Origin of the sequence: Nocardia sp. SSK8, assembly GCF_037034205.1 — a bacterium.
Lineage (GTDB): Bacteria > Actinomycetota > Actinomycetes > Mycobacteriales > Mycobacteriaceae > Nocardia.
Map to the genome: position 1 here is coordinate 1 of NZ_JBAGKD010000009.1, position 111,739 is coordinate 111,739.

Here is a 111,739-nt window from a genome sequence, read left to right on the forward strand (position 1 = left end):
TTGCATGAGGTCGGTATCACGGTCAACCGTAATGCGGTTCCGTTCGACCCGCGTCCGCCGATGGTGACTTCGGGTCTGCGGATCGGTACGGCCGCGTTGGCGACGCGTGGTTTCGGTGATGCCGAGTTCACCGAGGTCGCCGATATCATCGCTGCTGCTTTGGCGGGGACGGTGGATCTGGAGTCGTTGCGTGGCCGGGTCTCGAAGCTGGCTCAGAGTGTCCCGCTGTACCAGGGCCTCGAAGATTGGCGCCTCCTCGGCTGATCCCGAGTCGATAGCTAGTCGGCCCCCGCCTGATCCGATCAGGCGGGGGCCGACGGCGTTATCGGGCGACCAGGGGCTTGAGGGCCTGGCCTGCCAGGTCGAGGGTGCCGGGTTCGTGGCCGTTGGCGACCATGTTGACGATGACGCCCTGGATGCCGTGGTCGAGGACACGGGTCTGGATCTGTTCGGCGACTTCGTCGGGGGTACCGGCGAATTGGCGGTCGGCGACGCTGGCGCGGCGTTCGGCGTCGGTGAGGGTGGACAGGTCGATGCCGTTGCGGGCGAGGATGTCGGTCTGGAGTTTGCGGGCGCGGTCGCCGTCGGTGTCGACGATGACGAAGGCGAGGAAGCTGGTGTCCAGGGTGGCGGGGTCGCGGTTCGCCTCGGCGCAGCGCTGGTGCAGTGCATCGACTTTGGCGGGGAGTTCGGAGGCATTGCAGATGATGTTGAGGTGATCGGCGAACTCGGCGGCCAGCCGGAAGGTCTTCTTCTCGCCGCCGCCACCGAGCAGGATCGGCAGATCGTCGCGGAGGCGCGGCTCGTTGATCGCGTTCTCGGTGTGGTACCACTTGCCGCTGAAGGTGGGTCGTTCCCCGCGCAGCATGGGCGTGATGATCTGGAGTGCCTCGTCGAGCCGCTCGAAACGTTCGGTGAAGGTACCGAATTCGAAGCCGTACTGCTGGTGCTCGAGTTCGAACCAGCCCGCCCCGATGCCGAGCACCGCCCGCCCGCCGCTCACCACATCCAGCGTGCTCACCGTCTTGGCCAGCAGCGCCGGATTGCGATAGGTATTGCCGGTCACCAAGGCCGACAACTGGATTCGCTCGGTCGTCGTGGCCAGCGCCGACAGTGCCGAATACGCTTCCAGCATCGGCTCGTCCGGCGCCCCGAGCAGCGGCAGCTGATAGAAGTGATCCATGACGAACGCGGCATCGAACCCCGCCGCCTCCGCCGCCCTGGCCTGCGCGATCACCGTCGGGAACAACTCCCGCACCGACGCGGTATTGCTGAAAGTGGGTATCTGATAACCGAGGCGAATGCTCATGATTCGAGCCTATGAGTTGGAGTGCACTCCAAGTCAAGTGTGCGTCACAGGTCGTCGGGCAGGATTCGGAACGCCTTCTCGGGGGTGAGCGGTTCGATCGCCCGGAAGTCGCGCCGGTCCAGCGTCAGGATGTCGACGGTCGCGTATTGCTCGGCCAGGCCGACATTGGTCGCGTCGGTCAGATCCAGTTTCAGTGCGAGATAGCGGTTCTGGACGCGACGGGCGGTTCTCAGGATGCCCGCGGAGACCTCGGGGATTTCGATGCGACCCTTGTGTTCTTGCGCGAGCAACCAATCGTTGACCCCGTACGCCACCTGGCGATTCAGGTTGCGCGTCACAATGTGTTCGATCTCGAGCATCACCAAAGGTGACACCACGGTCAGCGCCGCCTGCTGAAGGGCCGATCGGGCGGCGATGTGCTCGGGATCCTTCGGGTTGAAGGCGGCGACCAAGCCGGAGGTGTCGCCGACCAGGATCACTGCTCGTTACTGTCGACGATGGCGGTGTGCGTGGTGCGGTGGACCTCGTCATCGGAGATCGGGCCGTCGAAGTCCAGTACCGGGATGTCCCACTCCTCCTCCCACCTGCGTGTCCGGATCGCGGCCAGGTGGAAGGCCTCGCGGAAGTACTCGGATTCGGGTCGGCCCTCGCGGGCGGCGGCTCGTTTGATCAACTCGAGGTCGTGTTCGTCGACCATGACGGTCGTCTTCTTCAGAGCCATATGGTTATGGTACCCGAACCATAACCCTGCCGGTCTGCTGTCACCTGGCGTCGACCAGGGTGGGGTAGTCGATCAGGTCGATGTCGTTGGCGGCGTTGTCGCCGTATTTCAGCATGAGGGTGAACAGGCGGGAGCCGATGAACCAGTTGCGGGCCTTGATGCCGAGTGCGGTTTTCGGGGCGAGGAAGCGGCCGGTGTTGCTGGTGCCCGCGATCTTGGCGTAGCGGCGCATGATGCGGTCGTAGGCGGCGAAGGCGGTGACGTGGTCGCCGTCGGCGGTGGCGAGTTCGCCCGCCAGGACGTAGGCGCCGACGATGGCGAGGCCGGTGCCGAAACCGGCCAGGGTATTGCCATAGGCGGCGTCGCCGACCAGGGCGATTCGGCCGCGGGAGTAGTGGCCGTCCATCCGGACCTGGCTGATCGAGTCGAGGAACAGGTCGTCGAACTCGGCCAGTTCGGTGAGCATGCGCGGGGTGTGCCAGCCCATATCGGCGAAGGTGCGCTCGACGATCGCGCGCTGGGCCGCGGTGTCGGTGCGGGAGTAGTCGAGTTCGGGCGCGGCGAACATGTACATCTGCTGGGCCTTGGAACCGCCGTCGATGGCGAGGCGGCCGGGGGTGTTGTGGGCGTAGCCGCGGGCGCGCTCGCGCGGGGTGGCGGCGTCGCTCCAGCGGCTCGCGCCCGCCACGCAGTAGTAGTGGCCGAGGTGGGTGACGTAGTCGGACTCGGGGCCGAAGGCCAGGGCGCGGACCCGTGAGTGGATGCCGTCGGCGCCGAGGACCAGGTCGAAGGTGCGCGGCGGCGCGTTCTCGAACTCCACACGCACGCCCTCGGCGGTGTCGCGCAGGGCGGTGACGGTGTCGCCGAAGAGGTATTCCACCTCGTTCGCGGTGCGCTCGTACATGACCTCGGCCAGGTCGCCGCGCAGGATCTCCAAGTCGCCGCCGGTGAAGTCGCCGCCGAGCACGCCGAGCTCACGGCCCTCGGCGTCGACGAAGACCATGTCGGTGGTGCCGGTGCGGCGGGCGCGCACGTCGTCGAGGATGCCCATCCGCTCGAGCACGGTCAGGTGCGTGCGGCCCTTGAAGTCGACGGCCTGGCCGCCGGGCCGCAGCGCGGGTGCCCGCTCGACCACGGTGACAGTGAAGCCGTAGCGGTGCAGCCAGTAGGCCAGGGCGGGGCCGGCGATGCTGGCGCCGGAGACGAGAACGGTCTGGTCGCGCATGGTGTGCTCCTCGGAATTATCTGCGTCCGGAGTAATCAGTATCCGGTGGACACGATTAAGAGTATGGTAGACACAGTTTCGCGTCAACCGGAATCTCGAGAGGATGAGCCGATGCCGTCGCCGACCACCGTCGACCTGCTCTGGGGCACCCCGCAGCGCCCCAAGCGCGGGCCCAAACCCGCGCTGACCCTCGACGGCATCGTCGCCGAGGCGATCGCGCTGGCCGATGCCGAAGGGCTGACCGCGCTGTCGATGCAGCGGCTGGCCGAACGCCTCGGCTTCACGAAGATGTCGCTGTACCGGTATGTCCCCGGCAAGGACCAGCTCACCGCGCTCATGCTCGACACCGCCATCGGCGCGCCACCCACCCTGGACGCGACCGGCTGGCGCGGTGGCCTGCGCACCTGGGCCGAGGCCATCTTCGCCCGCTACCGCGCCCATCCGTGGGCCATCGAGCTCACCCTCGGCATCCGCCCGATCGGCCCGAACGAGATGGGCTGGACCGAGGCCGCGCTGCTCGCGCTCGCCGAGACCGGCCTGGCCGCGTCCGAGCAGCTCGACACGATCGTGCTGGTCAACGGACACGCCCGCAGCCTCGCCCAACAGGTGGCCTCGGTGGCCGACGGCGACGCCGAGGACGATTTCGCCGAGCAGTTCGCCGCCATGATGACCGCGGCGGGCGAGCGCTTCCCTGCCGTGCGCGCGGCCTTCGCCGCGGAAGCCGTGGCCGGGCACGGCGACGCGTTCGACTACGGCGTCGAGCGCATCCTCGACGGGTTGGCGGTGCTCATCGCGCAGCGCGCCGATCGGTAGCGCCGAAGTTCTGGTCTGCGCGCCGCGAACGTCCTAGGCTCGCAGCATGACCGACGAGCCCGAGCTGCCGGAGAACGACGTCACGGTGGTGCGCGAGTTCTTCGCCGCGCTGGAACTGAGCGCGGTGTCCGAGGCACTGGAACTGGTACATCCGGAGATCGTCTGGAAGAACACCGGGCTGCCCGATGTTCGCGGGAGCAAGCGCGTGGCCCCGATCCTGAAGGGCCTCGGACGCAAGCACCTGGGCTTCGCGGCCGACATGCACTACATCGCGCAGAACGCCAACGGCCTGGTCGTCACCGAACGCACCGACTACCTGCGTGCCGGGCCCGTGCGGATCGGCTTCCCGGTGTCGGGCAATTTCGAGCTGCGCGAAGGCCGAATCGTGCTGTGGGACGACCACTTCGGCTGGGGCGACCTGCTGCGCGGCACCAAGGACGGCGTGCTGAACGCGGTGCGCCGCCGCTGATCAGGCGTGTTTGCGCAGGTAGTCGAGGTAGGTGGGGCGTAAGACGTCGGCGAGCTTGCCGTCGCCCGCGTGCACGTAGTCGTCGAGCATGGGCAGCACGTATTTGATGTCGGCCTCGCTCTCGCCGAGCGCACCCGCCTCGGCCTGCGCGGCCGGGATGGCTTTGAGCAGATCCCAGAGGAATCTCACGTCGCCGCGCCGCACGGCGGTCTTCACCGCGCGATCGTGCAGTTCCTTGGACGACAGCTGCTCCAGATCCTGGTCATCGGCCATACCTGCGACTCTAGCGCGCGGCGACACGCCTGTGCCGGGATCTGCTGCGTCGGTGCTGGTTAACGACAAATTCACCGACGCGTCCGGCTGTCTGCCAGCGCTGCCGCGCGTTCGGCGGTAGCGTCGGTGGTGCGAGTTGCATCGGTGTGACTCGTACGGGAGGTCCTGACCGTGACTGAGCTACTCAGTGCGAGAGGGCCGGCACCCGGCCCTCGTGGCGGCTGACCAGCGCGTCGGCAGCCCACCAGGACGGACCGGTCCAGCGAGATCGTTCACGCGGTGCCGCGTGAACACATAAGGAGCCCACCGTGACTGCTGCACGCTCCGTTTCCAGCCCCGCGATGCACACGGCCTCGAACTCCACGTATGACTCGAAGAAGGGGGAGCGCCCCTCGCGTTCCGGTCGCAAGACTTTCGTCGTCGATACCTCCGTTCTCCTGTCCGACCCCTGGGCGGTGACGCGCTTCGGGGAACACCGGGTGGTGCTGCCCCTGGTGGTGATCAGCGAACTCGAGGCCAAACGACACCACCACGAACTCGGCTGGTTCGCCCGCGAGGCCCTGCGCATGCTCGACGACCTGCGCGTCCAGCACGGCAGGCTGGACCAGCCGCTGCCGATCGGCACCGACGGCGGCACCCTGCAGGTGGAACTGAACCACACCGATCCGTCGGTGCTGCCCGCCGGATTCCGTTCCGACACCAACGATTCCCGCATCCTGGCCTGCGCGCTGAACATCGCCGCCGAGGGCGAGACCGTGATGCTGGTGTCCAAGGACATCCCGCTGCGCGTCAAGGCCAGTGCCGTCGGCCTGGCCGCCGACGAGTACCACGCGCAGGACGTGGTCACCTCCGGGTGGAGCGGGATGGTCGAGCTCGACGTCGCGGGCGCGCGGATCGACCAGCTCTACGCCGAATCGGTGATCGACCTCGACGAGGCGCGGGAACTGCCCTGCCACACCGGAATCCGGTTGCTCGGCAGCAGCTCCAGCGCGCTGGGCCGGGTCACCGCCGACAAGCGGGTGCAGCTGGTGCGCGAACGCGAGGCCTTCGGGCTGCACGGGCGCTCGGCCGAGCAGCGCATCGCGCTGGATCTGCTGCTCGACGAGAGCATCGGCATCGTGTCGATGGGTGGGCGCGCGGGCACCGGCAAGTCGGCGCTGGCACTGACCGCGGGTCTGGAGGCGGTGCTCGAACGCCGGACCCAGCGCAAGGTGGTCGTCTTCCGGCCGCTCTACGCGGTGGGCGGACAGGAACTGGGCTACCTGCCCGGCTCGGAGAGCGAGAAGATGGGGCCGTGGGCCCAAGCGGTCTTCGACACCCTCGACGGGCTGGCCAGCCGAGAGGTCATGGAGGAGGTGCTCAGCCGGGACATGCTCGAGGTGCTGCCGCTGACCCACATTCGCGGCCGTTCGCTGCACGACTCGTTCGTGATCGTCGACGAGGCGCAGTCGCTGGAACGCAATGTTCTGCTGACCGTGCTGAGCAGGCTGGGCACCGGCTCGCGGGTGGTGCTCACCCACGATGTCGCCCAGCGCGACAACCTGCGCGTCGGCAGGCACGACGGCGTGGCCGCGGTGATCGAGAAGCTCAAGGGCCATCCACTCTTCGCGCACATCACGCTCACCCGCAGCGAACGCTCGCCGATCGCGGCGCTGGTGACCGAGATGCTCGAGGAGTACGGTCCCAACGCCTGAGCGGTGGCAATCGGGTCGCGTCGGCGGCCTGATTCGGCGTGAAGTCGCCGAATAGTGGGTAATATCCGCCAAGACACCAATCCAGCAACGGCTCGGCGAACACAGTTCTGCCGGGCCGTTGCGGATGTCGGCCAGGCTCTCTCCGGGGGCGTGCCCCCGGGGGGCCACTCGCGAGAGGATGGATATGAACCACTTCGCTCGACGTTCTGCCGCCGGAGGGGCCGCGGTGCTCGCCGCGGCCGGTCTGCTGCTCGCCGCGGGCTGCGGCGATGACGACAAAGACAATGCCAAGGACACCATGGGCTCGGTCACCTCGATGATCGGCGGCGGCCCGACCACCACCAACGGGGCGGGTGCGACGACCACCGGCGAGGGCATGGAGACCACCACCGGGATGGGGACCACCTCGGGCACCGCCGCCGCGGGCGAGTCCACCACCATCTCGACTCCGGACGGCGACATCACCGTCTCCGGCGAGGTGTACAAGAAGTACGTCGCCGTCGGCGGCGCCACCAGCCCGCTCGGGGTGCCGGAGGAAGCCCAGGAATCGGGCCCGAACGGCGGCGAATACCAGGACTTCGAGGGCGGCACCATCTACTGGAGCAGCGATTCGGGCGCCCACATCGTCTGGGGCGAGATCCGCGAGGCGTGGGAGGAGAACGGCGGCGCCAACGGCACGCTGGGCTACCCGACCAGCGACGAGAAGGACATCCCCGGCGGCAAGCAGAGCGATTTCACCGGTGGCACCATCACCTGGGTCGGTGGTGAGACCACGGTGACGCCGAAGTAGTTTGTGCCGCGTCCCAGCGCGGGGACCGGGTTCGCCCTTGCGTCCCCGCGCTCGCGGCCGAAGTACTAGGTTGTCCTCGTGCAGAAAACTTTGACCGATCGTGAGCTGCTCGACGCACTCGCGGACGTGGTGGACACCAACCTCGATCGCCACATCGAGGCGGCCGAGGGCTGGCAGCCGCACGAGTTCGTGCCGTGGGCGGACGGGCGCAACTTCGCCTTCCTCGGCGGCACCGACTGGACGCCGGAGCAGGCCGAGCTGAGCGACACCGCCGTGCTCGCGCTGACCGTGAGCGTGCTGGTCGCCGACAACCTGCCCTCGTATCACCGCGAGCTCGGCAAGCACCTGCGCACCGGACCGTGGTGGCGCTGGGTGGGTCGCTGGACCGCCGAGGAGAACCGCCACGAGATCCTGATCCGCAACTACCTGATGGTGTCGCGCTCGGTGGACCCGGTGGCGCTCGAGCGGGCCCGCATGCAGCACATGACCGACGGCTTCAACCGTCCGCCCATGCACCTGATCGACGTGCTGGCCACCTGTGCCTTCGAAGAGGTCGCCGCGGGCATCCGCCACCGCAACACCGCCGCGCTCGGCGAGAACCCGGTGGTCACCGCGATCGCCGAGAAGATCGCCGTCGACGACGAGCTGCAGGCCGAGTTCTTCGCCGAGCTGGTCTCGGCCGCCCTCGACCTGGTTCCCGACCAGGCCGTGCGCGCCATCGCCGACCGGGTCGCCGACTTCCGGGTGCCGCACGTGGACCTGCCCGGCGGCGGTTCCAGCGACGAGGCGCTGGCCGCGGCCGGGATCTACGATCCGGCCAAGGAGGGCGAGCTGGTGTTCGCGCCGCTGCTGCGCCGCTGGAACATCTTCACCCGCACCGATCTCGGTGAGGAAGGCGAGAAGGCCCGCGCCGAATTGGCGCACCTGGCCTGATTTCTTTCGCGAACGGCCGTCACCCACCCGGGTGACGGCCGTTCGTCGTCTCAGTCGCGGTCGACGTTCGACATGGCGAGCACGTCGAGGCGCTCGTCGAGTTCGGCCTCGGTCAGCTTCCCGGGGACCAGGCCGCGGTCGATCACCGTCTGGCGGATCGTCTTCTTCTCGCGCAGCGCCTGTTTGGCGACCGCGGCCGCCTCCTCGTAGCCGATGGCGGAGTTGAGCGGGGTGACGATCGAGGGCGAGGACTCGGCCAGCGTGCGCAGGTGCTCCTCGTTGGCGACCAGGCCGACCACGCACTTGTCGGCGAAGAGCCGGGACACATTGGCCAGCAGGCGGATCGACTCGAGCAGGTTGCGCGCCATCACCGGGATGTAGACATTGAGCTCGAAGGCGCCGCTCGCCCCGCCGAAGGCGATGGCCGCGTCGTTGCCGACCACCTGCACCGCCACCTGCGTGACCGCCTCGGGCAGTACCGGATTCACCTTGCCGGGCATGATCGAGCTGCCCGGCTGCAGGTCGGGCAGCTGCAGTTCGCCCAGGCCGGTGAGCGGGCCCGAACCCATCCAGCGGATGTCGTTGGCGATCTTGGTCAGGCTCACCGCGATCGTGCGCAGGGCACCGGAGGCCTCCACCAGACCGTCGCGCGCGGCCTGCGCCTCGAAGTGGTCCTGCGCCTCACGCAGCGCGTCGATTCCGGTGGTACGCACCAGTTCCGCCACCACCTTCGCGCCGAAACCGGCGGGCGCGTTGAGCCCCGTGCCGACCGCGGTGCCGCCGATGGGCAGCTCGCCCAGCCGCGGCAGGGTGGCCATGGCGCGTTCGATACCCGCGGCGATCTGGCGGGTGTAGCCGCCGAACTCCTGGCCGAGGGTCACCGGGACGGCGTCCATCAGATGGGTGCGGCCGGACTTCACCACGGTGCGCCACTCGGTGGACTTGTCGAGCAGCGCCAGCCGCAGGTGTTCGAGGGCGGGCACGAGCTCGCTGATGACGGCCTCGGTGGCGGCCAGATGGGTCGCGGTGGGGAAGGTGTCGTTGGACGACTGCGACATGTTCACGTCATCGTTGGGATGCACGGTGACCCCGTTGCGCGCAGCGATCGAGGCGATCACCTCGTTGGCGTTCATGTTCGAACTGGTGCCGGAGCCGGTCTGGAACACATCGATCGGGAACTGGTCGTCGTGGCGCCCCTGCGCGATCTCGTTCGCCGCGGCGACGATCGCCTCCGCCTTCCCCGGATCCAGCAACCCCAGATCCTTGTTGACCTGCGCGCACGCCGCCTTCAGCAGCCCCAGCGCCCGAATCTGCGCGCGCTCAAGCCCCCGCCCACTGATCGGGAAGTTCTCCACCGCCCGCTGCGTCTGCGCCCGCCACAGGGCATCCACGGGAACACGGACCTCACCCATGGTGTCGTGCTCGATCCGGTACTGCACGTCGTCGTCAGCCATAGCACGACCCTAGGACGAGAACGGCGCGAATGGGGTTGCCACGTCAGCGGAAAATCCCACACCGTGTCACGGGAATACATCGCCCGCTCACTCGCACGGCGACAACCACAGGCGAGTCTTACGAGCCGTTCGCGGCCGGCCCGCGTTCGCGGCTCGAAGCGTAACGCCGCAGGCGCAGTCTCGAGTCGCGAGCGCGGGCCCTCGGGGCCGCGAACTCCGCGGCCCCGGCCGCCTATGTCACAGTCGCGAGCGCGGGCCTTCGGGGCCGCGAACTCCGCGGCCCCGGCCGCTCAGGGAAGAGGCGGGTTGGCGCTGTCGTCGCCGTCGAAGTCCACCGAGGAGTATTCGCGGAGCTTGGTGAGGCGGTGGTAGGCGTCGATCATGCGGACCGTGCCGGACTTGGAGCGCATGACGATCGACTGGGTCGAGGCGCCGCCGCCGAAGTAGCGGACGCCGCGCAGCAGGTCGCCGTCGGTGACGCCGGTGGCGCAGAAGAAGACGTTCTCGCCGGCGACCAGGTCGGTGGTCGAGAGCACGCGGTCCAGGTCGTGGCCCGCGTCGATGGCCTTCTGGCGCTCCTCGTCGTCCTTGGGGGCCAGCATGCCCTGCAGCTCGCCGCCGAGGCAGCGCAGCGCGGCGGCGGCGATGATGCCCTCGGGGGTGCCGCCGATACCGACGAGGATGTCGACGCCGGACTCCGGGCGGGCCGCGGCGATGGCACCGGCGACGTCACCGTCGGAGATCAGCCGGATGCGCGCGCCCGCGTCGCGGGTCTGCTGGATGATGTCGGCGTGGCGGGGGCGGTCCAGGATGCAGACCGTCAGGTCCGAGACCGAGGACTGCTTGGCCTTGGCGACGCGGCGAATGTTCTCGCCGATGGGGGCGGTGATGTCGATCGAGCCCGCGGCGTCCGGGCCGACGGCGATCTTGTGCATGTAGAACACCGCGGAGGGGTCGAACATGGCGCCGCGCTCGGCGACCGCGAGCACCGAGATGGCGCCGGGGGAGCCCTTGGACATCAGCGTGGTGCCGTCGATCGGGTCGACCGCGAAGTCGACCTCGGGACCGGTCCCGTCGCCGACGGCCTCGCCGTTGTACAGCATCGGCGCTTCGTCCTTCTCGCCCTCGCCGATGACGACCACGCCCCGCATGGAGACCGAGCTGACCAGCTGACGCATGGCGTCGACGGCCGCACCGTCGCCGCCTTCCTTGTCGCCACGGCCGACCCAGCGGCCCGCGGCCATCGCGCCTGCCTCGGTGACGCGGACCAGCTCGAGCGCGAGGTTGCGGTCAGGTGCCTCGCGGCGGCTGGGGGCGGGCGATTCTGCCGTCATTGCGGGGGGCCTCCTTGGCGTTGGTGTTACGGGTGCATTGTCGCATTCGGAATCGGCACACCCGTGCACGACCTCCCGCGCGGCCCCCTGGCGGTGCTGGTCAGGCACCGAGTGGATACTGGTAGCCGTGGCCCAGCAGAAGCACCGGATCTTCAACGACTATCGCGACCTGTTCTGGTCGCTGATCCCGTTGGTGCTGATCGCGGTCGTGCTGGCGGGGGCGGCGAGCCAGTGCACGGTAGCGACCAACGGCCCGACCCAAGGTCAGGTGCCGCATTTCGACGTCGACGCGGCGCTGAGCTCGGATGCCAAGAGCCTGTCGTTCCCCATCCGCAACCCCGAGGTCCCGCAGGACTGGACGTCGAATTCCGGCAGCCGCGACACCGTCACCGCGGCGGGCGGCGGCCCGGTGAGCACGGTCGGCTACATCACCCCGCAGGGCACCTACATGCGTTTCTCGCAGAGCAGCGCGTCCGAGGAGGCCCTCTTGCGGCACATCCTGGGCTCGCGGTACCCGACCGGAACGATCGACGTCGGCGGCCGCAAGTGGGTCGTCTACACCGAGCCCACCGAGGAGACCGCCTGGATCGCGGACTTCGGTGACGTGCGGGCGCTGATCACCGGCGCGGGCAACGAGGCCGCGTTCACGACCTTGGCCGAGGCGATCACGGCCGCCACGCCGCTGGCGAAGTGAGCCCGAGCTAGAGCTGGTCGACGGTCGACCCGCGGCCCAGCCGTAGCCGGGATCGACCTCGGGGGCTGAATCTGGCGTGCGGGTTATTCGCTGGTGTCGAGGTCTGCGCGCGACAGCGCGTCCTCGACGCGGCGGCGGGCTCCGGCCAGGTGCTGTTCGCAGCGCGCGGCGAGGGCCTCGCCGCGCTCCCACAGGGTTAACGAGTCATCGAGGTCGAGGCCGCCCTGTTCGAGCATCTTCACGACATTGATCAGTTCGTCGCGGGCGCGCTCGTAGCCGAAGTCGGCGATCTCGGCCAGGGTGTCGGTGTTCTCGGTACCGGCGTCGGCCACGGTCAGGTCCTCTTCTCGTCGGTGGTTTTCGGCGTGAGGCGCTGGGTACCGAGGGCGGCGGCGGAGACCGCGCCGTCAGCGACCCGGATCCGCAGCTGGCTACCCGCGGGGGCGTCCTCGATCGACCGGACGACATGCCGTTCGGGCCCGGCCACGCGCTGCACGACAGCGTAACCACGCGCCAGCGTGGCGGCTGGACCCACCGCGGTGAGTTTCTCGCGCAGGTGCAGCGTGGTGGTCGCCTCGGCGCGCAGCAGGTGGTCGATGCTGCGCTGGGCGGCGGTGCGCCAGCGTTCCAGCTCGTCGTGGCGATGGCCGAGCTCGCGCAGCGGATCGGCCAGGACCGGTCGCGAGCGCAGCTGCGCGAGGGTGTGCTCCTCGCGCCGCACCCATCCGCGCAGCGCGGCCGCCGCGCGCTCCCGCATCTCGCGCACACCGGCCAGTTCCGCCGCCGCGTCGGGCACGATCCGTTTGGCGGCGTCGGTGGGGGTGGCCGCGCGCAGATCGGCGACCAGGTCGAGCAGCGGGTTGTCGGGTTCGTGCCCGATGGCGCTGACGATCGGCGTGCGCGCGGCGGCCACGGCCCGGCACAGCGCCTCGTCGGAGAACGGCAGCAGGTCCTCGGTGCTGCCGCCACCGCGGGCCAGCACGATCACCTCCACCTCGGGATCGGCGTCCAGCTCGGCCAGCGCCGCGAGCATCTGCGGCACCGCCGTCGGCCCCTGCACCGCGGTATTGCGGATGACGAAACGCACTGCGGGCCAGCGCTTCTGCGCGACGCTCAGCACGTCCCGTTCGGCCGCGCTCGCCCGCCCGGTGACGAGCCCGACGGTGCCCGGCAGGAACGGCAGCGGCCGCTTGCGCCGCTCGTCGAAGAGCCCCTCGGCGCCCAGCAGCGCCTTGAGCCGCTCGATCCGGGCCAGCAGCTCACCGATCCCGACCGCGCGGATCTCGGTGACCCGCAACGAGATCGTGCCGCGCCCGGTGAAGAACTGGAGCTTGCCGTAGACGACCACCCGGCTGCCCTCGGTGAGCGGCACCGGCTGCCTGCGCAGCAGTTCGGGATCGCAGGTGAGCGAGAGCGACATGTCCGCGGAGGTGTCGCGCAGCACCAGGAACGCGGTGCGCGTGCCAGGGCGCGCGTTGATCTGGGTGAGCTGGCCCTCCACCCAGATGCTGCCGAGCCGCTCGATCCACTGGGCGACCTTCACGGCCACCGAACGCACCGGATACGGCTGCTCGGCCGAATTGGCCGACGCACCCACCGCGCTGACGCCTTCGGAAGTCATAGGACAGGTATACGCGGGGCCACCGACACATCAAAAGGCGGCCGCATCCGGCGCCGAAGGCGCGGATCGCGGCCGCCTCGATTCTGGACTGACGGAGAGAAGGAGCGCAGCGACTGAACGCAGGAGGGAAGAATCGAGGCCCCCAGGGCCGCGATCCCCGCGGCGCCAGCCGCTTATGTCACTGCGCCTGGACGGTGGCGATGCGGTTGGTGAGCATCGTGACGAAGGGCGCGCGGGCGCGGGTCTGCTGTTCGAAGGCCAGCAGCTGGGCCAGCTCCTCGACGGTCAGCATCCGCAGCCGGGCGCGCAGCTGGGCCAGCGTCATCGACGGGTAGTCGTAGCGGATCGCGACCTCGGGGGCCTCGATCTCGGCGGGCTCGTCGGCGGGGGTGTCCTGCTCGGCGGTCTCGGTCTCGAGCAGCAGCAGGGTGGCGGGCGCGACCTCACCGTTGACCGGCGCGACGGGCGCTTCCTCGGTGAACAGGTCGAAGCGGCTGGCGTGGCCGTTGGTGGCCACGGCGGGTTCGGGGGCGACGTCCTCGTCGAAGGTCGCCCATTCCGGCTGCTCCTGCGGAGCCGAGCCGAGGCGCTCGAACACGGCGTCACCCTTGAGCGCGAGGCTGGTGACGAACTGCTGCAGGTGCATGGTGGTCTGCAGCACGCGACTCAGGGCCGTGATGGGGAAATTCACGGCCGCGACCGGGAGCCGCCTGGTCTCTTCTAAGGCATACACGGCGGCACCGGCGGCGACCCGGGCCACGAACGGAGGTCGGAACATGGTCCCAGCCTGCCGCAAACGGTCTGTGATGCAAAGGTCCAGCCTGCCCGAATGTGACTTTCGCCCCTCGAACCGGCCGGATCGCGCCGTCCGCGCGCGTATACCCTGGGGATCATGACCTCGGCAATTCCCTTGAACGTCGGTATCGCGCGCTCGGCGGGCGCGCCCGCTGCCGGTGGCAAGCGCGTGCTGCTGGCCGAGCCGCGCGGCTACTGCGCAGGCGTCGACCGTGCCGTCGAGACCGTCGAGAAGGCGCTGGACAAGCACGGTGCCCCGATCTACGTGCGCAAGGAGATCGTGCACAACCGGCACGTGGTGGAGACCTTACGGGAGCGCGGGGTGATCTTCGTCGACGAGAACGACGAGGTGCCAGAGGGCTCGCTGGTGGTGTTCTCCGCGCACGGTGTCGCGCCGACCGTGCACGAGACGGCCGCGCAGCGCAATCTGCGCACCATCGACGCCACCTGCCCGCTGGTCACCAAGGTGCACCAGGAGGCCAAGCGCTTCGCCCGCGACGACTACGACATCCTGCTGATCGGGCACGAGGGCCACGAGGAGGTCGAGGGGACCGCCGGTGAGGCGCCCGAGCACGTGCAGCTCGTCGACGGCCCGGACTCGGTGGCCGACGTGACCGTGCGGGACCCGGCCAAGGTGATCTGGCTGTCGCAGACCACGCTGTCGGTGGACGAGACGATGGAGACCGTTGAGCGGCTGCGCGAGCGTTTCCCGACGCTGCAGGATCCGCCCAGCGACGACATCTGCTACGCCACCTCCAACCGTCAGACCGCGGTCAAGGCGATGGCGCCCGAATGCGATCTGGTGATCGTGGTGGGCTCGCGCAACTCGTCGAACTCGGTGCGGCTGGTCGAGGTGGCGCTGGGCGCCGGTGCCCGCGCCGCCTATCTGGTCGATTACGCCCGCGAGGTGGATCCGGCCTGGCTCGACGGCGTGCGGACGGTCGGCATCACCTCGGGCGCGTCGGTGCCGGAGATCCTGGTGACCGGTGTGCTCGATCTGCTGGCCGAGCACGGTTTCGGCGAGGTGCAGCCGGTGACCACGGCCAACGAGACGCTGGTGTTCGCCCTGCCGCGTGAGCTGCGCGAGTCCCGCAGGGACGCGTCCGCGAAGAGCTGACCCCCTGAGCCGAGAAATCCCCGCCGCGCTGGTCGCGGCGGGGATTTTCGCTGTCTGGGGCTTGTCGCCGCCTCAGCTCTTGTCCGGGCGGCGGCGTTCGGTGCGGGCCGAGTCGGCGCGGTCGCGGTAGCGCACATTCGGCTGCGGGTGTGGTGGGGCCTCGCCGCGCCGACGGGGTACCCGGGCCGGTTCCGGTTCGCGCGGGGCGCGGGCGGCACGCGGTTCCCTGGTCCTGGCCGCGGCGGGGGCGCGCTTGGGGTCGCGGGCCTGGCGGCGGGCCGGGCTGGCCATATCGACCTCGGTGGCCGGGTCGTCCAGCACGGCGGTGGCGCGGCGCGGGCGCCTGCGGGCGTCGGCGGTCTCGGCGGCGGGTTCCGGACGGCGGCGCTTGACCGGCTTGCGCTCTGGCGTGCGTTCGGTCCTCGGCTTGCGCTCGGTGCGCGGCTTGCGTTCGGTCCGGCGTTCGGTCGCGGTGGGGCGTGCGGTGGCGGGGGCGCGCTTGGTCAGCGCGATCCGCACCCCGCCGATCAGCAGCACCAGCACCGTGGCCAGCATCATCGTGGGGAAGCGCTCCACCAGCGGGATGACCAGGTTCATCAGCACGTCTTTGATGTTGGTGGTGGCGCGCCCACCCAGTAGCTGGCAGGCCACCGGCACCGCCACGAACAGCAGCAGCGGCGGCATCACCATGGTCGCGAACAGCCCGCGCATCCGGACCGCGCACACCGCCAGCAGGCAGCCGAGCACGTACATCGCCGAGAACGTGGTGGTCGGGTAGGTCTCGCCCCCGAGCCCGTCGATCAGGAACCCGAGCATCGTCGCGCCCGCGGCCAGCGCGATCGCGGCCCAGGCGGGGATGCCGGGCACCGAGGGCAGGATCGAACGTTGCGGCGCGGGCACCCGGGGTCGCGCACGTTGGGAAGCAGCCACCCTATGACACTAACTGCACATCGGCCCGGTGGGCGCTACGGCACGGAGAACTCAGACGCGATCCTCCGTCTCGGCGAACGCGACGACGCGTGGTCTGGCCTCGGTCCGGCGGATTGCCGGGAGCTCCTGATCGGCGATACCGAGATCGTGCATGCGGCGCGCGGTGACCAGCACCCGCGACTCCACCGAGCCCACGGTGGCGTTGAAAGCGGCTACGGCCTTACCGAGATTCACGCCAAGGGTGTCGAGGTGTTCGGCCACCTTGCCGACCCGGGTGTAGAGCTCTTTGCCCAATTGCTGCACCGTTGCCATATCCCGCGACAGCGCCTCCTGCCGCCAGCTGAAGGCGACCGTGCGTAACAGCGCGATGAGTGTAGTGGGGGTTGCCAGGATCACGTTCCGGCCGAACGCGTACTCGAGCAGGCCCGCGTCGGTGGTCAGCGCGGCGTCGAGGAACGGGTCACCGGGGACGAACAGCACCACGAACTCCGGGGCCGGATCGAACGCGGCCCAGTAGGCCTTGTCGGCCAGCTGGTCGACGTGGGCGCGCAGCTGCTTGGCGTGGCGGGCCAGCAGCTGGTCGCGCGCGGGCGGGTCGTCGGTGGTGGCGGCCTCGAGATAGGCCGTGAAGGGGACTTTCGCGTCGACCACGATGTGCCTGCCCCCGGCCAGGCGCACCACCAGGTCGGGGCGCACCGCGCCGCGGTCGTCGCCGCCGTGGCGGTGGACCTGGGTGTCGAAGTCACAGTGCCTGGTCATCCCGGCCAGCTCGACGACCCGTTCCAGCTGGATCTCGCCCCACCGCCCGCGCACCTGCGGCGCCCGCAGCGCCGCGACCAGCTGCCCGGTCTGGTCGGAGAGCCGGTGCGAGGTGCGCTGCATACCCGCGACCTGTTCCCGCAGGCCCGAGTAGGCGTCGATGCGGTGGTGCTCGACCTGCCTGATCTGCTGCTCCAGCGCGCCGACCGCCGCCCGTAACGGGTCGACCAGCGCGCCGACGGCGGCCGAATGCCTGCGCGCCGCGTCCTCGTTCGCCGCGTGCAGTGACTGCTGCAGCAAACGCTGATTGTCCCCGGCCGCGGCGAGGCGTGCCTCCGCGGTGGCGGCCCGCTGCCCACCGCGGGCGGCATGGCCCAACCAGCCGAGACCGAACCCGGCACCGAAAACCAAGACGAGCGCGACGAGCATCGAAGCGGTCATAGCGGCGATAGTGCCCGAGGCCACCGACAAACTCGCAATCGATCGGCAACCTCGGCGTGGTGCCACGCCGGAAAATCACACCGTTGTAGTGCGTCGATTGAATTCTGTCGGAGGTGTGCCCTACGGTTCGCCGCATGCGGATCCTGCACACCTCCGACTGGCACATCGGGCGCACCTTCCACGGTGTCGACCTGCTGGCCGATCAGGCCATGGTGCTGGCGGCGATCGCCGAGCTGGTGGCGGCCGAGTCGGTGGACGTGGTGGTCGTGCCCGGCGACGTCTACGACCGCTCCATCCCCAGCGCCGACGCGATCGCGGTGTGCAATCGCGGTTTCGAGCAGATCCGGGCCGCGGGCGCGACGATCGTCGCCACTTCGGGCAATCACGATTCGCCCGCCCGGCTCGGCGCGGGCGCCAGCTTCGCCGCGGCGGGCGGCCTGCATCTGCGCACCCGGGTGGCCGACGCGCACCGCCCGGTGCTGCTCGCCGACGACCACGGCGCGATCGCCTTCTACGGCATCCCGTACCTGGAACCCGAGATCACCCGCGCCGAACTCGGTGTGCCGCAGGCACACTCGCACGCGGAGATCCTGGACGCGGCGATGGCCCGGATCAACGCCGACCGCGCCGACCGGCCCGGGGTGCGCGCGGTGGTGCTCGCGCACGCGTTCGTCGTCGGGGGTGAGGCGACCGGTTCGGAGCGGTCCATCTCGGTGGGCGGGGTGGAGACCGTGCCCATGTCGGCCTTCGACGGCATCGACTATGTGGCGCTGGGCCACCTGCATTCGCCGCAGACACTCGCGGAATCGGTGCGCTACAGCGGTTCCCCGCTGCCGTACTCGTTCGGCGAGAACTCCCACCGCAAGGCCGTCTGGATCGTCGACCTCGACGCCACCGGCCTGGCCGGGGTGCGCAGGCACGATCTGCCGCGGGTGCGCGGCCTGAGCAGGCTCACCGGCACGCTCGACGAGCTGCTGACCGGCGACGGATTCGCCGAGGCCGAGGGGCATTACGTCTCGGCGACGCTCACCGACTCCGCCCGCCCGGTCGACCCGATGCGCCGGTTGCGTGAGCGGTTCCCGCACGCGGTGCACGTGGAATGGGCGCGCCCCGAGGGCAATCCGGAGCTGCGCTACCGCGAGCGGGTGCACGGCCGCCGCGACGCCGAGGTGGCGGCGAGTTTTCTGACCGATGTTCGGGGAACGCCGAGCGAGGGGGAGATGGCATGGGTGGAGCGGGCATTGGCGGTCGCGGTCAGCGAAGCCGATCCGGTCCGGGCGGCGACCGGCGACGGCGGGCCGTCGGAGCTGACCGCGTGAGGGCCGGGCGGGGCGTCGTCGGCGGTGCCGCGTGAGGCTGCACCGGCTCGAACTCACCGCGTTCGGTCCCTTCGCCGAGACCACGGTCGTGGACTTCGACGCACTGGGCGCAGACGGCCTGTTCCTGCTGCACGGGCACACCGGCGCGGGCAAGACGACCATCCTCGACGCCATCGCCTTCGCCCTCTACGGCCGCGTCCCCGGCGCGCGCGGCGAGAGCAAACGCCTGCACTCCGACCACGCCGATGCCCAGACCCCGCCCCGGGTCACCCTCGAGGCCACCCTCGGCGGGCGCCGGTTGCGGCTGGTCCGGGTGCCCGAGTTCGAGCGACCCAAGTTGCGCGGCACCGGAACCCGGATCGAACCGGCCAAGGCGACGCTGACCTGGCTCGACGGCAGCGGCGAGAACCTCGCGCGGATCACCGATATCGGTGACGAGGTCCTGCGCCTGCTCGGCATGAGCGCCGACCAGTTCTTCCAGGTCGTGCTGCTCCCGCAGGGCGATTTCGCGCGGTTCCTGCGCGCCGAGAACGAGGACCGCGAGAAGCTGCTCGAAAAACTCTTCGACACCCAGCGTTTCGGCACCGCCGAGCACTGGCTGGCCGAGCGCCGCCGTGCCGCCGAACGCGACCTGGACGCTCGTCACCAGGGCATCGACCGCCTGATCACCAAGGTCGGCATGGCCGGTGGGTACGGCGGTGCCGAATCGGTGGGCGTGCTCGACTCGGTGTCCTGGTCCCAGGATCTGCTCGCCACCGCGCGCACCGCCCTCACCGCGGCGACCGCGGAAGCCGAACGGCGCCACCGGGAATCGGCCGCCGCCCGCGCCGAGGCCGACCAGCAGCGCCGCCTCGCCGACCTGCACGCCCGGATGACCGCGGCGAAGGCCGAACTCGCCGCCTTCACCTCCGCCGCCGGGCACCGCGCCGCGCTCGAGCACGAACTCGACCAGGCCCGTCGTGCCGACCCGGTCGTCCACGTCATCGACGAGGCCCGTGTGGCCGTGCGCACCCTGCGTCGCGCCGAAGCCGCCACCCATACCGCCGCCACCGCCCTGGCCACCCAGCTCACCGCGCCCGAAGCCGCCGACATCAGCGGCATCGACCTGCTGACCGTCGTCATCGAAGAATCCGCCTCCGCGTCACCCGGGCGAGCGAGCGAACCGACGGCGGCGGTCGCCGGAGATCCCGCCGATGGTTCGAGCCATCGAGCCTCCCCGCACCGCGCGTCATGGGGTGCGCCCCGCCACGAGACCGATCCAGTGCGGGGAAGCGACCGTCCGGACGGACGGAGCCGGACCGGATCGGCATCGCCTGAGCGTGGCGGTGTTCCTGGCCTGGCAGTCCGTGATGTCGAGGGGGACCTGGATGCCGCGGTGAGCGTGTGGAACGGGCTGCTCGGGGTGCTGGGGGAGATCCGGGCCGACGCTGCGACGGCGCGACAGCTGACCGTCGATCTGGCGACACACCAGCATGCGGCCGAGCGGCTGAGCGTGCGGGCCGGGGAACTCGCCCGGCGGCGCTCCGAGCTGCCCACCGCACTGGCCTCGGCGCAGGAGCAGTTGCGGGAGGCCACCGACGCGGCGGCCGCGCTGCCCGGGATTCGCACCGAGCTGGCCAAGTGGCAGGATTCCGCCGCCGCCGCCGTCGAGATCGCCCGGCAGCGACCGGCGCTGGACAAGGCGCAGGGGGAGTTCGACGCGGCCCGGCGGATGCACCTCGATGCGCGGGAGCGGGTGCTCGACCTGCGGGCGCGGCGGCTGGCGGGGATGGCGGCCGAGCTCGCGGGGGCGCTCACCGAGGGCGCGCCGTGCGCGGTGTGTGGTTCCGCCGAGCATCCCGAGCCCGCCCGTCCCACCGACGACGCGGTATCCAAGGACGCCGAAGAGGCGGCCGCCGCCGCCGAACAAGCCGCCGAGGCGGCCCGCGACCGCATCGCCGAGCGGATCGGCACCATCGAACGCGAGCTCGAGGCGCTTGCCGCCCGCGGCGGCGACACCGACCCCGTCGCCCTCGCCGACGCGCTCCGCACCGCCACCCACCGCTTCGACGACACCGCCGACACCGCCCAGCGCGTCCCCACCCTCACCACCCGCCTGGACACCCTGCGCACTGAGGAAACCCACCTCAACGACGAGTCCCGCGCCATCGACGCCCGCCTCGCCACCACCACCGCCACGATCACCGCCACCCGCACCCGCCTCGACGACATCACCCAGCGCCTGCGCACCGCCGCGGGCGCCGACCACACCGTCGACGCCCGCACCACCCGCCTCGAATCCCTCATCGATTCCGCCACCACCCTCCGCACCGCCCGCACCACCGAATCCGCCGCCCGGGAATCCGTCCACCGCATCGCCACCCGCGTGGAAACCCTCTCCCACACAGCGGGTTTCACCCCCGAGGGCGCTTGCCCCGTAGGCGGTGTCGGCGCGATGTCATCCGCGACCACCGGGTCTGCGCGCGACGACGCGCGGCGGTCGAGTGACCCCGTCGCGCGTCACGGCGCGGCGGTGCGCGGCGGCTCACCGAGTGACGGTGCGGCGGTGCGCGGCGGCTCACCGAGTGACGGTGCGGCGGTGCGCGACGGCTCACCGAGTGACGGTGCGGCGGCGAGCGGTTCCCGAGATGGCGTTCGACCGGTGCACGTCGATGCCGAAACGCCCATGCTGTTCGATCTTTTCGCCCCGGCCGTCGCCGACGGAGAACCCGCAGTTGCCGACGACGCGATCGCGGATCCCGAACCGGCTACGGCCCGCGACGACATCGCGCTCCTGACCGCCTACGCGAAGGTGGTGACCGCCGTCGCGCGGACCGCGCAGCAGCAGGCGGCGATCGAGGCCGAGCTGACCGCCGCCGACCGGGCGCGGGCCCATGCGGAGGCAGTGCTGGCCGAGCCGGAGATCCGGGCGGCGGCGGGGGAGGTGCCCGGTGATCTCGCCGCTGTGGAGCAGCGTTTCGCGCAGGCGCAGAGCGCGCTCACCACCGCGGTCGCCGTGCAGTCCGCGGCGGCGGAGCGGGTGGCGCAGCTCGAGCAGCTGGGGGCGCAGCTGTGGGGTGAGGTGGAGCGGATCGCGCCGAAGCAGCGGGAGTTCGACGAGCTGGCCGGGCTGGCGGAGGTGGTCGCGGGCCGGGGCGAGAACAGCCGTCGCATGTCGTTGCGCTCGTATGTGCTGGCGGCCCGCCTTGAGGAAGTGGCGGTGGCGGGCTCGCTGCGCTTACGCCGGATGTCGGGCGGTCGCTACGAATTCGTGCACTCCGACAAGGCTGGCCCGCGCGGCAAGCGCGGCGGTCTCGGCCTGGACGTCCGCGACGACTACACCGGCGCCGTCCGCTCGGCCAAAACCCTCTCCGGCGGCGAGACCTTCATGGCCTCCCTCGCCCTGGCCCTCGGCCTCGCCGACGTGGTCGCCGCCGAATCCGGCGGCCTCGTCCTCGACACCCTGTTCATCGACGAGGGCTTCGGCAGCCTCGACGCCGACACCCTCGACGCCGTCATGGGCGTCCTCGACGAACTCCGCGCAGGCGGCCGCGTGGTCGGCGTCGTCAGCCACGTCGACGAAATGCGCCAGCGCATCCCCAGCCGCCTCCACGTCCTGCGCGGCCGCACCGGCTCCCACCTCCAAACCACTGTCGCTTAGCGGTCGCTCCGGCTTCCTGCTCCAAACCACTGTCGCTTAGCGGTCGCTCCGGCTTCCAGCTCTAAACATTATCGCTTAGCGGTCGCACCGGCTTCCAGCTCCACGTCACCGTCGCTTAGCGGTCGCACCGGCCCCACCTCGAGGCGACCGCCGCCTAGCGGACGCTTCGGTTCCCATCTCCAGGTCACCGTCGCCTAGAGGGGCGGGTAGTCGGAAGTCTGGTCGTCCGGCGGCCGGGTTCGTCGGCGCTCAGCGGGCCGGGCAGTCCGATGCCCGGTGGTCCGGCGGCCGGGTTCGCCGACCGCCGGTTCGGACGTTCGATCGACCTCCGTCCTCAGTCGGTGGCGGGCACCGGCTCGGTCGTCGGTGCCGGTTTCGGCGCTGTCGTGGGCAACGCGAATGCGGCGAGGGCGGCGCCGAGGGCGGCGAGGGCGGCCGCGGCGAGGAAGGCTGAGGTCAGGCCGGTGCGGTAGGCGGTGTCGGCTGTCGCGGTGGCGGATTCGGTGACCTCCTGGGCGAGCAGGAGCAGGGCCGTCACGCCGATTCCGGAGCCGATGCGGCCCGCCGTGTTGACGATGCCTGCGGCGGTGCCCGCCTGGGATTCGCCGACCGCGGTGACGGCGGGGACCGTGACGCCGACGAAGGCGGCGGGCAGGCCGATGCCGAGCAGGATCGCGCCGGGGGCGATATCGATCAGATAGTTGGCGTGTTCGGGGAGCCGGGCGAACCACAGCATGGCCAGGGCCTGGATCGCCAGACCCGCCGTGAGCACCCAGCGTGCCCCGAACCGGTCCAGGCACACCGGCAACAGCGTCCGTGACAGCACGATGTTCACCACCGCCACCGGCAGCACGGCCAGGCCGGACAGCGTCGGACTGTAGTCCTGGGTGTGCTGCAGATACAGCGCGATCAACGCGAACACCGGGACGTGCGCGGCGCCGACGAGGAAGTTCACCGCCGCCGAGCCGCTGACCGCGCGCACGCCGAACATGCGCAGCGGCATCAGGGGATGCGGGCTGCGCGCCTGGATCAGGACGAACAGGACGAGCAACACCGCCCCGCCGCCCAACATCAGCGCAGGCCCGGCCCCGGGCGCGGGCTCACCGAGCGCGCCGATGCCGTAGCCGAGCAGCAGCAGCCCCGTCGTCGCGGTGATCGCGCCGGGCAGATCGAGTTCGCGCAGCGCGGCCCCCGTCCGCCGGGTGTCGGCGGGCAGCAGCCGGACCCCGGCCAGGGCGAGGACCCCGACCGGCACATTGATGAGGAAGATCGACGGCCACCCGAACAGATCGGTGAGCGGACCGCCCAGCGCCGTGCCGATCGCGGCACCGGCCGCACCCATGGCACTCCACGTGCCGAAGGCACGGTTCCGGGCCGCTGGCGTGGTGAAAACCGCTGTCAGCAGCGCTAGTTGGGCGGGAATCAACAGGGCGGCACCCACGCCCTGCGCGGCGCGCGCGGCGATGAGCACCTCGGCCGAGGGCGCGAGACCCGCCACCAGCGAGGCCAGGGTGAACAGCCCGAGGCCGAGGGTGAACATGCGGCGCGGCCCGATCAGATCGGCGGTGCGCCCGCCCAGCAGCAGGCAGCCGCCGAACGCGAGGAGATAGGCGTTGGTCACCCAGCCGAGCCCGGACTCGCTGAGCCCCAGCTCGGCGCCGATCGTCGGCAGCGCCACATTGAGCACGGTGGTGTCGAGGAAGACGACGAGTTCGACGGCGGTGATCAACAGCAGGATCCACCGCGCACGCGAAGAAGGAATACCAGGGTCGGCCATCACAGGACCTTTCACTAGAGTAGAACTCTAGCGAGAGTGTCACTGGAGTGCTGCTCTAGTCAAGTAGGATCTTCGGTATGACCGCACGATCGGCGGGCGTCCGCGCCGCCAAGACCAGCGCCAATCGCGACCGGATGCTCACCGCCGCCCGGGAACTCTTCGTCGCGCGCGGCTACGCGGCCACCACGATGAAAGCCATCGCCGAACAGGCCGGAATGGCCGTGCAGACGCTGTATTTCACCTTCGCCACCAAGCGCGCGATCCTGCTGGAATTGCTCGATACCGCGATCGCGGGCGACACCGAACCGGTGGCGACAATGGATCGGCCCTGGTTCGCCGCCGCCCTGGCGGCCCCGCCGGGCGAGCAGATCCGCCTGCAAGTCGCGGCGGCGGCGGAGATCCTGGGCCGGGTCGCCCCGCTGCTGGAGGTGGTGCGCTCGGCGGCCGCGACCGACCCGGAGCTGGCCGAGATCTGGCAGGCCAATATCGCCGCCCGGCGCACCGTGCAACACCGGCTCGTCGCCGAGCTCGCGGCCAAAGAAGGTTTACGGCAGGATGTTTCGGTGGAGCGCGGCGCCGATATCGCGCTGGCGCTCACCGCGCCGGAGACCTACCGGCTGCTCGTCGGCGACCGCGGCTGGTCGGCCGAGGACTGGCGGCAGTGGGTCACCGACCTGCTCGCCACCCAGCTGTTGGCCGCCTGATGGCGCCGCGACCACCGGTTCGGGTCGCGGCACCGGCGTGAAGCCGGGCAACCACCGGTCGACGAACGGGATCATCAGCTGGATCAGCGGCCCGATGCCGAACGCGTAGACCAGGGTCGCGATGCCCACTGTGCCGCCGAGAACCCAGCCGGTGGTCAGCACCGTGGCCTCGATGCCCGTGCGGACCGACCAGACCGGCCACCCGGTCCGGGCGACCAGTCCAGTCATCAGTCCATCGCGCGGCCCCGGACCCATTCCGGCGCCGATGTAGAGCACGGTGGCCGCCGCGTTGACGACGACCGCCGCCACCATGGCCAGCCCCTGCCACCCCAGTCCGCGCACCTCCGGAATCAGCCACAGCCCCACATCCACCGCGACCGCGATCACCACCACATTGCTCACGGTCCCCAGTCCCGGCCGCTGCCGCAGCGGAATCCAGGCCAGCAGCACGACGACCCCGGTCAACGCGGTGACCACACCGAAGCTCAGCGGCAGGTGCGCGGCAACGCCCTGATGGAAGACATCCCACGGATCGAGTCCGAGACCGGCCCGCACCATCACCGCCATCGACGTCCCGTACAACCACAGCCCGGCATAGAGGGCGACCAGACGACGAGTGAGCATGCCACCCAGCATCCGAGGAGACTGGACCTTTCAAAAGAGCCACTCGCCGAATACTGGCCTGATCACCGCTCGTGGTCGAGCAGCCACCGCTTGGCCTCGAGCCCCCAGCGGAACCCGCCGAGCTGCCCGCCGATCCGCAGCACCCGATGACACGGCACGAACAGCGCCGCGGCATTACGCGCGCAGGCATTGGCCGCGGCCCGCGTCGCTGCCGGTCGACCCGCCAGCCCGGCGAACTCGGTATAGGTCACCGGCTCCCCGGCGGGCACCTTCCGCAGCACATCCCAGGCGTGGGAGAGGAATTCACCCGACCGCTGCCGCACCGGGATCGCGTCGATCGCGGTCAGATCACCGTCGTGATAGTCGAGGACCGCCTGGGTGACGGCACCGAGCGCATCGCGCTGCCGCAGCTCGGTCGGGCGCAGGCTCGCGTGCACGACGGCGGTGAGTTCGGCCGGATCGCCGGTCCAGCCGGAGGCCAGTACGGCACCGTCACCGTCGACGATCGCGGTGAACGGGCCGATCGGCGTCGCGACGGTGGCGACCTCGGCGAGACGAGTGGCAGTCATGAGGCTTCACTTCCTATCGGAGAAGGCAGGGTGGGGATGGCGCCGCGCTCTACCAGCGCGGTCTTCCACAGATGCATGGACAGATACGAGCGCCACGGCGCCCAGCGGGTGGTGTGGTCGAGGTCGATCCCGGCCAGCAGCGCGCCCTGGCGCACCACCAGGTCGGTGTCTAGCAGGATGTCGGGATCGGCGAGCAGCCGCATGGTGACGTAGTCGGCCGTCCACGGCCCGATCCCGGCGAGGGTGAGCAGGTCCCGGCGCAGATCGGCGGCGGTGCGGCCGGGGTGCAGGGCCAGTTCGCCCTCGGCGATCGCCCGCGCGGCGGCCACGATCGCGGCGACCCGGCGTGCGGGCCCGGTCAGTATCTCGGCGCCGTGTTCGGCGATGGCTTCGGCGGTGGGGAACAGCAGGGGTGCCGCGCCGTCGATCCGCTCACCGAGCGCGTCGACCAGGCGGGCGGTGTGCGTGGCCGCCGCCCGCACCGAGATCTGCTGGCCGATCATGGTGCGCAGCAACAACTCCGGACCGTCCGGACACCCCGGCACCCGGATTCCCGGCGACCAGCCGGACCCGGCGCCGAGCGCCTCGTCGATGCCGAGCGGGTCCGCGTCGAGGTCGAGCAGATGCCGCACCCGCGCCACCGTCGGCGCCAGATCGCGCATGTCGCGCAGCGCGAGCTCGGCGCGCACATGTCCGGGCTGGAACGACAGCCGCACCGTCGCGTAGCCGTGCGGGGTGCGCAGGCTGCGGGTGTAGACGCCGTCGTCGAACACCTCCATCCCCGGCACGGTGTGCGCGGACAGGAACCAGGTGAGCCAGGCGGTATCCAGCGGCTCCCGGTACGGCAGGCGCAAGGTCAGCAGGCCGGGCACCGCCGGGGCCACCACATCGTTGCGTGGCGAGGATCGCAGTTCGGTGCGCATCGTCGTCGGGCTGACGGCGAACACCTCGCGCACGGTGTCGTTGAACTGGCGGATGCTGGCGAACCCGGCCGCGAACGCGATATCCGACATCGGCATCTCGGTGGTCTGGATGAGCAGCCGCGCGGTGTGCGCGCGATGGGCTCTGGCCAGCGCGAGCGGCCCGGCGCCGAGTTCGGTGGTGAGCACCCGGGTCAGCTGACGCTGCGAGTACCCCAGCGTCGCGGCCAGGCCGGGCACCCCGCCGCGCTCGACCACCCCGTCCCCGATCAGCCGCATGGCGCGGGCGGCGAGGTCGGCGCGGATGTTCCACAGCGGGGAACCGGGCGCGGCGTCGGGCAGGCAGCGGCGGCAGGCCCGGTACCCGGCCTGCTGGGCGGCCGCCGCCGTGGGTAGGAACGAGACATTGACCCGTTTGGGGGTGATCGCCGGGCACGAGGGCCTGCAGTAGATGCCGGTCGTGCGCACCGCGGTGAAGAACTGCCCGTCGAAGCGGGAGTCCCTGGTCGACACCGCGCGGTAGCAGCGTTCGAAGTCCAATGCCGTGATCGTCACGGGTTCCACAGTGGCAGCCCGGTGCCACCAACGCTAGCGGAAATCGGCCACATACCCCCGACGGGGCGCGGACCGGGGTCTACCTGGTCAGCAGCAGCGATTGGTGGGGTTGCGGTCGGCTTCGGCGTAGCGTTCGCGCCAGTAGTCCCGTTCCGAGGCGATCGGCTCGCCGGGATGCGTGCGCCTGCGGTGCTCGACATACCGCCGGTAGTCCTGACCGCCGTTGATCGCGCTGTACCACCAGGCCACACCGCGCGCACCGTCCCGGACCCGGACCAGCGCCTGGAGCCACACGTTGCCCCGGCGTAATCGTGCATTCGTTGCTCGCGCGTGCGATTTTCCGACTGCTGACGAGCCATTCGCACGATCACGCCGGTGGTCGCACCGGGCCTGGTCGGCCGACTCGGTGAACCGGCCGACCACGTCGCGGCGACCAGTCACGACACGTGCGCCGATCCGGGCGCGCTCACCTTGCCCTCGGCGATCAGCGCGTCCCACTCCTTCTGCACGTCCTTCTCCGCCGCCGTGGCCAGGAAACCGCTGGGCGAGAAGATCTTCGAGGGCTGCTCCGCGGACTCGGTGCTCGATACCGTGCCCGAGCGGATGGCCCTGAGACACACATACGCCCCGACCACGGTCACGATCAGCACCAGCACCGCGAACACGATCGAGAGCGTGCCCTGGATGAAGGTGTTGCGGATGGCGGTCTCGACCTGTTCGGGCGTCTTGGCCGTCAGGCAGCCGGTGCCCGCGTCCTTGGCCGCCTGACACAGGCTGTGCTGCTTCCAGTAGCCGAGCTTGGGGTCGGCGGAGAAGATCTTCTGCCAGGACGCGGTCATCGTGACGATGAGGTCCCAGACCAGCGGCACGCCCGGAATCCACGCCCACTTCCACTGCCCCCGTTTGACGATGATGGTGAGCACCACCGTCAGCGCGATCGCGGCCAGCAGCTGGTTGGCGATACCGAACAGCGGGAACAGCGCGTTGATGCCGCCGAAGGGATCGTTGACGCCCATCAGCAGCACACCGCCCCAGCCCGCCACCACCAGCAACGAGCACACCCACGCGCCGACCCGCCAGGACGGATCCTTGAACTTGCGGAAGCCGCCGCCGAAATTGCCCAGCGCGTCCGACACCAGGAACCGCGCCACGCGGGTGCCCGCGTCGATGGTGGTGAGGATGAACAGCGCCTCGAACATGATCGCGAAGTGGTACCAGAACGCCTTCATCGACTCACCGCCGAGGAACTGGTGGAACACCTCGGAGATGCCCACGGCCAGCGTCGGGGCGCCACCGGTGCGCGAGATGACCGAGTTCTCGCCGACATCGGCGGCCGCGTCGGCGAACAGCTCCGGAGTGGCGGGCGGGCCGCTCAGCCCGAGCGAATTGGTGTAGGCCGCAGCGGTTTCCGGGGTGTTGCCGGTGAGCCCGCCCGGCGCGTTCATGCCGAAATACAGGTGCTGGTCGATGATCGAGGCGGTGATGATCGCCATCACCGCGACGAACGACTCCATCAGCATGCCGCCGTAGCCGATCATCCTGGCATTGGATTCCTTGGCCAGCAGCTTGGGTGTGGTCCCCGAGGACACCAGCGCGTGGAAGCCCGAGAGCGCACCGCAGGCGATGGTGATGAACAGGAACGGGAACAGGCTGCCCGCGAAGGCCGGACCCGTTCCGCTGTGCGCGAATTCCGAGACCGCGGGCGCCTTCAGCACCGGCATGGTGATCAGGATGCCCGCCGCCAGCAGCACGATGGTGCCGACCTTCATGAACGTCGACAGGTAGTCGCGCGGAGCCAGCAGCAGCCACACCGGCAGCACCGAGGCGAAGAAGCCGTAGGCGATCAGGCACCAGGCGATCGTGGTGCGCGAGAGGGTGAACCAGTCGGTGCCCCACTGGGTCTCCGACACCATGCCGCCGCCGATGATGGCCGCCAGCAGTAGCACGATGCCGATCGCGGAGACCTCACCGACCTTGCCCGGCCGCAGATACCGCAGATACACACCCATGAACACCGCGATCGGGATCGTCATCGCGATGGAGAACACGCCCCACGGACTCTCGCCCAGCGCGTTGACCACCACCAGCGCCAGCACCGCGAGCAGGATGGTCATGATGGCCAGGATCGCCACGATCGCGGCCACCCCACCGACCGCGCCGAGCTCGTCGCGCGCCATCTGCCCCAGACTGCGCCCACGGCGCCGGGTCGAGGCCCACAGCACCAGATAGTCCTGCACCGCGCCCGCGAAAACGACACCGACAATGATCCAGATGGTGCCCGGCAGATAACCCATCTGCGCGGCCAGCACCGGACCCACCAGCGGCCCGGCACCCGCGATGGCGGCGAAGTGGTGCCCGTAGAGCACCCGCCGGTCCATCGGCATGAAATCCTTGCCGTTGTCATAGATCTCGGCGGGCGTGGCCACGTCGTCGCGCGGCTTGGTGATCTTCCATTCGATGAACCGCGCGTAGAAGCGGTAGGCGATGATGTAGGTACAGACCGCCGCGATGACGATCCACACCGCGTTCACCGACTCGCCGCGCACGAACGCCACCACGGCCCACGCGATGGCGCCGAGCACGGCGATCCCCGCGAACACAGCCTTCTTGGCCGGGGTGATCGGGGTGCGGTCGACGAGGCCGACCGGGGGAAGATCCGGCTCGGTCCGCAGATACTCGATGGTCGCCATTGACTCTCCTGACAGAACGCGCCAAGCCTTGGGTAGAACATCGTCAAGGTAGCGGATCGCTCGGACAGATCGGCCAGGATCTCCGCGCTCGCGGCCAAGATGAAATTTTGTTCAGCGGGTCATTCGCCGCGATAGGTGCCGAAGCTCCAGAGGTTGCCCTCGGGGTCGGTGGCGGTGAAGCCGCGGGAGCCGTAGTCCTCGTCGCGCAGGCCGCGGATGATCCGCGCGCCCGCGGCGACGGCGCGGTCGTGCAGGGCGTCGGGGTCGTCGGTGATCAGGTAGAGGGAGGCCACTCCGGCGGGGCGGGTGCCGAAGGGGGATTCGTCGCGGCCGGTGGAGCCGAGCATGATGCCGCCGCCCGCGGGCCAGCGCAGTTCGCCGTGTTCGACGACGGTGGGGTCGTCCTCGCGGGCGTAGACCGCGGCGACGGTGAAACCGAAGGCGGTGGTGAGGAATTCGATCATGGCGCGGGCGTCGTCGAAGGCCAGGCAGGGCCAGACGCCGGTCTGGGTGTTGGTTGTGGTGTCCATGTGTTCAGCCTCGCGTGTCGGCGGTGTCCGGGTCTTGGACGGATGGAACCTCTTCCTCGGTGAGCCACGTGGTGGGGGAGCAGCCCGCGAGCTCGGCGAAATCGCGATCCAGATGCGCCTGGTCGTAGTAGCCGCAGGTGGCCGCGATCTGGGCGATCGATACGAACGACGGGGTGGCCGCGAGCATGCGCCGGGCGCGTTCGAAGCGGATGATCCGGGCCGCCAGCTTGGGGCTCGCGCCGAACTCGGCGGTGAACTTGCGGGTCAGGTGCTGGCGGCTCCAGCCGATCCGCTCGGCCAGCGGGGTGATCTCGCAGGAGCCGCCGGTGCCGACGAGAGTGCGCCAGGCCCAGGTCAATTCGGGACCGGCCAGGGAATCGGTGCGGGCGGCGGCGAGCAGCGCCCGGTCGCAGGCGGCGAAGCGGCCCGGCCAATCCGGGTGCGACTGCACGGCATCGGCGAGCTGATCACCCAGAATCCGCTGGGCATCGGTGCATTCGATCGAGACATCCCACAGTTCCCCGGCGGGCATCCCGAACAGCACCCGGCTCCCCAGCGGGGTGAGTTCGATGGCGATGCCCTCCTGGAAGCCGGTGTGCGCGATCATCGCCGGGCTCGCCTGCAAGCCGCTCAGCACGCAGCGGTAACTGTCCGGCGCCTGACGCGGGTCGGTCTGGGTGACCACGTCGATCGTGGGCCCGATCGCGACGATGAAGGTCATGTGCCGCGACGGCAGCCCGCGATGCAGGCCGGGGGCGAAGCCCGCCAGCCGATAGCCCACGTACCGGTCGATGAACGCTGCCAGCACCGGCGCGGGGGCCGCGGTCACCACCTCGGTGGTCGGCTCCATACCGGCCACGCTACGCCGGGACGGTGCGGGGCGGCATCCGTCAAGGCCGTGGCGGTGTGGGATGACGCACGCGTCCCGGCCGCGGGGACGGGGTAACCGTTTCGTGAAGGTGCTCTCCGCAGTGTCGCGGAGTCGGTGAGATTTCGCACTCACCCGTCCATGGCCTGTGGAAACGCGCACTCGCCCGGTTAACGTTGCGCCTTCGCCCAAATCTGTAGGAGGTGTCATGCGGCGGGTTCAGTACGAGCGCAGCGGTGGTTCGGAGGCGCTCGAGGTCGTCGCGGCGGAGGTGCCGGTGCCCGGCGCCGGTGAGCTGCTGGTCCGGGTCGAGGCCATCGGGGTCACCCTGTCGGCGATCCGGCGGATCAGCGCCCCGGTGGCGCAGCCGCTGCGCGCCGAGGTCGCCGGTGAGGTCGTCGCGGTCGGTGACGGGGTCGACGGCTACAGCGCGGGCTACCGCGTCGTGGGCCTGTGCACCGCCGACGCCTACGCCGAGTACGTCGTGCTGGCCGCCGACCAGGCGTCCGCCATCCCCGACGGCGCCTCCGCCGTGGACGCGGTCGCGCTGATGCGCAGCGGCCTGGTCGCCCTCGGCGCCCTCGACACCGCCGCCCCGCGCGAGGGCGAGACCGCCCTGATCACCGCCGCCTCCGGTGGCGTCGGGCACCTGGCCGTCCAGCTGGCCCGCGTGCGCGGCGCCGCCTGGGTCGTCGCCGCCGTCTCCGATCCCGCCAAGGCCGATTTCGTCCGCGAACTCGGCGCCGACGAGGTGTTCACCTACGACCAGCTGCACTGCGGCAAGCAGGCCGACTACGCCCTCGACGGCGTCGGCGGCACCGGGCTGGGCGGCACCCTGGCCGGGCTGGCCGAGGGCGGCCGCGTGGTCACCTACGGCACCGGCGGCGGCCTGATCGACGCCGAGGACCTGCTCGCCGGGGGCAAGACCCTCACCGGCTTCCGCATCGGCCGCCTGGCCCAGCGCGACCCCGCCCGCTACGAGGACCTGCGCCAGGAGGTCTGGCAGTACTACGCCTCCGGGCTGCTGCACCCGGTCGTGCACGCGGAGTTCGCGCTCGACGACGCCGCGGCCGCGCACGCGGTGATCGAGCAGCGCGCCAACCTGGGCAAGGTCGTGCTGGTTCCCTGAGCGGTGGGGACCCGCCCTGTCAGGGGCGGGTCCCTCCGGCGCGTAGACTCTCGATTCCGTGAGCCTCACCCTCGGAATCGTCGGACTGCCCAACGTCGGTAAGTCGACGCTCTTCAACGCGCTGACCAAGAACGACGTGCTGGCCGCGAACTACCCGTTCGCGACCATCGAGCCCAATGTCGGCGTGGTGCCGCTGCCCGACCCGCGGCTGGACAAGCTCGCCGAGATCTTCGGTTCCGAGAAGACCGTGCCCGCCGTGGTGTCCTTCGTCGACATCGCGGGCATCGTCAAGGGCGCCTCCGAGGGCGCGGGCCTGGGCAACAAGTTCCTGGCCAATATCCGCGAGGCCGACGCCATCTGCCAGGTGGTGCGCGTGTTCGCCGACGACGACGTGGTGCACGTCGACGGTCGCGTCGACCCCACCGCCGACATCGAGGTCATCGAGACCGAGCTCATCCTGGCCGACCTGCAGACCCTCGAGAAGGCCATCCCGCGCCTCGAGAAGGAAGCCAAGGTCAAGAAGGACCGCAAGCCACTGCTCGACGCCGCCAAGGTGGCCCAGGAGTTCCTCAACGAGGGCACCACCCTGTTCGCCGCGGGCAAGAAGATCGACGGCGAGCTGCTGCGTGAACTCTCGCTGCTCACCATCAAGCCCTTCCTCTACGTCTTCAACGCCGACGAATCGGTGCTCACCGACGAGGCCAAGGTCGCCGAACTGAAGGCCGTCGTCGCCCCCGCCGACGCCGTCTTCCTCGACGCCAAGGTCGAAGCCGAACTCCTCGAACTCGACGACGAGTCCGCCCTCGAACTGCTCGAGTCCATCGGCCAGACCGAACCCGGCCTGCACGCCCTTGCCCGCGCCGGTTTCCACACCCTCGGCCTGCAGACCTACCTCACCGCAGGCCCCAAGGAAGCCCGAGCCTGGACCATCCACCAGGGCGACACCGCCCCCAAGGCCGCGGGTGTCATCCACACCGACTTCGAACGCGGCTTCATCAAGGCCGAACTCGTCGCCTTCGACGACCTCGTCGACGCGGGCTCCATGTCCGCCGCCAAGGCGGCAGGCAAGGTCCGCATGGAGGGCAAGGACTACGTCATGGCCGACGGCGACGTCGTGGAGTTCCGCTTCAACGTGTAATCCGTTGCGCCTGGGGTGAATTGAAGGAGCCCAGGCGCATGAATTACTTCAGAGGCGACACGGGGGCGTTCCCGGCCAGGATAGCAAGTGCCGGTGCCAGGGGGCCGTGTCGCGACGGATGTGAGTGGCCTGCTGTCCGAGCATCGGCTCGACCCGTTCTTACGGGCCGCTGACGGTGATCGCGATGCCGCACTGGCTCTCTACGCATGGTCGAGCCGGACAGCGGCGGTCGCGTTCGAGGCGGTCGGTCATCTCGAGGTGTTGCTACGGCGGGCCTGTGAGTCGCGGTCTGAGGTGGGGGTGGGGCCTATTATCAGGGGATGGCTGAGGACTGGCGGGTCGGTCGGGTCGATGACATTCGTTCCTTGATCAAGGAGGCGGAGCCGGGTGTCGTCGAGGAGATGAAGTGGAAGAAGCCGTCCAATCCGGACGGGGTGCCCGCTTTTTCGCTGGACGGGTTGATCTGCACCTTGGAGATGTACAAGGGCAAGGTGAAGGTGAACTTTGCCAAGGGGTCTTCGGTGAACGATCCGGGCGGGTTGTTCAATGCCAGTCTGCATGCGCCGCGGGGGCGGTCGATCGATCTGCACGAAGACGATGAGCTCGACGCCGGGGCTTTCAAGGCGCTGATCAAGGACGCGGTGCGGGTCAATCGGGCGCGGTGACGATCGTCAGCCGAGTTCCTCGGCGAGGCCGAGGAGGATGCCTTCGGGGCCGCGGAGGTAGCAGAGGCGGTAGGCGTTTTCGTAGCGGATGACCTCGTCGCTGACGAGTTCGGCGCCGTGGGTGCGGAGGCGGGTGAGGGTGTCGTCGATGTCGTCGACGGTGAACATGACGCGCAGGTAGCCCAGGGAGTTGACCGGGGCGGTGCGGTGGTCGGCGATGACGGCGGGTTCGAGGAACCGGGAGAGTTCCAGGCGGCTATGGCCGTCGGGGGTCCGCATCATGGCGATCTCGACGCGCAGGTCGCCGAGGCCGGTGACGCGGCCTGCCCATTCGCCTTCGACGGCGCCCTGGCCTTCCAGCTCCAGGCCGAGTTCGCGGAAGAAGTCGATGGCCGCGCTCAGGTCTTCCACGACGATGCCGACATTGCCCATCCTCACGGTCATGGTGTGAGCGTAGGGGAGTTCCGGACTTTCCGTAACGGCAAGTTGAGGGAGGTCGCGGATGACGCGGGAAGATCAGGCTCGGGACGCGCTCGCGGCGATCGGGCAGGTGCGCGACGATGTCGCGCGGCGGGTGTCGACGCCGGGGTGGTACTGGCCGGTGCTCGGCGCGGGGGCGGCGTTGCTGGCCTTGGGCAGTGGGATCGGCGGGCTCTGGGGTGGGGTGTTGCTCGCGCTCGGGCTGCTGGCGCTGGTGGGCGACATGGTCGCGTACGCGCGGGTCACCGGCAGCTGGACCATGGCGACCATGCGCGAGCAGGGAGCGTGGACGGCGTGGGTGATGGTGGTGGTGATCGTGGGCGGGGTGTTCGCGTCGATCGTGGCGGGCAGCGTCGTGGTGAGCGCGGTGGCGGCGGTGGTCATGTTCGTGACGGTGTGTGTGCTCGGGCCGCGATGGAACGCGGCGTGGGTGCGCAGTCTGCGGGAACAGCCGTGACGGCGGCGTTCGACCCGCTCGTGCACGCGCCGCACCGGCTGCAGATCTGCGCGATCCTCGACACGGTCGAGCGGGCCGAGTTCGCCCTGCTGCGCGATCAGCTGGGGGTGAGCGAATCGGTGCTGAGCAAGCAGGTCAAGGCACTCGAGGACGCGGGATACGTGACGGTGTCCAAGGGTCTGCGGGATCGGCGGACCCGCACCTGGGCGGCGTTCACCGCGCAGGGCCGCGACGCCTACCGGGGGCATGTGCGGGCGCTGCGGGAGATCGTGGGCCAGGCCGAATTCGGCTGAGCGCTACCAGGATGAGAGCAGCCACACGAAGAAGATCGAGGTCAGCAGCGAAGTCGCGAGGGCTGTGGCCAGCGCGAGCCGGATCCGCGGCAGCGTGACCCACAGGACCGCGACGATCCCGGCGGTCACCGCGAACGGCAGCAGCCAGACATCGAGCAGCCACGGCAGCGTCCAGCCGGTACCGATCTCCACCTGGAGGATGCCGAGCAGCGTTCCCCAGTTGACCAGGTACCCGGCGACCACACCGAGCGCCACCTGCGCGGTCCCGATCAGCACCCGGAACCCCGTGGAGCGCTGCGGCACAGCGGATCTCTCCCCATCGACGGTCACATGTCCCCCTGTTCGCCGGTGTTGTCGAGGGTAGCGGTCAGGTGTCCGGCGGCAACTCGAGTGCGATGGCCCCGGCGAGGAGCTCGCGGGCGCGGGCGAGCGTGAGCGAACCACTGTGCCAGCGTTCGCTGAGTCCCTCGACCAGCGCCGTGAGCCGCTCGGCGGCATCGGCGGGGGCGACCCCGGTGGCGACGCCGCCGGATTCCCCGGCCGCGCGGATCAGGGACTCGATATCGGCGTTCCAGGATGCCGTCGTGGTGCGCAGCGGCTCGCGCAGGTCGGCGTTGAACGCGGCGGTGGCGCGCAGTTCGCCCCAGGCGAGGCTGGTTTCGCGCACGTCGGGGGCGTCCTGGAGTTCCTGGAGCAGCATCTGCTCGAGGCGGGCGCGCGGGTCGGTGACAGGCGCGTCGGTGTAGGTCTGGGCGCGATGGTTGATATGGGCGAGCGCGGCCTGCAGGATGCCCGCGCGATCCTTGAAGTGGTAGTAGATCAGGGCTGTCGAGACCTCGGCGGTCGCGGCGAGCTTGTCGACCCGCAGTCCGCGCACGCCGTCCTGGGCGATGACGCGGACGGCGGCTTCCATGATCTGGGTACGACGATCCGACACGATTCCTCACAGTAGGTCCCCGGCGCTCACCCGGGCACGGCTCAGGCGGCGGGTTCCTGCTGGGTGGTGCAGTGGATGCCGCCGCCACCTGCGGCGATGCCGTCGATATTGATCTGCACCACGTCGCGTCCGGGGAACAGTCGGGTCAGGGTTGCCGCGGTGGCGGCGTCGGCGTCGGGATCGCCGAACTCGGGGGCGATGACGGCGCCGTTGCACACGTAGAAATTGATGTAGCCCGCGGCGAAATCATCGTTCTCGAAGGTCTCGCGCACGCTCGACGGTCCGGGCAGCACCTCCACCCGCAGCGGACGCCCGCGCGCGTCGGTCGCCGCGCGCAGGATGTCGAGGTGGCGGCGGGTGACGTCGTAGTCGAAGGAATCCGGGTCGTCGTCGAGGCCGGCGACCACCACGCCGGGGCCGGTGAAACGGGCGTAGAAATCGGTGTGGCCGTCGGTGATGTCGTGACCGGCGATGCCGGGCAGCCAGATCACCTTCTCGATCCCGAGCAGGTAGGCGAGTTCCGCTTCGACGTCGCGTTTCTTCCAGCCGGGGTTGCGATTGCTGTTGAGCACGCAACTCTCGGTGATGATCGCGGTGCCCTCGCCGTCGACCTCGAGCGCGCCGCCCTCCAGCACCAGATCGGTGTGCAGGGTTTCGACGCCAGCGCGGCCGGTGACGAACTCGGCGACCTTCGCGTCGGCGCGGTACTCCTGCTTGTCGCCCCAGCCGTTGAAGTTGAAATCGACTCCGGCCCTGGTGTTTCCGTCGTGGACGAAGACCGGGCCGGTGTCGCGCATCCACAGGTCGTCGAGGTCGGTGGGGATGAGTTCCACGTTCGCGGCGCCGATCAGTCGCTGGGCCAGGGCCTGGTCCGCGGGGCGCACCAGCATGGTGACCGGTTCGTAGCGGGCGATCGTGGTGGCGATGGTCGCCAGGTCGCGCTGGACCTCGGGGACCAGATGCGCGCCCCAGATCCGCTCGTCGGCCGCGAAGGCCATCCAGGTGCGCTGGTGCGGCTGACCTTCCTCCGGCATCAGCCAGGTCCTCCCGTCGTGGTCCTCAGGGCTGTCGCTGTCGGCGCAACCGGCCCACAGCACACTGCCGAGCGCGGCCATCGTGGTCTGGACGAACGTGCGTCGTCGCATCTGTCATCTCCTTCTGGTCGTCTCCAGGCTAGACCTGACTGAATTTTCAGTCAAGGATGGTGGTGCACCTAGGTGGGGATTCCGTGCACCCTCGGGGGTGCGGAGCCAGCACTCGGGGCCCTGCTGACGAGGCCTTTTCCAGGAGAGAGTGGAACCTGTCACCCCACTCGAACCGGAGGCTCGCGATGTCGACCATCAGCACTCTCGCCCAGGAGCGTCGTGTCGCGGTCTCGGCCGAGGACGGCGCGCGGCTCGCGGTGCGGGAATACGGGCGGCGCGACGCGGCGCTGACGGTGGTGCTGATCCACGGGCACTGCCTGCGGACCGAGTCGTGGACCGAGGTGCGCGATGCGCTGTTGCGCGACAATCCCGGCGCCCGGGTCGTCTGCTACGACCATCGCGGCCACGGTGATTCGGCCACCGCCGCCCGGCACAGCTACCACCTCGAACAGCTCGGCCACGACCTGCGCGCGGTGCTCGACGCGGTCGCGCCCACCGGGCCGGTCGTGCTGGTCGGGCACTCGATGGGCGGGATGACCGTGCTCACCTATGCCGACCAGCACCGCCACGAGATCGGCACCCGGATCGTGGGTGTCGCGCTCATCGCGACCGCCGCGAGCGGGCTGGCCGACGCCGGGTTCGGCCGGTTGCTGCGGCACCCGATCATCGCCGGATTCCAGGCGGCGGTGCGGCGCGCGCCGCGGCTGATGCAGCGGGTCAAGCAGGTCGCGTGCACGGTGTTCGCGCCGGTGGTGCGGGCCGCCGAGTTCGGCGATCGCCAGGTGAGCCCCCGGGTCCTGGCCCTGGCCTACGCCATGCACAACGAGACCCCGATCGTCACCATGGCGAGCTTCCTGAGCGCCTTCATGACCTACGACCGCACCGACGTCCTCCCCGCCCTCTCCGCCATCCCCACCCTCATCCTGTGCGGCTCCGCCGACCTGATGACCCCGCCCTCGCACTCCGTCGCCATGGCCGCCGCCATCGACTACGCCGACCTGGTACTGGTCGACGGCGCGGGCCACTCGGTCATCCTCGAACAGCCCGCCAGGGTGGCCGAAGCCCTCACCCGCCTGGTCAGCCGGGCGAGTGGTCATCGGACGTTGAACGCGGTTCTGGCCGCGGCAGCCTGACGCGTCGGCTCCGCAGCGGCCGATATGGAGCCCGCAGCCACCGACCGACGACATGTCGCGGATCAGCTCGCTTCCTGAGTGAAGCACCACGCTCCGCTCAGCTGAGGCCATCACTGGGCAGGGCACGGTGAACTCCGGTGCCGTGGGCTGTACGGACGAACGTCAGGAGGCTGTGGCGGCCAGGGCGGAGTAGGGGCGGGTGGTGTCGCTGGCGGGGTGGTGGCGGCGGGCTTTCTCGGTGAAGCCTGCTGCGGCGAGGGTTTCGGCGAGGGTGGGGGTGGGGTAGCGGTAGGCGGTGGTGACCTTGTGGGGGAAGGGTTCGACGGTGTGGGGGGATTCGAAGAAGCCGAGGATGAGGGTGCCGCCGGGGGTGAGGGCGCGGTGGAATTCCGCGAGGAGGGGTGGGAGTTCGGTGGGGTGGAAGTGGATGAGGGAGAACCAGGCCAGGATGTTGGTGATGGTGTGGTCGGGGGTGGGGAGGGTGGTGAAGGAGGCCTGTTCGAAGGGGAGGGTGGGGTAGGTGGTGCGGGCGTGGGTGATGAATTCGGGGACCAGGTCGATGCCGGTGGTGGGGTAGCCCGCGTCGGTGAGGGTTTTGGTGAAGTGGCCGGGGCCGCAGCCGAGGTCGAGGGTGGGGCCGGGGGTGAAGTGGTTCAGGACGAAGGTGACGTCGTCGGGGTCCAGGTCGCTGGGGGAGCCGAAGGAATCGATGTAGAGCCGGTGGACCGCGGAATAGGCGGTGCGGACGATGTCGGACACGGGGGCGAGGGTAGTGGTCACTGGACAGGGCATGCCCGGGTCGGCGCGTCGTTTGTGTCGGTGGGGGCCGGGTAGTCGAATGATGAGGAGCCGTTCTCCCCAGTCGTAGACGAAGGGATTCCAACGATGCCGATCAAGCCTGTCCGCCGTCTGGCCCGCACCCTGCTGGCGACCACCTTCGTCGCCGGGGGCATCAACGGGCTGATGAATCCGAAACCCCGGGCCGCCGCCGCCACCGCACTCGCCGACAAGGGGCGCAGCGGCCTGCCCGACGCGCTCGCCGCGAAGGTGCCTGATGATCCGGGCCAGTGGGTGCGGATCAATGCGGCGGTGCAGGTCGCGGGCGGGTTGTTGCTGGCCAGCGGGCGCGCGCCGCGTCCGGCCGCGCTGGTGCTGGCGGCGACGGTGGTGCCGGGCACGGTCACCGAACAGGACTTCTGGGCCGAACCCGACCCGGACCGTCGCGCGGCCAAGCGCGTCGGCTTCCTCAAGGATCTCGGCCTGCTCGGCGGCCTGCTGATCACGGCCTCCGACACCGCGGGCAAGCCCTCGCTGGGCTGGCGGGCGCGTCAGGCCATGTCGCGCCACGATTCGCGCGCCGAAGGCGCGGCCCTGGTCGGCGCCGCCAAGTTACGCGGCGCGCAGCTGGCCGACGCGGCGCAGGGCCAGGGCGAACACCTCGCCGCGATCGCCAAGGAACGCGGTCCGCAGGTCGCCGATATCGCGAAGGAGCGTGGTCAGCAGTGGAGTGAGCTTGCGCGCGATCGCGGCCCGCAGTTGGCCGAGGCGGCGAGGGAGCGTGGTCAGCAGTGGAGTGAGCTCGCGCGCGATCGCGGTCCGCAGTTGGCCGAGGCGGCGAGGGAGCGTGGTCAGCAACTGAGTGAGATCGCGCGCGATCGCGGCCCGCAGCTGGCCGACGCGGCCAAGGAGCGGGGCGCGCAGTGGAGCGGGCTCGCGCGTGAACGCGCACCGCAGGTCGCCGAGGCGGCGACGCACTGGAGTGAGGTCGCCCGCGAACGGGCACCGCGACTGGCGGAGGCCGCCAAGGAACGCGGTGCGCACCTCGCCGAGATCGCGCGGGATCGCGGGCCCGAACTCGCCGAAGCCGCACGTCAGCGGGGTACGGCCTGGGTCGAGGTACTTCGCGAGCGCGGCACCCACGCGGCGGACACGGCCCGCCACCGCGCCGAAGCCACCGGCGGCGGCCGCTTCTCGCGCTGAATCCACGGCGGGCCGCATTCACACTGATTCCACGGCACGCCCGCGACCGCGTCGAACCCACTCTGCTCGCACGCCTCCGCGTCCGAGTGCATGGCGCATTCTGCCCGGGCGCCGCGATCTCCCAGGCGTCGGCGCGTCGCACGGCATCGCTGGTCGTCGGGTACAAACGCTCCGATTCCCGTGTGCTGCCCCGAGATCCGGTGTCTATCGGCTCTTGCCGAAGGACGTCATGATGAGAAAGGGTCGGGCTGAAGGATTCGCGCGCGGGCCCGCGCCGGGAGGCAATCCCGGCGAATCGGGCTCGGTGTCGAGTTGTGGCGTGAATACTGCATACTCGCAGTGATTTTCGAGAGTGGGTTCGAGTTGATGTCGTCCGGTCGTGAAACGTCCAAACCGTCTGTCGTGCGGGCCGCCCTGGTGGGCGCTGTGCTGACGATCGGGCTACTCGGGGCGGCGGCGCCCGCCTCGGCCGTGCCCGGAACGGGGTCGGCGACCGGCTCGGCCACCGGGTCGGCGAACCTGGCGACCGGCTCGGCCCGGCTCGCGACCGGTTCGGCCGATGCCGCCGCGGCCGCGGCCGATTCCTATTTCACCTGGCAGTCGGCGCAGTTCCTGCAGAAGGCGCTGCAGCTGCTGCTTGCCGTGCCGCCGAACCTGTAGCGATCACTTCCAGGCCTGCTGCCAGCGCTCGGCGGCCCAGTCGCGCACATCGGGGCTGACGACGATCGCGGGCAGCAGGATCGCGAAACCGAGGACCAGAACCGCCAGGCGCACCCAGACGCTGAGTTCGATCACGGCGCGCACCAGCGCGGGCAGCACGCAGAGCCCGGCGAGGACCACCAGCACGATCGCCGCGAGGTTGCGGCCGGGCCCGGCGATCAGGGCCGCGCAGGTCCCGAAGCACAGCCCGAGGACCAGGCCGCCGACGCCGACGAAGTAGTTGTCCCAGGCGAGCCAGCTCGGACGGGCAGACCGGTGAGTGACCACGCGGCGCAGCTTAGCGCGCTAGCTGTCGGTATGCGGCGGTCTCGGCCACGGATTGTGCTCGATCTGTTCGACCGAGCGATTGAATTTGCGCATCAGCCTGCTCAATTCGCTGATGTCGTGCTCGTCCCAGTCCGCCACGACGATGCCGATGCCCTCGGCGCGGTGCTTGCGGTCGGCGGCCAGTGCGGCCTTGCCCTCGGCGGTGGCGCGGATCTTGCGGGCCAGCCCGCCTTCTGGATCGGGCACCCGTTCGACGAGTTCCTGCTTGAGCATCGCCCCGACCTGCCGGTTGATGGTGGAGATGTCGAGCTGGAAGGCCTCCGAGAGTTCCTTCAGGCTCAGCGGTTCGCCCAGGTCAAGGCGGGTGAGGATGAGGAACGCGGAGCGGTCGAGCTGGAAGCCGGGGCGCCGCCGCGAGGTCGTCGGGAAGTGCCGGGAGATCAGGTTCAGCTCGAAGACCAGGCGGGCGAACGGGGTGTCGTCGGCGGGACCGGAATCGGACATGTGCCAACTATGTCGCGTGAGTCACCCGAATCCAAATTGTGTAGTATGCACATGCTGTGTACGGTGCATATTCGTGTCCGTAACTACCGCCGACGTCTCGCCGGCCACCCCCGAAACCCGTCGGATCGCCCCGGTGGTACTCATCGCGGTGCTCAGCACGGTCGGCGTCGTCGTGTCGCTGATGCAGACGCTGGTCATCCCGATCATCCCGTCGCTGCCGACCCTGCTGAACACCTCGGCCGCCAACGCCTCCTGGGTGATCACCGCGACGCTGCTGGCGGGCGCGGTCTCCACCCCCATCTCCGGCAAGCTCGGCGACATGTTCGGCAAGCGCCTGGTGCTGGTGGTGAACCTGGGGTTCATGATCGTCGGCTCGGTGGTCTGCGCGAGCTTCTCCTCGCTGCTGCCCGAGATCGTCGGCCGCTCGCTGCAGGGCGCGGCGGTGGGCGCGATCCCACTGGGGATCAGCATCATGCGCGACGAACTGCCGCCCGCCAAGGTCGGCAGCGCGATGGCGGTGATGAGCGCGACGCTGGGTGTTGGCGGTGCCATCGGCCTGCCGTTCGCCGCGCTGATCGCGCAGAACGCCGACTGGCACATGCTCTTCTGGGTCGCCGCGGGCCTTGGCGTCGTCTGTGCCGTGCTGGTGTTCGTGTTCGTGCCCGAATCGCCGGTGCGCACCCCGGCCAAGTTCGATTTCGGTGGTGCCGTCGGCCTGTCGATCGCGCTGCTGACCCTGCTCGTCGCCATCACCAAGGGCGCCGACTGGGGCTGGGCGAGCGCCTCGATCATCGGCCTGTTCGCGGCCTCGCTGGTGAGCTTCCTGGCCTGGGGTTTCTACGAACTGCGCCAGGGCGCGCCGCTGGTCGACCTGCGGGTCTCGGCGCGTCCGCGCGTGCTGTTCACCAATATGGCCTCGATCGCCGTCGGTTTCGCGCTCTACGGCATGTCGCTGACCTTCCCGCAGCTGCTGATGGCCCCCGAGGAGACCGGCTACGGCTTCGGGCTGTCCATGGTGGTCGCGGGTCTGGCGATGGCGCCGACCGGCCTGGTCATGATGCTGCTCTCGCCGGTCTCGGCGCGGCTGTCGGCCGCCAAGGGGCCCAAGCTCACCCTGGCGCTGGGCTCGGCCGTGATCGGCATCGGGTACCTGTGCGCGGTGCTGATGATGGACAGCGTCTGGCAGATCATGCTGGCCTCGGTGATCGTCGCCGGTGGCGTCGGCCTGGCCTACGCGGCCATGCCCGCGCTGATCATGGGCGCGGTGCCGATCACCGAGACCGCCGCCGCCAACGGCCTCAACTCGCTGATGCGCTCGATCGGCACCTCCACCTCCGCCGCGGTGATGGGCGTGGTGCTCGCGCACATGACGATGCAGCTCGGCCCGCACGTGCTGCCCTCGCGCGAGGGTTTCCACACCGCGTTCTTCATCGCGATGGCCGGTGCGGTGGCCGCGATCGCGCTGACCGCCTGCATCCCGATGCGCAAGGCCGACTAGCTCGGGTCCGGCACCGGGGAGAACACCACCAGCGACCACTCCCGGCGCGGAATGGTGTAGTCCAGCGCGTGCATGGTCATGGTGACCGATTCGCCGGTCTCCGGATGCCGGATCCGCTGGACCGGGGAGTCGAGGTGGGTGGGCGCGTCGGGTTCGGTGGTCCAGAACTCGGTCCACTCCGCGGCCTGCGAACAGGCCGCCACCAGCTCGTCGATCCGGCGCTGCGGCACCACGCCCGGGCTCATCACCCGGAACCCGTAGACGCACAGGTGGACTTGCTTGTGCCAGTCCAGCATCGCCACCCGCGACCGGGGGTCGAGCATCATCCACTCGAGCAGGGTGGTGCCCGCGCTCAGCCCGGGGAAGTACTGCTCCCAGGCGGTGTTGGCGGCCACGATGTCGAAGGTCGAGTAGATCTGCAGGCTGGCCGGGTACGGGATGGCGTTCAGCAGGGAGAGATCGGTGGCGGGCACGGTGCCGCTGGTATCGGGCGCGGAGTTGTCGTAGCGGGCGGCGTAGGACAGCGAGACCAGGTGGTCGCGGAACAGGTCGGGCACCTCGAGCACATCGAACAGGGAGTTGAGTGCCTCCACGGTGGGAGTGCGGGTGCCCTGTTCGATCTTCTGGATGAGCGCGGGGGAGATGCCAGCGGCGGCGCTGAGCGCGGCGCGGGTCAGGCCCGCCGATTCGCGGCGATCGCGCAGGTAGCGGGCGATCGAGGCGTGCGGATCGTCCTTCACAGTCACTCCTCCTGCGCGGTTCGGGGCGCCACGGTCACCAGGGCCCAGGGGCGGCGCGGCAAGCTGAATTCCAGGTTGTGCAGGGCCATTCTCGTCGGTTCGCCGGTGTCGGCGTGGCGCAGCAGCAGCTCGGGGGCGTCGGCGTTGTCCGGGGTGGCGGGCACCGTCGTCCACAGCCGCTCCCAGACCGCGGCCCGCGCGCAGGAGGCGACCAGGGCGTCGATGCGGTCCTGCGGCACCACCCCGGGGCCGGTGACGCGGAAGCTGTAGACGAACAGGTGGATCTGGCGCTCCCAGTCCAGCACCACGGCCGGGGCCATCGGATCCAGCAGCATCCACTCCATCAGCGTCGTGCCCGCGACCATGCCGGGGAACTGCCGGGCCCAGCCCGCGTTGGTCGCGAGGATGTCGGAGGTGGGGTACACCATCAGGCAGGCGGGGCGCGCGAGGTCGGCCAGCAGCGCCAGATCGGCGGCGGGGACCTCCGGCGAGACGACCGGCGCCGGGGTCTCGTAGCGCGGCGACAGCGTCAGTGACACCAGGTGCTCACGGAACAGCTCCGGCACGTCGAGCGCCTCGAACAGCGAGGTGAGCGCCTCGAGGGTGGGCGTGCGGGTGCCCTGTTCGATCTTCTGGATGAGGGCGGGGGAGAGTCCGGCGCGGGTGCCGAGCGCGGCTCTGGTCAGGCCCGCTGACTCCCGGCGTTCGCGCAGGAATCGCGCCACCGGTGCGTGCGGGTCTTCCACGCCACGTTCCTCCGCTGCGTCGATGGGACAAATTGGGACAGCCGTCTAGCTTGACCGACAGTAAAGCGTTCGCAAAAATTCTCACAGCCGGGCGGGACACCGCGCGGCTACCAGTCCAGCACAGCCGGGTGTTCCATGCCGGTCTCCGTGCTGGTCGGTCAGTGTGTTCCGGAGCGGTACGTGTTCGAAACCACGTCCATGCCGCGGTGCGTGGACGTCGCCGGAGGGGATGGCACGCACGATTGCTGCGCGCCGAGAGCGTGGTTGCCGAGCCGACGCCCGGGTGGTGCAGGGGTCCACCCGGTGGTCGTGCTCCCGCCCGGCCCGCTCCGGAGCACATCGACCGATTTTCGTGATCCGGGGGAACCCGGAGCGCCTCCGGTTCGTCTGAGAAGGTAGAGGCACAACGGAAAGCGGGGGGCGATGACGCAAATACAGACCGAACCCACCGGTCGGGTGGGCCGGTGGATGCTGGGCATCTCCGGGGTGCTCGCGGCGACGGCGGTGATCGTCGGCGGGCTGGTGTGGTGGCAGCACGACTGGGGCGAGCCGTTCCCGGCGCTGGACACCGAACAGCTCGACGAACAGCAGATCGCCCTGGTAGACGTGCTGCGCCGCGAATACGAGCAGCCCGGCGACGGGCGCAAGTACGCTGAGGGCGTGGAGGAGGCCTGGTGCGCCGACTTCGTCAGCTGGACCATGCGCGAGGCGGGCAGGCCGCTGGCCAATCCGAACTCCGGTTCCTGGCGCATTCCGGGCGTCTACACGCTGCAGGAGTACTACCAGCAGGTCGGGCGGTTCACCAGGGGCGATGTCGGTTACCGGCCGCGCGCCGGTGACGTGGTGCTCTACGGCCCCGACAGCCCGATGGGTCAGCACACCAATATCGTGCTGAAGTCCGACGGCGAGACGATCACCACCATCGGTGGCAACGAACTGGGCACCATCCGGGTCAGCACCATCACCCTCGCCGAGACCGCCGATCTGGTCGGCTATGGACGTTTCTGAAATCGTTTGTCGCTCAAGACAACTGCGATGAACCTGGACGGCGGTACCACGCGGGTGCCCGTACCATGGAGATCGCGGCGCCCGGCAGCGCCGCCGATGGCTCCTCCGTCCTGCTTCCCCCTCATCGGCAGGACGGAGGAGTTGTTACGGTGTCCGATGTGCAAGCGCAGGTGACCGAAGACGCCCGTCGTGAACCGACGTGGATCGACTACGCCGATTTCGGCGAACGGTTCGTCACCTACGCGGTGACCGAGGACCGCATCGCCGCCGCCGTCTCGGGGATGACCGGCCGCGGGGTGCAGATCGGCCCGTTCTCGCTGGGTCCGGCCGGTCTGGCCGGTTTCGCAGCCGAGGGCACCCTGGGTACTCCGGTGGTCACCCGTACCCCCGGCGACGCCCTCGCCTTCGGCGTGAAGATCCCGCTCACGCTGGCGGTCAACCTGGTGCTCGGCGGGCGCAAGCTGGGTCTGGCGGCCGTGGTGGAGATCGGCCTGAAGCTGCACGCGCGCACCGCCGCGCCGCTGCTGGTGGTGATCGACGTGGCCCCGGTGACCGCCAGGGACGTGAGCTTCACCCTGCGCGCCGAGGCCGTGGACAGCGCCTGGGAGATGCTGCTCGACCCGATCGCGGGTCTGGTGCAGCGTGAGGTGGCCGGACGGGTCAACGCCATCGTGGGCGACCCGAAGGTCCGCTCGGCGCGTGTGTTCGACATCGAGGCCATCCTGGACGGCTACCGCTCCCCGCACCGCAACGACACCATCTTCGAGTGGATCGATTACCGCGAGTTCGGCCTGCGCTTCTTCACCACCATCGTCACCCGTGACCGCGTGCACGGCGTGGTCGGCCAGCTGGCGGGCAGCCCGATCGAGGTGGGCCCGCTCTCGGAGGGCCCGCGCGGCGCGGCCACCGTGACGGTGCGCGGGGCCATCGAGGAGCCCCGCGTGCTCGACCGCGGCACCGGCGCGCCCGGTGACCTGCGGGTGTTCGACATGGTGCTGCCGGTGGGCCTCGACATCACCGTCGACGTGCTCAAGGCCAACCACTACCGCGCCGACCTGCGGATTCCGCTCGTCCTCACGGCCAGGGCCGCCGAGCCGCTGCAGATCGTCATCGATGTGCCGCCGCCCGCGATCGAGGACATCTCGATGGAGTTCAGCGCCAAGGGCTTACGCGCGGCCACCCTGGCCCGCCTGGCCGGTATCAAGAAGCAGATCATCTCCCAGGTCGTCGCGGTGGTCAGCACCGAACTGGCCGATCCCACCGGCCGCACCATCGACGTGGGCGCGGCGATCGACGGCGCCACCTGACCCCTGTGACTCGTGGGGCGAATGTTGTCGTTGGTTCTGGCGGTTCCCCTGTGGTTGTGGTGCAATGAGTGAACGTTCGAGGCTCCCGGCGCGCAGGTTTCGGGGAAGGCGCACCGGGCACGCCGCCGGTTGACCGTCGGGTTGCGCGAAGGAGTCCTGCGATGCGTTCTGTCCCTGTGAGCCGACGGGAGTTCTTCGGATTCGCCGCCGCCGCGGCCACCGTCGGGATGGGTCTGTCCGCGGCCCCCGCCGCCGCCCGGTCCTTCGGCACCATGGTCGATTACGCCGGGGGTGTGCCCTCGGCGGCGGCCATCCGCGCGGCCGGGCACATCGGGGTGATCCGCTATGTCTCCGATCGCAGGCCCGGCGCGGAGTGGATGGCGGGCAAGCCGCTGCGGGCCGCCGAGGTCGAGGACCTGTGGTCGGAAGGGCTCTCGATCGTGTCGAACTACCAGTTCGGCAAGGGCCCGACCGCCGATTGGCGCGGTGGCCGCGAGGCGGGCAAGCGCCATGCCGAGCGTGGCTGGCAATTACACAGTGCCGCGGGCGGACCCGATTCCGCGCCGATCTACGCCTCCATCGACGACAATCCCAGCCAAGCCGAGTTCGACGACATGATCGCGCCCTATATCGAGGGCTGGGAATCGGTGCTCGGCCACGACCTGGTCGGCATCTACGCCAACACCCCCACCATCGACCGCGCCGTCGACGCGGGCCTGGCTTCCTGGTTCTGGCAGCACAATTGGGGCACCCCGCGCGGCTACGTGCACCCGCGCGCCCAGCTGCACCAGTTCGAGATCGACAAGCGCAGCATCGACGGTGTCGGCGTCGACCTGAACCGGGTGCTGGCCTCGGACTACGGCCAGTGGTGACCCGCTAGGTCTGGCAGTGGCAGGTCGGCGCCACCCGCAGCTCCGGTTCGTCGTCGGGCACCACGCGCAGCGCGGTCCGTGCCTCGGGTTCGGCCAGCACGCCGCGCCACGACAGCAACGACCAGCGCGACAGCCCCGACAGCGCGGAACCGATACTCACGAACGACCCCGACGAGATCGCCGACCCGAACGAGCCCACCGACCCGATCGAGAGCACCGACCCCACGCTGCCGATCGAGAGCACCGAATAGGCCGAGCCGATCGACAGGATCGACCCTTCGGACCGCCACGACAGAATCGACCGGCGTGACTTCCGGCTCCGAATCGACCGCAGATCCTGAACAGAATTCTGGTTGGTCGCCATCGTCCCGGTCTACCACATCCCCTGCGCCACCGGAACACCCCGGAAACGACCGAACCCGGTCCGTTCGGGGAACGGACCGGGTTCGGCGACTGCCCTATTCCTAGACGGTGAAGAAGCCCAGGGTCGGCATGAACGAGCAGGTGCGCGGGGCGGCGTCCTCGGCGGCGGTGGTGAGCGAGCCGGAGACGACCGCGACGACGCGGCCGTGGCCGGTGTTCGCGATGGCCGAGAGGGTGGCCGGGCCGCCGGGGTTGATCTTGGCCTCGTCGGTCAGCGTCTGGATCGCCGACTGGCGGGTGTCGAGGTTGAGCCACTGGACCGTCATCGGCGGGTTCTGCTCGGCGGTCGGCGCCTTGGTGCCCAGCGCGGTGAACACGAAACCGGCCTGACCGGCGGCGGGGCCGGGCGGGGGCAGCTGGGCCGGACCGGCGACCGCGAGCGCGGTGCCCACCGAGTCGGCGCCGTCGCCGATGCAGCCCTTGCCGATGGTCGGGTACAGGAACTGGGCGATGACCGGCCCGTCCTCGGGGATCTCCGGGCCGCCGCCACCGCTGCCGTCGAGGAAGGTGATGATCCGCTCGAGGGTGGACTTGATGGCAGGCGGGAGGTTCAGCGTGGCCAGCAGGGCGCGCGCCTGGTCGAGCAGGGCGGTCTGCGGGTTCGCGATGTCGGCCGGGCCCGCGATGAGTCCGGCGACGGCGGGGGCGAAGGCGGCGAGCGCGTCGACCGGGACGCCCTCGGGCACCATCGGCACGCTGATCGGTGCCGCCTGCGGGGCAGGCGCGGGAGCGGCGATGGTCGACGCCGGCGCGGCGAGCATGGCGCTGGCCGCGATGGCGAGAGCGGTCGTTGCGATCCGCGATCCTCGGCTACGAAGCACTGGTCTAGCCGTCCTTACCTCGGTGTGGCGATGGGGACGAGGTGTCGAACCCGTCTATGTCGGGGTCACTCTAGGGACAACGCCGCTGTGTTGTACAGCCGCCCGGCCCGATGTCGCGTACCGACCCGAAACCGTGTTCATCGACGCTAACCCCCGTTCCTGTTACAGATGGGGATGTTGATGCAACTGTTACCGGTGGTGTCGAGGGTCGCCCGGTCAACCCGTGCGCGTAGGCGCGCGCACGAGCCCGGTTAAGGTTGTCTCACCATGGCATCGAACCGACATCTCCGATGGGCTCTCGTGCTGCTCGGACTGTCCGTGCTCGCCCGCCTGGCCTGGATGCTGTTCGCCCCGAACGGCCTCAACGTCGTCGACCTGCACGTCTATGTGGACGGGTCGGCCTCGCTGCTCACCGACCGGCTCTACGACTTCACCTATTCCGAAGTGACGCCGGACTTCCCGCTGCCGTTCACCTATCCGCCCTTCGCCGCGCTGGTGTTCTTCCCGCTGCACTATCTGCCGTTCACGCTGGTGGCGGTCGGCTGGATGCTGGCCACCGTCGCCGCGCTCTACGGCGTCATCCGGATCAGCCTGGAACTGCTGGTCGGCGCCGAGCGCGCGCGGCAGACCCGCTGGATCACCGTCGCGGTGGCCTGGACCGCGCTGGGCGTCTGGCTCGAGCCGGTGCGGACCACCATCGACTACGGCCAGGTCAATGTGTTCCTGGTGTTCGGCGCGATGTTGGCGGTGCGCAGCGCGCGCTGGTGGATCTCGGGCACGCTGGTCGGCGTGATCGCCGGGATCAAGCTGACCCCGGCGATCACCGGCCTGTACTTCGTGGCGCGGCGCCGCTGGGCGACGGTGCTGTGGTCGGCGGCGGCCTTCGGGCTGACCGTGGCGGTGAGCTTCCTGATCAACGCGCACGAGGCGCGGCGCTACTTCGGCACCCTGCTCGGTGACGCCGACCGGATCGGGCCGGTGGGCTCGGTCTGGAACCAGTCGCTGCGCGGCACGATCAGCCGGATCCTGGGCCACGACGTGCAATCCGGGCCGTGGTGGATCGCGGCGGTGCTGGTCACCGCGGTGCTGGCGCTGCTGGCCTGGCGCACCCTGGACCCCGACGACCGGCTCGGCACACTCGTGCTGGTGCAGCTGTTCGGCCTGATGATCTCGCCGATCTCCTGGTCGCACCACTGGGTGTGGCTCATCCCCACCTCGCTGTGGCTGCTCTACGGCCCGCTGCGCGAGGAGCGGATGGCGCGGATCATCGCCGGGTTCTGGGTGCTGACCATGCTGGTCGGCGTGCCGTGGGTGCTCTCGTTCGCGCAGCCGACCATCTGGACCATCCCACGGCCGTGGCCGCTGGCCTGGCTCGGCGCGGTCGACGCGATCGGGGTGTTCGTGCTGCTGGGCTGGCTGATCTGGCGCGGTCGCGACACCTTGCGCGCGCAGACGCGCTCGCTCGGCCGCAAGCAGGCCGAGGTGACGGCGAACTGAGCCTCAGCCGACGATCTGGTCGATGCTGTGCGCCAGCGCCGTGTCCTTGGCGGTGATCCCGCCCGCCGAATGCGTGCTCAATGTGAAATGCAGTGTGCGCCAGCGGATATCGATATCGGGATGATGATCGGCCGCCTCGGCCGCCGCCGCGATCTTGCGCACCCATTCGATGCCCGCGAGGAAATCGGGCGCCCGCACCGTCCGGGTGAGCGTGGTGCCCTGGTGGGACCACTCCGGCAGGGTGGCCAGGGCGATGGTGATCTCGGGGTCGCTGAGCAGTGCCGGTTTCGGAGTACCCATGTCTGCAGTTCTACGCCGGTTCCGGGCACGGCGCATCGCCCGTCGTCACGGCGTCAGGCGGCGCGCGCTTTCTTCAGCGCTTTTTTGAGATCTTTGCCGCATATTCCGGCGGCCTCGGCCTTCTTCATCCGCATGATGACGACGGGGCATTTGAAGCAGCGAGTCTTCTTTCTGCAGCACTTCTTCTTCGGCTTCAGGCTCGACACCTTCTTGGCCTTCACCTTGCCCATGCGGGTTAGCGTACCCTAAGTACAAAGCCTGACACGTGTGGCCCACCGGGGTACCGGTAGGGTGTAACAGGCCGCGATGCCAGTTGAATGCGCGCCAATACACCAACATGCAGGAGGATTGAGGCGTGTCGTCTACACGCGATTTTCGCAACGTCGCCATCGTGGCCCACGTCGACCACGGCAAGACGACGCTGGTCGACGCCATGCTTCGTCAGTCGGGCGCGTTCGCTGAGCGGGCCGAGCTGGTCGATCGGGTCATGGACTCCGGTGACCTCGAGCGCGAGAAGGGCATCACCATTCTCGCCAAGAACACCGCGGTGCACCGGCACCACCCGGACGGTTCCGTCACCGTCATCAATGTGATCGACACCCCCGGCCACGCCGACTTCGGTGGCGAGGTCGAGCGCGGCCTGTCCATGGTCGACGGTGTCGTGCTGCTCGTCGACGCGTCCGAGGGCCCGCTGCCGCAGACCCGGTTCGTGCTGCGCAAGGCGCTCTCGGCCAAGCTGCCGGTGATCCTGGTCGTCAACAAGACCGACCGCCCCGACGCCCGGATCGAGGAGGTCGTCGAGGAGTCGCACGACCTGCTGCTCGACCTGGCCTCCGACCTCGACGACGAGGCCGCCGAAGCCGCCGAGCTGGCGCTGGACCTGCCGGTCCTCTACGCCTCGGGCCGCGAGGGCAAGGCGTCCAAGGAGCGTCCGGAGAACGGTCAGGCGCCCGACGCCGAGAACCTCGACGCCCTGTTCGACGTGCTGCTCAACAACATCCCGGCGCCCAAGGGCAACCCGGAGGAGCCGCTGCAGGCCCACGTCACCAACCTCGACGCCTCCGCGTTCCTCGGCCGTCTGGCCCTGGTCCGCATCCACAACGGCGAGCTGCGCAAGGGCCAGAACGTCACCTGGATCAACGCCGACGGCGCCAAGCAGGTCAAGATCACCGAGCTGCTGCAGACCGTCGGTGTCGAGCGTCAGCCGGGCGAGGTCGCCGTCGCCGGTGACATCGTGGCCATCGCCGGTATCCCGGACATCATGATCGGCGACACCCTCGCCGACGTGGACAACCCGGTCGCGCTGCCGCGCATCTCCGTCGACGAGCCCGCCATCTCGGTGGTCATCGGCACCAACACCTCGCCGCTGGTCGGCCGGGTGCAGGGGCACAAGCTCACCGCCCGCATGGTGAAGTCGCGCCTGGATCAGGAACTGATCGGCAATGTGTCGCTGCGCGTGCTCGACATCGGCCGCCCGGACGCCTGGGAGGTGCAGGGCCGCGGTGAGCTGGCGCTGGCCATCCTGGTCGAGCAGATGCGCCGCGAGGGCTTCGAACTCACCGTCGGCAAGCCGCAGGTGGTCACCAAGCAGGTCGACGGCAAGGTGCACGAGCCGTTCGAAGAGCTGACCATCGACTGCCCCGACGAGTACCTGGGTGCCATCACCCAGCTGCTGGCCGCGCGCAAGGGCAAGATGGTGCAGATGAGCAACCACGCCGCGGGCTGGGTGCGGATGGAGTTCATCGTCCCCTCGCGTGGCCTGATCGGCTTCCGCACCGTGTTCCTCACCGAGACCCGCGGCACCGGCATCGCCAACGCCGTCTCGCACGGTTACGCGCCGTGGGCCGGTGAGATCCGCGCCCGCCACACCGGTTCGCTGGTGTCGGACCGCGCGGGCACGGTCACCCCGTTCGCGATGATCCAGCTGGCCGACCGCGGTCAGTTCTTCGTCGAGCCGGGCGCCGATACCTACGAGGGCATGGTCGTTGGCATCAACCCGCGTGCCGAGGATCTCGACATCAACGTCACCCGCGAGAAGAAGCTGACCAATATGCGCAGCGCGACCGCCGACGTGATGGAGACCCTGGCCAAGCCGCTCACCCTGGACCTCGAGCTGGCGATGGAGTTCTGCGCCGGTGACGAGTGCGTGGAGGTCACCCCCGAGGTGGTCCGCGTGCGTAAGGTCGTGCTCGGCGCCAACGAGCGCGCCCGCGATCTGTCCCGCCGCAAGGCGCGCGATCGCGCGGCCGCTGGTTCCTAGGTAGTACGCGAATCGAGGGGACGGTGCTTCGGTGCCGTCCCCTCGATGCGTTTCGGTGGGGTGCGCGTGCGCGTCCCCGGACAGATGGGGCAGGTAGAGTGCCGGACGTGAGTTCGGGGGTAGGGCGCGCGAAGTGGCGCGGAGCGTTGGTGGCGATGACCGCGGCGGTGGTCCTCGCCGGTTGCACCGCGAATCCGCCACCGCCGATCGAGAGCACCGATTCCCCCAAGACCACCCAGGCCAAGCCGGGCAAGAACACCGTCGTGGTCGCGATCGACGACATCGGCATCGGCTTCAATCCGCATCTACGCTCGGATCAGTCGCCTGCGACGAATGCGGTGAGTTCGATGGTGCTGCCGAGTCCGTTCCGGCCGGTTCCGAACCCGGTCGAGCCCACAGCGGTCGACTGGATACCCGATGCATCCTTGATCGAGTCGGCTGAGGTATCGGCGCAGAATCCGTTCACCATCACCTACGTTCTCCGTAACCAGGCGAACTGGTCCGATGGAGCGCCGATCGCGGCTGAAGACTTCCGATTCTTGTGGCAGCAGATGGTCACGCAGCCCGGGGTGGTCGATCCGGCAGGCTATCGTCTGATCTCCGATGTCGCGTCGGCGGGAGGTGGAAAAACTGTCATCGTGACCTTGTCGCAGCCGTATCCGGCTTGGCGCGAGCTGTTTTCGAATCTCCTCCCTTCGCATCTGGTCAAGGACTCACCAGGAGGGTTCACCAGCGGTCTGGCCGAACGGATTCCGGTGTCGGGGGCAAACTTCACGATGCGTGTCGACCGGGGCCGCGACGAGATTCTGCTGGAACGCAATGATCGCTTCTGGGGCACCCCGGCGGCACCCGACCAAATCTTGTTCCGTCGCGGTGGGACCTCGTCCCAGCTTGCTGAGTCGTTGCGCACCGGTGATGCACAGATGGCGCTCGTGCACGGCGGCGTGGCTACTCGGGCGCAACTCGCCGCGATTCCGTCGGTTCGTACCACGATCATGCCGCAGGCTCGTGAGCTACAACTGGCACTGAACGGTCGCTCTGGCGATCTCAGCGACGCGCGGGTGCGCAAGGCCGTGCTTGCGTTGCTTGATCCAGGTCTGCTCGCGACAGTCGGGGCGCAGTCGGGCGGCTGGGTGGAGCCCGCGCGCGCACAAATACTTCCACCGTCGAGTCCCAGCTACAGTCCGACAGCGCCAGGGCGGATGAGTACCGATGAAGCGTTCGCCCTTCTGGCCGAGGCAGGATTCGGGCGCGCACCGGAAACGGTGCAGACCAATTCGCCCACGTCGCCAGCTCCGCAGCCGCGCTCGATAGTCCGCACTGGTAAGGCGTTGACGGTCCGCATCGGCGCGGTCGCCGAGGACACGGTGGCCTTGGCCGTCGCCAACACTGCCGCAGACCAATTGCGCAGCGCCGGTATCGATGCCACGGTTCGAGGCGTTCCGGCCGACGAACTGTACGGGAAGCAGCTGGTCGACTCAGGTGTCGATGCCATCGTCGGCTGGGAGCTGGCGGGAGCTGATCCGGCGACGGTACTAGCGTCGCGTTACGGCTGCGCGCCACGCGAGGCAATCGGCGCGAACGGTGCGGCTACAGCTGCTGCCGACGCGTATCAACGGGCACCGAGCAATCTCGGAGGAGTTTGCGATCCGGTGATCCAGCCGTTGATCGATGAGGCGCTGCGAGGCACCGATGTCGGCCGGATCTTGGCCGAGGTCGAGCCTCGGCTGTGGGAACTCGCCAGTGTTCTACCCATCGTCCAGGACAACGTCGTTGCGGCGGCCGGTCCGCGGGTGGATGGCGTGTCGATGTCCGGCGCCATCCAGGTGGGTATCTTCGGTGATGCGGCGCAATGGCGGAAGTTACCGTGACGATTGCTTCGGATGTGCTGGACACACGCACTTGTCAGGCTCAGCGTTGTCCTTTACGCTCGTCAGCGTGCGATCACATCATGTCGCACTCTTTGGGAGGGGTTCCATTATGGGTATGCGATTCAGTGCTGCTGTTGCCGCGTCGGTAATTTCGGTAGGTTGTCTGGCGGCATTGGCTGCGCCCGCACATGCCGATACGTATGTGGGAAGTTGCCGCTATACCGACGGCTCGTGTAAAAATGCTGTCGATCAGCAGTGCCCGGGCCAGTACAAGATCGTTCAGAGAAATGATGGTTCGCTGATCGATGATTGGTACTGTGTCCAGCTGTAGCGGGTCGATCGAGTAGATCTCCGCAGGTCAAGCTGCCGAGGGGTGGTCGGCACCTGGTCGCAACCCCTCGGCGGCCGATCCGCCGCCGCATGTCAGGACCGAAGTTTGCGGGAGAGCGCCGGTGTCATCCGGGCTTCTATCGGCTGAAATGTTAATTTGATCAATCTATCTTCGATTCGTTTTCTGTCGACTCTATTTGCAGTATTTCGAATTTTCGCCCTTCCTTGTTCGTGCATTCATGAGCAAAGAGGTCTCGATATCGCAGCTGAATCGAAAGGATGCCCGGGGCGTCCCATTGGCTTCTTTTCGTTTACGGGAATTTCGATCATTCCAGGGTTCGAATTGGGAGCCAGCTAGTATCCAACGGTCGCCTCGAACGGGCTGACGATGGGACGAGAGGGACTTCCAATGCATGGAATCAGCGACACCGGCGGTCTGCTGCTGGTGCACGCCCACCCCGACGACGAGTCGCTGACCACCGGCGGCACCATCGCGCATTACCGGCGCCGTGGGGTGCCGGTGACCGTGGTGACCTGCACGCTCGGGGAAGAGGGTGAGGTGATCGGCGAGCGCTGGGCGCGGCTGGTCGCGGGGGAGGCCGATCAGCTCGGTGGGTACCGGGTCGGTGAGCTCACCGCCGCGCTGGCGGCGCTGGACGCGGGGGAGCCGTGGTTCCTCGGCGGGGCCGGGCGGTGGCGGGATTCGGGGATGGCGGGGACGCCGTCGGCCGAGCATCCGCGGGCCTTCGTGCGCTCCGGGGACGCGGCGGTCGACGAGCTGGTCGCGGTCATTCTGGCGCTGCGCCCGCGCGTGGTGGTCACCTACGATCCGCGCGGCGGCTACGGGCATCCCGACCACATTCGCGCGCACCAGATCACCACGGACGCCGTGGCCGCGGCGTCCGGGCAGGGCTGGGACGTGCCCAAGTTCTACTGGACCGTCACCGATGCCGAGCTGCTGCGTCAGCACACCGCGGCGCTGGCCCGGCGGACCGTCGACGAGCTGCCCGGCGCGCTGCCCGCGGGCTGGCGGCTGCCGGTGGAGGCCGAGCTGGCGGCGGTGTCGACCGATACCGCGACCACGCTGGTCGACGTCTCCGATGTGGTCTCGGCCAAGCGGGCCGCCCTGCGCGCGCACGCCACCCAGGTGAGTGTGGCGCCCAGCGGCCGGGAGTTCGCGCTGTCCAACAACATCGCGCTGCCGGTGCTGCCGGTGGAGCACTTCCGGCTGGTGCGCGGCGCGCGCGGGCCGGTCGCGGCCGACGGGCTCGAACACGACCTGTTCGCCGGACTGGACTGAGTCCGCCGGGGGATACGCGGCGCCTTGTCGATCTGCCTGCCGCGCGGCCGGTCGCGTGGTGCGGCCGCATAGACTCGGCCGCATGACCGACCAGCTCACCGCCGTGACGCGGCGCCTGCCCGCGCTGCCGGACCCGGTGCTCTCGGGACTCGTCGTGGTGCTGCTGCTGTTCAACGCGCTGCTCACGCTGGTCGTGGAGGTGCTGTTCCTGCCGCTGTACATCGGCTCGGTCCCGATGCCGATCTCGGCGCTGCTGGCCGCGCCGATCAATGTCGCGCTGGTCTACGGCATGGAGTCGGTGACCGGGCGGCTGGGCTTCGCCTTCGCCCCGATCGTGGTGTGGGTCTTCGGTTTCCTGGTCTGCGCCTCGCGCGGGCCCGGCGGTGACATCCTGCTCGGCAGCGACGGCCGCACCCTGTTGCTGCTGGCCTGCGGGGTGATCCCGCCGGTCGCGTACCTGTACTACCGCTCCAACGCGAACCTGTTCCGCACGCGCTAGGTGCTCGCCTTCGGCTGATTCCACGGCCAGTGCCCGGTCAGCTCCAGCTGCATGGAATAGCTCAGGAAGGTGCGGACCAGCACGATCAGGGCCAGCACGCCGACACTGGTGAAACTCGGTGCGACGGCGACGGTCCGGATGATGTCGGCGGCGACCAGGAATTCCAGGCCGAGCAGGATCGCGCGCCCGAGGCCGCGTCGATAGGTGCTGTAGGCGGGCTCGAAGTTCCCGCGCCAGCTGAGCGCGAACCGCACGGTCGCCACCAGCGCCCCCACCACGATCGCCGCCACCCCCGCCCCGTCGAGGGCCTTGCCTGCGGTCTCGATGATCTCGGTGAACTCCACGAAGCACCCCTTGCGTGAGCGGCCGGGCGAGCTCTTCGCAGCCTACGCCGCACCGGGACGGCCCGCGGCCGGACACTCGCGCCGTCGGGGACGGGCGCGGCCATCTGCTCGCGGCGTCGCGGCGCGGGCGCGGCCGATCACGTGCCGCGTCGCCGGGAACGACCGGTCAGGACATGCGCGGTGGTCGGGCACCCCGGTGGGAAACGGGGGTCAGCGGTGGCCGAGCCGTCCCGGGGTGACTTCCTCGATGAGGGCGTAGGCGCGGTCGAGCGGGATATCGACGACGAGGTAGGCCTTCTTGCCCGCCGCCGTCGCCGCGACCACGGTGGCCAGTCCCGCGCGGCGCTGCCAGAAGGTCTGGCGGATGGTCCAGCCGATGATGCCGGGCGCCTCGAGACAGTCGCGATTGCGATCCAGGCTGCCGCGCCGGGTGATGAGCCAGGTCGGTCCGGTGGTGCCGGGCAGGACCCGATGCCCGAGCCCGCGATAGCGATCCTCCGCCAGCGCCGCCATGACGAGTGCCAGCAGCACCGGCGTGCTCCAACTCCAGCTGGGCAGATCGCCGCCGAGCAGCACGGCCAGCAGCATCACCGCGATCAGGATGCCGACCGGCCACGCGGCTTTGGTGTAGCGGCGCCGCCGGGCGGCGGGGCCGTGGCGATGGAGCTCGACCGTCCCGAGGGTGGCACCGGTGACCGCGCCGACGACCTCGGACGCACCGGCACCCGCGCCCGGCGAATCAGCGCGGGCGGGTGTGGCGTCGATGCTCGGCGAATCAGTGCGGCCGGGTGTGGCGTCGATGCTCGGCGGACTGGCGAGGTGAGATGTGGTGTCGGCGTGCGATGCCTTAGCGGCGAGGCTCGAGATGGTGCCGCCGGGTGGTGTCGGCACCGGCTGGTCCGGAGCGGGGGGCCGGGCAGGTGCCGCGCTCGGCAGGGTGCTCTCCGGCGACGACCCGGGAGACCGTGTGCCCGGTCCGGCTTTCGTCAGGGTGGCGCTGCCCGGACGACGACGGGTCCGCAGCAGTTCGTCGAGGGTGCGTTCGACGGCGGTGCGCGGGGCCTGGGGCAGGATCTTCTGTCGCGGGTTCTCCCCGGTCATGATCATTTCCAGCTGGGCGGCGCGAGCGGCGCGCAGCAGCAGCGGTTCGCTGAGGGTGGCGCCGCGGAAGCGGGCCAGGTCCAGGGTGATCTGGCGGGTGGTGAACAGGCCGTGGCGCAGATGCAGGGTGCTGCCGTTGTCGAGCACCCGCAGACCGAACCAGGTGGCGAGGTACTGCCCGCAGGCGGCCAGGCTCACCAGGGCCAGGGAGAACACGGTCAGGCCGAGCACGACGATCGTCACCATGGAGACGCTGTCGTCGCCGAGATGCTGCACCGGCGCCGAGTCCGAGAGCACGTCGATGAGCCCGTACTGGGCGCCGATGCCTGCGATCGGCGCGACGATCGCCAGCCCGGTCAGCGACAGCGGCGCGTACCGCACCCAGGCGGCCTGCCAGTGGCCGATCTCGGTGCCCGCCTCAGCGGCGGCGTCATGCGGCGAGACATGCGGCACCACCGGGGAATCCGGGTCGCCCGCGACCTGCTGCCTGGTGTGGGCGAGTAATTCGGCGCGTAACGCGGGGATCTGGCTGGTGTCGAGGGCGTCGAGCTTGAACTCCTCGCCCTTGCCGGTCTGCTTGCCGGTGCCGATCGCGAGCACCGCCAGCCCCAGCATGCGGTGCAGCAGATCGGCTTCCACGTCCACCGAGCGGATCCGCGGCCGTGGCACCGACAGCGTGCGGCGCTGCAGGATCCCGGAGCGCAACTGCACGTGGTCGGCGTCGATCCGGTAGGAGGTGGTGAACCAGCGGGCCACACCGTAGGCGGCGACCAGCGCCACCGGCCCCAGACTCCACAGCGGATTGCCGCTGGTGGTACCGACGATCACCGTGCCGAGCAGCACCGGAATGTATTTGATGATCTCGGTGACCGGGTACACCAGCAGCATCCGGGGATCGAGCCGCTGCCACTCGAGCGGGCCCACCGTGCTCACGTGGCGTCCCCGCGGTGCTGGGCGGCGATGGCGGCCAGCCGGGTGACGGTCTGTTCGGCGACCGGCAGGTCCAGCGCGTTGATCTGCACCGCGCCCGCCGAGGACGCCGTGGTCACCGTGACCGTGGCCAGCCCCAGCATCCGTTCCAGCGGCCCGCGCTCGGTGTCGACGGTCTGCACCCGCGAGATCGGCGCGACCCGCGATTCCTGGTCCACCCACCCCACCCGGGTGTAGACGGCCTCGTCGGTGACCTCCCAGCGGTGCACCGCGTAGCGCCACAGCGGCACGACCACCACCGCGAGCACAGCCAGCAGCACCAGCAGCAGCGCGGCCAGCCCCTGCCAGTTCCGATGCGTGCTGTCGAGGACCGTCCACACCACCAGCACGGCGGCCAGCACCACGATCCCGAGGGCGTTCTCCAGGGCCCACAGCAGCTTGGCCTTGGAACTCGGACGCCAGGCCGGTGCGGCCAGAATGGTGGAGCGCGGCAGTGACATGCTGCCCATGGTTCCATGCGGAGGCGACGAGTTCACCCGGTCGGGAATACCGGTGCGCGTGCGCCGGGTTGTCGTTCGACGGGACCGAACGACGCGCGCCGGTCATGCTCGTGACCAGCCCACCGCACGTTCTGGAAGGAAATAGCGCATGATCGACGGGGTGAGCCATCTTCCGAAGCCGAGCTTCCCGCTGCCGCCGCCGACGCCCGCCGCCATGCGCCGCGCGTTGCGCCGCGCCCGCGACGGCGTCACCCTGAACGTGGACGAGGCCACCGTCCTGCTGCACGCCACCGGCGCGGACCTGGCCGATCTGTGCGCCAGCGCCGCCCGGGTCCGCGACGCGGGCCTGGAATCGGCGGGCCGCCCGCGCACCATCAGCTATTCGCGCAATGTGTTCATCCCGCTCACCAAGCTGTGCCGGGACAAGTGCCACTACTGCACCTTCGTCACCGTGCCGGGCAAGCTGCGCGCCGAGGGCAAGGGCATGTTCCTCGAACCCGACGAGGTGCTCGAGATCGCCCGTCAGGGTGCCGCGCTGGGCTGCAAGGAAGCGCTGTTCACCCTGGGCGACCGCCCCGAGGACCGCTGGCCCGAGGCCGCGCAGTGGCTCGACGAACGCGGCTACGACTCCACCCTGGACTACCTGCGCGCCGTCTCCATCCTGGTGCTCGAGGAGACCGGCCTGCTGCCGCACCTCAATCCCGGTGTGATGAGCTGGGCCGAGATCGCCCGGCTCAAGCCGGTCGCCCAGTCCATGGGCATGATGCTCGAGACCACCGCGACCAGGCTGTTCACCGAGAAGGGCGCCTGCCATTACGGCAGCCCCGACAAGGACCCGGCCGTGCGGCTGCGCGCGATCACCGACGCGGGCAGGCTCTCGGTGCCCTACACCACCGGCATCCTGGTCGGCATCGGCGAGACGCTCACCGAGCGGGCCGAGTCGATCATGGCCATCCGCAAGCAGCATCGCGAGTTCGGGCACATCCAGGAAGTGATCGTGCAGAACTTCCGCGCCAAGGACGACACCGCCATGCGCGATGTGCCCGACGCCGGGGTCGACGAGTTCCTGGCCGCCGTCGCGGTGACGAGATTGCTGCTGGGCCCGGACGTTCCGGTGCAGGCCCCGCCGAACCTGGTGTCGCACAGCGATTGCCGCGCGCTCATCGACGCGGGTATCGACGACTGGGGCGGGGTCTCGCCGGTGACGGTCGACCACGTCAACCCCGAGCGGCCATGGCCGAACCTGGACACCCTGCGTGAGATCACCGAGGCCGCGGGCTTCACCCTGGTCGAGCGCACCTCGGCGCATCCCAAGTACGTGCGCGCCGGGCACCCGTGGGTGGACCCGCGCATCGGCGCCCACGTGGACGCGCTCACCGACCCGGCCACCGGCCTGGCCCGGCCCGACGCCCTGCCGGTGGGCCTGCCCTGGCAGGAGCCCGACGAGTCCTGGGATTCGGTCGGCCGCGTCGACCTCAATACCGCCATCGACAGCGAGGGCCGCAAGACCGACAGCCGCAGCGACTCCGGCCTCGGGCAAGAGGTCGTCGGCGCGTTCGGTGACTGGGAGACCATCCGCGAGCACGCCCGCGAGCTGGCCGTCACCGCGCCCGAACGCCTCGATTCCGAGGTCCTCGACGCCCTGCACGCGGCCGAGAAGGACCCGGCCGGACTCACCGACGACCAGTACCTGGCCCTGGCCACGGCCGACGGCGTGGCGCTGGATGCCGTTGCGGCACTGGCCGATCAGCTGCGCCGCGAGGTCTCTGGCGACGAGGTCACCTACGTGGTGAACCGGAACATCAACTTCACCAATATCTGCTACACCGGTTGTCGCTTCTGCGCCTTCGCCCAGCGCAAGGGGGACGCCGACGCGTTCACCCTGAGCACCGACGAGGTCGCCGACCGGGCCTGGGAAGCCCACGTCGACGGGGCCACCGAGATCTGCATGCAGGGCGGCATCGACCCCGAACTGCCGGTCACCGGGTACGCCGATCTGGTGCGCGCCATCAAGACCAAGGTCCCGTCGATGCACGTGCACGCCTTCAGCCCGATGGAGATCGTCAACGGCGCCTCGCGCGGCGGCCAGAGCATCCGCGACTGGCTCTCGGCGCTGAAAGAGGCCGGGCTGGGCAGCATTCCGGGCACGGCCGCCGAAATCCTCGACGACGAGGTGCGCTGGGTGCTCACCAAGGGCAAGCTGCCCACCTCGGCCTGGATCGAGGTGATCACCACCGCGCACCAGCTGGGCATCCCGTCGAGCTCGACGATGATGTACGGCCACGTCGACAACCCCAAGCACTGGGTGGGTCACCTGCGGGTGCTGCGCGGCATCCAGGACGAGACCGGCGGCTTCACCGAGTTCGTCCCGCTGCCGTTCGTGCACCAGAGCGCCCCGCTCTACCTGGCGGGCGCGGCGCGCCCTGGCCCCACCAACCGCGACAACCGGGCCGTGCACGCGCTGGCCCGGATCATGCTGCACGGGCGCATCCACAACATCCAGACCAGCTGGGTCAAGCTCGGCACCCTCGGCACCCAGGCCATGCTCTCCGGCGGCGCCAACGATCTCGGCGGCACGCTGATGGAGGAGACCATCTCCCGGATGGCCGGTTCGCAGCACGGTTCGGCCAAGACGGTGGCCGAGCTCACCGAGATCGCCGCGGGCATCGGTCGCCCGGTGCGCGAGCGCACCACGACCTACGATTCGGTGGCAGCGAAAACGGTGCCGTTGTCGCTGTCCATCGGGTGAGCGAAAGCTCAGGTTAGGGTTGGCTGACCTGGGGGTAACGTGGAGTCACGCGATAGGGTTTCGGGGGCGGAGTAACCCCGCAGGTGAGGACAGACTAGGAGAACGGCAGTGCCGTACATCATCGCTGAACCGTGCGTTGACGTGAAGGACAAGGCGTGCATCGAAGAGTGCCCCGTGGATTGCATCTACGAGGGTGGCCGCATGCTCTACATCCAACCCGACGAGTGCGTTGACTGTGGTGCGTGTGAGCCGGTCTGCCCCGTGGAGGCGATCTTCTACGAAGACGACACCCCGGACCAGTGGAGCGGTTACATCAACGCCAACGTCGACTTCTTCGACGAGCTCGGTTCCCCCGGTGGCGCGACCAAGGTGGGCAAGGTCGACTACGACCCGGCCTTCATCAAGGCGCTGCCCCCCATGGCCGAAGAATGAGGGTCAGCAGCCTGCTGCCCGATTTCCCCTGGGACACCATCGCCGGGTTCAAACAGAAGGCGGCCGCGCACCCCGGCGGGCTGGTCGACCTGTCGGTCGGCACGCCGGTCGACCCGGTCGATCCGCTCATCCAGGCGGCGCTGAACTCGGTCGCGGCCGTCCCCGGTTACCCGACCACCCACGGCACCCCCGAGCTGCGTGAGGCCGCCGTCGCGGCGCTGGCCCGCCGGTTCGGGGTCACCGGGGTCGACCAGGCGGCCGTGCTGCCGGTGATCGGCACCAAGGAGCTCATCGCCGGGCTGCCGCGCCTGCTCGGGCTCGGCGCCGACGATCTGGTGGTGATCCCCGAGATCGCCTATCCGACCTACGAGGTCGGCGCGCTGCTGGCGGGCGCCAAGCCGTGGCGCGCGGACGGACTCACCCAGATCGGCCCGCAGAACCCGGCGCTGATCTTCGTGAACTCGCCGTCGAACCCCACCGGCAAGGTGCTGCCCGTCGAGCACCTGCGCAAGGTGGTGGCCTTCGCCCGCGAGCGCGGCGCGATCGTCGCCTCCGACGAGTGCTACCTGGGCCTGACCTGGGAGGGCGAGGCCGTCTCGATCCTCGACCCGCGCGTGTGCGACGGCGACCACACCGGTCTGCTGGCCATCCACTCGCTGTCGAAGACCTCGAACCTGGCCAGCTACCGCGCCGGTTTCGTCGCCGGTGACCCGGAACTGGTCGCCGAACTGCTCGAGGTGCGCAAGCACTCCGGCATGATGCTGCCCTTCCCCATCCAGGCCGCCATGACCGCCGCCCTCAGCGACGACACCCACGAGGCCCAGCAGCGCGAGCGCTACCGCGCCCGCCGCGACACCCTGCGAAAAGCCTTGCTGGCCGCCGGTTTCCGCATCGACCACTCCGAAGCGGGCCTCTACCTCTGGGCTACCCGAGGCGAACCCTGCCGTCTCACCCTCGCCTGGCTCGCCGACCGCGGCATCCTCGCCGCCCCCGGCGATTTCTACGGCCCCCGCTCCCCGGAACACGTCCGCATCGCCCTCACCGCGACCGACGAACGCATCGCAGAGGCGGCCGCCCGCCTGGCCTGATCTCCGTTTCGCGCCTCGGCCGCCGGATCGGCTAGTGTCCGGCAGGTCGGGGCGACACGGGATCGGAAGGCGCGCAACGCATGCATGGGGTGGAACTCGGTGTCGGCACGGTGTTCGCCGGATATCGGATCGTGCGGATGCTCGGCCGTGGCGGGATGGGCACGGTCTATCTGGCGGCGCATCCGCGACTGCCCCGGCAGGTGGCGCTCAAGCTGCTGAACCGGGAGCTCTCGACCGATGCCGAGGTGCGTGGGCGGTTCGAGCGCGAGGCGGATGTGTCCTCGCGGCTGGATCATCCCGGCATCGTGTCGGTGCTCGACCGGGGTGTCGAGGACGGGCTGATGTGGATCTCCATGCAGTACGTCGACGGGACCGACGCCTCGGTCTTCCGTGGCAAGCCCCTGGACCCCGCCCGGGCCATCGGCATCATCGCCCAGACCGCCGAAGCCCTCGACTACGCCCACGAGCGCGATGTGCTGCACCGGGATGTGAAGCCCGCCAACATCCTGCTGGCGGCCGCGCGGACCGGAGATCGCGTGGTACTCACCGATTTCGGCATCGCCCGGCTACGCGGTGACGCCCGTCAGCTCACCCGCACCGGCGATTTCCTCGCCACCCTCGCCTACGCCTCGCCCGAACAACTGTCCGGCGCGGAGATCGACCACCGCTCCGATCAGTACTCCCTGGGCTGCACCCTGTACACCCTGCTCGCCGGTGAAAGTCCTTTTCCCGCAGACAATCCCGGTGCAGTGGTCGCGGCCCACCTGACCAAGCCCGTGCCCCGGGTCTCCGCGGCGGTCGGTCACCTACCGGCCGGGATCGATGCGGTGATCGCCCGGGCGCTGGCCAAGGCGCCAGGCGAAAGATTCGACAGCTGTGTGGAATTCGCGCAGGCTGCCGCTGAGGCGCTCGCGGGGGAGCCTGGTCGTGGTGGAGCGAATCCGGTGCTCGCCGACACGAGCCCGGCGCCGACAGGTGGGGGCTCGCCGGACCATTCCGGTAGGCCGCTCTCCGGTCCATCGGCGCCACCTGCCCGCCCGATGACGCCACCCGCCGCGCCCGTATCGCCGGGCGGTGGTCCGCATAACCAGACCGTACGGACCGCGCCTGCCGAGTCTGTGTCCCGTCGGCCGAGCAACCCTGTACACGGCGGTGCGAGCAGTCCTGCACACGGCGGTGCGAACAACCCTGCGCACGGCGGTACGAGCAGTGCCGCACAGGCGGCGAACAGCCCGGCCGCCCTTCGAACAGTAAGCGTTCGGCCCGGTCCGGCGCCCACGCCGCATCACCCGTCGGGCGCCCATCCGACCTATCGCGACCCGGCCCGCCGCGCCGGTGACCGCCGGGTCTCCGCGGGCTGGCGCACGCTCTCGGTCCTGCTGGTCGGGCTGGCCGTGCTGGGCGTGGCCGCCATCGGCGCGGCGGGCGTCTACTGGAAGTTCATCCGCCCCCACCGCCTGGCTCCCACGATGCCCTGGGGTCAGCACCACTCGATCGCCGTCGCCTACCCCCGGATGATCCCCACCGATCCCCAGGGTGTGGGCTGGCGCGATGCGCGTTGCTCGGGTGTCGGCACGGTCGTCGCTCTGGCGGGCGACCCGGTCCCGCTCGGCCAGATCATCTGCACCCAGCCCGACGGCGTCACCATCTGGTATACGAAGTACGGCACCAGCGACGAGGTGACCGCCTACCTCACCGCGCACACCGACCGCGTGGCCGAACGCGACTTCACCCGCATGGGCACCCTCGTCCTGTTCCGCCCCACCGATCCCGCCGCTCCCTTCACCCTCGCCACCCACGCCTGGATCACCCCCGGCCCCGACACCGTCCTCGTCGAGGTCGCCTGGCCCGACCACACCTTCGACGACCTCCGCGCCCACTGGTGGGACCAAGCCCCCTTGTGATCGTGACAAGGCACTGGTCGCCACCGCGCCAGCCGCATGTGGCGCGCCCGCTGAATCAGAGGAACCCTGCCTCGGTACCGGGGACCAACTATCGGATGTCTACGTAGGGGGGCGTCCTCGCCGTTGTAGGGCCGCAGCATCTCGGAGGCGTCAGACCAGAGGCTTTCCCCGCCGCTGACGGCGCCGCATGTCGGCCAACGTGACGTTGAACGGGAAGTTGCGGATCGGGCGGGGCATCCGGCCGACGATGGTGCCGGTGGTGCGCATGAGGCGGTTGAGGCGGCGTTCGTCTCGGGGGGTCCAGGTCATGCCCATTTCGGTGCGGAGGTGTTCGGGGAGGAGGCCGGTGGTGTACCAGCGGTGGAAGCGGGCGAAGGGGAGGCGGAGGGGGGCGGCGAGCATGCGGAGGTCGAGGAGGCGGTCGAAGTAGGCCTTGATGGTGGGGTCGATGCTGGTCTGGGGGAGGTGGGTGGACCAGTAGCGGTCGAAGGCGGCGCGGTCGGCGGGCCACATGTCGCGGGGGACCTGCAGGGTGGTGCCGAGGTGGTGGGCGTAGGTGTAGAAGACGTCGGCGATCTCGTCGTCGGTGGGGCCGTGCAGGCGCTGCATGACGTCGACCGAGCCCCAGTACAGGCAGGCGGCCACCCACAGCTGCAGGTCGCGGTCGAAGGCGTTGTACTTCACGGGGCTCTCGGCGGTGGAGCGGACGTGGCGGTGCACGCTGTCCACGGCGGCGCGGAAGGCGGCGCGGTCCTCGTCGGTGCCCATCAGGGCGACCGAGAGGTAGGTGAGGGTGGTGCGGGTTCGCTTCACGGGGTGGCGCATGATGCTGCCGCTGGGCACGCGGGATTCGGCGACGCCGTAGCCGACGGGAGGCAGGCTGAGCTGCATGATCACATTGGCGGTGGCGCCGTAGAAGGCGGCGGCCCCGTCGATGTAGTCGCGAATATCGAAATCGGCCGGTTCGAACTTCGGCGAACGCGAGCGCGCGAGGATGGTCATCGTTGACCCCGTCTGCAGTGGTGAGAGAACTATACGTCGAATGTCTCATTCTGTCGCCGGGGTGTCAACGGACGGCGGCGCACCGCGCCGGTCCGCATCCGGCTAGCGTGGACGGATGCCTTACGGTCCGCCGCTGCTGCTCGCCTCGCTCGATCCGATCGCCGTCGCCGCCGGGGCCGACATTCCCGACGCCGTCACCATCGATGATGCCACCGTCTCGCGCTCGGATCTGCTGGGTGCGGCGACCTCGGTGGCCGAACGGGTGGCCAGGGCCGAGCGGGTCGCGGTGCTGGCCGAGCCGACCTTGCGGACCGTGCTCGCGGTGGTCGGCTGCCTGATCGCCGGGGTGACGGTGGTGCCGGTGCCACCGGATTCCGGCAGCGCCGAACGCGAGCACATCCTGCGCGATTCGGGTGCGCAGGCCTGGGTCGGCGCCGCCCCCGATGGCACCGAACTGCCGGTGATCCCGGTGCGCCTGCACGCGCGCTCCTGGCACACCTATCCCGAACCCGATCCGGCGCGCATCGCGTTCATCCTCTACACCTCCGGCACCACCGGCGCGCCCAAGGGCGTGATGCTCAGCCGTGGCGCCATCGCCGCCGGGCTCGACGCGCTGGCCGAGGCGTGGGCATGGACCTGGAAAGACACACTGGTGCACGGACTTCCGCTGTTCCACGTGCACGGTTTGATCCTGGGCCTGCTCGGTCCGCTGCGGGTGGGTTCGCCGGTGATCCACACCGGTAAGCCGACGCCGGAGGCGTACGCGCGGGCGGGTGGCAGCCTGTATTTCGGGGTGCCGACGGTCTGGTCGCGGATCGTCGAAAAGCCCGAACTGGCCAAGGAGTTGAGCGCGGCGCGACTGCTGGTGTCGGGCAGTGCGCCGCTGCCGGTGCCGGTGTTCGAGCGGCTGACCGAGCTCACCGGGCAGGCGCCGGTGGAGCGCTACGGCATGAGCGAAACCATGATCACCCTGTCGACCCGGGCCGACGGCGAGCGCAGGCCGGGCTGGGTCGGCACGCCGGTGCGGGGCGTCCAGACCCGGTTGCGCGATGAATCCGGCGCGCCGGTGCCGCACGACGGCACCAGCATCGGCGGTCTCCAGGTGCGCGGCCCGATGCTCTTCGACGGGTACCTGAACCGTCCCGAGGCCACCGCCGCCGACTGGACCGAGGACGGCTGGTTCCGCACCGGCGATGTCGCCGTCATCGACCCCGACGGCTGGCACCGCATTGTCGGACGCGAGTCGATCGACCTGATCAAGTCCGGCGGCTACCGGATCGGCGCGGGCGAAATCGAGACCGCGCTGCTCGGGCATCCGGCGGTGGCCGAGGTCGCCGTGGCCGGGCTGCCCGACGACGACCTCGGCCAGCGCATCGTGGCCTTCGTCGTGCCCCGCGACGCGGGCTCGGCCGAGCTGGGTGCCGAGCTGACCGCCTTTGTCGGCGAACAACTCTCGGCGCACAAGCGCCCCCGCGAGGTGCGCTTCGTCGACGCCCTGCCGCGCAATGCGATGGGCAAGGTGCAGAAGAAGCTGCTGGCCTGAGGCGCGCGCCCAGCACCGGCCGGGGGTCGGCTCGCCAGCGGTGCCGGGCGGGTGCGTTTCAGTCCGGCAGCCGCACCGCCGTGAGCTTGTCCGGATTGCGCACGCAGTAGATCGCGGTGATCCGGCCATCGGTGACCTCGACCGAGGTCACCTGGTCGAGCACGCCGTCGATGGTCGCCACGATCGACGGCATCGCGTTGTAGTGGTCGAGCCGCACCCCCATCTCGCCCATCTTGCGCCCCTTGTCGAGCAGGCCGATGACCAGCCGGGCCACCTTGTCCCGGCCCAGGACGGGCCTGCGCGAGGCGCTCACCACGCCGCCGCCGTCGCCGAGGAACACCACCTCGGGCGCGAGCACGTCCATCAGCGCCTGCACATCGCCGGTGGCGGCCGCGATCGCGAACCGCTCGACCACCGACTTGGCCTCGGCCGGAGTCGCGATGGTGGTGTGGCGCTGGGCGTGCACGCGGTCGCGGGCGCGCTGATTCAGTTGCCGCACCGCGGCTTCGGACTTGTCCACCGCCGCGGCGATCTCGCGATAGTCGAACGCGAAGACCTCGCGCAGCACGAACACCGCGCGTTGCAGCGGGGTGAGCGTCTCCAGCACGAGCAGCATCGCGGTGGTGACGTCCTCGCCGGTGAGGACGTGCTCGATCCCGCCCTGTTCGTCGGTGGCCAGGGGCTCCGGCAGCCACGGTCCGATGTACTCCTCGCGGGTGCGCGCGGCCGAGCGCAGCACCCCGAGCGCCTGCCGGGTGACGATCTGGGCCAGGTAGGCGCGCGGATTCTCGACCAGGTCGAGATCGACCGCCCGCCAGCGCAGATAGCTGTCCTGCAGCACGTCCTCGGCGTCGACGACGGTGCCGAGGATCTCGTAGGCGATGGAGAACAGCAGCCTGCGATTGTCGGTGAAGGTGTCCTCGTGCAGGGCGGTCATCGGCGCGGCCCGGGCAGTGCCACGCTGACGCCGGAGCGCGCGCTGTAGGCGGCGTAGCGCACGATGCGTTCCTTGAACACGGCGGCGACGCGGCCGGTCAGATGCAGGGGCAGCGGGGAGTCGTCGCGGCGGGTGGACTGCAGGACCGCGTCGTGGCGGCCCAGGCTGATCCCCTGCCCGGCGTAACCCATCGAGAACGGTTGCGGCGCATCGCCTCTGAGGATCCGGACCAGGGTGTCGGCGGCGTGCGCGCCCTGCGGTCCGGCGGTGGCGCAGGCCATCCGCATGCCGGGGACGGCGGCGCAGTCCCCGACGACGAACACGCGCGGATCGCTGACGCTGCGCAGGGATTCGTCGACCACGGCCCGGCCGGTGGCGTCGACGGCGAGTCCGCTGCGCGCCACCAGATCGGGCACCGCCGAGATCACCGACCACAGCACCAGATCGGTCGCGAGGGTGGCACCGGAGCTCAGGTGGACCCGCCCCGGCTCGACCCGATCGATTTCGTCGGTCACACATTCCACGCCGAGTCGCCGCAGCACGCGCAGGGCGCTGCGCTGCCCGCGCGCCGACAGGCTCGCCCCGATCTCCCGGCTCACCAGCCGCACCCGCAGCCCGGGCCGGGCCTCGGCGATCTCGGACGCGGTCTCCATGCCGGTCAGCCCGCCGCCGATCACGGTGACCGAGCTGTCCGCGGGCAGCGCGTCCAGGGCGGCGCGCGTCTGCTGGGCCCCCTCCCAGGTGCCGGTCGTCAGGGTGCCGGGCAGGGGGTCGGCGGTGCTGCCGACCGCGACGACGGCGTAGTCGAAGTCGAGCTCGGTGCCGTCGTCGAGGACGAGCGCGCCGTCACCGATCTTGCCGACGGCCCCGAGATAGGTGGCGATGCCCGGCGCGAGCACCTCGCTCAGCGGGGTAGCCGCCGAGCCGGACCCCGCGAGCTCCTGGTGCAGGCGCACCCGTTCGATGAAGTCGGGCCGTGGATTGACGACGGTGATCGCCGCGTCCGGCACCTTCTTCGCCAGCCGATTGGCCGCCACGGCCCCCGCGTACCCTGCCCCGATCACGACGATGTTCATCGTTGCCTCCCTGCTGTGAGTGGATTCGACCATGTGATGCGCGGGGAAACACGGGTGTGACGGTGATCCGTGTCACGGTATGGCAAAGGCCCCGCGCCACGGGGACGCGGGGCCTCGACCGGGGCTCGCGATCAGTCGTTGGCGTGCAGGGCGGCGTTGAGTTCCACGCCGGTGCCCTTGCGCGGCACGACCTCGACGGCGCCGGTGGTGGAGTTACGACGGAACAGCAGGTTCGACTGCCCGGACAGCGACGCGGCCTTGACCACGGTGCCGTCGGGGCCGGTCACCTTGGTGCCCGCGGTGACGTAGAGGCCCGCCTCGATCACGCAGTCGTCGCCCAGCGAGATGCCAAGGCCCGAGTTGGCGCCGAGCAGCGAGCGCTCGCCCACCGAGATGACCTGGGTGCCGCCGCCGGACAGGGTGCCCATGATGGACGCGCCGCCGCCGACATCGGAGCCGTCGCCGACCACGACACCGGCCGAGATGCGGCCCTCGACCATGGAGTTGCCCAGGGTGCCCGCGTTGAAGTTGACGAAGCCCTCGTGCATGACGGTGGTGCCCGAGGCCAGGTGCGCGCCGAGACGGACGCGGTCGGCGTCACCGATGCGCACGCCGGAGGGCACCACGTAGTCGACCAGGCGGGGGAACTTGTCGACGCTGAGCACCGTCACCGGGCCGCGGGCGCGCAGCTTCAGCCGGGTCTGCTCGAAGCCGTCCACCGCGCACGGGCCGTGGTTGGTCCACACCACATTGCTGAGCAGGCCGAACTGGCCGTCCAGGCTCAGGCCGTGCGGGCGCACCAGGCGGTGCGAGAGCAGGTGCAGGCGCAGGTAGACGTCGTGCGCGTCGACCGGGGCGGCCGACAGGTCCGCGATGGTGGTCCGCACCGCGATCACCTCGACGCCGCGCGCCGCGTCCACGCCGAGCAGCTCGGCGAACTCGCCCGCCTCAGCGGCCTCGAGGCGCTTGGAGCCGGTCTCGGTGAACTCACCCAGCTCGGGGCTGGGGTACCAGGTGTCGAGGACGGTGCCGTCCGAGGTCACATTGGCGATACCGACTGCGGTTGCTCCCTGAATACTCACGTCCCCCATTTTGCCGGGTCGGCCCGGCGAAGTGTGCGCTACCCCCGGCCGCCGACGAGAAAGGGGTGTGCGGGCCGCTGTGGCCCGCACACCCCGCACGGTGCTACCGCGTCAGATCAGGGCTGACCGGTGGCGAACGCGATCACGGCGTCCAGGAACTCCTGGCCACCCATCACGTAACCGCCGATGAGCATCCCGGCGGGGATGGTGATCAGCCACAGGAACGGGATGAACGCGCCGATGATGCCGCCGATGGCGATACCCGGCAGGTTCTTGTTGACCTGCTCCATGAGCCGGTCGTAGGAGCTGATGTCCTTGAGCTCCGCGATGTTGCCCAGCTTGGTGGTGTCCTCGGGGGTCATCGAGGCGGCCAGCTTGACGCTGCGGCCGTCCGCGCTGATCTCCTGGGCCACCGCGATCGGCAGACCGGCGACCTCGGACTTCAGCGCCACCTGGTCGACCGTCGCGCCGTTGTCGGCGATCAGGGCGACGGCGGAGCCGTCCTCGGTCAGCTGGAAGCGGCCGCTGTCCACCGACCAGGTGATGGTCTTGTCGACCGGCGAGACGGTGGTGTTGTAGTTGATGCCCTGCGCGACACCGGAAGTCACGCCCCCCGAAGCCACCACGGCCGGCTGCTCGGTCGCCACGGCGGGCTGACCGTTCGCGGTCGCGGCGGTGATACCCACCGCGGCCACCGCGAGGAAAACGGCACTGGTGATCTTTCCGAACTTCATTCTGCTGAACCCCTCCATGTGATTCCGCCCCGAGCGGAGCGGCGGCTGTAACGCTAGCGAACCGAAAAACGATGGGACACACCCGGGTTCGTCGTCATGAGATCGTCATATTTGCTCGAGCTGGGGTTTCGCGGGTTCGTGACGCGAGGTCGCCGAGCGTCGCGCGGGTTATCACCGGTTCGCTGGGACGATGCTGCGCGTGACCGGACGGCCGATCGCCGCGTCTGCCCGCGAACGCCGGGTGCGGGCCCGCGGGCGTACTACTGTCGAGATGTGACTCTCGATTTGCGCGCCGATCCGATCCAGCTGACAGCCGCCCTCGTCGACGTCCCCAGTGTGTCGCGGGACGAGGCCAAGATCGCGGATCTGGTCGAGCAGGCCCTGCGGGAGCAGACCAGCGGCTTCGAGGTGCTGCGGCACGGCAATGTGGTGCTCGCGCGCACCCGGCGCGGGCTGCCGACCCGGGTGATTCTGGCCGGGCACCTGGACACCGTGCCGATCGCCGACAATGTGCCAAGCCGCCCCGCCGAGGTGGACGGGCAGCCGGTGCTGTTCGGCTGCGGCACCGTCGACATGAAGTCCGGTGACGCGGTCTTCCTGCACCTGGCCGCCACCATCGCCGACCCGGCCCACGACCTGACGCTGATCTTCTACGACGGCGAGGAGATCGCCGCCGAGTTCAACGGCCTCGGCCACATCGAGCGCGACCTGCCCGAATGGCTCGAGGGCGACCTCGCCATCCTGGGCGAGCCGTCGGCGGGCTGGATCGAGGCGGGCTGCCAGGGCACCCTACGCGTGCGGCTGACCACCTCGGGCGTGCGCGCGCACTCGGCCCGCGCCTGGCTGGGGGACAACGCCATCCACGGGCTGGCGCCGGTGCTCGAGCGCCTGTCCGCCTACGAGGCGCGTCAGGTCGACATCGACGGCTGCGTCTACCGCGAGGGCCTGTCGGCGGTGCGGGTGTCCGGTGGGGTGGCGGGCAATGTGGTGCCCGATGTCGCCGAGGTGGATGTGAACTTCCGTTTCGCGCCCGACCGCAGTGTCGAGCAGGCGATCGAGCACGTGCGCGAGGTCTTCGCCGGGCTCGCGGTGAGCTTCGAGGTCACCGATTCCTCGCCCGGCGCGCTGCCCGGCCTCACCGCGCCCGCCGCGCGCACCCTGATCGACTCGGTGAACGCGCACGGCGGCGGCGGGGTGCGCGCCAAGTACGGCTGGACCGATGTCTCACGCTTCGCCGCGCGCGGCATCCCGGCGGTGAACTTCGGCCCCGGCGACCCGAATCTGGCGCACAAGCGCGACGAGCACGTGCCGCTGGCGCAGATCACGGCTGTCACCGCCATGCTGCGCACCTACCTCACCCGGAGCTGAACGCCCACGGCAAGTAGGTTGGGAAGCATGTCTACCGATTCCGCGGACGAGCAGGGTGGGAAGGTCAGATCGACGGCGAAGTTCCGGGGGCCGGTGATGTTCCGGCGCGAACGCAAGCCCGGCGTGCGCACCGCCGACCGCAACCTGCTCGACTCGCGTCAGGACGCCGACTGGGTGCACACCGATCCGTGGCGGGTGCTGCGGATCCAGGCCGAGTTCGTCGAGGGCTTCGGCGCGCTGGCCGAGGTGCCGCCCGCGGTGACGGTGTTCGGCTCGGCCCGCACCCCGCGTGACCATCCCGAATACCAGGCGGGCCGGGCCATCGGCGCCGCGCTGACCGAGGCCGGGTTCGCGGTGATCACCGGCGGCGGCCCCGGCGCGATGGAGGCCGCCAACCGCGGGTCCTCCGAGGCGGGCGGCTACTCGATCGGCCTCGGCATCGAGCTGCCGTTCGAGCAGGGCCTCAACGAGTGGGTGGACCTGGGGATCAACTTCCGCTACTTCTTCGTGCGCAAGACCATGTTCGTGAAGTACTCGCAGGCCTTCGTCTGCCTGCCCGGCGGTTTCGGCACCCTCGACGAGTTGTTCGAGGCGATGACCCTGGTGCAGACCCGCAAGATCACCCGGTTCCCGATCATCCTGTTCGGCACCGCGTTCTGGTCGGGCCTGGTCGACTGGCTGCGGGACACGCTCGCCGCCTCCGGCAAGATCTCGCCCGAGGACGTCGACCTGATCCAGGTCACCGACAGCGTCGAGGAGGTCGTGCGGATCATCCAGGGCGAGCACGTGGGCCACCCCGATATCGAGCGCCTCGGCACCGAGGACCAGTGGTGAGCTACTCGATCTGCGTCTACTGCTCGGCCAGCACCACCGACCCGGAACTGATCGGCCTCGCCGCGCGGGTGGGCACCGAGATCGCCCGGCGCGGGTGGGGGTTGGTCTCCGGTGGCGGGCACGTGTCGATGATGGGCGCGGTGGCGACCGCGGCCAGGGCGGCGGGCGCGCACACCCTCGGCGTGATCCCGAAACACCTGGTGCACCGGGAAGTCGCCGATGTCGACTCCGACGAACTGATCGTCACCGACACCATGCGCCAGCGCAAACGCATCATGGAGGAGCGCGCCGACGCGTTCCTGGCCCTGCCCGGCGGCATCGGCACGCTGGAGGAACTTTTCGAGACCTGGACCGGCGGCTACCTCGGCGAGCACGACAAGAAGGTCGTGGTGCTCGACGCGAACGGCTTCTACGACGGGCTGTTCCGCTGGATCGACGAACTGTACGAGCGCAACATCATGACCCGGCAGGCGCGGGACCGCATCATCGTGGTCACCGATCTGGCGGCCGCGTTCGCCGCGCTGGAACCGGCTGCGGCGCAAGGGTAGGAGAGATCGACGTGAGCAACGACGCCCGCGACACGGTGAGCGTGTTCGACCTGGCCAAGGCACTGCCGGGGATGGCCATGGACGCCCCCGGCATGCTGCGCAACGCGCGCGGAATGCTGGTGGGGCCCAAGGACAAAGCCTCCATCGGGCGGTACTTCCAGCGGGTGGCGCACCGCCGCCCGGACCGGGTGTTCCTGCGGTTCGAAGGCAGTTCCTACACCTATCGGGCCGCCAACAGCGAGGTCAACCGGTACGCGGCGGTGCTGTCGGCGCGCGGGGTACGCCGCGGCGAGGTGGTCGGCGTGCTGATGACCAACCGGCCCGAGACGCTGTTCACCGTGCTGGCGGTGCTCAAGCTGGGCGCCACCGTCGGCCTGCTCAACTACAACCAGCGCGATCAGGTGCTCGCGCACAGCATCGGCCTGCTCGACAGCGTGCTCAACGTGGTCGGCGCCGAATGCGCCGAGGCGCTGGACTCGCTGCCCGAACCGGCCGCGAACGTGCTGCCCGCCGAGGAGCTGGCCGAGGCCGCGCGCACCGCCGCCGACGCCGACCCGGCTGTCTGCGCGCAGGTCACCGCGGGGGAGCGGGCCTTCCTGATCTTCACCTCCGGCACCACCGGTATGCCCAAGGCCAGCGTGATGACCCATCACCGCTGGACCAAGAGCATGTCCGGGCTCGGCGGGCTCGGCGTGCGGTTGCGCGCCGACGACGCGCTGTACTGCTGCCTGCCGCTCTATCACAACAACGCGCTCACGGTCGCGCTGTCGTCGGTGCTGGCGGGCGAGGCGACCTACGTGCTCAGCCGCAAGTTCTCCGCCTCCGGCTTCTGGGACGAGATCGCCCGCGAGCGCGCGACCGCGTTCATCTACATCGGCGAGCTGTGCCGCTACCTGCTCAACCAGCCCGAACGCCCGGCCGAAAAGGGCAACCGGGTGCGCCTGGCCGTCGGCAACGGGCTGCGGCCGGAACTGTGGGACGAGTTCCGCCGCCGCTTCGGGATCGCGCGGGTGGTGGAGTTCTACGGGTCCAGCGAGGCGCCGCTGGCCTTCGTCAACGCGTTCGGCGTCGACCGGACCGCCGGGCTGTGCCCGCTGCCGTACGCGGTGGTGGAGTACGACGACGAGACCGGCAAGGCCAAGCGCGGTCGCGACGGGAAGCTGCGCCGGGTGCGTTCGGGTGGGGTCGGGCTGCTGCTGGCCAAGGTGAACGACCGCCAGCCCTTCGACGGCTACACCGACAAGAAGGCGTCGGAGTCCAAGCTGGTCCGCGACGGCTTCACCAAGGGCGACTGCTGGTTCGACACCGGCGACCTGGTGCGCGACCAGCACTTCTGGCACATCGCCTTCGTCGACCGGCTCGGTGACACCTTCCGCTGGAAGGGCGAGAACGTGGCCACCACCGAGGTCGAGGGCGCGCTGGACCACGACGAGAGCATCGAGCAGGCCGTGGTCTACGGCGTCGACATCCCCGGCACCGACGGCAAGGCGGGCATGGCCGCGGTCACCCTGCACCCCGGCGCCGAGTTCGACGGCCGCGCCTTGGCCACCACCGCCTACACCCGCCTGCCGCTCTACGCGGTGCCGCTGTTCGTGCGGGTGGTCGCGGAACTGGAACAGACCTCCACCTTCAAGAGCCGCAAGGTGGAACTGCGCAAGCAGGGCTACACCCCGGACTCGGACAGTCAGCTCTACGTGCTGTCGGGCCCCTCTGAGGGCTATGTGCCCGCCTACGACGCCTACGCCGCCGACGTCGCGGGCGGTCGAGCCCCGCGATAGCCCGGAATCGCCCGGAGACCGCAAGGTAACGTCTGATTTCGCATGAACATGGGTAACTCGTCGGGCACGCCCGAACCGCCACCAGCCACCGAACCGCCTGCCCGACACACCACCGGCAGCGGCTCTCAGCCGTCGGCAAAAGGCGCGGAGAGGCGGGGCGAGCCTGCCCGACACGCGACTGGCAGCGGCTCCCAGCCGTCGGCAAAAGACGCGGAGACGCGGGGCGAGCCTGCCCGGCACGCCACCGGCAGCGGTTCCCAGCCCTCGGCACAAGGTGCGGAGACGTGGTTCTGCGGGCGGCGGGTGGCTGGGGATCGGGCACTGGTGATGGCGATCGTGAATCGCACGCCCGATTCCTTCTACGACCGCGGCGCCACCTTCACCGACGAGGCCGCCATGGACCGGGTGGCCCGCGCCGTCGACGAGGGCGCCGACATGGTCGATATCGGCGGGGTCAAGGCGGGACCGGGGGCCACCGTGGACGCGGCCGAGGAAACGCTGCGGGTGGTGCCGTTCGTGGCGGCGATCCGCGCCAAGTATCCCGACCTGTTGATCAGTGTGGATACCTGGCGCGGCGAGGTCGCGCGGGCGGCGGTGGCCGAGGGCGCCGAGCTGATCAACGACACCTGGGCCGGGGCCGACCCGGAGCTGGTGCGGGTGGCGGCCGAGACCGGCGCGGGGATCGTGTGCAGTCATACCGGCGGGGCGATACCGCGCACCCGCCCGCACCGCGTGCGCTACGCCGATGTGGTGGCCGAGGTGACCGCGACGGTGGTCGCCGCGGCCGAGCGCGCGGCCGCCGCGGGTGTGCGGCGGGACGGGATTGTGATCGATCCCACGCATGATTTCGGAAAGAACACCTACCACGGGCTCGAGTTGTTGCGTGGAATCGACAGTCTCGTAAAAACCGGGTGGCCAGTACTGATGGCGCTGAGCAACAAGGATTTTATCGGGGAGACTCTAGGGGTAGGTCTCACCGAAAGGGTCGAGGGCACCTTGGCGGCCACCGCGTGGTCGGCCGCCGCGGGCGCTCGGATCTTCCGGGTTCACGAAGTCGCCGAAACCCGGCGGGTCGTGGACATGATCGCCGCGATCCAGGGCATCCGGCCCCCCGCACGAACTCTGCGAGGTCTGGCATGAAAATCCAACACCGCGAGCCCGCCTGGGCCACCACCCACACCTGGGACACCCCCGACTGGACAGTGGACGAACTCGTCGCCGCCAAGGCGGGCCGCACCGTCTCGGTGGTGCTGCCCGCGCTCAACGAACAGGACACCGTCGCCGATGTGGTGGCCAGTATCCGGCCGCTGCTCGGCACCCTCGTCGACGAACTGCTCGTGCTCGACTCCGGCTCCACCGACGCCACCGCCGCCCGGGCCCGTGCCGCGGGCGCCGAGGTGATCACCCGCGAGGAAGCCGTCCCCGAACTCGAGCCGGTGCCCGGCAAGGGCGAGGTGCTGTGGCGCTCGCTGGCCTGCACCACCGGCGACCTGATCGCCTTCGTCGACTCCGATCTCATCGACCCCGACCCGGCCTTCGTGCCCAAGCTGCTCGGCCCGCTGCTGACCACACCCGGCACGCACCTGTCCAAGGCGTACTACCGGCGCCCGCTGCGTCAGGGCGAGTCGGTGGACGCGCACGGCGGTGGCCGGGTCACCGAGCTGGTCGCGCGCCCGCTGCTGGCCGCGCTACGCCCCGAACTGGCCCAGGTCCTCCAGCCGCTCGGCGGTGAATACGCGGGCACCCGCGAGCTCCTCACGGCCGTCCCCTTCGCCCCCGGCTACGGCGTGGAGATCGGCCTGCTGCTCGACACCTACGACCGCCTCGGCCTCGACGCCATCACCCAGGTCAACCTGGGCGTGCGCACCCACCGCAACCGCCCGCTGTCCGACCTGGGCGTGATGAGCCGCCAGATCCTCGGCACCGCCCTGCGCCGCAGCGGCGTCCCCGACTCCGGCGCGGCCCTCACCCAATTCCCCCTCATCGGCGGCGAATTCATCGCCCACTCCACCGAGGTCTCCCTCGAGGACCGGCCCCCGATGAACACCCTGCGCCCCGAACAGGTCGCGGCCTAGGACAATGGCGCCGCACCTGTCCCAGCGGCGGCGCGTCGGTTGAGGATGACGGCGAGCGCCAGCAGGGCGAGCAGGATCAGCGCCAGCAGGACCTGCGGGTGCAGCCCCAATATCTGCGGGTTGTCGAAGCCGGGGTCCTTGATGGCGGTGCTGGGGAACAGGAACGCGCCGAGCAGGCCCAGCCACGGGACGGCCAGGATCGCGCAGGCCGTGTCGATCCGGGCGTGCGAGACGCCGGGGCGCAGCAGCAGGATCAGCGCGAGGGCGCCGAGCAGGATCGACATCACGATGTACTGGGCGTCATGGAATTTCGCGTGCGGGGGCCAGGCCGGATTGTGCAGGTGCTGGTCGGCGCTCGCCGGAATCAGGTAGTCCGCGAGCAGGGCGCCCGCGGCGGTGATCACCGCCAGGAGAATGACGAGAACGCGTGTCGTGGACAGGGTTCGGGTGGGTGAGGTGCTCATGCGGGGCCTCGCAGGAAGTCGTCGATGACGTCGTCGACGTAATCGAGGTCGAAGGTCCGGTCGGCGAGGAGCCGCCGGAAGAACAGGGGACCGAAGAGCCGGTCCACGGCCCGGTCGATATCCAGCCCGGCCGGGAGCTCGCCGCACGCGACGGCGTCGGTCAGCACGGCCCGCACCACCCGGGTGCCCGACCGATAGAGCGCCCGCTTGATCCGCGCGAATTCCGGTTCGACAGCGGCCCTTTCGATCACCACGCGCATGGCCTGGTCGCTGCCGGGATCGTGCAGCATGGCGCGGGTGCCCGCCAGCTCGCGGCGCAGGTCGGCCCGCAGCTCGCCGGTCGGTGTGGACTGGGCTCGCGCGATATGCCGGGTGAGGGTGGCGAGCACCAGCTCGGTGGGTTCGGGCCAGAGCCGGTACAGGGTGGCCCGGCTGATGCCGCTGCGGGCGGCGACGGCGCCGTGGGTGAGCCCGGCGAAGCCCTGTTCGATCAGTAGTTCTCGCGCGGCGGCCAGTGCGGTGTCGCGGCTGCGCACGGTGCGGGGATCGGGTGGACGCATCGGACCTCGTTGTGAGACAGGATGTTACGAACTTTCGAGACAAACTGTATCAAAATCTGAGCGTGTGCGTCAGTGCCCGAGGTCCGGGACGCTCAGCGCGGCGGATGGATGGGGCCGTCGAGGTCGGCCAGGGGCCGGGCCGAGGCGTGCGAGCGGGCGGCGAGGATCTCGGCGAGGATGGAGATGGCGGTTTCCTCGGGGGTGTGGGCGGCGAGGTCCAGACCGAGGGGGCTGTGGACGCGAGCGAGATCGGCGGAGGTGCAGCCGGATTCGCGTAGGCGGGTGACGCGGTCGGCGTGGGCGCGGCGGGAGCCGAGGGCGCCGAGGAAGGCGAGGGGGAGCGGCATGGCCGTGGTGAGCAGGGGGACATCGAATTTCGGGTCGTGGGTGAGCACACAGACCACGGTGCGGGGGTCTACCCGGCCCGCCCGGTATTCGTTCGCGAGGTAGCGGTGTGGCCAGTCGATGACCACCTCGTGCGCGGCGGGGAAACGCGCCGGGGTGCAGAAGGTTTCGCGGGCATCGACCACGGTGACGTGAAAGCCCAGCGGCGCGGCGGCGGCCGCCAGCGCGCGGGTGTAGTCGTCGGCACCGGCCAGGATCATCCGGGCGGGGGTGTGGAAGACCTGCACGAAGGTGCGCGGGCGGGTGGCGGCGGCCGGGGTGCCGTCCTGGGCGCCGATGATCCCGTGTCTGCCCGCCGCGAGCAGGGCGGCGGCATCGCGGTCGATCCCGTGCCAGGGTGCGGTGTCGCCGGGGTGCAGGAGTTTCCGGTCCGGCATGGTTTCCAGGGTGGTGGCCAGGGCGACCGGGCGATGCGCGGTCACCGCGTCGTGCAGCTCGCGCAGCAGCGGAATCGCGGTGTGGTCGAGGCGTTCGACGAAGATCTCGACCTCACCGCCGCAGGGCAGGCCCACGGCGAACCCGTCGGCGGCGGCGAAGCGCTCGCCGCTCGCCTGGCCGTCGCGCAGCACCTGGCGGGCGGTGTGCAGCACGGCCGCCTCGACACACCCGCCGGACAGCGAGCCGAGCACCCGGCTCGCGCCGGTCACCGCCATCGCGGCACCGGTCTCGCGCGGCCCGGCATCGGTGCGGGCGACGATCCTGGCCAGCGCCACCGGCTGCGTGGTGAGCAGGTCGAGGACCGGTCCGAGCAGTTCGCGCATGGCCCACCGGCCTCTCCGCGGCCGACCCAGTGACCGCTGTGACCAGCCTAGCTATCACCGGGCATCCGCGCGCGCCGAGCGCGGCGGGTCAGTCGAGGATCTCGCGGCGCTGTAGCCCGGCCGGGACGGTGCCCGCGTGGAAGAAGCCGCGGAAGATCTCCGTCGCGTGCTCGGCGGTGAAGACCTCTTCGGGATAGACGTAGGTGTCCGCGTCGCCGTGCGGCAGGTACACCGTGGGCAGGCCGAGGCGGCTGCCGGTGAAACCCAGCGTGTAGCGGCGGGTGACGTGGTCGATGGTCGTGCGTAGCCGCAGGGTCATCGCGCTCGCCGAACCCGCGCACTGCAGCGCCAGATCCCCGCGCGCCGAACTCGCCGTCGCGGTGACGTCGGTGGCGGGCATGGGCTCGGGGAGCAGGGTCAGTTCGAGCGCGTAGCGCTGGTGGCCGTCCATCCGGCGCAACGGGCGCAGAAAGCTGTCGACGTCCTCGTGCGGGCCGATGAAAACCTTCAATCGGTCGCTGTAGGTGACGCGATGCGTGGCGACGATGACCTCGTCGGCCACGGGCGCGGCGTCGAAGGAGGGTACGGGGCGTGGATCCGGGGTGCCTGCCGCGCGGACGGGCAGGACCCGGCATGCGCTGGCCTCGGGAGACGAGAACATGTGAAGCTCACCTACTCACACTCGGTTACTCGCTAGCAATCTAACCATCGTGGACGACATGTGATCCATAACAATACCGTGATGCAGATCACAAAGCATGGTTAGTTTAATGCCAGTTATGGATGAACCCGGGTCGTAGCCAACCTGGGGTCGGTTTCGTGCCGGTAGACCGGGGTGAGCAGGTCCGCGTCTACCGGTTCTCCGGTCGTGCGGTCGTACCGAACCGCGATCAAAACGGAGAACAACTGGGTGCTCGCGCGTTCGTGCAGGGTCGCGAGGCGGGTCGCCAGCAATCGGATCGCACCCAGGGAGCCGGGCGGATGCAGGCCGTCGATGAGCATGATGCTGCCGCGCCGGTCGGGGCGGGGCAGCCGGGCCAGGTAGGCGATGTCGTGCGGTTCGGTGCCACCGGGCCGGTAGACGCGCCGCGCGGCCCGGTCCTCGATGCCGCGGCGGGTGTCACCGGCCCGGGTCACCGTGCGGCGCAGCCGGGGATCGGCCACCACCAGCTGACGCAGGCTGGGTGAGAGTTCGGGGCCGCCCAGGATCACCAGGCCGTCGCGATTGAGATCGATCGGTCTGCCGGGCAGGAAGGTCTCCACGTTCGCCACGAAACCGAGCTGGCGCAGGAGCTCGGCCAGGCGCTGCGGGGCGGCCGGATCGGGCGCGCCCAGGAGTCTGCCCGCGCGCACCTCGGGCGCGAGGACGGTCAGCGAGCCGTGCCCGAAGAACAGTCCTTCGGGGACCGGACCCTGGGTGCTGACCTGATGGATCCGCGCGCGGGACAATCCCGCCGCGGCGCCGATCCGGGCGAACGTCCAGCCCTCGGCATGGAGTTCGCGGATCACGGCGCGCCTGATCCTGGTGAGTTCGTTGATGGTCTGCTGGGCAGCCGCCACCCCGTCGGTGGCCGCTTTGAGTCTCTCGACCTTGTCCTCGATCGCGAAGACTCTTGCCACGTCATCGGCCGACATGTGCGAAGTCTAGACAGCTGAACAGCATTCCGTGTCTATATCGGTTGACATCCAACTGTCCTGTGCGACAAGGAGAATTCCCGAACCGTTGTCGGCAATCACAAGGACGCGAGGTCGTCGCGGCCATGTCGGCCCCGCGCGATCCCGTGGCAAATGCCGACCGTGCGGTGTGTTCTGCCGGTCAGGTGGCGTCGAAGTCGATCGGCGGGCGCTCGTTGGGGGTCAGCGGCTTCTGCAGCGAGGGCTTGCCGACGGTGTCGGGCATGCCGCTGCTGGCACCGAACAGCTGCTGCTTGTCGGGCACCGCATTCTCCAGATCGCGCAGCACCGAGTCGTCCCCGCCCAGCAGGTGCTTGGTGACCGCGGCCCGCGGGCTCATCGAGCGCAGCTCGTTGAGCTCGGCCAGCGGCTTGCGCAGCTCGTCGAACTCCGGTCCCAGTTCCTGCTTGAGCTGGCTGGTGGCCCCGCTGGCGTAGTCGCGCACCTGGCGCAGCGAACGGGTGGTCCAGCGCACGGCGCCGGGCAGGCGCTCCGGGCCGAGGATCACGAGGGCGGCGACGAGCAGGATCATCATCTCGCTCCACCCGATGTTGCTGAACACGAATCCAGGTTACCCGGCGCGCGACCCTGCTGATCAGTCGGATTCGAGGGTGACCGACACGTCCACCTGCCTGCCGTCCCGGATCAACTGTACGTTCACCTTGTCGCCGATCTTGTGCTGCTGCACGGCCACGACCAGCTCGTCGGGACCGGTGACCTCCCGGTCGCCGACCTTCACGATGACATCGCCCTCGACGATGCCCGCCTTGGCCGCCGGGCCGTCGGGCGCCACATCGGCCACGGCCGCGCCGCTCATCACCTCGTTGGCGACGGTCTTGGTGCGCGCGCTCAGCCCGATCACCGGGTGGTGCATCTGGCCGTCGTTGATCAGGGTCTGGGCTACGTTCTGCATCACGTCGACCGGGATGGCGAAGCCCAGGCCCACCGAGCCACCGGTCTCGCTGCGGATGGCGGTGTTGATGCCGACCACGCGACCCTCCATGTCGACCAGGGCGCCACCGGAGTTACCCGGGTTGATCGCGGCGTCGGTCTGCACGGCGTCGATCACCGCGTCGGTGTCGCTGCCCTCGCCCTGCAGCTTCACGGGGCGGTGCAGGGCGCTGACGATGCCGGAGGTGACGGTCTTGCTCAGGCCCAGCGGCGAGCCGATGGCCAGCACGTCGTCGCCGACCTGCACGTCCTCGGACTTGCCGAGATTGGCCACGGTGAGGTTCTCGGCCTCCACCTTCAGCACGGCCAGGTCGGTCTTGGGATCGCGGCCGACGATCTGGGCGGGCACCCGGGTGCCGTCGGAGAACTGCACCTGGATGGCGGCGCGGTCGGACTTGTCGGTCGCGGCCATCGAGATCACGTGGTTGTTGGTGACGATGTAGCCCTTGCCGTCGATCACCACGCCCGAGCCGGTCGCGCCGTTGTCGCCGACGGTGACCCGGATGGACACCACCGAGGGCAGCACCGCGTTGGCGACCGCGGCGATGCGGCTGTGCGGCTGCTCCTCGGTGCCGCCGGTCTGATCGAGGGTGACCTCCCGCGAGGTCAGCGTGGAGGCGGTCTCGGCGGTGATCCGCCCGACCAGCCCGCCGACCACGGCGATGCCCAGTGCCAGCGCGGCCAGCACAGCCAGCGCCTTGGGTGCGACGGTGGCGCCGAACAGCACCTCGCGGGCAGTCAGCTTGGGCGCGTCCGGTGGACGCGAGGTGGGGGCGGCGGCGACGGCGGGGGCGCCCAGCCGGGCCGCGGCGGCCGGGTCACGCCAGGGATCGACCGGTCCGGCGACGACCGGCTTGTCCTCAGCGGAGCCGGGCTCGCGCTGCAACAGCTCGTCGGAGCCCTCGGGCCGCGCGAACGCCTCGGCCAGCACGCCGTCGGGCGGGCGCTGGGTGACGAGCTGATCGGTCTCGGCGGGCCGGTCGGTGGGGCGCGGTTCGTGCGGGGCGAACGAGCCGGACTGGCCGTTCGGGCGGCGGAACGCGCGCGCGGTATGGCTGTCGATGTGGGGCCGGTACACCGGGCGCGGTCCGAGGTTCGGCGCGTCCGAGGGACGCAGGTTCCCCCGCTCGGCCCCCGATTCCGCGTGCTCGGTCGATCCGGAATTCGTCGATTCGCCTGTCACGTGTCGAGACTCTACTTGCGCCGCCAGGTTGTCCACCGGGTCGCGGTGAAGGAATCGGTGATGAATCCGAGAAACGCCTCGTTACGGCGCGGCGGCTGGGCCTGCGTGCCGGGCAGTTCGGCCAGCGGGATGCGGGTGAGGCTGTCGTGCAGGCTGCGCGGCACGGCCACCTCGGCGGCGCGGCGCAACGCGATCCGGGCCTGCTGCTGGGCGTCGACCTCGGCGGCGCACTCGGGGCAGACCGAAAGATGCTGGGCGGCGCGCAGATAGGCGTTCATGCGCAGCTCGCCGTCGACATAGGCCGCGACCGCCTCGCTGGCCAGGTGCTCGGTGGGCTGGAAGCGCGGCGACCGACCTGCCGCCCCGGGGTCCACACTCATGCGGAGAACATCCTTCCGACCGACATCGACCGAGATACCGGGGACACCGGATCCGGTGCCACCCAGCGTAGGCGTCAGCGGAATACCGCTGCCGTAGTTCCATTATGCGCAAGGTGCTCGCGCAGCGCCTGCCGCCCACGGTGGATCCGGCTGCGCACGGTGCCCAGCTTGACGCCGAGCGTGGCGCCGATCTCCTCGTAGGACAGACCCTCGATGTCACACAGCACCACCGCGGCGCGGAACTCCGGTGCCAGCGCGTCCAGCGCTTTCTGCAGGTCGGGGTCGAGCCGGGCGTCGTGGTAGGCGTCCTCGGGGGTCGGTCCCTCGGCGGGCACCCGGTCGTAGTCCTCGGGTAAGGCCTCCATCCGGATGCGGTTGCGCCGGCGGACCATGTCCAGGAACAGGTTGGTGGTGATGCGGTGCAGCCAGCCCTCGAAGGTGCCCGGCTGGTAGTTCTGCAGCGAGCGGAAGACCCGGATGAAGGTCTCCTGGGTGAGGTCCTCGGCGTCCTGGGCGTCGCCGGAGAGGCGGTAGGCCAGGCGGTAGACCCGGTCGGCGTGTTCGCGGACCAGTTCGTCCCAGGAGGGCATGACGGTGCGGTCACCGGTCGCGTCGAAGGCGGCGGTGCCGGTGAGCTCGGCATCGAAGGCGTCGTCCGCCAGGTCGGTGACGTCGGCGGGGAGAGTGTGATCGGGCAGTGTGGCGTTGCGACGCGCCGTGTCTACCATCGGGATGGGACACCTCCTACTCGGGACCGCTGGCACGAAACCGTCCGGTCCGGGTCAGCGAACCTTGCTGTTCGGAATCAACCAGCAACGGTGTGTGGTTGTTCCCGCGTCTCGTGCCCGCCGCGATCGGCTGGCCTTGCGTAGGGCAACTATTTCCTGTCGCGATATGGGACAGGTGTGGGGATCCTGAGTGTGGCCTGAGAATCGACATTTCGCCGCACCCGCGCCTTCGCTGAATACACAGACCCCTCCCGTGGCCTAGCCTCTTAGCTGTGGCATCGAACGTGGAGCGGAACCTGGCGTACGTGGAGGAGTCCGTCGTCGAGGACGAGGTCCTCCTCGACGCGCGTGAGCGGGCCACCGAACTGGGCGCCGCGCCCGTGCCCGCCTCGGTCGGCGCGGTGCTGAGCATGTACGCGCAGATGCTGGGCGCCCGCGCGGTCGTCGAGGTCGGCACCGGCGCCGGGATCAGCGGGTTATGGCTGCTCGACGGAATGCGTGAGGACGGCACCCTCACCACCATCGATTCCGAGCCCGAGCATCAGCGCGCCGCCAAGGAGGCCTTCCGCACCGCCGACATCCCGCCCGCGCGCACCCGGCTGATCAACGGCCGCGCCCTGGACGTGCTGCCCCGGCTCGCCGACGGCGCCTACGACCTGGTCTTCGTCGACGCGGCGCCGATGGAACACCTGCACTACGTGGAGCAGGGCGTACGACTACTCCGCGAAGGCGGCGCCTTCATCCTGCACAACGCGCTGCTCGGCGGGCGGGTCCCCGACCCGGCCCAGCGCGACCCGGCCACCATGGCGGTGCGCGCCGCCACCCGCGCCATCGCCGAGAACCCCGACCTGACCAGCGTCCTCATCCCGATCGGCGACGGCCTACTCTGCGCCTCGAGGTGTTGAGGCGAGAACCCGCGGCGCCAGCCGCCGTGATTCAGCTCAACCGACCCAGATGCCCTTGCCGACGGTGACCACCCCGCCGTTGCTCACCGCGAACCGTTCCCGGTCGCGATCCAGGTCGACGCCGATGATCTCGCCCTCGCCGACCACCACGTTCTTGTCCAGGATGGCGTGCCGCACCACCGCGCCGCGCCCGATCCGCACGCCGGGCATGAGCACACTGCCCTCGACGGTGGCGCCGTCGTCGATCATCACGTTCGAGCTGAGTACCGAGTTGCGCACGGTGGCCGCCGACAGGATCGAGCCGGAACCGACGATCGACTCCTGCGCCAGCCCGCCCTGGGCGAACTTGGCGGGCGGCAGGTTCTCCGCGGCGCCGCGGATCGGCCAGTGCTTGTTGTAGAGGTTGAACACCGGGTGCACCGAGACCAGGTCCATGTGCGCCTCGTAGAAGGCGTCGATGGTGCCGACATCGCGCCAGTAGCCGCGGTCGCGCTCGGTGGCGCCGGGCACCTCGTTGTCGGCGAAGTCGTAGACCGCGGCCTGGCCCGCGGCGACCAGCGACGGGATGATGTCGCCGCCCATGTCGTGGTCGGAATCGGAGTTCTCGGCGTCGGCGCGGATGGCGTCGACCAGCACGCGGGTGGTGAACACGTAGTTGCCCATCGAGGCGAAGGTCATGTTCGGGTCGTCGGGCGTGCCGGGCGGATGCGCGGGCTTCTCCAGGAACTGGGTGATCCGGCCGGACTCGTCGGAGTCGATACAGCCGAAGGCATTGGCCTCGCTGCGCGGCACCCGGATGCCCGCCACGGTGACGCCCGCCCCGGAGGCGATATGGCTGGCCACCATCTGCTCCGGGTCCATCCGGTAGACGTGGTCGGCGCCGAAGACCACGATGTAGTCGGGGTCCTCGTCGTAGATCAGATTGAGCGACTGCATGATCGCGTCGGCGCTGCCGGTGTACCAGCGCGGGCCGAGGCGCTGCTGGGCGGGCACCGGGGTGATGTACTCGCCGGTGAACCCGGACAGCCGCCAGGTCTGGGAGATGTGGCGGTCCAGCGAATGCGACTTGTACTGGGTGAGCACGCACAGGCGCAGATAGCCCGCGTTCACCAGATTGCTGAGCACGAAATCGATCAGGCGGTAGGCGCCACCGAACGGAACCGCGGGCTTGGCGCGGTCTGCCGTGAGCGGAAACAGTCGTTTGCCCTCGCCACCGGCGAGCACGATCCCGAGTACGTGCGGCTGGCTCCTCACCCTGCTCAAAGTACAGGTCCGCGCAGGCGTCGGTGGCTCATGTCGACCCGACGGTCTAATTTGGACCGGTGAGTTCTGGCACGCACAGCGAGCAGGCGCGGGCCGACGCGTTGCGCGTCGCCGTGCTGACCCGGGAATACCCGCCGGAGGTGTACGGCGGGGCGGGCGTGCACGTCACCGAGCTCACCGCGCGGCTGCGCGCGCTGTGCGACATCACCGTGCACTGCATGGGCGCGCCGCGCTCCGGTGCGGTGGTGCACCGGCCCGATCCGGAGCTCTACGCCGCCAATGCCGCCCTACAGATGATGTCGGCCCAGCTGCGCATGGCCGATGCCGCCGGTGGGGTCGAAGTGGTGCACTCGCACACCTGGTACGCGGGCCTGGCCGGGCATCTGGCAGCCACCCTCTACGACATCCCGCACGTGCTCACCGCGCATTCGCTCGAGCCGCGCAGGCCGTGGAAGGCCGAGCAGCTCGGCGGCGGCTACCGGTTGTCGTCGTGGTCGGAACGCACCGCGATGGCGAACGCCGACGCGATCATCGCCGTCAGCGCGGGCATGCGCCACGACGTGCTCGACGCCTACCCGGCCATCGATCCCGCGCGGGTGCACGTGGTGCACAACGGGATCGACGCGGGCGTGTGGCATCCCGGCCCGCCCGCGCCGGGGGAGACGCCGGTGCTCGAACGCCTCGGCGTGGATCCCGGCCAACCGATCGTGTCGTTCGTCGGCCGGATCACTCGGCAGAAGGGCGTCGGCCACCTGCTCGCCGCCGCCCACGATTTCGACCCCGGCATCCAGCTGGTGCTGTGCGCGGGCGCCGCCGACACCGCCGAGCTGGAACAGGAAGTGGCCGCGGCGGTCGAGGAACTGCACCGCCGCCGCGGCAAGGTGTTCTGGGTCCGCGAGATGCTGCCCACCGAACAGGTGCGCCAGATCCTGGCCGCCTCGACGGTGTTCGTGTGCCCGTCGGTCTACGAGCCGCTGGGCATCGTGAACCTGGAGGCGATGGCGTGTGCCACGGCGGTGGTGGCCTCGGATGTCGGCGGGATTCCCGAGGTGGTCGCCGACGGGGTCACCGGCACACTGGTGCACTACGCCGCCGACGAGCCGGAGGTCTACGAGCGCGGACTGGCCATGGCGGTGAACGCGGTCGCGAGTGATCCGGACCTGGCACGACGCTACGGCGAGGCAGGGCGGGCCCGCGCCATCGCGGAGTTCGACTGGGCCAAGATCGCCGAGGACACGGTCGCGGTGTATCGCAGCGTGCTGCGGTGAGGCGGGTGCTCGGGGTGGGAGCCGCGCCCGGGTGCTGAGGTCTGCGGATGGCGAGGCTGGCGAGGCCGGTGGCGCGGGTACGTTCCAGCAGGGTGTCGAGAGCTCGATGGGGTTCGCTGGAAGCCCGGGACTGGTGGCGTCCGTCGGCGGGCAGGTATCCGAAAGGTAGACGTGACCGTCGCCGAGGTGGTGACTGCGGGTGGTGGGGCGCTGATCGGCTGCCTGGCTCCGGTTCGTGACAGCCGGGCGAGGCGGTTCTCGCAGGCGAGAGTCAGGTGCGCGGGAGGTGAATCGAGACCGTGACCGAGGCGGTGACCTTGGTGATGTCGGGGAGGGCGGCGATGCGTGGGTCGTCGGTGGGGGTGCCGTGGAAGGCCGACGGGCCCATGGCGACCACGTTCGTGACATCGGCGCGGGTGAGTTTCATCGGGAACTCGACGAGGGTGTGCTCGACGCGGGTGAAGGTGGCCGACAGCGACTCGGCCAGGCGGCGGTCCTTGTCGGGGTCGACCCGGACCATGCCGAGCGGGGCGATCAGCTCGCCCAGGTGCCGGTCGGTGGGGGTGACCACGACGAAGCGGCCGCCAGGGGCCAGGACGCGGGCGATCTCGCCGGGGTTGCGTGGAGCGAAGACCGAGAGCACGCCGGTGAGCGTGTGGTCGCGGACCGGCAGACCACGCCAGGCGTCGGCCAGGATCGAGGCTGTGCGGGGGTGCGCGCGGGCGGCCCGGCGCGCGGCCGGTTTGGACACGTCCAGGGCGATCCCGAAGGAGCCGGGCCGGGTATCGAGGACCGCTGCCAGGTAGTAGCCGGTGCCCGCGCCGATCTCGAGCACCACGTCGTCGGCGGGGGCGAGCCTATCGGCGCCGTCCCCATTGTCGGCTATCGCGGTGACTGGTGGGACGGCCGTGCCGGTGTCGTCCGTGCTCAGGGCGTGGGCGGTGGCCGCGGCGATGGGGGCGAAGTGTCCGGCGCCCTGGAAGGCGGCGCGCGCGTCGAGCATGGCGGCGGTATCGCCGGTCATCTTCGTCGACGCGCCGGTCAGCAGCCCGACATAGCCTTGGCGGGCGATGTCGAAGCTGTGCCCGGCCGCGCAACGCAGCGCACGGTCGCGCTGGTGCAATGCGGCGCCGCACTCCGGACAGGCCAGGAGTGCGGCGACCGTGTCGAGCGCTGTCAGCTGGTGACGCTCTTCAGCTCGTCACCGAGCGCCGCAGCCTCGTCCGGCGTGAGTTCGACGACCAGACGCCCGCCACCCTCGAGTGGAACCCGCATGACGATTCCACGACCTTCCTTGGTTGCCTCGAGGGGACCGTCCCCGGTACGGGGCTTCATGGCCGCCATCCTCTGCTCCCTCCAGATCTGCGCGGTCTGTCTGCGCACTGTTTCTCGTCTGCCGGTTGTCGCCAACCAGCGGGCTCGCCGGGTGTTCGGCGGGCCACACCGGTCCTATTCTTCCCTATTGCCCGCGCGGGCGGTCACCTGAGTAGGAAATGTGACTCTCGAGTCGGTTCCTTCCGGGGCGGGGCGTACCCAGCAAACTTCCAGGTGATCGTCGACCATCCCGGTCGCCTGCATGAGGGCATAGGCCGTGGTCGGGCCGACGAAAGCGAAGCCCCGGCGCTTCAATTCCTTTGCCAGAGCAACGGATTCGGGTGTGGTGGCGGGCACATCGGCGAGCGAGACCGGCCGCGGGCGCGGCGGGGGTGCGAACGACCACACCAGCTCGTCCAGGCTCACCGGCAGGTCGCGAGCAACCCGGGCGTTGGTGATGGCCGCGTCGATCTTGGCGCGATTGCGCACGATGCCCGCGTCGGCGAGCAGCCGGGCGCGGTCGGCCTCGCCGAATTCGGCCACCTTCGCGATCTCGAACCCGGCGAAGGCGGCGCGGAACGCGGGCCGCTTGCGCAGGATGGTGATCCAGGCCAGCCCCGACTGGAACGCCTCCAGGCAGAGCCGCTCGAACAGCGCGTCGTCACCGTGCAGGGGCACGCCCCACTCGGTGTCGTGGTAGTCGCGGTAGAGCTGGGAGCCGGTCGACCAGCCGCAGCGCACCAGCCCGTCGTCGGCGGGCTCGCTCACGGCCGGTCCTGGCTCGCCAGCACCTGCGCCTGCCAGTGCCGCGCCTGGGCCAGCTCGAGCTCGAGCTCGTCGATGCGCTCGGCCAGCCTGCCCAGCGCCCAGTCGACCTCCCCGGCCTTGTACCCGCGCACCACCTGCTGAAATCGCAGCGACCGCACATCGGCCCCGGTCACGCCCTGGGCGGGCAGCACCGTCGCCGTGGTCCCCTCCGGCAGCGGCCCGAGCTCCTCGGACCGCCCGAACACCGCACTGGCGACCAGGAACAGCATCGCCGCGACCAACCCGACGATGAGCACGTATAAGAGCAAGGTCAGCACAACTCCACCTTAGGCTGTTCCGCCTCTCCGGGATTTCTGGCCGGACCGAGGCGCGGGGCGAGTCAGGCGTGCGGCCGGCGGCCCCAGCGCGGCGAGTCAGCCGGTGCCCGACGAGTTACCCATGTTCTCGCGAGATCAGCTGTCTTTTTTGCAGGACGAATTGTCGCTACAGATGACGGGTGGTGTCGATGCCCAGCGACATGCCCGCCAGGCCGCGCTTGCGGACGGCGAGCTTGTCGGCCACGCCGCGCAGCGCGACGGCGGCGGAGTTCTCCGGGTCGCCCAGCACGATCGGGGTGCCCGCGTCGCCGCCCTCGCGCAGGGCCTGCTCGATCGGGATCTGGCCGAGCAGCGGCACGTTCGCGCCGACCGCGCGGGTGAGGCGTTCGGCCACCACCTCGCCGCCGCCGGAGCCGTAGAGCTCCATCCGGGAGCCGTCGGGCAGGTCCAGCCAGGACATGTTCTCCACCACGCCCGCGATGCGCTGGCGGGTCTGCAGCGCGATGGCGCCCGCCCGCTCGGCCACCTCGGCGGCGGCGATCTGCGGAGTGGTGACGACCAGGATCTCGGCATTGGGGATCAGCTGGGCGATGGAGATGGCGACGTCACCGGTGCCGGGCGGCAGGTCGAGCAGCAGCACGTCCAGATCGCCCCAGAACACATCGGCCAGGAACTGCTGCAGCGCGCGGTGCAGCATCGGGCCGCGCCACACCACGGGCGTGTTGCCGGTGGTGAACTGCGCGATCGAGATCATCTTCACGTTGTGCGCGACCGGCGGCAGGATCATCCGCTCGACCTGGGTGGGCTTGGCGTCGGAGCCGAGCATGCGCGGGATGGAGTGGCCGTAGATATCTGCGTCGAGCACACCCACCGACAGCCCGCGTTCGGCCAGCGCGACGGCGAGGTTGGCGGTGACGCTGGACTTGCCGACGCCGCCCTTGCCGGAGGCGACGGCGTAGACGCGGGTCAGCGAGCCGGGCTGGGCGAAGGGGATCACCGGTTCGGCCGAATCGCCGCGCAGCGACTTGCGCAGCTCGGTGCGCTGCTCGTCGCTCATCACATCGAGGTCGACGGTCACCGCGCCCGCGCCGGGCACATCCGCGACGGCCTTGGTGACGCGCTGGATGATCTCGGTCCGCAACGGGCACCCGGACGTGGTCAGGTACACCTCGATATGCACATCACCGCTGTCGGCGATGGCGATGGACTTCACCATGCCCAACTCGGTGATCGGTTTGCGGATCTCCGGGTCGTCGACCTTCGCGAGCGCGGCCCGCACATCCGCTTCCGTCATCACTGCCATATGACCGATATTATGCGGCTCAGATCCGCGGCAGGTCCTGGGGGCGGGGCGCGAGGCCGCTCGAGTAAGAGCCCGACCACGCCATGACATTGGCGACGTAGGCCATCGAGTTGTTGTAGCGCAGGATCGCCTTGGACTGCTGGGACAGGTCGCGCATGTTCAGGCCGCCGTCGCAGAGGTAGCGGCCCGCGGTGAGTGCGGCGTCGAAGAGGTTCTGCGGGTCGGCGATGCCGTCGGCGTTGCCGTCGGCGGCGTAGCGCTGCCAGGTCTCGGGCAGGAACTGCATCGGGCCGATGGCGCGGTCGTAGCCGCCGAGGCCGTCGAGCTCGCCGCCGTCGCTGTCGTAGATGACATTGTTGCCGTAGAGGCTGCCGTCGAGGACCGGGCCGTAGACGGCCTTGATCGGGTTGCCCTGCGCGTCGGCCTTGCCGTAGGCGTGGGTGGACTCAACCCGGCCGATCCCGGCCAGCAGCGACCAGTTCATGCCGCAGTGCGGATTCTCCACGGCCAGTTGCTCTTCGGCGTTCTGATAGGCGGCGACCGCGATGCCGGGAATGCCGAGCGGCCCGGCGGGCAGGTCGGCGGCGACCCGATCGTCCGGCAGCGCAACGGTTTTGACCACCGGCGCGGCCGAGGCCGACTGCCGTGCTTCCCTGTGCGCCACCTCGGCGACCTCGGCCTGGGGTGCCGCGGCGAGTTCGGGCGCGGCCTCCTGGTCGAGCTCGGGCAGGTCGTGTTCGACCGCCGCGGTGGCTGCTGTGGTCACGTCGGTCGCGGCGGCGGTGACGGCCACGAGTCCGGCGGGGACCAATCCGGTCAGTGCGATGAGCGAGCTACGCCGAACTGTCGTAGCAGGCTGTTTCCGATGACGACCCACTGTGTGGTGCCCTCCTCAACCGTGTTGGATGAGAAGAGATTACCGCACCCGAGATCTTTTTGTTACCCCTCTGTGATCTGAAATCCGGTTTGATTTCTCAGGGCACCACGGGGGCGACCGGCAGCGGGATGACGATGTCGAACGGCAGCGTGATCGCCGGGGGCGCCGGGGCCGCCGGTGCGGGCTCGGGCGTGGGTTCCGGAGCGGGCTCCTCGGTCGGCGCGATGCCCGGCTCCGGGGTCTTCTCCGGCGCGGCGGGGGCGGGCGCCTGGGCGGGGGCGGGCTCGGCCTCGGCGGGCGTGCACTTCGCGGCGCCGGTGGTCTCCGGCTCGGCGGGCTGGGCCGGGTCCTTCGGCGCGGCGGCACCGTAGGTCTGCTCCACAGGCTGCTGCACCGGCTGCTCGGCCGGGGCCAGCGGATCGGGCATCTGCGCGGGAGCCGGTTCGCTGACGCAGGTTTCGGGCACCACCGGCGCCGGGCAGAAGATGCCGCACGGGATCGGCGGCAGGCCGGGCAGGGTGATCATCACCTGGGTCGGCGTGGTGACCTTCGGGGTGTTCGGCGGCAGCTGGTTGGCGGTCGAGGGCGGGGCCGCGGTGGTCGGGGTATCGGTCGAGGCGGCCAGCACGTTCGGCGAGACCAGCGGGGCGCTGCCCGGCGGCACGATCTCCGGGGAGATGGCGACCTGGCTGGGCGCGCCACCGTTGCGGTAGGCGGCCGACCAGCTCAGCACATTGGCCGCGTAGGACATGGAGTTGTTGTAGCGCAGCACCGCCCGCAGTTCCTGGGACGCGTCGCGCAGGTTCATTCCGCCCGAGCACAGGTACTTACCCGCGCCCAGCGCGGCGTCGAAGACATTGTGCGGATCGGCCACACCGTCGCCGTTGCCGTCGGCGGCGTAGTGCGCCCAGGTGCTCGGCAGGAACTGCATCGGGCCCACGGCGCGCACGAACCCGCCGTCGGCCTCCTTGATGATCTCGTTGCCCGGCAGCGTGCCGTCCAGCGCCGGACCGAAGATGGGGGTGGTCGTGGTGCCCGCGGCGTCGGTGCTGCCGCTGCTGGCGTGCCCGGACTCGATCCGGCCGATACCGGCCAGCAGGTTCCAAGTGAGCCCGCAGCCCGGCTCGGCGGTCTCCATCGCGAGCTCGGCATTGCGGTAGGCGGCCAGCACGATCTCCGGGATACCGAGGGCGCCGCTGCCGGTGGGCAGCGAGATGCTCTGTAGCGGAACGGTTCCGGCGAACGGGGCGGCACTGTTGGCCGACGGGCTCAGCGCGCGCAGCCTGCGCGGGGCCTCCTGGGAGACCGGCAGCAGCCCGACGACCTCGGAGAGCGGCTCCTCGCCCTGGTCGGTGCTGCTGGCGCTGGCGGCCAGCAGTGCTTCCGGCGCCTGCGGCGCGGTGCTGGGGTGGGTGGACTGCGCGGCCGATCCGGAGGCGACGAGCCCCGCGACTACCAGGGCCGACATCGTGATCGGAGTAGAGATTCGCATTGGCGACACACCAGCCCTTTACGTCGAAGCAGCGGCACCGCAGAGTCCCCCCTCCGGCCCGCCCGGAACAACGTGATCCAGGTTACCTACCGGTCAGGAAGTTGTTGAGCATTTCCGGTCATGCGTCTGGAGCACCTGGCGAAATCGGGGCGGAAGAGGGCGTTTGACCGGACGTTTTCTTGCGAACGGCTTTTCGCTTTTTCTCCGCCGTCGGCGCGCCGTCGGGCGTGGTGACCGCGTCGATGCGGTCGAGCACCTCTTTGATCTCCTCCAGTTCGCGGCGCAGGTAGTCGCGGGTGGCCACGTCGCCGACCGCCAGCCGCAGCGAGGCCAGCTCGCGGGCCAGGAACTCGGTGTCGGCCTTGGTCTGCGCGGCCCGGGTGCGGTCCTCCTCCAGCGCGACCTTGTCGCGGTTGTCCTGGCGGTTCTGGGCCAGCAGGATCAGCGGCGCGGCGTAGGCGGCCTGGGTGGAGAAGGCCAGATTGAGCAGGATGAACGGGTACGGGTCCCAGCGCAGCGACACCGCGAACACATTGAGCAGCACCCAGACCACGACGATCACGGTCTGGATGGCCAGGTAGCGGCCGGTGCCGAGGAACCGGGCGACCCGCTCGCTGGCGCTGGCGAACGCGTCGGAGTCCCAGTCGAAGCGCAGGCGCGAGCCGACCGGCGTCTCCAAGCGCTGCCGGGCGGGGTTCTTCTCACTCACGGGCGGCTCCTGCCTCGGTCTGGGCGAGCGGCGGCGCTTCTTCCTCGCGCCAGTCCTCGGGCAGCAGGTGGTCGAGCACGTCGTCGACGGTCACCGCGCCGAGCAGATGGTTCTCCGCGTCGACGACCGGGCCGCAGACCAGGTTGTAGGTGGCGAAATAGCGGGTCACCGCGGCCAGCGGCAGATCCGGGGTCAGCAGCGACAGATCGGTGTCGACGATCCCGCCGACCAGGTGCGCGGGCGGTTCGCGCAGCAGCTGCTGGATGTGCACGCAGCCCAGATACCGGCCGGTGGGGGTGGCGGTGGGCGGGCGCACCACGAAGGCCATCGAGGCCAGCGCGGGGGTGAGGTCGGGATCGCGGACGCGGGCCAGCGCCTCGGCGACGGTGGTGGACGGGCTCAGCACCACCGGTTTGGGCGTCATCAGGCCGCCCGCGGTGTCGGGGGAGTGCGCCAGCAGCCTGCGCACCGGCTCGGATTCCTCCGGGTCCATCAGCGCCAGCAGCGATTCGGCCTCGCTCTCGGGCAGCTCGCCCAGCAGGTCGGCGGCGTCGTCGGGGTCCATCGCCTCGAGCACGTCGGCGGCACGGTGCACCTCGAGATGGCCGAGCAGGTCGACCTGGTCGTCGTCGGGCAGCTCCTGGACCACGTCGGCGAGGCGTTCGTCGTCCAGCGCGATGGCCACCTCCACCCGCCGCTTCTCCGGCAGTTCGCGCAGCCGGTGCGCGACATCGGCCGGGCGCAGACCCTCGAACTGCGACAGCAGCGTGGTCACGTCCTGTCCCGGCCTGCCGACCCCGGCCGGGGTCAGCCCGACCACCTGCGACCAATCGACCACGTGCACCGTGCGCCGCCGCCCGATCCGCCGGTGCCCGCGCACCGCGACCCGCCCGATCACCCAATCGCGGGTGCGGGTCTGCTCGATGCCCAGATCGGCCACGAACACCGGCACCCCGTCCAGGTCGGGCAGGCCCGGATCGTCGACGCGCACCTGGGTGTCCACGATCTGTGCCAGGGCCAGCATCTCGCCCGGTCGCTGCGCGAATCGGCGCAGGCTGACGGTGCCGGTATTGAGCGTGATCATGCCCGGTTCGATCGCGGTCACCCGCAGCATCGGCACGAAAATCCGCCGCCGGGTGACCAATTCGACCACCAGCCCGTGCACCCGTGGCTGCTGGCGCCCGTACCGGACGGCCACGACCACGTCGCGGACCCGGCCGATAGACTCCCCGTCCGGACCCAGCACCGTCAGTCCGGCGAGCCGGGCGACGTACACCCTGGTGGTTGCCATGATCATCAGGCTAGGCGGTCCGCTACGGCCGGTCACCACACGCCACGGCCGGTGTGACGAACAACAGGAGGCCCCATGCAGCCCCGCCGCTCGGTGCTCGCCGTGCCAGGGAGCAATCCCAAGATGATCGCCAAGGCCAAGGGCCTGCCGGTGGACGAGGTGTTCCTCGATCTCGAGGACGCGGTCGCCCCTGGTGCCAAGGTCGCCGCGCGGGCGAACATCGTCGCCGCGCTCAACGAACCCGGTTGGGGCAATCAGCTACGCGTGGTCCGGGTCAACGACTGGACCACCGAGTGGACCTACGCCGATGTCATCCAGGTGGTCGAGGGCGCGGGCGCGGTGCTCGACGCCATCCTGCTGCCGAAGGTGACCGACGCCGGTCAGGTCCAGGCACTGGATCTGCTGCTGACCCAGCTGGAGAAGGCCAGCGGGCTCGAGGTGGGCCGCATCGGCATCGAGCCGCAGCTCGAGAACGCCCTCGGCCTGCGCAATATCGACGCCATCGCCACCGCCAGCCCGCGCGTGCAGACGCTGGTGTTCGGCCCCGCCGATTTCATGGCCAGTATCAATATGCGCACCCTGGTGGTCGGCGAGCAGCCAGAAGGCTACGACGTCGGCGACGCCTACCACCACATCCTGATGACCATCCTGCTCGCCGCCCGCGCGCACGGCCTGCAGGCCATCGACGGTCCCTACCTGCAGATCCGCGATCTCGATGGGTTCCGCCGCGCCGCGAGCCGCACGGCCGCACTCGGTTTCGACGGCAAATGGGTCCTGCATCCCACCCAGGTCGACGCGGCCAACGAGATCTTCAGCCCCCGCCAGAGTGATTACGACCGCGCCGAGCAGATCCTCGACGCCTACGCCTTCCACACCTCGGCCGAGGGCGGCGCGCGCGGGGCGGTGATGCTCGGAGATGAGATGATCGACGAGGCCAGCGCGAAGATGGCGAAGGTGATCGCGGAGAAGGGTCGCGCGGCCGGAATGAAGCGGTCGGACGCCTGATCCAGGAGCCCGTGATCACAGAACGGGCATTCCGGACATTTTGGAGACGCGTTTCACTCCACCACACCCACCCCGGACCTAGCAGAATGGGACTATGACGAATCCCTTGGGCAACCCGAATCGCGGACGGCAGTTGCCGACGCCGCCGTCGGGCTGGCCGGTCGGCTCGTATCCGACCTACGCCGAAGCGCAGCGCGCGGTCGACTACCTGGCCGACGGGCAGTTCCCGGTGCAGGACGTGACCATCGTCGGCGTCGACCTCATGCAGGTCGAGCGGGTGCTCTACCGGCTCACCTGGGGCAAGGTCATCGGCGGCGGCGTGGTCTCGGGCGCCTGGCTGGGCCTGTTCCTCGGTCTGCTGCTGAGCCTGTTCACCACCACCGGTGGCGCGCTCGGCCCCCTCGCCGTCGGCCTGGTCGGCGGCATCATCTTCGGCGTTATCACCACCTCGATCCCGTACGCGGCCACCAAGGGCCAGCGCGATTTCGCCTCGACCATGCAGCTGGTGGCCGGTCGCTACGACGTGCTGTGCGACCCGAAGACCGCCGAACGCGCCCGCGACATGCTGGCCCGATTGGCGCTGTGACCCGATGGATGTGGTGAACACGGTCCGCACCGCGGTGCTGGACCACTACGGCGTCGAGCGCGACCAGGTCGACGCGGCCTCGGTGACCTTCCTCGGTCTCGAACCCATCGAGATCCTCCGGGTCCCCGGCGACGGCGTAGTCCACTACGCCACCCTCGGCGGCTCCCGCCACCCCATGGGCGACCCCTCCGACCTCCTCGCCGACCCCCTCCGCGGCCCCCGCGCCGAACTGGTCCTCACCCTGCTCCTGAGCGCCGGGCCACAAGCCGGAGTCGCCCGCACCCTGGGCGTCCTGGTGGCCACCCCGTCGGTGGAAGGCGTTGTCCTGCAAGCCGACGCCCTGCTCGACCTCGGAGAACCGCTGTGGCACAACGCGATCTTCACCGCGGTGCTCCTCGGCGAGAGCGAGGTACCCGAGGTGGCCCTCCCCGACCCGGCCGAACCGGTCCGCTACCTCAGCGTCACCCCGATCACCGCCACCGAGGCCGCCTGGGTCCGAGTGCGCGGCGCCCAGGCCCTGCGCGACGCCTGGGCCGAGGCAGGCATCGACGTCCGCGACCCGGCCCGCGGCGCGGTGAATCTCTAGAGCCACTTGTTGCGGCGGAAGCTGCGGAAGAGTAACGCGCACAGCACCGCCATCAGCAGTAGTACGACCGGGTAGGCGGCGGGCTGGTGGAGTTCCCACATGTAGTCGAAGTTCATGCCGTAGACGCCCGCGATCATCGTGGGTACCGCGGCCATGGCGGCGTAGGCGGAGATTTTTCGCATGTCGGTGTTCTGCTGGACGCTGATCTTGGCCAGGGCCGCGTTGACCAGGCCGCTGAGGGCTTCGTCGAAGAAGGTGATGTGCTCGGAGACGCTGGTGTGGTGATCGGCCACATCGCGCAGGTAGGCGCGGATCTCCTGGGGGACCGGTAATTCCTTGTTGTGTACCAGTAGTTGCAGCGGCAGGCCCAGCGGTCCGACCGAGCGGCGCAGTTCCACCACCTCGCGCTTGAGCTGGTAGATCGACTCCACGCCGATCTTGGAGTTCGGGGTGAATACCGCCTCTTCCATCTCGTCGATGTCCTGCTCGACCGATTCGGCGACCTCCACATAGGAGTCGACCACGTGGTCGGCCACCGCGTGCAGCACCGAGAGCGGGCCCAGCCGCAGCTGATCGGGATGGGCCTCGAGCGCGCGGCGGACCCCGGCCAGGCCGGTGTGCTCGCCGTGGCGCACGGTGAGGGCGAAGTGGGTGCCGGTGAAGACCATGATGTCGCCGGTCTCGACGATCTCGCTGATCGCGTGGATGTCGTGCTCGACGTAGCTGACCGTGCGCATCACCAGGAACAAGGTGTCGTCGTAGCGTTCCAGCTTGGGCCGCTGACGGCCCTGTACCGCGTCCTCCACGGCCAGCGGGTGCAGCCCGAAGATCGCGGCGATCTCACTCATCTGCGCCTCGTCCGGATCGTGCAGGCCGACCCACACGAATCCGCGCTTGCTACCGCGCGCCTCGGTCAGCGCCTGTTCCGGGGTGAAATGCCCGGGCGAGCGCTTGCCGTCGACGTACACGCCGCAGTCGACGATGGCCCGCGCGGTCGGCACCGGAATCCGGGGCCGCGGGGTGGTGCGCGCGCGGCCGGGCCCGCGGAAGGACGGCAGCGGCGGCAGAGTCGGCACGCCGTCGATGCTACGGCCAGGCGTCCCGGTTGCCGGACGGATCGCACGCGCGGCGGCACCGCACGGTAAGACTGAGGGGTGCGCATCGATCTGCATACCCATTCCACGGCATCCGACGGCACCGATACCCCGGCCGAGCTGGTGCGCCGTGCCGCGGCGGCGGGCCTGGACGTCGTCGCCATCACCGATCACGACACCACCGGCGGGTGGGCCGAGGCCGAGGCGGCGCGTCCGCCCGGGCTCACCCTCGTGCGCGGGATGGAGATGTCGTGCCAGGGCATGGGCGAGGACGGCTATCCCGTCCCCGTGCATCTGCTGGCCTACCTGTTCGACCCCACCGACGCCGGTTTCGCCGAGGAGCGCGAGCGGTTGCGCGCCGAGCGGGTCGGCCGGGTGCGGGCCATGGCCGACAAGATGGTGGCCGACGGCCTGCCCATCGACCCCGACGCGGTGCTCGCCGGGGCGGGCCCGGCCGCGGGTCGACCGCATCTGGCGCGGGCGCTGGTCGAGGCCGGTGTGGTCGAGAGCGTCGACGCCGCGTTCGTCGAGCTGCTCGCCCCGCACGGGCCCTACTACGCCGAGAAGGCCGACACCCCGCTGACCAGGGCGGTACAGCTGATCGCGGCCGCGGGCGGGGTGAGTGTGCTGGCGCATGTGCGGGCCCGCAAGCGTGGGCGTCTGCTGGCGCTCGACGAGATCCGGGAGCTGGCCGCGCTGGGTCTGGGTGGTCTCGAGATCGATCATCCCGACCACAGCGCCGCCGATTGCGGCGTGCTGACCGACCTCTCGGCCGAACTCGGCCTGCTGCGCACCGGTTCCTCGGACTATCACGGCAGCAACAAGACCATCGCGATCGGCGCCTGCCGCACCGATCCCGAGCAGTTCGAGGCGCTGATCGGCAAGGCGAGCGGCGTTCCGGTGATCACCCCGTGACGCTGGTGCGCGGGATCAGCGGCATCGTCGCCGGAGGCGTTCTGGTGCTGCTGTGCGTGGTGATCGGTGCCGCGGTGATGGGCGCGCGGCGTGATTTCCCCGGGCCCGGCGCGGAGTCGCTGAGTTGGCATGTGGTGGCAGCCGTGGTGGTCGTCGGCGGGCAGTTGGTCGCCGATCGTGGCAAGGGTCTGGCGGCGCTGTCCGGGTCGGCGATCGTTCTGGTCACGACCGGTGTACTGCTTTGGACACAATGGTGGGGTTGACCGCCGCGTAGTGGTTGCGGGCAGGTGAATGAGCGGCGAACATTTCTCTTTGTGAGCGGCATCGAGACGGATGTGCTGATCCTCGGCGGCGGACCCGCCGGGCTCTGGGCCGCCGTTTCGGCCGCGGCCACCGGCGCGCGGGTGACGCTGGTGGACAAGAGCCGCAGCGGATCCAGCGGTCCCACCGTGCACGGCGTCACCGAGCTCTGGGACATCGCCCCAGGTCCCGGCCGTGCCGAGGCGGTGACCGACAGCATCGCGCGCGGCGGCGGGCTCGGCGACCCCGTCTGGCTGGACCGGGTGATCGACGAGACCCACCGGCGGCTGCGGCACTGGACCGGGCCGCTGCAACACCGGCCCGACCCCGACCGGGTGCACCTCGACGGCGCGAGCTATCTGCGCAGGCTGCGCCGCGGTGCGCTGGCCGCGGGCGTGCGCGTTCTCGATCATCATCCGGCGCTGCACCTGCTCGTCGACCCGGCGGGCACCGTGGCCGGGGCCGCGGGCCTGCAACGTCATCACCGGTTCCGGCCGTGGAGCGTGCGCGCGGGCGCGGTGGTGGTGGCCACCGGCGGCTGCGCCTTCCTCTCCGGCGGCGCGGGCACCGAGGTCAATACCGGCGAGGGCCTGCTGATGGCCGCCGAGGCGGGCGCCGAACTCGCGGGCATGGAGTTCTCCAGCGCCTACGGCCTGGCCCCGGTGCCCGCCCGCCTGCACTCCGCCATCACCCCGGGCCCGTCGATGCGTTTCGCGGTGCTCTACGACGAGGCCGGTGCCGCGCTCCCGGCGGGGGACGGGGCCGCGCTGGCCGCCATCGCCGAGGGCAGGCGGGTCTTCGCGCTGCTGCACGAGGCGCCCGAACCGGTCCGGCACTGGCTGGGCCGCCACGGCGCGCTCGACGCCGCGGGCCGCGTCCCGGTGCGCGCGGTGCTCGAGGGCACCATCCGCGGCGCCGGGGGACTGGCGCTGGCCGGGCCCGACTGCGCCACCACGGTGCCCGGCCTCTACACCGCGGGCGATCTGGCCGGGCGCGAACTCGTCGCCGGGGCGGCGGGCACCGCGGGCGGCCTCAGCGGCGCGTGGGCGGTGGCCTCGGGAGTGTGGGCCGGGGCGGGCGCCGCGGCCTTCGCCCGCGCGAGCGAGCGCGCCGAGCACGCCCGGGCGGTGCCCGGCGCCGGGCTCGGGCCGCGCGCCCACATCGACCCGCGCTCGGTCGTCGGCCTGGTCCAGGAACACACCCTGCCGCTGCGCCGCAGCTACCGGCGCAGCGCGGGCAGCCTCGCCGACAGCATCGCCGAGTTGGACGCCATGTGGCCGGGCGCGCAGTTCGAGCTCGGCGGGGTCGGCGCGGGCCGGTTGCGTGCCCGGCAGGCCGCCGCGCTGCTCGCGGTCGCCCGCTGGGCCGGTTACAGCGCCCTGGTGCGCACCGAGTCGCGCGGGATCCACCGCCGCAGCGACCACCCCGACCCGGCCGCGGACTGGCGTGCCCGGCTGCGCTGTGGTGGGCTGGACGAGGTCTGGGTGCGCCGCGAACAGGGGCCGCGACCCTTCGGCGACGAACTCACCGCACCCCGTCCGGCCGCGGTGTGATTGTTCACCGGCTGTTCCTCCTCAGCTGCGAGTTTTCTCTTACCCCGCGGCAATTCGGCCTCGTTACCCTCGACGGATGACACGCTGTCGGCTGACACCCCGGACCGGTTTGGCAACTGGTCGGCTCGGCTGGCAGAATGTTGCGGATTCCCTTCCCTCGCCACCGCCGGGTTCGGGAAACCTGGTGACCTCCCGCCACGCGACGCACCGTCGCGGCCGAGGGACCACCCTTTGTTCGCCCGGACCACCCGTCCGGCTCCGCGCTGTGGATCAGTGCCGCGCCCCGCGACCGGTTGTGACCGGTATTCGCGTCGTGCCGTGCGTGCTGTGCGCGCTCATGAAGAACCGAAACCCGATATACCCGGCGGTAACCGTCCCCCGGTTGAGTCCGACTCGAGCAGGAGTGAAATCGTGTCATCTGTGACTGACGCACCGAATGCCACCGCGGCGCCCCAGGCCGATGATGCAGCGAGCCTGGCTGCCATCACCCACGACGAGATCTTCGCGGGCCACCTCGGCGGCAAGCTGTCGGTAGAGCTCAGTGCCCCGCTCGAGACCCAGCGCGACCTGTCCATCGCCTACACCCCGGGCGTGGCCCAGGTCAGCCGGGCCATCGCCGAGGACGCCGCGCTCACCAAGACCTACACCTGGACCGACCGCCTCGTGGTGGTCGTCAGCGACGGCACCGCCGTGCTGGGCCTGGGTGACATCGGCCCGCGCGCCTCGCTGCCGGTGATGGAGGGCAAGGCCGCGCTGTTCAAGAAGTTCGCGGGCCTGAACTCCATCCCGCTGGTGCTCGACACCACCGACCCCGACGCGATCGTGGAGACCCTGATCCGCCTGCGCCCGAGCTTCGGCGCGGTGAACCTCGAGGACATCTCCGCCCCGCGCTGCTTCGAGATCGAGCAGCGGGTCATCGAGGCGCTGGACTGCCCGGTCATGCACGACGACCAGCACGGCACCGCCATCGTGGTGCTGGCCGCGCTCAAGGGCGCCGCCGCGCAGCAGGGCCGCGACATGACCGGCCTGAAGGTCGTCGTCTCCGGTGCCGGTGCCGCCGGTGTGGCCTGCGCCAACATCCTGCTGGCCGCCGGGATCCCCGACGTGGTCGTGCTCGACTCCAAGGGCATCGTCAGCGCCGGTCGCGACGGCCTCAACGGCGTCAAGGCCGACCTGGCCGCCCGCAGCAACCCGCGCGGCCTGACCGGTGGACCGGCCGAGGCGCTGGCCGGTGCCGACGTGTTCCTCGGCCTGTCCGCGGGCACCATCCCCGAGGAGCTCATCGCCTCGATGGCGCCGGAGTCGATCGTGTTCGCCATGTCGAACCCGGACCCGGAGATCCACCCCGAGGTGGCCGCCAAGTACGCCGCCATCGTGGCCACCGGCCGCAGCGACTTCCCGAACCAGATCAACAATGTGCTCGCCTTCCCCGGCGTGTTCAAGGGTGCGCTGGACGCGGGCGCTCGCCGCATCACCGAGGGCATGAAGGTCGCCGCCGCCGACGCCATCTTCGGCGTGGTCGCCGGTGAGCTCGCGGTCGACAAGATCATCCCGAGCCCGCTGGACCCGCGCGTGGCTCCGGCCGTCGCCGAGGCCGTGGCCGCGACCGCGCGCGCCGAGGGCGTGGCGTAACTCCGTACTTCCCGACAGCGCCCCCGTTCCGGACCGGAACGGGGGCGCTGTCGTGCTGTCTGGGATCATCGGGACATGGCATCGATCACCGTGCAGTTCCCGGACGAGATGGCCGCGGAGCTCGTCGCCGCGGCCGAGGCGGCGGGCGTCCCGGTGAACGTCGTGCTGGTGCAGGCCGCCCAGGACTGGCTGCACGTTCAGGCTCAGCGGGCGCACGAACGCGCCAGGATGCGGGCCGTGCTCGCCGACGACCCGCATCTGCGGGCGCTGCTCGGCGACGACTGAGGCGCGGCCTCAGCCGATCGGGGAATTCAGTCCCTGTGCGGTGATCCACGCCAGCGCGGCGGCTTTCGGCTCGATCTTGGCCTCACCGGAGACGGCGGTATTGAGCGAAATCAATTCGGTGGTGGTGAGTTTGGCCGAGACCGCGTCGAGCACGGCCACCGCTTTGTCGGTCTTCTTCGCGGCATTGAACAGCGGCACCACATTCTGGGCCGGGAAATTGTGTTCCGGATCGGTGAGGACCACCAGATCGTGCTGCGCGATCGCAGGGGAGGTGGTGTAGATATCGGCGGCCACGATCTTTCCGTCGACGAGTGCGCGCACCGTCGCCGCGCCGCCGCCGTCATCGATCGCGGTGAATTTGTCCGAGCTGATATCGAGCCCGTAGTTCTTCTTCAAACCGGCCAATCCGCCTGGCCGCTGGGCGAATTCGGGCATGGCGCCGAAGGTCACCTCGGCCGAATGCGCGGCCAGATCGGCGATGCTGGTCAGCTTCCATTTCTCGGCGGTCGCCTTGGTGACGACCACGGCGTCGGAATCCTGGCCGGGGGCCGGGGTCGCGATGGCCAGGTCCTCGCCGAGCGCGTCGCGCAGGGCCGCGGTGACCTCGGTGGCGGCGGTGACGGTCGCGTCGTTGTCGAGGTATTGCAGCAGATTGCCGGTGTATTCGGGGATCAGCGAGATCGCGCACTGGCGCAGGGCCGGGAGATAGGTTTCGCGGTTGCCGACATCGAACTTCGTGTCGACCTTGAAGCCATTGATGCGTAAGACCTCGGTGTAGATATTGGCGACGGTCTGCGATTCCGGGAAGTTGGCCGAACCGATGATCAGCGCGTCACTGGTGCAATCGCCCTTGGCGGCCAGCGGATCGGAGTTACCGCACGCGGAGACGATCATGGCGGCGGCCAGGGCCACCGCGGCCGCGAGCACCCGCGCCGCCCGCACCGCGAAGCGGCGCGCCGGTCGGCGATGTCCGGGCGGGGCGGAGGTGAGCGCGGTTTTCACTGGGGTCCTTCCGGCAAAGGCGGGCAGTGCGCTGTGCGTGCGTCCCGGGGGCCGCAGGTACATTCTGGTTGGTAATACTGCCCGCGTCGCGCCGAATTGCGTGGGTGGACGGCGAATACGGGAAGTTGGTGTCGGAGGCGATGCTCGCGCTCGCAGTGCGCCGGAGGACGGCCGCGATCCTGGTGGCCGCCGCGGCGATCACCGCCGTGTCCTGCGCCGATAGCGATGATCGGCCGATGGTCGCGGTCGGCGCCGACGGCTCCACCGAGTCGGTGGTACTGGCCGAGATCTACGCGCAGGCGCTCGCGCGCGTCGGCACCCGCACGAGCGTGGTGACCGGCCTGACCGACCCGCTCGCCGCCCTCGACGCGGGCCGCGTCGCGGTGCTCGGCGCCCGCAACGGCGCCCTGCTCAACCGCTGGAACCCCGCCTCACCCGCCCGCGAACCCGCCGACGTCACCGCCGCCCTCGCCGCCGCCCTCCCTGCGGGCCTGTCGGTCTCCGACGCCGCCGACGGCACCGACCTGCGCCCCCGCGTACTCCGCCCCGAGTCCGCCCCCGACGACATCGCCACCGTCACCGCCCTCACCGCGACCTGCCCCACCCTCACCCTCGGCATCGTCGACGAGCCAACCACCGCGGACCCCCAGCTCATCCCCGGCTGCACCCCCGCGGCCCTGCACCACTACCCCGACCTCGCCAGCCTGCGAACAAACCTCCTGAACAACACCATCCAGGTCGGCCTCACCCCCGGCCCCGGCACCGACCTCACCGGCCTCACCCCCCTCCCCGACCCCGACTACACCCTCCGAGCCCAGAACATCCTCGCCCTGCACCACACCGGCATCTTCGACCGCCAGCAGACGAAGAAGCTGAACTACATCTCCGGCGAACTCACCACCGAAGCCCTCCTCACCCTCATCGCCGAAGTGGACTCCGGCACCACCCCCGCCACCGCCGCCCGCACCTGGCTCGACGCCCACGCCCTCTGAACCCCGTCGGGTTGCCGTTCCTTGTCGGCCACCCGGCGCATACTGGGCTGATCAGTTTCCTGATGAGGGTGTTGCGGCAACTCGGTCGACGTCAGATCCGTACGCATCTCAGCTCGAGGTGACGCCAGCCGCTGCCCTCGCCGCGTGGCAGTCTCGCGGTGAAGACCCATTCGCCGGTGTGGCGGTGGCGGGTGGAACTCGACAGCGTGCAGGTCATCGGGTCGCCCTCGGCGTCGCGCGCGACGAGCGGGATCATCCGCCGAGGACGTTGGCTTGGCATGGTGTCCGGGTCGACGATGGTGACGCTCCAATCGTCGGCGAAGGCCCGCGCCTGCTTCAGCTGGTGGGGGCTCGGTCCGGATCGCAGTAGCCACTCGAGCAGCCACGCGGTGACCAGCATCGGGAGGAACAGCAGCAGAGCGATCTGGAAATAGGATCGCGACGGTCCCGGCTTGTCCTGGGCGAATCTGTAGCAGCGAAACGCCTGGGTCGCGACGAACACGACGGCCAGGATGACGAGCCCGACCACCGTCGACCAGATATCGAAACCGACTGCGCGCCAGTCGGTGTAGACGGTGTAGGTGTTCGCCGTGGTGCCGGGGATACCCATGGAACCGTCCGCGCGCATCTGCCGCACCGCCGGATCCCCGGTCGCGCACAGCCCGGTGCGCTGCCAGCCGCCGGGCACTTCGCGATAGCACGCGCCGGTAATCCACCGCAGCGCGAAACAATGACCGGCCCACTGTAATTCGCCCTGCGCATCACAGGTCGAGGTGGACGACGCCGTCACCACGGCATTGCTGTTCACGCTGTTGTCGCAGGCGGCGGGAGTCGGTGCCTGAATCGTCTCACTCGGAATATCGCCGAACGCGGGCACATGCGCGCAGTCGCCGATCCGCATCGCCGACAACACCCGCGTCGGTGCGCCGGGATCGGACGTTCCGTACGGCGAGCAAGCGACCGACACACCCCCGCAGAGCAGCCCGCAAACCAGTACGGCCACCCGAGTCCACGCTCTCGACACCCGCTCATTTTGCCCGCCGCGGGGAGATCTTGCCCGGTGTTGTTTCGCTCCGTATATTCCTACTGGAATATTTGGTCTGGAACAGCGGCCTGCGCGTGGTGCGGGAGTGGAGGTGGTGTGGTGGGGCGGGGTGTGGCTTCGCCGTTGGCGATCGCGGTGCTCGCGTTGCTGGATGAGCGGCCTATGCATCCGTATGAGATGTATCAGCTGCTGGTGGCGCGGCGGGAGGATCTGCTGGTCAAGGTGCGGCCGGGGTCGCTGTATCACGCGGTGGCGCGGCTGGCCGATGAGGAGATGGTCGCGGCGGAGGGGACGGATCGGGCGGGGAACCGGCCCGAGCGCACGACCTACCGGATCACCGATTCCGGGCGCACCGCGCTGCGTGGGCGCATCGCCGAACTGCTGAGCACCCCGGTGCGCGAGTATCCGATCTTCCGGCTGGCGCTGGCCGAGGCGCACAGTCTGCCGCGCGAGGAGGTCGTCGCCCTGCTCGGCGAACGGGTCGCGCGCCTCGGGCACGAACTCGCCGATATCGAGATGCTGCTGGACTGGACCCGCGAGCGCGCCATGCCCCGCCGGTACTGCGTGGTCCTGGAATACATGCACGCCACCCTGCGCGCCGAACTCACCTGGATCGAAGGCTTCGCCGCCGAGCTCGGTGGCGGCGCTATCGAGTGGGAGGAGTTCGATCCGGCGACCGGTGCGCGCGTCATCGTCGACGCGGGCACCGAAAACGACTGGCCGGGACGAGAACCCGGCCCGCCCCGGCCGCGCTGGGCGGGTAGTCCCGCCCACGGCTGACCAGTTCATCTTTCGATAGGAACCACTGCGATGACAGACCGACGAAACCCCTGGCTGGCGCTGTTCGCGCTGGTGGTCGGGTTCTTCATGATCCTGCTGGACATGACGATCGTCGCGGTCGCCAATCCGGCGATCATGACCGAGCTCGACACCGACATCTCCAATGTCATCTGGGTCACCAGCGCCTACCTGCTCACCTACGCGGTGCCGCTGCTGGTCACCGGCCGCCTCGGCGACCGGTTCGGTCCGAAGAACATCTACCTGATCGGCCTGGCGGTCTTCACCGGCGCGTCGCTGTGGTGTGGTCTGTCGGGCAGCATCGGCATGCTGATCGCGGCGCGCGCGGCCCAGGGCATCGGCGCGGCGCTGATGACGCCGCAGACCATGGCCGTGATCACCCGTACGTTCCCGCCGGACAAGCGCGGCGCGGCCATGGGCCTGTGGGGCGGCGTGGCCGGGCTCGCGACGCTGGTCGGCCCGATCCTCGGTGGCGTGCTGGTCGACAATCTGGGCTGGGAGTGGATCTTCTTCGTCAATGTGCCGGTCGGCATCGTCGCGTTCGCGCTGGCCGTGTGGCTGGTGCCCGCGCTGCCCACCAGCGAGCACAAGTTCGACATCGTCGGCGTGGTGCTCAGCGGCGTCGGCATGCTGGCGCTGGTGTTCGGCATCCAGGAGGGCAACTCGCAGGACTGGTCGCTGCGGATCTGGCTGCTCATCGGCTTCGGCGTGGTCATGCTGGTGGTGTTCGTGCTCAACCAGGCCCGCAACACCGGCGAACCGCTGGTGCCGCTGAGCCTGTTCCGGGACCGCAATTTCGCGCTGTCGAACCTGGCGATCGCGGCCATGGGCGCGGCGGTCACCTCGCTGATGGTGCCCTCGTACTTCTATCTGCAGGCGGTGCGCGAGATGTCGCCGACCACCTCGGCGCTGGTCTTCGCCCCGATGGCGCTGGCCACCGGTTTCACCGCGCCGTTCATCGGCCGCATCTCCGACAAGCTGCCGCCGCGGCTGGTGCCGACCATCGGCTTCACCCTGTTCGCGGCCTCGGTGTTCGCCTTCGCCGCGCTCATGCGACCGGACTCCTCGATCGTCTGGTTCCTGCTCGCGGCCACCCTGGCGGGCTTCGCCAATGCCTGCATCTGGGCGCCGCTGGCCTCGGTCGCCACGCACAATCTGCCGGTCGCCCAGGCCGGTGCGGGCGCGGGCGTCTACAACACCACTCGCCAGGTCGGTTCGGTACTCGGCAGCGCGGCGATCAGCGCGCTGATCGCGGCCCGGCTCACCGCCAACGGTCTCGGCGGCGGCGGCCCGGTCGGCGAGGGCGCGGCCACCGGCCCGCTCCCGCCCCAGATCCTCGACGAGTTCAGCACCTCGCTGGGCCAGTCGATGATCCTGCCCGCCGCCATTCTGCTCATCGGCGTCGTCGCCTCGGCCCTGT

General features: G+C 70.1%; 113 protein-coding genes and 2 pseudogenes (1 of these 115 cut by a window edge). 52 read left to right on the forward strand and 63 right to left on the reverse strand.

All coding sequences use genetic code 11. The annotated features are described in order from the left end of the window. Positions 1-264: pseudogene (locus tag WA675_RS17780) on the forward strand (serine hydroxymethyltransferase); the annotation flags it as partial. A gap of 58 nt (positions 265-322) precedes the next feature. On the opposite strand, the gene WA675_RS17785 reads toward WA675_RS17780, so the two are convergent. From WA675_RS17785 to WA675_RS17800, 4 genes are read right to left on the reverse strand one after another with little or no spacing between them, the layout of a single operon-like run. After that, on the reverse strand, positions 323-1,309 hold the full coding sequence (locus tag WA675_RS17785) for an LLM class F420-dependent oxidoreductase (RefSeq protein ID WP_336085703.1): 987 nt from the start codon (positions 1,307-1,309) through the stop codon (positions 323-325). A gap of 44 nt (positions 1,310-1,353) precedes the next feature. Further along, the gene (locus WA675_RS17790; protein ID WP_336085704.1) at positions 1,354-1,788 is read right to left on the reverse strand and encodes a PIN domain-containing protein; all 435 of its coding nucleotides are present in this window, start codon (positions 1,786-1,788) and stop codon (positions 1,354-1,356) included. Then, positions 1,785-2,030 carry a ribbon-helix-helix protein, CopG family gene (locus tag WA675_RS17795; protein ID WP_336085705.1) on the reverse strand — a complete coding sequence of 82 codons (246 nt, stop codon included), beginning with the start codon at positions 2,028-2,030 and terminating at the stop codon, positions 1,785-1,787. Before WA675_RS17795 ends, WA675_RS17790 begins: the two co-directional genes overlap by 4 nt. 40 nt (positions 2,031-2,070) lie before the next feature. Further along, complete coding sequence (locus WA675_RS17800) at positions 2,071-3,255, reverse strand: FAD-dependent monooxygenase (RefSeq protein ID WP_336085706.1); 1,185 nt, start codon at positions 3,253-3,255, stop codon at positions 2,071-2,073. 111 nt (positions 3,256-3,366) lie between these two features. Between WA675_RS17800 and WA675_RS17805 the strand changes: the two genes are divergently transcribed. Together WA675_RS17805 and WA675_RS17810 are read left to right on the forward strand one after the other, a co-directional pair. Continuing rightward, entirely contained in the window at positions 3,367-4,068 is a 702-nt protein-coding gene (locus tag WA675_RS17805) for a TetR/AcrR family transcriptional regulator (RefSeq protein WP_336085707.1), read from the forward strand. A gap of 46 nt (positions 4,069-4,114) precedes the next feature. After that, the gene (locus WA675_RS17810) at positions 4,115-4,537 is read left to right on the forward strand and encodes a limonene-1,2-epoxide hydrolase family protein (RefSeq protein WP_336085708.1); all 423 of its coding nucleotides are present in this window, start codon (positions 4,115-4,117) and stop codon (positions 4,535-4,537) included. On the opposite strand, the gene WA675_RS17815 is transcribed toward WA675_RS17810, so the two are convergent. Next, positions 4,538-4,810 carry a hypothetical protein gene (locus WA675_RS17815; protein ID WP_336085709.1) on the reverse strand — a complete coding sequence of 91 codons (273 nt, stop codon included), beginning with the start codon at positions 4,808-4,810 and terminating at the stop codon, positions 4,538-4,540. A 341-nt stretch (positions 4,811-5,151) separates the two neighbouring features. On the opposite strand from WA675_RS17815, the gene WA675_RS17820 reads away from it, so the two are divergent. The 3 genes from WA675_RS17820 to WA675_RS17830 all read left to right on the forward strand — a co-directional run bounded on the left by WA675_RS17820 (position 5,152) and on the right by WA675_RS17830 (position 8,227). Then, positions 5,152-6,504, forward strand: a complete 1,353-nt coding sequence (locus WA675_RS17820) for a PhoH family protein (RefSeq protein WP_442945663.1) — start codon at positions 5,152-5,154, stop codon at positions 6,502-6,504. A 184-nt stretch (positions 6,505-6,688) separates the two neighbouring features. Continuing rightward, positions 6,689-7,294, forward strand: a complete 606-nt coding sequence (locus tag WA675_RS17825) for an LGFP repeat-containing protein (protein ID WP_336085711.1) — start codon at positions 6,689-6,691, stop codon at positions 7,292-7,294. 78 nt (positions 7,295-7,372) lie between these two features. After that, on the forward strand, positions 7,373-8,227 hold the full coding sequence (locus tag WA675_RS17830; RefSeq protein WP_336085712.1) for an acyl-ACP desaturase: 855 nt from the start codon (positions 7,373-7,375) through the stop codon (positions 8,225-8,227). Positions 8,228-8,277: 50 nt separating this feature from the next. On the opposite strand, the gene WA675_RS17835 is transcribed toward WA675_RS17830, so the two are convergent. Together WA675_RS17835 and glpX are read right to left on the reverse strand one after the other, a co-directional pair. Continuing rightward, positions 8,278-9,681 carry a class II fumarate hydratase gene (locus WA675_RS17835; protein WP_336085713.1) on the reverse strand — a complete coding sequence of 468 codons (1,404 nt, stop codon included), beginning with the start codon at positions 9,679-9,681 and terminating at the stop codon, positions 8,278-8,280. A gap of 290 nt (positions 9,682-9,971) precedes the next feature. Continuing rightward, complete coding sequence (gene glpX, locus WA675_RS17840) at positions 9,972-11,015, reverse strand: class II fructose-bisphosphatase (protein WP_336085714.1); 1,044 nt, start codon at positions 11,013-11,015, stop codon at positions 9,972-9,974. Positions 11,016-11,142: 127 nt separating this feature from the next. Here glpX and WA675_RS17845 point away from each other — a divergent pair, with 127 nt between their 5' ends. Continuing rightward, positions 11,143-11,709: a DUF4245 domain-containing protein gene (locus WA675_RS17845; RefSeq protein WP_336085715.1), complete on the forward strand. Its 567-nt coding sequence runs from the start codon at positions 11,143-11,145 to the stop codon at positions 11,707-11,709. 83 nt (positions 11,710-11,792) lie between these two features. Here WA675_RS17845 and WA675_RS17850 read toward each other — a convergent pair whose 3' ends face one another. The 3 genes from WA675_RS17850 to WA675_RS17860 form a co-directional block, all read right to left on the reverse strand. After that, positions 11,793-12,041, reverse strand: coding sequence for an exodeoxyribonuclease VII small subunit (locus tag WA675_RS17850; RefSeq protein ID WP_336085716.1), 249 nt, complete (start codon positions 12,039-12,041; stop codon positions 11,793-11,795). A gap of 2 nt (positions 12,042-12,043) precedes the next feature. After that, positions 12,044-13,330: an exodeoxyribonuclease VII large subunit gene (gene xseA / locus WA675_RS17855; protein WP_336085717.1), complete on the reverse strand. Its 1,287-nt coding sequence runs from the start codon at positions 13,328-13,330 to the stop codon at positions 12,044-12,046. 178 nt (positions 13,331-13,508) lie between these two features. Then, positions 13,509-14,108: a lipid droplet-associated protein gene (locus WA675_RS17860; RefSeq protein WP_336085718.1), complete on the reverse strand. Its 600-nt coding sequence runs from the start codon at positions 14,106-14,108 to the stop codon at positions 13,509-13,511. A gap of 114 nt (positions 14,109-14,222) precedes the next feature. On the opposite strand from WA675_RS17860, the gene WA675_RS17865 reads away from it, so the two are divergent. Further along, entirely contained in the window at positions 14,223-15,242 is a 1,020-nt protein-coding gene (locus WA675_RS17865; protein WP_336085719.1) for a 4-hydroxy-3-methylbut-2-enyl diphosphate reductase, read from the forward strand. A 72-nt stretch (positions 15,243-15,314) separates the two neighbouring features. Here the strand turns inward: WA675_RS17865 and WA675_RS17870 are convergent, their stop codons facing one another. Both WA675_RS17870 and WA675_RS17875 read right to left on the reverse strand, forming a co-directional pair. Next, complete coding sequence (locus tag WA675_RS17870; protein ID WP_336085720.1) at positions 15,315-16,172, reverse strand: DUF6542 domain-containing protein; 858 nt, start codon at positions 16,170-16,172, stop codon at positions 15,315-15,317. 51 nt (positions 16,173-16,223) lie between these two features. After that, positions 16,224-17,372 (reverse strand): DNA recombination protein RmuC, encoded by a 1,149-nt coding sequence (locus WA675_RS17875; protein WP_336085722.1) that lies wholly within the window; start codon positions 17,370-17,372, stop codon positions 16,224-16,226. Positions 17,373-17,506: 134 nt separating this feature from the next. Here WA675_RS17875 and WA675_RS17880 point away from each other — a divergent pair, with 134 nt between their 5' ends. Next, on the forward strand, positions 17,507-18,691 hold the full coding sequence (locus WA675_RS17880) for an exonuclease SbcCD subunit D (RefSeq protein WP_336085724.1): 1,185 nt from the start codon (positions 17,507-17,509) through the stop codon (positions 18,689-18,691). Positions 18,692-18,722: 31 nt separating this feature from the next. Continuing rightward, complete coding sequence (locus WA675_RS17885; protein WP_336085725.1) at positions 18,723-22,331, forward strand: SMC family ATPase; 3,609 nt, start codon at positions 18,723-18,725, stop codon at positions 22,329-22,331. A 334-nt stretch (positions 22,332-22,665) separates the two neighbouring features. Here WA675_RS17885 and WA675_RS17890 read toward each other — a convergent pair whose 3' ends face one another. Next, the gene (locus WA675_RS17890) at positions 22,666-24,108 is read right to left on the reverse strand and encodes an MFS transporter (protein ID WP_336085726.1); all 1,443 of its coding nucleotides are present in this window, start codon (positions 24,106-24,108) and stop codon (positions 22,666-22,668) included. A gap of 134 nt (positions 24,109-24,242) precedes the next feature. Here WA675_RS17890 and WA675_RS27410 point away from each other — a divergent pair. Beyond that, a pseudogene (locus WA675_RS27410) lies at positions 24,243-24,371 on the forward strand (helix-turn-helix domain-containing protein); the annotation flags it as partial. Positions 24,372-24,653: 282 nt separating this feature from the next. Here the strand turns inward: WA675_RS27410 and yczE are convergent. The 7 genes from yczE to WA675_RS17925 form a co-directional block, all read right to left on the reverse strand. Beyond that, positions 24,654-25,436 carry a membrane protein YczE gene (gene yczE / locus WA675_RS17895; protein WP_336085727.1) on the reverse strand — a complete coding sequence of 261 codons (783 nt, stop codon included), beginning with the start codon at positions 25,434-25,436 and terminating at the stop codon, positions 24,654-24,656. A 62-nt stretch (positions 25,437-25,498) separates the two neighbouring features. After that, positions 25,499-26,005 (reverse strand): methylated-DNA--[protein]-cysteine S-methyltransferase, encoded by a 507-nt coding sequence (locus WA675_RS17900; RefSeq protein WP_336085728.1) that lies wholly within the window; start codon positions 26,003-26,005, stop codon positions 25,499-25,501. After that, positions 26,002-27,489 carry an AlkA N-terminal domain-containing protein gene (locus WA675_RS17905; protein ID WP_336085729.1) on the reverse strand — a complete coding sequence of 496 codons (1,488 nt, stop codon included), beginning with the start codon at positions 27,487-27,489 and terminating at the stop codon, positions 26,002-26,004. Before WA675_RS17905 ends, WA675_RS17900 begins: the two co-directional genes overlap by 4 nt. Positions 27,490-27,567: 78 nt before the next feature. Next, positions 27,568-27,774 carry a YbdD/YjiX family protein gene (locus tag WA675_RS17910; protein WP_442945655.1) on the reverse strand — a complete coding sequence of 69 codons (207 nt, stop codon included), beginning with the start codon at positions 27,772-27,774 and terminating at the stop codon, positions 27,568-27,570. 143 nt (positions 27,775-27,917) lie between these two features. Beyond that, the gene (locus WA675_RS17915; protein WP_336085730.1) at positions 27,918-30,170 is read right to left on the reverse strand and encodes a carbon starvation CstA family protein; all 2,253 of its coding nucleotides are present in this window, start codon (positions 30,168-30,170) and stop codon (positions 27,918-27,920) included. Between the two features lie 119 nt (positions 30,171-30,289). Beyond that, the gene (locus tag WA675_RS17920) at positions 30,290-30,700 is read right to left on the reverse strand and encodes a VOC family protein (protein ID WP_336085732.1); all 411 of its coding nucleotides are present in this window, start codon (positions 30,698-30,700) and stop codon (positions 30,290-30,292) included. 4 nt (positions 30,701-30,704) lie between these two features. After that, positions 30,705-31,550: an AraC family transcriptional regulator gene (locus WA675_RS17925; RefSeq protein WP_336085733.1), complete on the reverse strand. Its 846-nt coding sequence runs from the start codon at positions 31,548-31,550 to the stop codon at positions 30,705-30,707. 226 nt (positions 31,551-31,776) lie between these two features. Between WA675_RS17925 and WA675_RS17930 the strand changes: the two genes are divergently transcribed. The 3 genes from WA675_RS17930 (at position 31,777) to WA675_RS17940 (ending at position 34,500) form a co-directional block, all read left to right on the forward strand. Next, positions 31,777-32,697 (forward strand): quinone oxidoreductase family protein, encoded by a 921-nt coding sequence (locus WA675_RS17930; RefSeq protein ID WP_336085734.1) that lies wholly within the window; start codon positions 31,777-31,779, stop codon positions 32,695-32,697. A gap of 58 nt (positions 32,698-32,755) precedes the next feature. After that, entirely contained in the window at positions 32,756-33,835 is a 1,080-nt protein-coding gene (ychF, locus tag WA675_RS17935; protein WP_336085735.1) for a redox-regulated ATPase YchF, read from the forward strand. Positions 33,836-34,155: 320 nt separating this feature from the next. Further along, entirely contained in the window at positions 34,156-34,500 is a 345-nt protein-coding gene (locus WA675_RS17940; protein ID WP_336085736.1) for a DUF1801 domain-containing protein, read from the forward strand. 6 nt (positions 34,501-34,506) lie between these two features. Here WA675_RS17940 and WA675_RS17945 read toward each other — a convergent pair whose 3' ends face one another. Then, positions 34,507-34,944, reverse strand: coding sequence for a VOC family protein (locus tag WA675_RS17945; RefSeq protein ID WP_336085737.1), 438 nt, complete (start codon positions 34,942-34,944; stop codon positions 34,507-34,509). 58 nt (positions 34,945-35,002) lie between these two features. On the opposite strand from WA675_RS17945, the gene WA675_RS17950 reads away from it, so the two are divergent. After that, positions 35,003-35,437: a hypothetical protein gene (locus WA675_RS17950; protein WP_336085738.1), complete on the forward strand. Its 435-nt coding sequence runs from the start codon at positions 35,003-35,005 to the stop codon at positions 35,435-35,437. Continuing rightward, complete coding sequence (locus WA675_RS17955; protein WP_336085739.1) at positions 35,434-35,730, forward strand: transcriptional regulator; 297 nt, start codon at positions 35,434-35,436, stop codon at positions 35,728-35,730. Before WA675_RS17950 ends, WA675_RS17955 begins: the two co-directional genes overlap by 4 nt. A 3-nt stretch (positions 35,731-35,733) precedes the next feature. On the opposite strand, the gene WA675_RS17960 is transcribed toward WA675_RS17955, so the two are convergent. The 3 genes from WA675_RS17960 to WA675_RS17970 all read right to left on the reverse strand — a co-directional run bounded on the left by WA675_RS17960 (position 35,734) and on the right by WA675_RS17970 (position 37,812). Continuing rightward, positions 35,734-36,033: a hypothetical protein gene (locus tag WA675_RS17960; RefSeq protein WP_336085740.1), complete on the reverse strand. Its 300-nt coding sequence runs from the start codon at positions 36,031-36,033 to the stop codon at positions 35,734-35,736. Between the two features lie 64 nt (positions 36,034-36,097). Beyond that, on the reverse strand, positions 36,098-36,667 hold the full coding sequence (locus tag WA675_RS17965) for a TetR/AcrR family transcriptional regulator (protein ID WP_336085741.1): 570 nt from the start codon (positions 36,665-36,667) through the stop codon (positions 36,098-36,100). 41 nt (positions 36,668-36,708) lie between these two features. Next, positions 36,709-37,812 (reverse strand): agmatine deiminase family protein, encoded by a 1,104-nt coding sequence (locus WA675_RS17970; protein ID WP_442945656.1) that lies wholly within the window; start codon positions 37,810-37,812, stop codon positions 36,709-36,711. A gap of 185 nt (positions 37,813-37,997) precedes the next feature. Between WA675_RS17970 and WA675_RS17975 the strand changes: the two genes are divergently transcribed. Next, entirely contained in the window at positions 37,998-38,945 is a 948-nt protein-coding gene (locus WA675_RS17975) for an alpha/beta fold hydrolase (RefSeq protein ID WP_336085742.1), read from the forward strand. Positions 38,946-39,107: 162 nt separating this feature from the next. On the opposite strand, the gene WA675_RS17980 is transcribed toward WA675_RS17975, so the two are convergent. Then, positions 39,108-39,704: a class I SAM-dependent methyltransferase gene (locus tag WA675_RS17980; protein WP_336085743.1), complete on the reverse strand. Its 597-nt coding sequence runs from the start codon at positions 39,702-39,704 to the stop codon at positions 39,108-39,110. A gap of 126 nt (positions 39,705-39,830) precedes the next feature. Between WA675_RS17980 and WA675_RS17985 the strand changes: the two genes are divergently transcribed. Continuing rightward, entirely contained in the window at positions 39,831-40,925 is a 1,095-nt protein-coding gene (locus tag WA675_RS17985; protein WP_336085744.1) for a DoxX family membrane protein, read from the forward strand. Positions 40,926-41,291: 366 nt separating this feature from the next. Beyond that, entirely contained in the window at positions 41,292-41,585 is a 294-nt protein-coding gene (locus tag WA675_RS17990) for a hypothetical protein (protein WP_336085745.1), read from the forward strand. 3 nt (positions 41,586-41,588) lie between these two features. Here WA675_RS17990 and WA675_RS17995 read toward each other — a convergent pair whose 3' ends face one another. Further along, entirely contained in the window at positions 41,589-41,912 is a 324-nt protein-coding gene (locus WA675_RS17995; RefSeq protein WP_336085746.1) for a hypothetical protein, read from the reverse strand. 18 nt (positions 41,913-41,930) lie between these two features. Beyond that, positions 41,931-42,416, reverse strand: coding sequence for a MarR family winged helix-turn-helix transcriptional regulator (locus WA675_RS18000; RefSeq protein WP_336085747.1), 486 nt, complete (start codon positions 42,414-42,416; stop codon positions 41,931-41,933). 67 nt (positions 42,417-42,483) lie between these two features. Here WA675_RS18000 and WA675_RS18005 point away from each other — a divergent pair, with 67 nt between their 5' ends. Then, entirely contained in the window at positions 42,484-43,914 is a 1,431-nt protein-coding gene (locus WA675_RS18005) for an MFS transporter (protein WP_442945664.1), read from the forward strand. On the opposite strand, the gene WA675_RS18010 is transcribed toward WA675_RS18005, so the two are convergent. Together WA675_RS18010 and WA675_RS18015 are read right to left on the reverse strand one after the other, a co-directional pair. Continuing rightward, the gene (locus WA675_RS18010; protein WP_336085748.1) at positions 43,911-44,654 is read right to left on the reverse strand and encodes a helix-turn-helix domain-containing protein; all 744 of its coding nucleotides are present in this window, start codon (positions 44,652-44,654) and stop codon (positions 43,911-43,913) included. The genes WA675_RS18005 and WA675_RS18010 overlap by 4 nt on opposite strands. Before the next feature lie 2 nt (positions 44,655-44,656). Continuing rightward, positions 44,657-45,400, reverse strand: a complete 744-nt coding sequence (locus tag WA675_RS18015) for a helix-turn-helix domain-containing protein (RefSeq protein WP_336085749.1) — start codon at positions 45,398-45,400, stop codon at positions 44,657-44,659. A 423-nt stretch (positions 45,401-45,823) separates the two neighbouring features. On the opposite strand from WA675_RS18015, the gene WA675_RS18020 reads away from it, so the two are divergent. The 3 genes from WA675_RS18020 (at position 45,824) to WA675_RS18030 (ending at position 48,587) form a co-directional block, all read left to right on the forward strand. Further along, complete coding sequence (locus WA675_RS18020; RefSeq protein ID WP_336085750.1) at positions 45,824-46,408, forward strand: CHAP domain-containing protein; 585 nt, start codon at positions 45,824-45,826, stop codon at positions 46,406-46,408. Positions 46,409-46,557: 149 nt separating this feature from the next. Continuing rightward, complete coding sequence (locus WA675_RS18025) at positions 46,558-47,715, forward strand: hypothetical protein (RefSeq protein WP_336085751.1); 1,158 nt, start codon at positions 46,558-46,560, stop codon at positions 47,713-47,715. Positions 47,716-47,876: 161 nt separating this feature from the next. Then, a complete protein-coding gene (locus tag WA675_RS18030; protein ID WP_336085752.1) occupies positions 47,877-48,587 on the forward strand; it encodes a DUF1906 domain-containing protein in 711 nt (236 codons plus the stop codon). A 4-nt stretch (positions 48,588-48,591) separates the two neighbouring features. Here WA675_RS18030 and WA675_RS18035 read toward each other — a convergent pair whose 3' ends face one another. Both WA675_RS18035 and WA675_RS18040 read right to left on the reverse strand, forming a co-directional pair. After that, entirely contained in the window at positions 48,592-48,951 is a 360-nt protein-coding gene (locus WA675_RS18035; protein WP_336085753.1) for a hypothetical protein, read from the reverse strand. 100 nt (positions 48,952-49,051) lie between these two features. Then, the gene (locus WA675_RS18040; RefSeq protein WP_336085754.1) at positions 49,052-49,771 is read right to left on the reverse strand and encodes an Rv1157c family protein; all 720 of its coding nucleotides are present in this window, start codon (positions 49,769-49,771) and stop codon (positions 49,052-49,054) included. 327 nt (positions 49,772-50,098) lie between these two features. Here WA675_RS18040 and WA675_RS18045 point away from each other — a divergent pair, with 327 nt between their 5' ends. Further along, complete coding sequence (locus tag WA675_RS18045) at positions 50,099-51,328, forward strand: mannosyltransferase (protein WP_336085755.1); 1,230 nt, start codon at positions 50,099-50,101, stop codon at positions 51,326-51,328. A gap of 3 nt (positions 51,329-51,331) precedes the next feature. Here WA675_RS18045 and WA675_RS18050 read toward each other — a convergent pair whose 3' ends face one another. After that, positions 51,332-51,628: a 4a-hydroxytetrahydrobiopterin dehydratase gene (locus WA675_RS18050; RefSeq protein WP_336085756.1), complete on the reverse strand. Its 297-nt coding sequence runs from the start codon at positions 51,626-51,628 to the stop codon at positions 51,332-51,334. Positions 51,629-51,681: 53 nt separating this feature from the next. Continuing rightward, a complete protein-coding gene (locus WA675_RS18055) occupies positions 51,682-51,858 on the reverse strand; it encodes a hypothetical protein (RefSeq protein ID WP_278263204.1) in 177 nt (58 codons plus the stop codon). A 125-nt stretch (positions 51,859-51,983) separates the two neighbouring features. Here WA675_RS18055 and typA point away from each other — a divergent pair, with 125 nt between their 5' ends. The 4 genes from typA to WA675_RS18075 all read left to right on the forward strand — a co-directional run bounded on the left by typA (position 51,984) and on the right by WA675_RS18075 (position 57,888). Next, positions 51,984-53,888: a translational GTPase TypA gene (typA, locus tag WA675_RS18060; protein ID WP_336085757.1), complete on the forward strand. Its 1,905-nt coding sequence runs from the start codon at positions 51,984-51,986 to the stop codon at positions 53,886-53,888. 155 nt (positions 53,889-54,043) lie between these two features. Further along, positions 54,044-55,759, forward strand: coding sequence for an ABC transporter family substrate-binding protein (locus WA675_RS18065; RefSeq protein ID WP_336085913.1), 1,716 nt, complete (start codon positions 54,044-54,046; stop codon positions 55,757-55,759). A gap of 739 nt (positions 55,760-56,498) precedes the next feature. Continuing rightward, positions 56,499-57,389: an N-acetyl-1-D-myo-inositol-2-amino-2-deoxy-alpha-D-glucopyranoside deacetylase gene (gene mshB, locus WA675_RS18070; protein ID WP_336085758.1), complete on the forward strand. Its 891-nt coding sequence runs from the start codon at positions 56,499-56,501 to the stop codon at positions 57,387-57,389. Between the two features lie 82 nt (positions 57,390-57,471). Continuing rightward, the gene (locus WA675_RS18075) at positions 57,472-57,888 is read left to right on the forward strand and encodes a hypothetical protein (protein WP_336085759.1); all 417 of its coding nucleotides are present in this window, start codon (positions 57,472-57,474) and stop codon (positions 57,886-57,888) included. On the opposite strand, the gene WA675_RS18080 is transcribed toward WA675_RS18075, so the two are convergent. From WA675_RS18080 to WA675_RS18090, 3 genes are all read right to left on the reverse strand, one after another. Then, entirely contained in the window at positions 57,885-58,232 is a 348-nt protein-coding gene (locus WA675_RS18080) for a DUF1622 domain-containing protein (RefSeq protein ID WP_336085760.1), read from the reverse strand. The two genes, WA675_RS18075 and WA675_RS18080, sit on opposite strands and share 4 nt — an antisense overlap. 210 nt (positions 58,233-58,442) lie before the next feature. After that, the gene (locus tag WA675_RS18085; RefSeq protein WP_442945665.1) at positions 58,443-60,221 is read right to left on the reverse strand and encodes a PH domain-containing protein; all 1,779 of its coding nucleotides are present in this window, start codon (positions 60,219-60,221) and stop codon (positions 58,443-58,445) included. A gap of 41 nt (positions 60,222-60,262) precedes the next feature. Beyond that, positions 60,263-60,763 carry a PH domain-containing protein gene (locus WA675_RS18090; RefSeq protein WP_336085762.1) on the reverse strand — a complete coding sequence of 167 codons (501 nt, stop codon included), beginning with the start codon at positions 60,761-60,763 and terminating at the stop codon, positions 60,263-60,265. Between the two features lie 148 nt (positions 60,764-60,911). Here WA675_RS18090 and WA675_RS18095 point away from each other — a divergent pair, with 148 nt between their 5' ends. The 4 genes from WA675_RS18095 to WA675_RS18110 all read left to right on the forward strand — a co-directional run bounded on the left by WA675_RS18095 (position 60,912) and on the right by WA675_RS18110 (position 66,936). Further along, entirely contained in the window at positions 60,912-63,512 is a 2,601-nt protein-coding gene (locus WA675_RS18095) for a bifunctional FO biosynthesis protein CofGH (protein ID WP_336085763.1), read from the forward strand. Between the two features lie 108 nt (positions 63,513-63,620). Beyond that, positions 63,621-63,944: a ferredoxin gene (gene fdxA, locus WA675_RS18100; protein ID WP_022566345.1), complete on the forward strand. Its 324-nt coding sequence runs from the start codon at positions 63,621-63,623 to the stop codon at positions 63,942-63,944. Further along, the gene (gene dapC, locus WA675_RS18105) at positions 63,941-65,032 is read left to right on the forward strand and encodes a succinyldiaminopimelate transaminase (protein ID WP_336085764.1); all 1,092 of its coding nucleotides are present in this window, start codon (positions 63,941-63,943) and stop codon (positions 65,030-65,032) included. The genes fdxA and dapC overlap by 4 nt, the downstream gene beginning before the upstream one ends. 80 nt (positions 65,033-65,112) lie before the next feature. Then, positions 65,113-66,936, forward strand: coding sequence for a serine/threonine-protein kinase (locus tag WA675_RS18110; protein ID WP_336085765.1), 1,824 nt, complete (start codon positions 65,113-65,115; stop codon positions 66,934-66,936). A 150-nt stretch (positions 66,937-67,086) separates the two neighbouring features. Here the strand turns inward: WA675_RS18110 and WA675_RS18115 are convergent, their stop codons facing one another. Then, positions 67,087-67,938 carry an oxygenase MpaB family protein gene (locus WA675_RS18115; protein ID WP_336085766.1) on the reverse strand — a complete coding sequence of 284 codons (852 nt, stop codon included), beginning with the start codon at positions 67,936-67,938 and terminating at the stop codon, positions 67,087-67,089. A 115-nt stretch (positions 67,939-68,053) separates the two neighbouring features. Here WA675_RS18115 and WA675_RS18120 point away from each other — a divergent pair, with 115 nt between their 5' ends. Further along, entirely contained in the window at positions 68,054-69,481 is a 1,428-nt protein-coding gene (locus tag WA675_RS18120; protein ID WP_336085767.1) for an acyl-CoA synthetase, read from the forward strand. A gap of 58 nt (positions 69,482-69,539) precedes the next feature. Here the strand turns inward: WA675_RS18120 and WA675_RS18125 are convergent, their stop codons facing one another. The 4 genes from WA675_RS18125 to WA675_RS18140 form a co-directional block, all read right to left on the reverse strand. After that, positions 69,540-70,418, reverse strand: coding sequence for an RNA polymerase sigma-70 factor (locus WA675_RS18125; protein WP_336085768.1), 879 nt, complete (start codon positions 70,416-70,418; stop codon positions 69,540-69,542). Further along, the gene (locus WA675_RS18130; protein ID WP_336085769.1) at positions 70,415-71,494 is read right to left on the reverse strand and encodes an NAD(P)/FAD-dependent oxidoreductase; all 1,080 of its coding nucleotides are present in this window, start codon (positions 71,492-71,494) and stop codon (positions 70,415-70,417) included. Before WA675_RS18130 ends, WA675_RS18125 begins: the two co-directional genes overlap by 4 nt. 131 nt (positions 71,495-71,625) lie before the next feature. Continuing rightward, positions 71,626-72,576, reverse strand: coding sequence for a 2,3,4,5-tetrahydropyridine-2,6-dicarboxylate N-succinyltransferase (gene dapD / locus WA675_RS18135; protein WP_336085770.1), 951 nt, complete (start codon positions 72,574-72,576; stop codon positions 71,626-71,628). Between the two features lie 116 nt (positions 72,577-72,692). Continuing rightward, entirely contained in the window at positions 72,693-73,310 is a 618-nt protein-coding gene (locus tag WA675_RS18140) for a hypothetical protein (protein ID WP_336085771.1), read from the reverse strand. A gap of 273 nt (positions 73,311-73,583) precedes the next feature. On the opposite strand from WA675_RS18140, the gene dapE reads away from it, so the two are divergent. Genes dapE through WA675_RS18170 form a run of 6 tightly spaced genes read left to right on the forward strand, consistent with a single transcriptional unit; the run spans position 73,584 to position 79,913 of the window. Further along, the gene (gene dapE / locus WA675_RS18145; RefSeq protein ID WP_336085772.1) at positions 73,584-74,678 is read left to right on the forward strand and encodes a succinyl-diaminopimelate desuccinylase; all 1,095 of its coding nucleotides are present in this window, start codon (positions 73,584-73,586) and stop codon (positions 74,676-74,678) included. Positions 74,679-74,705: 27 nt separating this feature from the next. Beyond that, complete coding sequence (locus tag WA675_RS18150; RefSeq protein ID WP_336085773.1) at positions 74,706-75,512, forward strand: TIGR00730 family Rossman fold protein; 807 nt, start codon at positions 74,706-74,708, stop codon at positions 75,510-75,512. After that, complete coding sequence (locus WA675_RS18155; RefSeq protein WP_336085774.1) at positions 75,506-76,060, forward strand: TIGR00730 family Rossman fold protein; 555 nt, start codon at positions 75,506-75,508, stop codon at positions 76,058-76,060. Before WA675_RS18150 ends, WA675_RS18155 begins: the two co-directional genes overlap by 7 nt. A gap of 11 nt (positions 76,061-76,071) precedes the next feature. Beyond that, entirely contained in the window at positions 76,072-77,838 is a 1,767-nt protein-coding gene (locus WA675_RS18160) for a long-chain-acyl-CoA synthetase (RefSeq protein ID WP_336085775.1), read from the forward strand. A 42-nt stretch (positions 77,839-77,880) separates the two neighbouring features. Next, positions 77,881-78,978 carry a dihydropteroate synthase gene (gene folP, locus WA675_RS18165; protein WP_336085776.1) on the forward strand — a complete coding sequence of 366 codons (1,098 nt, stop codon included), beginning with the start codon at positions 77,881-77,883 and terminating at the stop codon, positions 78,976-78,978. Continuing rightward, positions 78,975-79,913: a glucosyl-3-phosphoglycerate synthase gene (locus WA675_RS18170; RefSeq protein WP_336085777.1), complete on the forward strand. Its 939-nt coding sequence runs from the start codon at positions 78,975-78,977 to the stop codon at positions 79,911-79,913. The genes folP and WA675_RS18170 overlap by 4 nt, the downstream gene beginning before the upstream one ends. On the opposite strand, the gene WA675_RS18175 is transcribed toward WA675_RS18170, so the two are convergent. The 9 genes from WA675_RS18175 to sigE form a co-directional block, all read right to left on the reverse strand. Continuing rightward, positions 79,910-80,377 (reverse strand): DUF6640 family protein, encoded by a 468-nt coding sequence (locus tag WA675_RS18175; RefSeq protein WP_336085779.1) that lies wholly within the window; start codon positions 80,375-80,377, stop codon positions 79,910-79,912. The genes WA675_RS18170 and WA675_RS18175 overlap by 4 nt on opposite strands. Beyond that, complete coding sequence (locus tag WA675_RS18180) at positions 80,374-80,937, reverse strand: TetR/AcrR family transcriptional regulator (protein ID WP_336085780.1); 564 nt, start codon at positions 80,935-80,937, stop codon at positions 80,374-80,376. Before WA675_RS18180 ends, WA675_RS18175 begins: the two co-directional genes overlap by 4 nt. A gap of 92 nt (positions 80,938-81,029) precedes the next feature. Next, positions 81,030-82,103 (reverse strand): XdhC family protein, encoded by a 1,074-nt coding sequence (locus WA675_RS18185; protein ID WP_336085781.1) that lies wholly within the window; start codon positions 82,101-82,103, stop codon positions 81,030-81,032. A gap of 88 nt (positions 82,104-82,191) precedes the next feature. After that, positions 82,192-82,764, reverse strand: a complete 573-nt coding sequence (locus tag WA675_RS18190) for a hypothetical protein (protein WP_336085782.1) — start codon at positions 82,762-82,764, stop codon at positions 82,192-82,194. A gap of 116 nt (positions 82,765-82,880) precedes the next feature. Then, on the reverse strand, positions 82,881-83,738 hold the full coding sequence (locus WA675_RS18195; RefSeq protein WP_336085783.1) for a hypothetical protein: 858 nt from the start codon (positions 83,736-83,738) through the stop codon (positions 82,881-82,883). Between the two features lie 181 nt (positions 83,739-83,919). Beyond that, on the reverse strand, positions 83,920-84,339 hold the full coding sequence (gene tatB / locus WA675_RS18200) for a Sec-independent protein translocase protein TatB (RefSeq protein ID WP_336085784.1): 420 nt from the start codon (positions 84,337-84,339) through the stop codon (positions 83,920-83,922). A gap of 33 nt (positions 84,340-84,372) precedes the next feature. Then, positions 84,373-85,911, reverse strand: coding sequence for a S1C family serine protease (locus WA675_RS18205; RefSeq protein WP_336085785.1), 1,539 nt, complete (start codon positions 85,909-85,911; stop codon positions 84,373-84,375). An 11-nt stretch (positions 85,912-85,922) separates the two neighbouring features. Beyond that, positions 85,923-86,291 carry a hypothetical protein gene (locus WA675_RS18210; protein WP_278263232.1) on the reverse strand — a complete coding sequence of 123 codons (369 nt, stop codon included), beginning with the start codon at positions 86,289-86,291 and terminating at the stop codon, positions 85,923-85,925. A 74-nt stretch (positions 86,292-86,365) separates the two neighbouring features. Next, positions 86,366-87,019 (reverse strand): RNA polymerase sigma factor SigE, encoded by a 654-nt coding sequence (sigE, locus tag WA675_RS18215; protein ID WP_336085786.1) that lies wholly within the window; start codon positions 87,017-87,019, stop codon positions 86,366-86,368. A gap of 272 nt (positions 87,020-87,291) precedes the next feature. Between sigE and WA675_RS18220 the strand changes: the two genes are divergently transcribed. Beyond that, positions 87,292-87,924 carry an O-methyltransferase gene (locus WA675_RS18220; protein WP_336085787.1) on the forward strand — a complete coding sequence of 211 codons (633 nt, stop codon included), beginning with the start codon at positions 87,292-87,294 and terminating at the stop codon, positions 87,922-87,924. Between the two features lie 36 nt (positions 87,925-87,960). On the opposite strand, the gene glgC is transcribed toward WA675_RS18220, so the two are convergent. Further along, complete coding sequence (gene glgC / locus WA675_RS18225) at positions 87,961-89,178, reverse strand: glucose-1-phosphate adenylyltransferase (protein WP_336085788.1); 1,218 nt, start codon at positions 89,176-89,178, stop codon at positions 87,961-87,963. 110 nt (positions 89,179-89,288) lie between these two features. Between glgC and glgA the strand changes: the two genes are divergently transcribed. Further along, positions 89,289-90,455 carry a glycogen synthase gene (glgA, locus tag WA675_RS18230; protein WP_336085914.1) on the forward strand — a complete coding sequence of 389 codons (1,167 nt, stop codon included), beginning with the start codon at positions 89,289-89,291 and terminating at the stop codon, positions 90,453-90,455. 271 nt (positions 90,456-90,726) lie between these two features. Here glgA and WA675_RS18235 read toward each other — a convergent pair whose 3' ends face one another. The 9 genes from WA675_RS18235 to WA675_RS18275 form a co-directional block, all read right to left on the reverse strand. Further along, on the reverse strand, positions 90,727-91,635 hold the full coding sequence (locus WA675_RS18235; RefSeq protein ID WP_336085915.1) for a putative RNA methyltransferase: 909 nt from the start codon (positions 91,633-91,635) through the stop codon (positions 90,727-90,729). Further along, entirely contained in the window at positions 91,632-91,799 is a 168-nt protein-coding gene (locus WA675_RS18240) for a DUF3117 domain-containing protein (RefSeq protein WP_011211259.1), read from the reverse strand. The genes WA675_RS18235 and WA675_RS18240 overlap by 4 nt, the downstream gene beginning before the upstream one ends. Positions 91,800-91,904: 105 nt before the next feature. Next, on the reverse strand, positions 91,905-92,537 hold the full coding sequence (locus WA675_RS18245) for a DNA-3-methyladenine glycosylase I (protein ID WP_336085793.1): 633 nt from the start codon (positions 92,535-92,537) through the stop codon (positions 91,905-91,907). After that, positions 92,534-92,854 carry a DivIVA domain-containing protein gene (locus tag WA675_RS18250; RefSeq protein WP_336085795.1) on the reverse strand — a complete coding sequence of 107 codons (321 nt, stop codon included), beginning with the start codon at positions 92,852-92,854 and terminating at the stop codon, positions 92,534-92,536. The genes WA675_RS18245 and WA675_RS18250 overlap by 4 nt, the downstream gene beginning before the upstream one ends. 166 nt (positions 92,855-93,020) lie before the next feature. After that, positions 93,021-94,157, reverse strand: coding sequence for an Mrp/NBP35 family ATP-binding protein (locus WA675_RS18255; protein ID WP_336085797.1), 1,137 nt, complete (start codon positions 94,155-94,157; stop codon positions 93,021-93,023). A 19-nt stretch (positions 94,158-94,176) separates the two neighbouring features. After that, complete coding sequence (locus WA675_RS18260) at positions 94,177-95,034, reverse strand: lytic transglycosylase domain-containing protein (RefSeq protein ID WP_336085798.1); 858 nt, start codon at positions 95,032-95,034, stop codon at positions 94,177-94,179. A gap of 97 nt (positions 95,035-95,131) precedes the next feature. Further along, positions 95,132-96,502, reverse strand: coding sequence for a lytic transglycosylase domain-containing protein (locus WA675_RS18265; RefSeq protein WP_336085799.1), 1,371 nt, complete (start codon positions 96,500-96,502; stop codon positions 95,132-95,134). Positions 96,503-96,644: 142 nt separating this feature from the next. Beyond that, positions 96,645-97,235, reverse strand: a complete 591-nt coding sequence (locus tag WA675_RS18270; RefSeq protein ID WP_336085800.1) for a DUF1003 domain-containing protein — start codon at positions 97,233-97,235, stop codon at positions 96,645-96,647. After that, the gene (locus tag WA675_RS18275) at positions 97,228-98,526 is read right to left on the reverse strand and encodes a magnesium transporter MgtE N-terminal domain-containing protein (protein ID WP_442945658.1); all 1,299 of its coding nucleotides are present in this window, start codon (positions 98,524-98,526) and stop codon (positions 97,228-97,230) included. The genes WA675_RS18270 and WA675_RS18275 overlap by 8 nt, the downstream gene beginning before the upstream one ends. A gap of 75 nt (positions 98,527-98,601) precedes the next feature. On the opposite strand from WA675_RS18275, the gene WA675_RS18280 reads away from it, so the two are divergent. The 3 genes from WA675_RS18280 (at position 98,602) to WA675_RS18290 (ending at position 100,703) form a co-directional block, all read left to right on the forward strand. Further along, positions 98,602-99,531: an HpcH/HpaI aldolase/citrate lyase family protein gene (locus tag WA675_RS18280; protein ID WP_336085802.1), complete on the forward strand. Its 930-nt coding sequence runs from the start codon at positions 98,602-98,604 to the stop codon at positions 99,529-99,531. Between the two features lie 94 nt (positions 99,532-99,625). Then, complete coding sequence (locus tag WA675_RS18285; RefSeq protein ID WP_336085803.1) at positions 99,626-100,117, forward strand: general stress protein; 492 nt, start codon at positions 99,626-99,628, stop codon at positions 100,115-100,117. Positions 100,118-100,121: 4 nt separating this feature from the next. Continuing rightward, complete coding sequence (locus WA675_RS18290; RefSeq protein WP_336085804.1) at positions 100,122-100,703, forward strand: suppressor of fused domain protein; 582 nt, start codon at positions 100,122-100,124, stop codon at positions 100,701-100,703. On the opposite strand, the gene WA675_RS18295 is transcribed toward WA675_RS18290, so the two are convergent. Continuing rightward, complete coding sequence (locus WA675_RS18295; RefSeq protein ID WP_442945666.1) at positions 100,700-101,788, reverse strand: magnesium and cobalt transport protein CorA; 1,089 nt, start codon at positions 101,786-101,788, stop codon at positions 100,700-100,702. The genes WA675_RS18290 and WA675_RS18295 overlap by 4 nt on opposite strands. 69 nt (positions 101,789-101,857) lie before the next feature. On the opposite strand from WA675_RS18295, the gene WA675_RS18300 reads away from it, so the two are divergent. The 5 genes from WA675_RS18300 to WA675_RS18320 all read left to right on the forward strand — a co-directional run bounded on the left by WA675_RS18300 (position 101,858) and on the right by WA675_RS18320 (position 106,482). Then, positions 101,858-102,712, forward strand: coding sequence for a PHP domain-containing protein (locus tag WA675_RS18300; RefSeq protein WP_336085805.1), 855 nt, complete (start codon positions 101,858-101,860; stop codon positions 102,710-102,712). After that, the gene (locus WA675_RS18305; protein ID WP_336085806.1) at positions 102,709-102,975 is read left to right on the forward strand and encodes a hypothetical protein; all 267 of its coding nucleotides are present in this window, start codon (positions 102,709-102,711) and stop codon (positions 102,973-102,975) included. The genes WA675_RS18300 and WA675_RS18305 overlap by 4 nt, the downstream gene beginning before the upstream one ends. A 51-nt stretch (positions 102,976-103,026) precedes the next feature. Further along, a complete protein-coding gene (locus WA675_RS18310; RefSeq protein WP_336085807.1) occupies positions 103,027-104,565 on the forward strand; it encodes an FAD-binding protein in 1,539 nt (512 codons plus the stop codon). A 411-nt stretch (positions 104,566-104,976) separates the two neighbouring features. After that, positions 104,977-106,197 carry an NAD(P)-dependent malic enzyme gene (locus WA675_RS18315; protein WP_442945659.1) on the forward strand — a complete coding sequence of 407 codons (1,221 nt, stop codon included), beginning with the start codon at positions 104,977-104,979 and terminating at the stop codon, positions 106,195-106,197. Between the two features lie 75 nt (positions 106,198-106,272). Then, entirely contained in the window at positions 106,273-106,482 is a 210-nt protein-coding gene (locus tag WA675_RS18320; RefSeq protein WP_336085808.1) for a hypothetical protein, read from the forward strand. Positions 106,483-106,491: 9 nt separating this feature from the next. On the opposite strand, the gene WA675_RS18325 is transcribed toward WA675_RS18320, so the two are convergent. Next, positions 106,492-107,424: an ABC transporter substrate-binding protein gene (locus WA675_RS18325; protein ID WP_442945667.1), complete on the reverse strand. Its 933-nt coding sequence runs from the start codon at positions 107,422-107,424 to the stop codon at positions 106,492-106,494. 200 nt (positions 107,425-107,624) lie between these two features. Here WA675_RS18325 and WA675_RS18330 point away from each other — a divergent pair, with 200 nt between their 5' ends. Then, on the forward strand, positions 107,625-108,476 hold the full coding sequence (locus WA675_RS18330) for a glycine betaine ABC transporter substrate-binding protein (protein WP_336085809.1): 852 nt from the start codon (positions 107,625-107,627) through the stop codon (positions 108,474-108,476). Positions 108,477-108,567: 91 nt separating this feature from the next. On the opposite strand, the gene WA675_RS18335 is transcribed toward WA675_RS18330, so the two are convergent. Continuing rightward, the gene (locus WA675_RS18335) at positions 108,568-109,377 is read right to left on the reverse strand and encodes a hypothetical protein (RefSeq protein ID WP_336085810.1); all 810 of its coding nucleotides are present in this window, start codon (positions 109,375-109,377) and stop codon (positions 108,568-108,570) included. A gap of 279 nt (positions 109,378-109,656) precedes the next feature. Here WA675_RS18335 and WA675_RS18340 point away from each other — a divergent pair, with 279 nt between their 5' ends. Both WA675_RS18340 and WA675_RS18345 read left to right on the forward strand, forming a co-directional pair. Further along, positions 109,657-110,301, forward strand: coding sequence for a PadR family transcriptional regulator (locus WA675_RS18340; protein ID WP_336085920.1), 645 nt, complete (start codon positions 109,657-109,659; stop codon positions 110,299-110,301). A 30-nt stretch (positions 110,302-110,331) separates the two neighbouring features. Next, positions 110,332-111,739: the 5' portion of a DHA2 family efflux MFS transporter permease subunit gene (locus tag WA675_RS18345; RefSeq protein ID WP_336085812.1), read on the forward strand. The gene runs 65 nt beyond the window's last position; the window shows 1,408 of its 1,473 coding nt (coding positions 1-1,408); the start codon lies at positions 110,332-110,334; the stop codon falls past the right edge of the window.

Coding starts and splice junctions, on each gene's coding strand:
- WA675_RS18125 (WP_336085768.1), bottom strand. CDS start 70,418: ATGACCGCCCTGCACGAGGACACCTTCACCGACAATCGCAGGCTGCTG.
- WA675_RS17925 (WP_336085733.1), bottom strand. CDS start 31,550: ATGGAGCCGACCACCGAGGTGGTGACCGCGGCCCCCGCGCCGGTGCTG.
- WA675_RS17835 (WP_336085713.1), bottom strand. CDS start 9,681: ATGGCTGACGACGACGTGCAGTACCGGATCGAGCACGACACCATGGGT.
- WA675_RS17950 (WP_336085738.1), top strand. CDS start 35,003: ATGACGCGGGAAGATCAGGCTCGGGACGCGCTCGCGGCGATCGGGCAG.
- WA675_RS17810 (WP_336085708.1), top strand. CDS start 4,115: ATGACCGACGAGCCCGAGCTGCCGGAGAACGACGTCACGGTGGTGCGC.
- WA675_RS18290 (WP_336085804.1), top strand. CDS start 100,122: ATGGATGTGGTGAACACGGTCCGCACCGCGGTGCTGGACCACTACGGC.
- WA675_RS18085 (WP_442945665.1), bottom strand. CDS start 60,221: ATGCTGCTGGTGTACCCGGTCACCGAGATCATCAAATACATTCCGGTG.
- WA675_RS18335 (WP_336085810.1), bottom strand. CDS start 109,377: ATGCGGATCGGCGACTGCGCGCATGTGCCCGCGTTCGGCGATATTCCG.
- WA675_RS17880 (WP_336085724.1), top strand. CDS start 17,507: ATGCGGATCCTGCACACCTCCGACTGGCACATCGGGCGCACCTTCCAC.
- WA675_RS17825 (WP_336085711.1), top strand. CDS start 6,689: ATGAACCACTTCGCTCGACGTTCTGCCGCCGGAGGGGCCGCGGTGCTC.
- WA675_RS17815 (WP_336085709.1), bottom strand. CDS start 4,810: ATGGCCGATGACCAGGATCTGGAGCAGCTGTCGTCCAAGGAACTGCAC.
- WA675_RS18175 (WP_336085779.1), bottom strand. CDS start 80,377: ATGAGCACCTCACCCACCCGAACCCTGTCCACGACACGCGTTCTCGTC.
- WA675_RS17820 (WP_442945663.1), top strand. CDS start 5,152: ATGCACACGGCCTCGAACTCCACGTATGACTCGAAGAAGGGGGAGCGC.
- WA675_RS17865 (WP_336085719.1), top strand. CDS start 14,223: ATGACCTCGGCAATTCCCTTGAACGTCGGTATCGCGCGCTCGGCGGGC.
- WA675_RS17900 (WP_336085728.1), bottom strand. CDS start 26,005: ATGACTGCCACTCGTCTCGCCGAGGTCGCCACCGTCGCGACGCCGATC.
- WA675_RS18185 (WP_336085781.1), bottom strand. CDS start 82,103: ATGCGCGAACTGCTCGGACCGGTCCTCGACCTGCTCACCACGCAGCCG.
- WA675_RS18035 (WP_336085753.1), bottom strand. CDS start 48,951: ATGGCGACCAACCAGAATTCTGTTCAGGATCTGCGGTCGATTCGGAGC.
- WA675_RS18280 (WP_336085802.1), top strand. CDS start 98,602: ATGCAGCCCCGCCGCTCGGTGCTCGCCGTGCCAGGGAGCAATCCCAAG.
- WA675_RS18030 (WP_336085752.1), top strand. CDS start 47,877: ATGCGTTCTGTCCCTGTGAGCCGACGGGAGTTCTTCGGATTCGCCGCC.
- WA675_RS17920 (WP_336085732.1), bottom strand. CDS start 30,700: ATGGACACCACAACCAACACCCAGACCGGCGTCTGGCCCTGCCTGGCC.
- WA675_RS18115 (WP_336085766.1), bottom strand. CDS start 67,938: ATGACCATCCTCGCGCGCTCGCGTTCGCCGAAGTTCGAACCGGCCGAT.
- WA675_RS18275 (WP_442945658.1), bottom strand. CDS start 98,526: ATGGCAACCACCAGGGTGTACGTCGCCCGGCTCGCCGGACTGACGGTG.
- WA675_RS18040 (WP_336085754.1), bottom strand. CDS start 49,771: ATGCTCGCCGCGCCGGCGTCGACCATCGCCGCTCCCGCGCCTGCCCCG.
- WA675_RS18120 (WP_336085767.1), top strand. CDS start 68,054: ATGCCTTACGGTCCGCCGCTGCTGCTCGCCTCGCTCGATCCGATCGCC.
- WA675_RS18090 (WP_336085762.1), bottom strand. CDS start 60,763: ATGTCACTGCCGCGCTCCACCATTCTGGCCGCACCGGCCTGGCGTCCG.
- WA675_RS17970 (WP_442945656.1), bottom strand. CDS start 37,812: ATGCGACGACGCACGTTCGTCCAGACCACGATGGCCGCGCTCGGCAGT.
- WA675_RS18210 (WP_278263232.1), bottom strand. CDS start 86,291: ATGAGTGTGGACCCCGGGGCGGCAGGTCGGTCGCCGCGCTTCCAGCCC.
- WA675_RS17975 (WP_336085742.1), top strand. CDS start 37,998: ATGTCGACCATCAGCACTCTCGCCCAGGAGCGTCGTGTCGCGGTCTCG.
- WA675_RS17915 (WP_336085730.1), bottom strand. CDS start 30,170: ATGGCGACCATCGAGTATCTGCGGACCGAGCCGGATCTTCCCCCGGTC.
- WA675_RS18130 (WP_336085769.1), bottom strand. CDS start 71,494: ATGAACATCGTCGTGATCGGGGCAGGGTACGCGGGGGCCGTGGCGGCC.
- yczE (WP_336085727.1), bottom strand. CDS start 25,436: ATGCTCACTCGTCGTCTGGTCGCCCTCTATGCCGGGCTGTGGTTGTAC.
- WA675_RS17940 (WP_336085736.1), top strand. CDS start 34,156: ATGGCTGAGGACTGGCGGGTCGGTCGGGTCGATGACATTCGTTCCTTG.
- WA675_RS18000 (WP_336085747.1), bottom strand. CDS start 42,416: ATGTCCGATTCCGGTCCCGCCGACGACACCCCGTTCGCCCGCCTGGTC.
- WA675_RS18110 (WP_336085765.1), top strand. CDS start 65,113: ATGCATGGGGTGGAACTCGGTGTCGGCACGGTGTTCGCCGGATATCGG.
- WA675_RS17795 (WP_336085705.1), bottom strand. CDS start 2,030: ATGGCTCTGAAGAAGACGACCGTCATGGTCGACGAACACGACCTCGAG.
- WA675_RS17990 (WP_336085745.1), top strand. CDS start 41,292: ATGTCGTCCGGTCGTGAAACGTCCAAACCGTCTGTCGTGCGGGCCGCC.
- WA675_RS17890 (WP_336085726.1), bottom strand. CDS start 24,108: ATGGCCGACCCTGGTATTCCTTCTTCGCGTGCGCGGTGGATCCTGCTG.
- WA675_RS17930 (WP_336085734.1), top strand. CDS start 31,777: ATGCGGCGGGTTCAGTACGAGCGCAGCGGTGGTTCGGAGGCGCTCGAG.
- WA675_RS18330 (WP_336085809.1), top strand. CDS start 107,625: ATGCTCGCGCTCGCAGTGCGCCGGAGGACGGCCGCGATCCTGGTGGCC.
- WA675_RS18255 (WP_336085797.1), bottom strand. CDS start 94,157: ATGGCAGTGATGACGGAAGCGGATGTGCGGGCCGCGCTCGCGAAGGTC.
- WA675_RS18045 (WP_336085755.1), top strand. CDS start 50,099: ATGGCATCGAACCGACATCTCCGATGGGCTCTCGTGCTGCTCGGACTG.
- WA675_RS18095 (WP_336085763.1), top strand. CDS start 60,912: ATGATCGACGGGGTGAGCCATCTTCCGAAGCCGAGCTTCCCGCTGCCG.
- WA675_RS18285 (WP_336085803.1), top strand. CDS start 99,626: ATGACGAATCCCTTGGGCAACCCGAATCGCGGACGGCAGTTGCCGACG.
- WA675_RS18055 (WP_278263204.1), bottom strand. CDS start 51,858: ATGGGCAAGGTGAAGGCCAAGAAGGTGTCGAGCCTGAAGCCGAAGAAG.
- WA675_RS17800 (WP_336085706.1), bottom strand. CDS start 3,255: ATGCGCGACCAGACCGTTCTCGTCTCCGGCGCCAGCATCGCCGGCCCC.
- WA675_RS17945 (WP_336085737.1), bottom strand. CDS start 34,944: ATGACCGTGAGGATGGGCAATGTCGGCATCGTCGTGGAAGACCTGAGC.
- WA675_RS18050 (WP_336085756.1), bottom strand. CDS start 51,628: ATGGGTACTCCGAAACCGGCACTGCTCAGCGACCCCGAGATCACCATC.
- dapC (WP_336085764.1), top strand. CDS start 63,941: ATGAGGGTCAGCAGCCTGCTGCCCGATTTCCCCTGGGACACCATCGCC.
- folP (WP_336085776.1), top strand. CDS start 77,881: ATGAACATGGGTAACTCGTCGGGCACGCCCGAACCGCCACCAGCCACC.
- xseA (WP_336085717.1), bottom strand. CDS start 13,330: ATGACTTCCGAAGGCGTCAGCGCGGTGGGTGCGTCGGCCAATTCGGCC.
- WA675_RS18075 (WP_336085759.1), top strand. CDS start 57,472: ATGACCGACCAGCTCACCGCCGTGACGCGGCGCCTGCCCGCGCTGCCG.
- WA675_RS18180 (WP_336085780.1), bottom strand. CDS start 80,937: ATGCGTCCACCCGATCCCCGCACCGTGCGCAGCCGCGACACCGCACTG.
- WA675_RS17875 (WP_336085722.1), bottom strand. CDS start 17,372: ATGACCGCTTCGATGCTCGTCGCGCTCGTCTTGGTTTTCGGTGCCGGG.
- WA675_RS18320 (WP_336085808.1), top strand. CDS start 106,273: ATGGCATCGATCACCGTGCAGTTCCCGGACGAGATGGCCGCGGAGCTC.
- WA675_RS18140 (WP_336085771.1), bottom strand. CDS start 73,310: ATGAAGTTCGGAAAGATCACCAGTGCCGTTTTCCTCGCGGTGGCCGCG.
- WA675_RS18170 (WP_336085777.1), top strand. CDS start 78,975: ATGAAAATCCAACACCGCGAGCCCGCCTGGGCCACCACCCACACCTGG.
- WA675_RS17805 (WP_336085707.1), top strand. CDS start 3,367: ATGCCGTCGCCGACCACCGTCGACCTGCTCTGGGGCACCCCGCAGCGC.
- WA675_RS18150 (WP_336085773.1), top strand. CDS start 74,706: ATGTCTACCGATTCCGCGGACGAGCAGGGTGGGAAGGTCAGATCGACG.
- WA675_RS17860 (WP_336085718.1), bottom strand. CDS start 14,108: ATGTTCCGACCTCCGTTCGTGGCCCGGGTCGCCGCCGGTGCCGCCGTG.
- sigE (WP_336085786.1), bottom strand. CDS start 87,019: ATGGTAGACACGGCGCGTCGCAACGCCACACTGCCCGATCACACTCTC.
- WA675_RS17785 (WP_336085703.1), bottom strand. CDS start 1,309: ATGAGCATTCGCCTCGGTTATCAGATACCCACTTTCAGCAATACCGCG.
- WA675_RS18240 (WP_011211259.1), bottom strand. CDS start 91,799: ATGGCGGCCATGAAGCCCCGTACCGGGGACGGTCCCCTCGAGGCAACC.
- WA675_RS18020 (WP_336085750.1), top strand. CDS start 45,824: ATGACGCAAATACAGACCGAACCCACCGGTCGGGTGGGCCGGTGGATG.
- mshB (WP_336085758.1), top strand. CDS start 56,499: ATGCATGGAATCAGCGACACCGGCGGTCTGCTGCTGGTGCACGCCCAC.
- WA675_RS18195 (WP_336085783.1), bottom strand. CDS start 83,738: ATGTCGGCCGATGACGTGGCAAGAGTCTTCGCGATCGAGGACAAGGTC.
- WA675_RS18065 (WP_336085913.1), top strand. CDS start 54,044: ATGACCGCGGCGGTGGTCCTCGCCGGTTGCACCGCGAATCCGCCACCG.
- WA675_RS18265 (WP_336085799.1), bottom strand. CDS start 96,502: ATGTCGGCCCTGGTAGTCGCGGGGCTCGTCGCCTCCGGATCGGCCGCG.
- glpX (WP_336085714.1), bottom strand. CDS start 11,015: ATGACGGCAGAATCGCCCGCCCCCAGCCGCCGCGAGGCACCTGACCGC.
- WA675_RS17985 (WP_336085744.1), top strand. CDS start 39,831: ATGCCGATCAAGCCTGTCCGCCGTCTGGCCCGCACCCTGCTGGCGACC.
- WA675_RS18190 (WP_336085782.1), bottom strand. CDS start 82,764: ATGTTCTCGTCTCCCGAGGCCAGCGCATGCCGGGTCCTGCCCGTCCGC.